At 58.1% G+C, this 115,343-nt stretch carries 97 protein-coding genes and 1 pseudogene (2 of these 98 only partly in view); 70 read left to right on the top strand and 28 right to left on the bottom strand.

Annotation, left to right across the window (positions count from 1 at the left end):
* Window positions 1-341, top strand: the final stretch of a protein-coding gene (locus tag ACFQZG_RS14580; RefSeq protein ID WP_378153690.1) for an ABC transporter substrate-binding protein. Its footprint begins 997 nt before the window's first position; 341 of the gene's 1,338 nt are visible here — the last part of the coding sequence; its start codon lies off the left edge, out of view; it ends in the stop codon at window positions 339-341.
* An 81-nt stretch (window positions 342-422) separates the two neighbouring features.
* Here ACFQZG_RS14580 and ACFQZG_RS14585 read toward each other — a convergent pair whose 3' ends face one another.
* Window positions 423-2,321: a PAS domain S-box protein gene (locus ACFQZG_RS14585; RefSeq protein ID WP_378153692.1), complete on the bottom strand. Its 1,899-nt coding sequence runs from the start codon at window positions 2,319-2,321 to the stop codon at window positions 423-425.
* A gap of 167 nt (window positions 2,322-2,488) precedes the next feature.
* Between ACFQZG_RS14585 and ACFQZG_RS14590 the strand changes: the two genes are divergently transcribed.
* The 3 genes from ACFQZG_RS14590 (at window position 2,489) to ACFQZG_RS14600 (ending at window position 5,611) form a co-directional block, all read left to right on the top strand.
* The gene (locus ACFQZG_RS14590) at window positions 2,489-2,890 is read left to right on the top strand and encodes an RrF2 family transcriptional regulator (protein ID WP_378153694.1); all 402 of its coding nucleotides are present in this window, start codon (window positions 2,489-2,491) and stop codon (window positions 2,888-2,890) included.
* 78 nt (window positions 2,891-2,968) lie between these two features.
* Window positions 2,969-3,877 carry an NAD(P)/FAD-dependent oxidoreductase gene (locus tag ACFQZG_RS14595; protein ID WP_378153696.1) on the top strand — a complete coding sequence of 303 codons (909 nt, stop codon included), beginning with the start codon at window positions 2,969-2,971 and terminating at the stop codon, window positions 3,875-3,877.
* Window positions 3,878-3,979: 102 nt separating this feature from the next.
* On the top strand, window positions 3,980-5,611 hold the full coding sequence (locus ACFQZG_RS14600; protein ID WP_378153698.1) for an LTA synthase family protein: 1,632 nt from the start codon (window positions 3,980-3,982) through the stop codon (window positions 5,609-5,611).
* Window positions 5,612-5,669: 58 nt separating this feature from the next.
* Here ACFQZG_RS14600 and ACFQZG_RS14605 read toward each other — a convergent pair whose 3' ends face one another.
* Both ACFQZG_RS14605 and ACFQZG_RS14610 read right to left on the bottom strand, forming a co-directional pair.
* The gene (locus ACFQZG_RS14605) at window positions 5,670-6,044 is read right to left on the bottom strand and encodes a hypothetical protein (RefSeq protein WP_378153700.1); all 375 of its coding nucleotides are present in this window, start codon (window positions 6,042-6,044) and stop codon (window positions 5,670-5,672) included.
* A gap of 150 nt (window positions 6,045-6,194) precedes the next feature.
* The gene (locus ACFQZG_RS14610; RefSeq protein ID WP_378153701.1) at window positions 6,195-6,776 is read right to left on the bottom strand and encodes a GNAT family N-acetyltransferase; all 582 of its coding nucleotides are present in this window, start codon (window positions 6,774-6,776) and stop codon (window positions 6,195-6,197) included.
* Between the two features lie 165 nt (window positions 6,777-6,941).
* On the opposite strand from ACFQZG_RS14610, the gene ACFQZG_RS14615 reads away from it, so the two are divergent.
* Both ACFQZG_RS14615 and ACFQZG_RS14620 read left to right on the top strand, forming a co-directional pair.
* On the top strand, window positions 6,942-7,415 hold the full coding sequence (locus tag ACFQZG_RS14615) for a MerR family transcriptional regulator (protein ID WP_378153703.1): 474 nt from the start codon (window positions 6,942-6,944) through the stop codon (window positions 7,413-7,415).
* A gap of 33 nt (window positions 7,416-7,448) precedes the next feature.
* Window positions 7,449-8,321, top strand: a complete 873-nt coding sequence (locus tag ACFQZG_RS14620) for an SRPBCC family protein (protein WP_378153705.1) — start codon at window positions 7,449-7,451, stop codon at window positions 8,319-8,321.
* 68 nt (window positions 8,322-8,389) lie between these two features.
* Here ACFQZG_RS14620 and ACFQZG_RS14625 read toward each other — a convergent pair whose 3' ends face one another.
* Window positions 8,390-9,523, bottom strand: coding sequence for a THUMP domain-containing class I SAM-dependent RNA methyltransferase (locus tag ACFQZG_RS14625; RefSeq protein WP_378153707.1), 1,134 nt, complete (start codon window positions 9,521-9,523; stop codon window positions 8,390-8,392).
* 203 nt (window positions 9,524-9,726) lie between these two features.
* On the opposite strand from ACFQZG_RS14625, the gene ACFQZG_RS14630 reads away from it, so the two are divergent.
* From ACFQZG_RS14630 to ACFQZG_RS14690, 13 genes are all read left to right on the top strand, one after another.
* Entirely contained in the window at window positions 9,727-11,292 is a 1,566-nt protein-coding gene (locus ACFQZG_RS14630; RefSeq protein WP_378153709.1) for an ABC-F family ATP-binding cassette domain-containing protein, read from the top strand.
* 199 nt (window positions 11,293-11,491) lie between these two features.
* Window positions 11,492-12,970: a DHA2 family efflux MFS transporter permease subunit gene (locus tag ACFQZG_RS14635; RefSeq protein ID WP_378153711.1), complete on the top strand. Its 1,479-nt coding sequence runs from the start codon at window positions 11,492-11,494 to the stop codon at window positions 12,968-12,970.
* Between the two features lie 211 nt (window positions 12,971-13,181).
* On the top strand, window positions 13,182-15,446 hold the full coding sequence (locus ACFQZG_RS14640) for a hypothetical protein (protein ID WP_378153713.1): 2,265 nt from the start codon (window positions 13,182-13,184) through the stop codon (window positions 15,444-15,446).
* Window positions 15,447-15,607: 161 nt separating this feature from the next.
* On the top strand, window positions 15,608-16,621 hold the full coding sequence (locus tag ACFQZG_RS14645; protein WP_378153715.1) for a DUF3137 domain-containing protein: 1,014 nt from the start codon (window positions 15,608-15,610) through the stop codon (window positions 16,619-16,621).
* 183 nt (window positions 16,622-16,804) lie between these two features.
* Entirely contained in the window at window positions 16,805-16,966 is a 162-nt protein-coding gene (locus tag ACFQZG_RS14650; protein WP_378153717.1) for a hypothetical protein, read from the top strand.
* 100 nt (window positions 16,967-17,066) lie between these two features.
* On the top strand, window positions 17,067-17,372 hold the full coding sequence (locus ACFQZG_RS14655) for a hypothetical protein (protein ID WP_378153719.1): 306 nt from the start codon (window positions 17,067-17,069) through the stop codon (window positions 17,370-17,372).
* A 76-nt stretch (window positions 17,373-17,448) separates the two neighbouring features.
* Window positions 17,449-18,204: an MBL fold metallo-hydrolase gene (locus tag ACFQZG_RS14660; RefSeq protein ID WP_378153721.1), complete on the top strand. Its 756-nt coding sequence runs from the start codon at window positions 17,449-17,451 to the stop codon at window positions 18,202-18,204.
* Between the two features lie 12 nt (window positions 18,205-18,216).
* Complete coding sequence (locus ACFQZG_RS14665) at window positions 18,217-18,690, top strand: acetyltransferase (protein ID WP_378153723.1); 474 nt, start codon at window positions 18,217-18,219, stop codon at window positions 18,688-18,690.
* Window positions 18,687-19,643: a sigma-70 family RNA polymerase sigma factor gene (locus ACFQZG_RS14670; protein WP_378153725.1), complete on the top strand. Its 957-nt coding sequence runs from the start codon at window positions 18,687-18,689 to the stop codon at window positions 19,641-19,643. The genes ACFQZG_RS14665 and ACFQZG_RS14670 overlap by 4 nt, the downstream gene beginning before the upstream one ends.
* Window positions 19,644-19,711: 68 nt before the next feature.
* Complete coding sequence (locus tag ACFQZG_RS14675; RefSeq protein WP_378153727.1) at window positions 19,712-20,140, top strand: SRPBCC family protein; 429 nt, start codon at window positions 19,712-19,714, stop codon at window positions 20,138-20,140.
* A 157-nt stretch (window positions 20,141-20,297) separates the two neighbouring features.
* Window positions 20,298-21,443 carry a serine hydrolase domain-containing protein gene (locus ACFQZG_RS14680; RefSeq protein WP_378153729.1) on the top strand — a complete coding sequence of 382 codons (1,146 nt, stop codon included), beginning with the start codon at window positions 20,298-20,300 and terminating at the stop codon, window positions 21,441-21,443.
* Between the two features lie 123 nt (window positions 21,444-21,566).
* Window positions 21,567-22,271, top strand: a complete 705-nt coding sequence (locus ACFQZG_RS14685; protein WP_378153731.1) for an aminoglycoside phosphotransferase family protein — start codon at window positions 21,567-21,569, stop codon at window positions 22,269-22,271.
* 11 nt (window positions 22,272-22,282) lie between these two features.
* Entirely contained in the window at window positions 22,283-22,966 is a 684-nt protein-coding gene (locus tag ACFQZG_RS14690) for a CD3324 family protein (RefSeq protein ID WP_378153733.1), read from the top strand.
* A 39-nt stretch (window positions 22,967-23,005) separates the two neighbouring features.
* On the opposite strand, the gene ACFQZG_RS14695 is transcribed toward ACFQZG_RS14690, so the two are convergent.
* Window positions 23,006-23,956: an ATP-dependent DNA ligase gene (locus ACFQZG_RS14695; protein ID WP_378153735.1), complete on the bottom strand. Its 951-nt coding sequence runs from the start codon at window positions 23,954-23,956 to the stop codon at window positions 23,006-23,008.
* 378 nt (window positions 23,957-24,334) lie between these two features.
* On the opposite strand from ACFQZG_RS14695, the gene ACFQZG_RS14700 reads away from it, so the two are divergent.
* Window positions 24,335-24,643 (top strand): CD3324 family protein, encoded by a 309-nt coding sequence (locus ACFQZG_RS14700; protein WP_378153737.1) that lies wholly within the window; start codon window positions 24,335-24,337, stop codon window positions 24,641-24,643.
* Between the two features lie 49 nt (window positions 24,644-24,692).
* Here ACFQZG_RS14700 and ACFQZG_RS14705 read toward each other — a convergent pair whose 3' ends face one another.
* Together ACFQZG_RS14705 and ACFQZG_RS14710 are read right to left on the bottom strand one after the other, a co-directional pair.
* Window positions 24,693-26,123: a magnesium transporter CorA family protein gene (locus tag ACFQZG_RS14705; RefSeq protein ID WP_378153739.1), complete on the bottom strand. Its 1,431-nt coding sequence runs from the start codon at window positions 26,121-26,123 to the stop codon at window positions 24,693-24,695.
* Complete coding sequence (locus ACFQZG_RS14710) at window positions 26,120-26,554, bottom strand: hypothetical protein (protein WP_378153741.1); 435 nt, start codon at window positions 26,552-26,554, stop codon at window positions 26,120-26,122. Before ACFQZG_RS14710 ends, ACFQZG_RS14705 begins: the two co-directional genes overlap by 4 nt.
* Window positions 26,555-27,085: 531 nt before the next feature.
* On the opposite strand from ACFQZG_RS14710, the gene ACFQZG_RS14715 reads away from it, so the two are divergent.
* The 4 genes from ACFQZG_RS14715 to ACFQZG_RS14730 all read left to right on the top strand — a co-directional run bounded on the left by ACFQZG_RS14715 (window position 27,086) and on the right by ACFQZG_RS14730 (window position 30,163).
* Complete coding sequence (locus tag ACFQZG_RS14715; protein ID WP_378153742.1) at window positions 27,086-27,310, top strand: helix-turn-helix transcriptional regulator; 225 nt, start codon at window positions 27,086-27,088, stop codon at window positions 27,308-27,310.
* Window positions 27,307-27,747, top strand: a complete 441-nt coding sequence (locus ACFQZG_RS14720; protein WP_378153744.1) for a hypothetical protein — start codon at window positions 27,307-27,309, stop codon at window positions 27,745-27,747. The genes ACFQZG_RS14715 and ACFQZG_RS14720 overlap by 4 nt, the downstream gene beginning before the upstream one ends.
* 21 nt (window positions 27,748-27,768) lie before the next feature.
* The gene (locus ACFQZG_RS14725) at window positions 27,769-28,233 is read left to right on the top strand and encodes a small multi-drug export protein (RefSeq protein ID WP_378153746.1); all 465 of its coding nucleotides are present in this window, start codon (window positions 27,769-27,771) and stop codon (window positions 28,231-28,233) included.
* A gap of 409 nt (window positions 28,234-28,642) precedes the next feature.
* A complete protein-coding gene (locus ACFQZG_RS14730; protein ID WP_378153748.1) occupies window positions 28,643-30,163 on the top strand; it encodes a lytic polysaccharide monooxygenase in 1,521 nt (506 codons plus the stop codon).
* 71 nt (window positions 30,164-30,234) lie between these two features.
* Here the strand turns inward: ACFQZG_RS14730 and ACFQZG_RS14735 are convergent, their stop codons facing one another.
* Window positions 30,235-30,825 (bottom strand): hypothetical protein, encoded by a 591-nt coding sequence (locus tag ACFQZG_RS14735; protein WP_378153750.1) that lies wholly within the window; start codon window positions 30,823-30,825, stop codon window positions 30,235-30,237.
* Between the two features lie 217 nt (window positions 30,826-31,042).
* Here ACFQZG_RS14735 and ACFQZG_RS14740 point away from each other — a divergent pair, with 217 nt between their 5' ends.
* Entirely contained in the window at window positions 31,043-31,678 is a 636-nt protein-coding gene (locus ACFQZG_RS14740; RefSeq protein ID WP_378153752.1) for a DedA family protein, read from the top strand.
* Window positions 31,679-31,683: 5 nt separating this feature from the next.
* Here ACFQZG_RS14740 and ACFQZG_RS14745 read toward each other — a convergent pair whose 3' ends face one another.
* Window positions 31,684-33,198, bottom strand: a complete 1,515-nt coding sequence (locus tag ACFQZG_RS14745; RefSeq protein ID WP_378153754.1) for a vWA domain-containing protein — start codon at window positions 33,196-33,198, stop codon at window positions 31,684-31,686.
* A gap of 560 nt (window positions 33,199-33,758) precedes the next feature.
* Between ACFQZG_RS14745 and yidC the strand changes: the two genes are divergently transcribed.
* Together yidC and ACFQZG_RS14755 are read left to right on the top strand one after the other, a co-directional pair.
* Window positions 33,759-34,589, top strand: a complete 831-nt coding sequence (gene yidC, locus ACFQZG_RS14750; protein WP_378153756.1) for a membrane protein insertase YidC — start codon at window positions 33,759-33,761, stop codon at window positions 34,587-34,589.
* A gap of 207 nt (window positions 34,590-34,796) precedes the next feature.
* Window positions 34,797-35,138, top strand: coding sequence for a hypothetical protein (locus ACFQZG_RS14755; protein ID WP_378153758.1), 342 nt, complete (start codon window positions 34,797-34,799; stop codon window positions 35,136-35,138).
* Between the two features lie 174 nt (window positions 35,139-35,312).
* Here the strand turns inward: ACFQZG_RS14755 and ACFQZG_RS14760 are convergent, their stop codons facing one another.
* Entirely contained in the window at window positions 35,313-35,528 is a 216-nt protein-coding gene (locus ACFQZG_RS14760) for a hypothetical protein (protein ID WP_378153760.1), read from the bottom strand.
* A gap of 505 nt (window positions 35,529-36,033) precedes the next feature.
* Between ACFQZG_RS14760 and ACFQZG_RS14765 the strand changes: the two genes are divergently transcribed.
* The 6 genes from ACFQZG_RS14765 (at window position 36,034) to ACFQZG_RS14790 (ending at window position 40,347) form a co-directional block, all read left to right on the top strand.
* Window positions 36,034-36,534 (top strand): discoidin domain-containing protein, encoded by a 501-nt coding sequence (locus ACFQZG_RS14765; protein ID WP_378153762.1) that lies wholly within the window; start codon window positions 36,034-36,036, stop codon window positions 36,532-36,534.
* A 247-nt stretch (window positions 36,535-36,781) separates the two neighbouring features.
* Window positions 36,782-37,120 carry a DUF4234 domain-containing protein gene (locus ACFQZG_RS14770; RefSeq protein ID WP_378153764.1) on the top strand — a complete coding sequence of 113 codons (339 nt, stop codon included), beginning with the start codon at window positions 36,782-36,784 and terminating at the stop codon, window positions 37,118-37,120.
* A gap of 64 nt (window positions 37,121-37,184) precedes the next feature.
* Window positions 37,185-37,499 (top strand): DUF2752 domain-containing protein, encoded by a 315-nt coding sequence (locus ACFQZG_RS14775; protein WP_378154071.1) that lies wholly within the window; start codon window positions 37,185-37,187, stop codon window positions 37,497-37,499.
* Between the two features lie 126 nt (window positions 37,500-37,625).
* Window positions 37,626-38,510 (top strand): alpha/beta fold hydrolase, encoded by an 885-nt coding sequence (locus ACFQZG_RS14780; RefSeq protein ID WP_378153766.1) that lies wholly within the window; start codon window positions 37,626-37,628, stop codon window positions 38,508-38,510.
* 71 nt (window positions 38,511-38,581) lie between these two features.
* Complete coding sequence (gene ku / locus ACFQZG_RS14785) at window positions 38,582-39,415, top strand: non-homologous end joining protein Ku (RefSeq protein WP_378153768.1); 834 nt, start codon at window positions 38,582-38,584, stop codon at window positions 39,413-39,415.
* A 128-nt stretch (window positions 39,416-39,543) separates the two neighbouring features.
* Window positions 39,544-40,347 (top strand): peptidoglycan-binding domain-containing protein, encoded by an 804-nt coding sequence (locus ACFQZG_RS14790; protein WP_378153770.1) that lies wholly within the window; start codon window positions 39,544-39,546, stop codon window positions 40,345-40,347.
* A gap of 47 nt (window positions 40,348-40,394) precedes the next feature.
* Here ACFQZG_RS14790 and ACFQZG_RS14795 read toward each other — a convergent pair whose 3' ends face one another.
* Window positions 40,395-41,384, bottom strand: a complete 990-nt coding sequence (locus ACFQZG_RS14795; RefSeq protein WP_378153772.1) for a hypothetical protein — start codon at window positions 41,382-41,384, stop codon at window positions 40,395-40,397.
* Complete coding sequence (locus tag ACFQZG_RS14800) at window positions 41,371-41,724, bottom strand: PadR family transcriptional regulator (RefSeq protein ID WP_378153774.1); 354 nt, start codon at window positions 41,722-41,724, stop codon at window positions 41,371-41,373. The genes ACFQZG_RS14795 and ACFQZG_RS14800 overlap by 14 nt, the downstream gene beginning before the upstream one ends.
* A 291-nt stretch (window positions 41,725-42,015) precedes the next feature.
* Here ACFQZG_RS14800 and ACFQZG_RS14805 point away from each other — a divergent pair, with 291 nt between their 5' ends.
* Window positions 42,016-42,714 (top strand): LytTR family transcriptional regulator DNA-binding domain-containing protein, encoded by a 699-nt coding sequence (locus ACFQZG_RS14805; RefSeq protein WP_378153776.1) that lies wholly within the window; start codon window positions 42,016-42,018, stop codon window positions 42,712-42,714.
* Here the strand turns inward: ACFQZG_RS14805 and ACFQZG_RS14810 are convergent.
* A complete protein-coding gene (locus ACFQZG_RS14810) occupies window positions 42,711-43,994 on the bottom strand; it encodes an ABC transporter substrate-binding protein (protein WP_378153778.1) in 1,284 nt (427 codons plus the stop codon). The two genes, ACFQZG_RS14805 and ACFQZG_RS14810, sit on opposite strands and share 4 nt — an antisense overlap.
* 353 nt (window positions 43,995-44,347) lie before the next feature.
* Between ACFQZG_RS14810 and ACFQZG_RS14815 the strand changes: the two genes are divergently transcribed.
* The 3 genes from ACFQZG_RS14815 to ACFQZG_RS14825 all read left to right on the top strand — a co-directional run bounded on the left by ACFQZG_RS14815 (window position 44,348) and on the right by ACFQZG_RS14825 (window position 47,223).
* Complete coding sequence (locus ACFQZG_RS14815) at window positions 44,348-46,156, top strand: family 43 glycosylhydrolase (protein WP_378153780.1); 1,809 nt, start codon at window positions 44,348-44,350, stop codon at window positions 46,154-46,156.
* A 234-nt stretch (window positions 46,157-46,390) separates the two neighbouring features.
* On the top strand, window positions 46,391-46,858 hold the full coding sequence (locus ACFQZG_RS14820) for a MarR family winged helix-turn-helix transcriptional regulator (RefSeq protein WP_378153782.1): 468 nt from the start codon (window positions 46,391-46,393) through the stop codon (window positions 46,856-46,858).
* On the top strand, window positions 46,855-47,223 hold the full coding sequence (locus tag ACFQZG_RS14825; RefSeq protein ID WP_378153784.1) for a VOC family protein: 369 nt from the start codon (window positions 46,855-46,857) through the stop codon (window positions 47,221-47,223). Before ACFQZG_RS14820 ends, ACFQZG_RS14825 begins: the two co-directional genes overlap by 4 nt.
* On the opposite strand, the gene ACFQZG_RS14830 is transcribed toward ACFQZG_RS14825, so the two are convergent.
* From ACFQZG_RS14830 to ACFQZG_RS14840, 3 genes are all read right to left on the bottom strand, one after another.
* Window positions 47,211-47,519: a hypothetical protein gene (locus tag ACFQZG_RS14830; protein ID WP_378153785.1), complete on the bottom strand. Its 309-nt coding sequence runs from the start codon at window positions 47,517-47,519 to the stop codon at window positions 47,211-47,213. The genes ACFQZG_RS14825 and ACFQZG_RS14830 overlap by 13 nt on opposite strands.
* A 262-nt stretch (window positions 47,520-47,781) precedes the next feature.
* On the bottom strand, window positions 47,782-48,276 hold the full coding sequence (locus ACFQZG_RS14835; protein ID WP_378153787.1) for a hypothetical protein: 495 nt from the start codon (window positions 48,274-48,276) through the stop codon (window positions 47,782-47,784).
* A 12-nt stretch (window positions 48,277-48,288) separates the two neighbouring features.
* Window positions 48,289-50,550: a hypothetical protein gene (locus tag ACFQZG_RS14840; RefSeq protein WP_378153788.1), complete on the bottom strand. Its 2,262-nt coding sequence runs from the start codon at window positions 50,548-50,550 to the stop codon at window positions 48,289-48,291.
* Between the two features lie 423 nt (window positions 50,551-50,973).
* Here ACFQZG_RS14840 and ACFQZG_RS14845 point away from each other — a divergent pair, with 423 nt between their 5' ends.
* The 5 genes from ACFQZG_RS14845 to ACFQZG_RS14865 all read left to right on the top strand — a co-directional run bounded on the left by ACFQZG_RS14845 (window position 50,974) and on the right by ACFQZG_RS14865 (window position 58,237).
* Window positions 50,974-53,268: an AraC family transcriptional regulator gene (locus ACFQZG_RS14845; RefSeq protein WP_378153790.1), complete on the top strand. Its 2,295-nt coding sequence runs from the start codon at window positions 50,974-50,976 to the stop codon at window positions 53,266-53,268.
* Between the two features lie 272 nt (window positions 53,269-53,540).
* Complete coding sequence (locus ACFQZG_RS14850) at window positions 53,541-54,509, top strand: ABC transporter permease (RefSeq protein WP_378153791.1); 969 nt, start codon at window positions 53,541-53,543, stop codon at window positions 54,507-54,509.
* Window positions 54,510-54,524: 15 nt separating this feature from the next.
* Complete coding sequence (locus ACFQZG_RS14855; protein ID WP_378153793.1) at window positions 54,525-55,424, top strand: carbohydrate ABC transporter permease; 900 nt, start codon at window positions 54,525-54,527, stop codon at window positions 55,422-55,424.
* A gap of 33 nt (window positions 55,425-55,457) precedes the next feature.
* The gene (locus tag ACFQZG_RS14860; protein WP_378153795.1) at window positions 55,458-57,119 is read left to right on the top strand and encodes a type 2 periplasmic-binding domain-containing protein; all 1,662 of its coding nucleotides are present in this window, start codon (window positions 55,458-55,460) and stop codon (window positions 57,117-57,119) included.
* A gap of 68 nt (window positions 57,120-57,187) precedes the next feature.
* Window positions 57,188-58,237 (top strand): glycoside hydrolase family 88/105 protein, encoded by a 1,050-nt coding sequence (locus tag ACFQZG_RS14865; protein ID WP_378153796.1) that lies wholly within the window; start codon window positions 57,188-57,190, stop codon window positions 58,235-58,237.
* Between the two features lie 239 nt (window positions 58,238-58,476).
* Here the strand turns inward: ACFQZG_RS14865 and ACFQZG_RS14870 are convergent, their stop codons facing one another.
* Window positions 58,477-58,716: a DUF3951 domain-containing protein gene (locus tag ACFQZG_RS14870; RefSeq protein WP_378153797.1), complete on the bottom strand. Its 240-nt coding sequence runs from the start codon at window positions 58,714-58,716 to the stop codon at window positions 58,477-58,479.
* Window positions 58,717-58,868: 152 nt separating this feature from the next.
* On the opposite strand from ACFQZG_RS14870, the gene ACFQZG_RS14875 reads away from it, so the two are divergent.
* On the top strand, window positions 58,869-59,504 hold the full coding sequence (locus ACFQZG_RS14875) for a 2OG-Fe(II) oxygenase (RefSeq protein ID WP_378153799.1): 636 nt from the start codon (window positions 58,869-58,871) through the stop codon (window positions 59,502-59,504).
* Window positions 59,505-59,567: 63 nt separating this feature from the next.
* Here the strand turns inward: ACFQZG_RS14875 and ACFQZG_RS14880 are convergent, their stop codons facing one another.
* On the bottom strand, window positions 59,568-61,019 hold the full coding sequence (locus ACFQZG_RS14880) for a flotillin family protein (protein ID WP_378153801.1): 1,452 nt from the start codon (window positions 61,017-61,019) through the stop codon (window positions 59,568-59,570).
* 33 nt (window positions 61,020-61,052) lie between these two features.
* Window positions 61,053-61,553 carry an NfeD family membrane protein gene (locus ACFQZG_RS14885; RefSeq protein ID WP_378153803.1) on the bottom strand — a complete coding sequence of 167 codons (501 nt, stop codon included), beginning with the start codon at window positions 61,551-61,553 and terminating at the stop codon, window positions 61,053-61,055.
* A gap of 146 nt (window positions 61,554-61,699) precedes the next feature.
* On the opposite strand from ACFQZG_RS14885, the gene ACFQZG_RS14890 reads away from it, so the two are divergent.
* The 4 genes from ACFQZG_RS14890 (at window position 61,700) to ACFQZG_RS14905 (ending at window position 67,848) form a co-directional block, all read left to right on the top strand.
* Window positions 61,700-62,041, top strand: a complete 342-nt coding sequence (locus tag ACFQZG_RS14890; protein ID WP_378153805.1) for an ArsR/SmtB family transcription factor — start codon at window positions 61,700-61,702, stop codon at window positions 62,039-62,041.
* A gap of 4 nt (window positions 62,042-62,045) precedes the next feature.
* Window positions 62,046-62,549, top strand: coding sequence for an SRPBCC family protein (locus ACFQZG_RS14895; protein WP_378153807.1), 504 nt, complete (start codon window positions 62,046-62,048; stop codon window positions 62,547-62,549).
* A 279-nt stretch (window positions 62,550-62,828) separates the two neighbouring features.
* Complete coding sequence (locus tag ACFQZG_RS14900; RefSeq protein WP_378153809.1) at window positions 62,829-67,037, top strand: fibronectin type III domain-containing protein; 4,209 nt, start codon at window positions 62,829-62,831, stop codon at window positions 67,035-67,037.
* 400 nt (window positions 67,038-67,437) lie between these two features.
* Window positions 67,438-67,848: a VOC family protein gene (locus ACFQZG_RS14905; protein ID WP_378153812.1), complete on the top strand. Its 411-nt coding sequence runs from the start codon at window positions 67,438-67,440 to the stop codon at window positions 67,846-67,848.
* A 39-nt stretch (window positions 67,849-67,887) separates the two neighbouring features.
* Here ACFQZG_RS14905 and ACFQZG_RS14910 read toward each other — a convergent pair whose 3' ends face one another.
* From ACFQZG_RS14910 to ACFQZG_RS14920, 3 genes are all read right to left on the bottom strand, one after another.
* The gene (locus ACFQZG_RS14910; RefSeq protein WP_378153815.1) at window positions 67,888-68,481 is read right to left on the bottom strand and encodes an ABC transporter substrate-binding protein; all 594 of its coding nucleotides are present in this window, start codon (window positions 68,479-68,481) and stop codon (window positions 67,888-67,890) included.
* Between the two features lie 148 nt (window positions 68,482-68,629).
* Window positions 68,630-69,754, bottom strand: coding sequence for a DegT/DnrJ/EryC1/StrS family aminotransferase (locus ACFQZG_RS14915; protein WP_378153817.1), 1,125 nt, complete (start codon window positions 69,752-69,754; stop codon window positions 68,630-68,632).
* On the bottom strand, window positions 69,751-70,410 hold the full coding sequence (locus ACFQZG_RS14920) for an acetyltransferase (protein WP_378153819.1): 660 nt from the start codon (window positions 70,408-70,410) through the stop codon (window positions 69,751-69,753). The genes ACFQZG_RS14915 and ACFQZG_RS14920 overlap by 4 nt, the downstream gene beginning before the upstream one ends.
* Window positions 70,411-70,610: 200 nt before the next feature.
* On the opposite strand from ACFQZG_RS14920, the gene ACFQZG_RS14925 reads away from it, so the two are divergent.
* From ACFQZG_RS14925 to ACFQZG_RS14965, 9 genes are all read left to right on the top strand, one after another.
* Window positions 70,611-72,518 carry a glycosyltransferase gene (locus ACFQZG_RS14925; RefSeq protein ID WP_378153821.1) on the top strand — a complete coding sequence of 636 codons (1,908 nt, stop codon included), beginning with the start codon at window positions 70,611-70,613 and terminating at the stop codon, window positions 72,516-72,518.
* A gap of 35 nt (window positions 72,519-72,553) precedes the next feature.
* Window positions 72,554-74,437, top strand: a complete 1,884-nt coding sequence (locus ACFQZG_RS14930; protein WP_378153823.1) for a glycosyltransferase — start codon at window positions 72,554-72,556, stop codon at window positions 74,435-74,437.
* 161 nt (window positions 74,438-74,598) lie between these two features.
* The gene (locus ACFQZG_RS14935; protein WP_378153825.1) at window positions 74,599-75,576 is read left to right on the top strand and encodes an ornithine cyclodeaminase family protein; all 978 of its coding nucleotides are present in this window, start codon (window positions 74,599-74,601) and stop codon (window positions 75,574-75,576) included.
* A gap of 12 nt (window positions 75,577-75,588) precedes the next feature.
* The gene (locus ACFQZG_RS14940) at window positions 75,589-76,758 is read left to right on the top strand and encodes a dipeptidase (protein ID WP_378153827.1); all 1,170 of its coding nucleotides are present in this window, start codon (window positions 75,589-75,591) and stop codon (window positions 76,756-76,758) included.
* Window positions 76,759-76,770: 12 nt separating this feature from the next.
* Entirely contained in the window at window positions 76,771-78,876 is a 2,106-nt protein-coding gene (locus tag ACFQZG_RS14945; RefSeq protein WP_378153828.1) for a CocE/NonD family hydrolase, read from the top strand.
* Between the two features lie 10 nt (window positions 78,877-78,886).
* The gene (gene lspA, locus ACFQZG_RS14950) at window positions 78,887-79,342 is read left to right on the top strand and encodes a signal peptidase II (RefSeq protein ID WP_378153830.1); all 456 of its coding nucleotides are present in this window, start codon (window positions 78,887-78,889) and stop codon (window positions 79,340-79,342) included.
* 37 nt (window positions 79,343-79,379) lie between these two features.
* Entirely contained in the window at window positions 79,380-80,993 is a 1,614-nt protein-coding gene (locus ACFQZG_RS14955; protein ID WP_378153832.1) for an SWIM zinc finger family protein, read from the top strand.
* Complete coding sequence (locus ACFQZG_RS14960) at window positions 80,990-83,974, top strand: DEAD/DEAH box helicase (RefSeq protein ID WP_378153834.1); 2,985 nt, start codon at window positions 80,990-80,992, stop codon at window positions 83,972-83,974. The genes ACFQZG_RS14955 and ACFQZG_RS14960 overlap by 4 nt, the downstream gene beginning before the upstream one ends.
* A gap of 167 nt (window positions 83,975-84,141) precedes the next feature.
* Complete coding sequence (locus ACFQZG_RS14965) at window positions 84,142-85,770, top strand: hypothetical protein (RefSeq protein ID WP_378153836.1); 1,629 nt, start codon at window positions 84,142-84,144, stop codon at window positions 85,768-85,770.
* 85 nt (window positions 85,771-85,855) lie between these two features.
* Here the strand turns inward: ACFQZG_RS14965 and ACFQZG_RS14970 are convergent, their stop codons facing one another.
* The 4 genes from ACFQZG_RS14970 to ACFQZG_RS14985 all read right to left on the bottom strand — a co-directional run bounded on the left by ACFQZG_RS14970 (window position 85,856) and on the right by ACFQZG_RS14985 (window position 94,635).
* Window positions 85,856-87,424 (bottom strand): S-layer homology domain-containing protein, encoded by a 1,569-nt coding sequence (locus tag ACFQZG_RS14970; protein ID WP_378153838.1) that lies wholly within the window; start codon window positions 87,422-87,424, stop codon window positions 85,856-85,858.
* Between the two features lie 188 nt (window positions 87,425-87,612).
* A complete protein-coding gene (locus tag ACFQZG_RS14975) occupies window positions 87,613-90,726 on the bottom strand; it encodes an AfsR/SARP family transcriptional regulator (protein WP_378153840.1) in 3,114 nt (1,037 codons plus the stop codon).
* Between the two features lie 475 nt (window positions 90,727-91,201).
* Window positions 91,202-92,854, bottom strand: coding sequence for a response regulator (locus tag ACFQZG_RS14980; protein WP_378153842.1), 1,653 nt, complete (start codon window positions 92,852-92,854; stop codon window positions 91,202-91,204).
* A gap of 5 nt (window positions 92,855-92,859) precedes the next feature.
* Window positions 92,860-94,635 carry a histidine kinase gene (locus ACFQZG_RS14985; RefSeq protein WP_378153844.1) on the bottom strand — a complete coding sequence of 592 codons (1,776 nt, stop codon included), beginning with the start codon at window positions 94,633-94,635 and terminating at the stop codon, window positions 92,860-92,862.
* Between the two features lie 295 nt (window positions 94,636-94,930).
* On the opposite strand from ACFQZG_RS14985, the gene ACFQZG_RS14990 reads away from it, so the two are divergent.
* The 6 genes from ACFQZG_RS14990 (at window position 94,931) to ACFQZG_RS15015 (ending at window position 100,629) form a co-directional block, all read left to right on the top strand.
* Window positions 94,931-96,346: an ABC transporter substrate-binding protein gene (locus tag ACFQZG_RS14990; RefSeq protein WP_378153846.1), complete on the top strand. Its 1,416-nt coding sequence runs from the start codon at window positions 94,931-94,933 to the stop codon at window positions 96,344-96,346.
* 66 nt (window positions 96,347-96,412) lie between these two features.
* On the top strand, window positions 96,413-97,297 hold the full coding sequence (locus tag ACFQZG_RS14995; RefSeq protein ID WP_378153848.1) for a carbohydrate ABC transporter permease: 885 nt from the start codon (window positions 96,413-96,415) through the stop codon (window positions 97,295-97,297).
* A 1-nt stretch (window position 97,298) separates the two neighbouring features.
* A complete protein-coding gene (locus ACFQZG_RS15000) occupies window positions 97,299-98,135 on the top strand; it encodes a carbohydrate ABC transporter permease (protein WP_378153850.1) in 837 nt (278 codons plus the stop codon).
* A gap of 315 nt (window positions 98,136-98,450) precedes the next feature.
* Window positions 98,451-99,365: a DMT family transporter gene (locus ACFQZG_RS15005; protein WP_378153852.1), complete on the top strand. Its 915-nt coding sequence runs from the start codon at window positions 98,451-98,453 to the stop codon at window positions 99,363-99,365.
* Entirely contained in the window at window positions 99,362-100,312 is a 951-nt protein-coding gene (locus ACFQZG_RS15010) for a hypothetical protein (RefSeq protein WP_378153854.1), read from the top strand. The genes ACFQZG_RS15005 and ACFQZG_RS15010 overlap by 4 nt, the downstream gene beginning before the upstream one ends.
* A 53-nt stretch (window positions 100,313-100,365) precedes the next feature.
* Window positions 100,366-100,629: an NHLP leader peptide family RiPP precursor gene (locus ACFQZG_RS15015; RefSeq protein ID WP_378153856.1), complete on the top strand. Its 264-nt coding sequence runs from the start codon at window positions 100,366-100,368 to the stop codon at window positions 100,627-100,629.
* Here ACFQZG_RS15015 and ACFQZG_RS15020 read toward each other — a convergent pair.
* Window positions 100,614-102,527: an ATP-binding protein gene (locus ACFQZG_RS15020; RefSeq protein ID WP_378153858.1), complete on the bottom strand. Its 1,914-nt coding sequence runs from the start codon at window positions 102,525-102,527 to the stop codon at window positions 100,614-100,616. The two genes, ACFQZG_RS15015 and ACFQZG_RS15020, sit on opposite strands and share 16 nt — an antisense overlap.
* A 507-nt stretch (window positions 102,528-103,034) precedes the next feature.
* On the opposite strand from ACFQZG_RS15020, the pseudogene ACFQZG_RS15025 reads away from it, so the two are divergent.
* The 7 genes and pseudogenes from ACFQZG_RS15025 to ACFQZG_RS15055 all read left to right on the top strand — a co-directional run.
* Window positions 103,035-103,178, top strand: a pseudogene (locus ACFQZG_RS15025) (hypothetical protein); the annotation flags it as partial.
* 345 nt (window positions 103,179-103,523) lie between these two features.
* Window positions 103,524-107,051, top strand: coding sequence for an S-layer homology domain-containing protein (locus ACFQZG_RS15030; protein ID WP_378154072.1), 3,528 nt, complete (start codon window positions 103,524-103,526; stop codon window positions 107,049-107,051).
* A gap of 132 nt (window positions 107,052-107,183) precedes the next feature.
* Window positions 107,184-108,956, top strand: coding sequence for a glycerophosphoryl diester phosphodiesterase membrane domain-containing protein (locus tag ACFQZG_RS15035; RefSeq protein ID WP_378153860.1), 1,773 nt, complete (start codon window positions 107,184-107,186; stop codon window positions 108,954-108,956).
* Between the two features lie 92 nt (window positions 108,957-109,048).
* On the top strand, window positions 109,049-110,638 hold the full coding sequence (locus ACFQZG_RS15040; protein WP_378153862.1) for a spore germination protein: 1,590 nt from the start codon (window positions 109,049-109,051) through the stop codon (window positions 110,636-110,638).
* Window positions 110,635-111,807 carry a Ger(x)C family spore germination protein gene (locus tag ACFQZG_RS15045; protein WP_378153864.1) on the top strand — a complete coding sequence of 391 codons (1,173 nt, stop codon included), beginning with the start codon at window positions 110,635-110,637 and terminating at the stop codon, window positions 111,805-111,807. Before ACFQZG_RS15040 ends, ACFQZG_RS15045 begins: the two co-directional genes overlap by 4 nt.
* A 36-nt stretch (window positions 111,808-111,843) precedes the next feature.
* Entirely contained in the window at window positions 111,844-112,086 is a 243-nt protein-coding gene (locus tag ACFQZG_RS15050) for a hypothetical protein (RefSeq protein WP_378153866.1), read from the top strand.
* Between the two features lie 45 nt (window positions 112,087-112,131).
* A complete protein-coding gene (locus ACFQZG_RS15055; RefSeq protein ID WP_378153868.1) occupies window positions 112,132-113,238 on the top strand; it encodes a GerAB/ArcD/ProY family transporter in 1,107 nt (368 codons plus the stop codon).
* A gap of 12 nt (window positions 113,239-113,250) precedes the next feature.
* Here the strand turns inward: ACFQZG_RS15055 and ACFQZG_RS15060 are convergent, their stop codons facing one another.
* Entirely contained in the window at window positions 113,251-114,846 is a 1,596-nt protein-coding gene (locus ACFQZG_RS15060) for a diguanylate cyclase domain-containing protein (RefSeq protein ID WP_378153870.1), read from the bottom strand.
* Between the two features lie 144 nt (window positions 114,847-114,990).
* Between ACFQZG_RS15060 and ACFQZG_RS15065 the strand changes: the two genes are divergently transcribed.
* Window positions 114,991-115,343: the 5' portion of a GNAT family N-acetyltransferase gene (locus ACFQZG_RS15065; protein ID WP_378153872.1), read on the top strand. The gene runs 244 nt beyond the window's last position; 353 of the gene's 597 nt are visible here — the first part of the coding sequence; its start codon is at window positions 114,991-114,993; the stop codon falls past the right edge of the window.

A 115,343-nucleotide genomic window follows, 5' to 3' on the forward strand; every position in this document is an offset into this window, starting at 1 on the left:
CCGCAATCGCGATTCCGGCAAAGTCCGATTATCCCGAGCAAGCTTGGAAGCTCATCGAGGAAGTCATGTCGGAGAGAATGGGTGAAGTCTATTCGGAGCGGGATGTCGGCCTGCCCGTGCAACTGAATGGAAGAACGGCGAAGGATCCGAAGTATGAGGTGTTCTACAAGCTGCGGCCAGTACCGCTACAGGCGGAGTTCTCGCTAGGCAACAATGAGAGGAAGGATCTGCTGCAGATCATCGATGACGAGACCTTCGCCGCGATCGCCGGCCGCAAGTCGGTCGACGACGCCGTCGCGGCGATTCAGGAAGCGGGCACGCGGCTGCTGCCGGATCGCTAATCGCAGAGAAGACCGCCTTCAATCGGCGGTCTTCTTCCTGTTCAAAGTTCCCTACGACTTGCGGTCTAGACGAAGTTCCGGCTACCTGCTAACGGTCTTCTCCAGCACGGCAGCAACGACCTCCATATCGATCGGCTTGCTGATATATTCGTCCAGGCCGGCCGCCAAGTACTTCTCGCGGTCGCCTTTGACCGCGTGCGCCGTTACCGCCACGATATACGGGACTTCGCCCGGCGCGAGGCTTTCCTTGATCACCCGAGTCGCCTGGATTCCGTCCATGAGCGGCATCTGGATGTCCATGAAGATAATGTCGTACGGATGCCGCTTCACCGCCTCGATCGCGTCCGCCCCGTTGGCGACGACGGTGGAGTTGTACCCGAGTTTCTCGACCATCTTCTTAAGCACCGTCTGGTTGACCTCGTTGTCTTCGGCGATCAGGATTCTTAACGGGCTGCTCGCCGTCGGGAGCTCCGGATCGGCGGATTGGACGGTTGCCGGGTATTCGGTCATGCGGAAATTCCCGGTGAACACGAAAGTCGATCCCGGTTGGTCTCCGTTGGGCTCGTGCCAGATCTCGCCGTCCATCAGATGGACGAGCTTCTTGCAGATCGCCAAGCCGAGCCCCGTTCCCTCATACTTGCGCGTCATGAAGTAGTCGACTTGATAGAACGGCTCGAAGAGATGGACGGATTTATCCGCCGGAATGCCGAGGCCGGTATCTCGGATCGCGAATCGCAGCGCGATCTTCTCTTCGTCCGAAGACAAGCGCGTCACGTTGATCGAGATCGCCCCGTTGGGCGTGAACTTGATCGCGTTGCTCAGCAGGTTCATGAGCACCTGCCGGACCTTGGTCACGTCGCCGAGGAGCAGGCTCGGCACGTCCGGAGCGATCGACGTCGTCAGCTCCAGGTTCTTCTCCAGCGTTCTCGGCAAGATGACGTTCAGCGTATCGGACAACGTAGCCCTAACGCTGAACGGCTCCTCCTCGAGCTCCGACTTGCCGGACTCGATCTTGGAGAAATCGAGAATGTCGTTGATGATCTTAAGCAGCGTCGAGCCGCTCTTCTTGATGATCTGCACGTAGTCGCGCTGCTCGGAATCCAGGTTCGTCTCCGTCAGCAGCTCGGTCATTCCGATGACGCCGTTCATCGGCGTGCGGATTTCGTGGCTCATCATAGCAAGAAAATCGCTCTTGGCCCTATTCGTCTTCTCCGCGGCTTCCTTCTCGATGATCAATCTCTTCTGCTCGGTCATGTCTTTGGCGATCAAATAGAAACCGACAGTCTCATCGTGAATAATGATGGGAGCGATCGTCGCCAGCACCTCGACTCCGTGGCCGTCGGCGTGTCGAATCTCGGCGATGGCATTCTCCGCGGCCGTATAATCCCCTTGCGCCGTCAGGATGGTCCGTAAGTTCGACTTGCCGATCAACCGCGTGATATCCGTGCCGATTAATTCGGGAATCTTGTGGCCGGTAAGGCGCTCCGCCATGAGATTGCCGTTAATGATCTTTCCTTCCAAGGAGAAGGACACGATGGCATCGTGATTATATTTCTTCAGCGACGTATACCTCTCGATGCTCTCCTGCAGCTTCAGCTCCGTCGCTTTGCTGTTCGTGATATTCATCGCCTGTACGATGTAATAGAGCGGGGTCGCGTCTTGTTCGTCCCGAACGAGGGATACGAAGATGGACACCCAGATCGAGCTTCCGTCCTTGCGGGACAGCCGTTTCTCGAGCCCCGTCGTCTGCGCCGCGCCGGAGTGAATGTTCCGAATCAGGTCGGAGACGTCTTCCGAGGAGATGAAGTCCGTGGCCGATCGCTTCATGATTTCTTCTTCCGTATAACCGAACATCGCGCAAACGGCCGGATTCACGCCGAGGATGCGTCCGTCCGTCGCCACCAGCGTAATTCCGATCGGAGCGTGCTTGAATACGTGCTCGAATACCGTTTGCTGACCTGCGACGTCCAAATGCTGCATGCCGCGTACCTCCGTAAGGGTTTCAAAAATAGTCATTCAGAGTATATACCCAAATCCGATCGCGTTGAAACACGCGGCAAGAACGGGTTTTCGAAAGCCCATCCTTGACTATCGAGTCGATTGGAGCTATTATAGACACATTAAGTCTTTAATTGCGGAGGATCTTCATGAAATATTCCAAGGCGACGAACTATGCCCTCCATACGATGCTATACATGATCGCGACGGCACCGGATCGTCCAGTGGGCGTTCAGCAACTTGCCGACAAGCAGAACTTATCGCCGACCTATCTCTCCAAGATATTAACGAAGCTTGTCAAGGCGGGTCTCATCGAGTCCGCTTCGGGAGCGAACGGCGGCTACCAGTTGAGGAGAAAGGCCGACAATATCTCTTTCCTGGACATTATTCATGCGATTGAAGGGACGGCATCGCTATTTGACTGTTGCGGAAGCGAGGACTCCAAATGCCTGATTCATCAAGAGATGCTGAAGGCGGAAGGCTTAATGGAGTCGCAGTTGAAGAACACGAGGATGATTGACATTGCTAGACGAGCGGGATTGTCCGTATGACAAGGGCAATCTTTTTTACCGGACCAATCATGGATATTACAAGTCTATGATATATCTTATTCAAACGGAGGGAAACGCATGAAAGTCGATGTTGCCATTGTCGGGGGAGGCCCGGCTGGATTGAATGCGGCGCTGGTGCTGGGGAGGGCAAGAAAGCGCGTGGCTCTGATCGATAACGGTCAACCGCGGAACGGCGTGACGCATGCATCGCATGGATTCATTACCCGGGACGGAGTGACGCCGGCGGAGTTTCGACGAGTGGCCTACGAGGAGGTTCTGAAATATCCTTCCGTGGAGCATTGGCCCGTTACGGTGGCGGCGATCGAACGGACGGACGACGGCTTTACCCTCCGGACTTCGGCAGGGCATGCGATCGAAGCGAATAAGATTATTCTATCGGCCGGGCTCAAAGAGGTTTTGCCCGAAATCGCGGGACTGCGGGAGCTGTACGGCAAGAGCATCTTCAACTGTCCGTTCTGCGACGGATGGGAGCTTCGGGATCAGCCGCTTGTCGTCCTCTCGGACCATCCGAACGTGCTTCATAAAGTGAAGCTTCTCTATAACTGGAGCAAGGATCTTATCGTATGTACGAATGGCAGCGGCGTAATAACCGATAAGCAGCTTGAGCAGCTCCGCGCCAAGAACATACGAGTCATCGACCAGCCGGTCGCGGCATTATCCGGACAGAACGGCATGCTGGAGCAAGTGCATTTTGCGGATGGGACGTCGATTCGGCGAAGCGGCGGTTTTATCGATCCGTATCAGATTCCCAATGGCAGGTTCGAAGAACCGCTAGGCTACGAGATCTCTCCGAATGGCGGAATCGTGACGGACGAGTTCGGCAGAACGACCGCTAAGGGAGTATACGCAGCCGGTGATTCCGCCTACGTGATGCCGTCCCAGCTCATCTATGCGGCGGCGTCAGGCAGCAAAGCGGCCGTGGCGGTTATGGCCGATTCGATGAACGAGGAATGGCCGGAAGGGTAACGGGCAGTCGCGATATGAAGTCGCGATTGTGCGCGGCCAACCCCATGTTATAATGAGACGTTGTCAGCTTACAAATTCAAACATATTGGGGCGATATTGGCCGTGAAAAGTAGGATCGTCGTCGCGATGGTACTTGCGATGCTGCTAGCGGGAAGCGGATGCGCGAAAGAGACCGAAGAGACCAACGAATCGGCTACGCCGGATGTAAATCAATCGAATCCGAACGTCATATTCATTCAATTGGAAGCGTTCCAATCTTTTATCTTGAATAAAAAAATCGCGGGCCAAGAGATTACTCCGAACTTGAACAAGTTAATCGAAGAATCGGCGTACTTCCCGAACTTCTACTTGCAGAACGGAGGCGGCATTACGTCCGATGCGGAGTTCATGTCGAACGCATCGCTGCATCCGGCGGCGGGCGGCTTATCGATCGCGAAGGATTTCGCCGACAAGGAATATCCTAGCTTGCCTGGACTGTTGGAGAAGAACGGCTATTCCACGGCTACGTTCCACACGAATAACGTAACGTTCTGGAATCGCAAGGAATTGTATTCCGCGCTCGGTTTCGATCGCTTCTACGACAAAGAGTATTTCGGCACGGACAATTCGATCGCTTTCGGCGCGGACGACGATATTTTGTACGGGAAGAGCATGGACGTTTTAAAGAAACAGAACAAACCTTTTTACGCGCAAATCGTGAGCATGTCGAGCCATTCTCCTTTTCGCGTACCTGCTTCCTATCGCTTGTTACGGCTGCCCGAGCTCTACCAGGGGAATGTCGCCGGCGATTATCTGACGGCCGCGCACTACGCGGACGCGGCGCTTGGACGCTTCTTTGAACAATTGGAGAAGGAAGGGTTATGGGAAGAAACCGTGATCGCGATCTACGGCGACCACTCCGGCATTACGGCCGACATGGTGAAGGAGAAGCAGGAGATCGCGTTGCAGGATCTGTTGGGAAGGCCGTACGACCAGATCGACGCGCTGGGAGTGCCCTTCATTCTCCATGGACCTCGCGTGAATTCAGGCGTGTACGAAGCTGTCGGCGGCCATATAGACATTATGCCGACCGTTCTCGGAGTGCTCGGCGTACAGTCGGACTATCGGATGTTCGGTTACGATCTGTTCCGTAACGTAGAGCATCCCGTCGCGGTTCGGTCCACGTTCGGTCCGGCGGGATCGTTCGTCTACGGGGACGAGTATTACGATTCGAAAGCCGGATCGGTAACGAACGTGAAGACGAGAGTGACCGGCGACGCGCCGGATCGCATCCTGCGAATCGCGGAGGAGCAATCGAGCCGATTCCAACAATCGGACGAGTTCATCGCTGCACTGCCCAAGAAGAAGGATTCTTTCGGCGTACGGATCCAAGTTACCGAAGAGACTAAGGCGTATAGCGGCAAAGACGATTCGAACGCGCCGGTGGACGTATTCCCCGCGAGCACCAGTCTGGATACGTTCGAGAATGACGGCGATTGGTACCGGATCGTCGGGACGGACGGCAAGGCCGAGTGGGTGAAGACCGCCAACCCGATTACGGAAACGTATAAGAAAATCGCTAATCCGGTTAAAACGAGAGCTTACGTCGAACCCGACATTACGTCCAAAAGCCCGATCGAGATCGGAGCGCAGAACTTGTTCGCATTGAAAGAATGGAAGGGAACGGGTTGGTATCAAGTGTCGAATTGGACGGGCAAAGATCTGTGGATTCGGATTGAAGAAACGACGCAGTAAGGGGAAAAGACCGGCCCCGAACGAAGATGGGGCCGGTCTGCGAGAATGACTTACGCCATTACAGGAACGTAACCGTAATGACATCGCTGCCGATGAGAGTGCCGGAGCTGTTGTATACCGAAGCGAGAATGTTGTAAGAGCCGCCTGCCAGCACGTTCTTCGTAGCGGTCGATAGCGTATGGCGAATGTCGGATCCGCTGGACGGCACGTTGAGCTTGCCCGAATAGTAAGATCTTGGTCCGCTGTTCGTCTCCTGAATGCGGACCTCGTACTGATAAGCCCCAATCGGCTTCGTAACGCCGATGTAATTCGGTACCGCGCCGGTGCTGTTCGGATATGGATTGAACACGTACACCCCATTGGCCGCGCTCGCTTGGGAAGCGATTCCGAGCAGCAAGCCGATGACCATGACAAGCGACAACATCTTCTTCACGATTCATTCCTCCTCGTAAGGTTCGTCATCCCCGTTCCGGCCGGTACGGGGATGTACCTTGCAGAGAGCTCTCGCGAAGAATGTATCACGATTGAACGGAAGTAACGATATTTAGAACTCGGAATTGTGTGTCTATTTCTATCGGAATCTTCAGGAGAGATAGCCTTCCAGCCGTTTTTTCGCGTCGGGCCATTCGCTTGCGACGATGCTGAAATAGACGGTGTCGCGAATATAGCCGTCGGGCAGAATGCGATGGTTGCGAAGCGTACCTTCGTATACGCCGCCGATTCTCTGGATCGCCGCTTGGGAGCGGGTATTGCGTTTATCGGTTTTCAGCTGAACCCGCACGGTGCCGAGCGTCTCGAAAGCGTGACGCAGAAGCAAGTACTTACACTCCGTGTTCACTCGGGTACGCCATACGTCCGGATGATACCATGTCCAGCCGATTTCGAGGGCGCGATGGGTAGCCATGATGTCCATGAAGCGGGTGCTTCCGACGATCTTGCCGGTCTCTTGGTCGATAATGGTGAAAGGGAGCTCCGTTCCGCGCGCTTGTTCGCTTAACGCGGACAGGACGAACTTGCGCATATCGTCCGGATGCTCGATAAGCTTGCCTTGAAGCTCCCATATGCGGGCGTCGGAGCCTGCATGATATAAGCCTTCGATATGCGCCTCCTCCATCGGAGTCAGAACGACTCGCGATCCTTCCAGAACAATCGGTTTAACATCCATAGCCAGTCAGCTCCTAACGATATTCATTGACTTTACTATACAGTCAACTCGACGAGATACGCGAGTGCACGCGATAAATTAATAATTTCGCTTGCACCTTACGTAACGTCATGTTTTATTGTTGATATACCGGTAGCAAGCTAGCGCAAGGGAAGGGAGCGAATTATGCAGCAGCATTGGAAGGTGGGGGATCTGGCCAAACTCACCGGACTGACCATACGCACCCTTCGGTTCTACGATCAGATCGGCTTATTCACGCCTTCCGGACACTCCGACTCGGGTCATCGGCTGTATAACGAGGCCGACATCAGGCGTCTGCAACAGATCATGGCGCTTAAGGACCTGGGATTATCGCTGGACGAGATTCAGACGACCTTGCAAGGACAGGCGTATACTCCTTACGACATCGTAGCCATACAGATCGAACGCGTCCTTCGAACGCTCGAATCGCAACGGAAGCTCCTGTTCGAGCTCGAACGGGTGGCCGAGAAGATGAATGATCGGCAACCGCCTTCCGTCGACGCGTTCGTCTCGCTTCTGGAGACGATGAAGGCAAGCCAAGAGAAGTACATCATAGAGCGGCGAATGGATTGGGAACACCGATTGGACTTGCTTGACGATTATCTGAAGGAAACGTAGGAGACATCATATCACTTAAGGGAGGGACTTCTTATGAAGCCAAGATTTACGACTCACTCCACGTTCAAGATCGAGCGCACTTACCGTGCCTCTCTGGAACGGGTGTACGCGGCATGGTCGAACCCAAGCGCCAAGGCTCGGTGGTTCTCGCCGGCGGAGCAGTTCGAGTTCCGCGTCGGAGGACGAGAATTCAGCCGCGGCGGTCCTCCGGGCGGCGCCGTATACACGTTCGACGCCTTGTATCAGGAGATCGTACCGAATGAACGCATCGTCTACACGTATAGCATGGATCAAGACGAAGAACGCATTTCCGTGTCCGTCACGACGGTTGAATTCGCTCGGACCGAAGAGGGCGTTAAGCTGACGTTCACGGAGCAAGGCGCGTTCTTCGATGGTCGCGACAAGCCCGAACACCGCGAGCATGGCACGAATTACTTGTTGGATCTGCTCGGGAAGTCGCTTGGAGAGAGCAATGACGAGACTCGCGAGCTGGTGTCCAGGAGGAAGTTCGACTTTCCTCGCGAGACGGTCTACCGGGCCTGGGCGGAACGGGATCTGCTTGCCGGGTGGTGGGGGCCGAACGGGTTTACGAATACGATCCATACGTTCGATTTCCATCCCGGCGGCGTCTGGGAACTTACGATGCATGGTCCCGACGGCGCTAATTATCCGAACCGCAACGTATTCCGCGAAGTCGGGCCCGAGCGAATCGTGCTCAGGCACGAGTCCAATCCGTATTTTACGTTGACGGCCGACTTCGAAGAAGCCGACGGCGGAACGGAGCTCGTGTTCCGTCAAGCTTTCGACTCCGGCGACGATTACGCCAAGCTGAAGGCAATGTGCGAAGAAGCGAACGAACAGAATCTAGACAGACTCGGCGCTGTCTTAAAGAAAATGACCGAATAGGCGACTACGGATAGGATAAAAAAAGACCGGCACTCCCAAGGGAGCGCCGGTCTTGCGTTAGGATCGGATTATCTCGGAGGCAAGGGTCCGAAATATTGATAATACGTACACTCGATCTGGCCGTTGAACAGCTTGCGCCGCTTGTCCGCCTTACGGCCGAATTTCGTTTCGAACTCCTTGTCCGGAGTAATGACGAAGTGGGACCAGTTCGGCAATTGCTTCGCGACCTGCCCTAGCTGCTTCGTCAGCCGCTCGACTTCGGAGGTCGTTCCGATTCGTTCCCCGTACGGCGGATTCGTAATGATGCAGCCGTAATCGCCTTCCGGGCGCGCGTCCGCGACGGACATGACCTTCAGCTTGATCTCCTTGCTCATTCCCGCGCTCTTCAAGTTGGCCAGCGATGCCTGAATCGCATCGCGATCGATATCGGAGCCTACGATGTTGATGGGGATATTATCCGTCATGAGATCGTACGCTTCTTCGCGCGCTTCTTCCCACATGGCCGCCGTTACGTTAGGCCAGCCTTGCGCGTTGTACGCGCGGCGCAAGCCCGGCGCGATGTTCCAACCGATCAATGCGGCTTCGAAGAGAATCGTTCCCGAACCGCAGAACGGATCGTACAGCGGACGTTCCGGACGCCATCTGCTGAGCAGGACCATCGCCGCGGCCAGAGACTCCCGCAGGGGAGCTTCCGTCGTGCCGACGCGATATCCGCGCTTGTGCAATCCCGCCCCCGTCGTGTCGAGCGTTAACGTCGCGACGTCGTTCAGCAGCGTCACCTCCGCCACGTAACGGGATCCCGTCTCCGGGAACCATTCGGTGTCGTAGCGCTGCTTCATTTTCTCCACGATGGCTTTCTTAACGATCCCTTGGCAAGCCGGCACGCTGCTTAGCTGCGACTTGTGCGACCGGCCGTCCACCGGGAATTCTCCGTCTTGGGGAATCCAATCGGGCCAAGCGAGCGCCTTGGTTCCTTCGAATAGCTGTTCGAAGGTGCGCGCTTCGAATTCGCCCATCTTGATGAGGACGCGGCCTGCGGTTCTGAGCCATAAGTTGGTTCTGCATATATCGATCTCCGTGCCGTAGAACGTGACGCGACCGTTCTCGACGAGCTGGTCCTCGTAGCCCAAGCTCTTCAGCTCTCTGGCGAGCACGGCCTCAAGTCCCATCGGGCACGTGGCGATCAATTCGAATTTAGTCATTAGATATCACTCGCTTCTCGTTCCTGATCTGTCAGGACGTCATTAATGGTAGCATTCGCCTAATGGGAAAGCAACGTGTTACTCGTCTACTGTGCAATTGCAAACAGTCAAATTGGATTCTTCTTATCTATGTTACAATGATTCGGATAATCGAGAGAGCCGAAGGTTCAATTCGTGCGCATAATGAATGGAGATATAGAGAAATGAGTTTGTTGACGGTTGAAGGCTTATCGCACTCGTTCGGCGATCGGGTATTGTTCAAGAACGTGTCCTTCCGATTGAACGAGGGGGAGCATGTCGGGCTGGTCGGCGCGAACGGGACGGGAAAGTCCACGCTTATGAATATCCTGACCGGCAAGCTGCTGAAGGACGAAGGCAAGGTGGAGTGGACGCCGAACGTACGTTACGGTTACTTGGACCAGCATACGAAGCTTGAAGCGGGCAAAACGATCCGGGACGTGCTGAAGGATGCGTTCTTGCCTTTACTCGTATTGGAAGAGGAGCTTAACGACGTAGCCGCGCAGATGGGCGATGCCGATCCGGACAAGCTGGACCGGCTATTGGAGCGCATGGGAGAGATTCAAGAGGCGCTGGAGATCGGCGACTTCTACCTAATCGACGTGAAGGTCGACGAGATGGCCTACGGTCTAGGCCTTAATGCGATCGGGCTCGACCGCGACGTTACGGCGCTAAGCGGCGGACAGCGGACGAAGGTTCTGCTCGCCAAGCTGCTGCTGGAGAAGCCGGGCGTCTTATTGTTGGACGAGCCGACGAACTATTTGGACGAAGAGCATATTAACTGGCTGACGAATTATTTAAGGAAATATCCCTATGCATTCGTGCTTATCTCGCATGAAACGAGCTTCATGAACGAGGTCGTTGACGTGATCTATCATCTGGAATTCACGAAGATGACGCGGTACTCGGCCAATTACGAGAAGTTCGTGGAGATGGCCGATCTGAACAAGACGCAGCATATCGACGCCTACGAGAAGCAACAGGAGTACATTAAGAAGCAAGAGGACTTCATCAATAAGAACAAAGCGCGGGCCTCCACTTCCGGACGCGCGAAGAGCCGCGAGAAGCAGCTCGACAAGATCGATCGCATCGACAAGCCGGAGGAAGCGGCGAAGCCGACCTTTAACTTCAAAGAATCCCGTCCGAGCGGCAAGACCGTATTCGAGACGGAGGGAATGCTAATAGGCTACAATAGGCCGCTTCTGCCGAAGATGAACATGGTCGTCGAGCGAGGCGACAAGATCGCCATCGCAGGCTGCAACGGCGTGGGCAAGTCCACGCTCCTGAAGACGATTCTTGGCGTCATACCTCCGCTGGAAGGGACGACGTATCAGGGCGACTATCTGTCTCCCGCTTATTTCGAGCAGGAGGCCAAGGCTCCGACGATGACTCCGCTGGAAGACGTATGGGACGAGTTCTCCTTCATGAACCAGCATGAGGTACGAGCGGCGCTTGCCCGTTGCGGTCTCAAGAACGAGCATATTACGCGCCCGCTTAATCAGCTCAGCGGCGGAGAGCAGGCGAAGGTTCGTCTGTGCAAGCTGATGATGAAGGAGAGCAATTGGATTCTGCTCGATGAGCCGACGAACCACTTGGACATCGTCGCCAAAGCCGAGCTGAAGCGAGCGTTGCAAGCCTACAAGGGTACGGTCGTACTCGTCTCTCACGAGCCCGAATTTTACGAGGATTGGGTAACCAAGACGTGGGATGTAGAAGCGTGGTCAATGAAGGGTTCGGGTGTTCTTAGATGAATCGCCAGCTGTTGAAGCCAACGTTTGCTCTTGCCGATCCATTCCGGAGACCGGCGCGAATGCCGCGGCTCTGTTTTTTGTGATTTAACATTGTAAGGCGCAATTACCTTCGATATAATGGGAAGCCGACCGATGAATAATCAATTCGGGGTTCGTCTATATAGGTAGGAAACGAAATTACGCGAAATGAGGAGAAAAGTTGTCTAACCACTCGAATGCAGTTGCAACAGCCGACGGCGCGCCGTTCTCGATGAAAGCGATTATGGGCCCGCTCATGGCGATCGTCGTCGGTATGATCATGGTCATACTCGACAGTACGATAATGAACATTGCTATGCCGGCTTTGATGGGGGATTTCGGTTCCAACATCAATACGATGCAATGGTCGATCACGGCTTACACGCTGGCGCTTTCCGCGGTTATTCCGTTGGCCGGCTGGCTGACCGATCGATTCGGCGCCAAGCAAATCTTTCTGATTACGATCTTTCTGTTTGCGGCAGGCTCCGTTCTTTGTTCCTTCGCCGCTACGCCCGAACAACTGATTATTTATCGCATCATTCAGGCAATCGGCGGAGGCATGGTGCAGCCGATCGGGATGGCGATTATTTTCAAGCTCGCTCCTCCTAACAAACAAGGCGCGGTCATGGGGATGCTCGGCATACCGATGATGCTCGGACCCGCGCTCGGACCGGTATTGGGCGGGTATTTGCTGGAATACGCGACTTGGCACTGGATCTTCCTCATCAATCTGCCGATCGGCATTATCGCGATCATGGTCGGCCTCAAGTACTTACCGAAAGTGGAACGCAAAACCGTGCCGGCACTCGACTTCTGGGGCATGCTGCTTGCTCCGATCGCATTCGCTACGTTGTCTTACGCGGTGAGCGAGGGCGGCAAGGACTGGGGTTCAACGAATACGCTCGTTAGCCTAAGCGTGGGCATCGTCTCCTTGGTGCTATTCATCTTCGTGGAGCTTCGCCACAAACAACCGTTGTTGGAGCTTCGCGTGTTCAAGTCCTCGGACTTCACGATCGGCATCGTCACGTCTTGGTTATCTTCCATGGCCTTGTTCGGGTCGTTCTTGTTCGTGCCGTTGTATATGCAAGAGGTCTTTCTCTACTCGCCGCTGAAAACCGGGTTCATGATCCTGCCGCAAGTGGCCATGACGGGACTGTTCATGCCGATCGGCGGCAAGCTGTTCGACAAATTCGGCGCGCGCGCCGTTTCCGTCATCGGCATCGGCTTAATCGGGGCGGGCTTGTTCTATATGTCGCAAATTCAAGCGGATTCGGGAGCGGGTTACGTGATCACGGCGACGATGATCATGGGCGTAGGCATGGGGTTGTCCATGATGCCGGTGAATACGCACATCTTGAAAGTCGCGCCGCGCCGGCTCGTCGGCCGGGTAACGCCGCTAATCTCGGCTGCCCAGCAAGTCGTGGTTTCGTTCGCCGTAGCGGGATTGTCGAGTTACCTGTTCTCGCGACTCGGGGATCATATGACCGAGAGCAAGGGCGATGAAGCCGTCTCGCTCGTCGCGGCTTACGGAGATACGTTCTTCATGGCCGGAGGCATCGCCGCGGTCGGCGCGGTATTGGCCCTCCTGCTTCGGAAGCCGAAAGTCGCGGAAGACGATGGCGAGGACGCGGTCAACGCTCCGATAATGATGGGGCATTAAGAGATACTTGTAGGTAAACAACATCACCGTGAGCCGATAGCTCCGGTGATGTTTTTTTATATGTTCGGGCGACCATGTCGCATGGAACATAGTACCAACAGACGTCGCTGTGAGATTATGATACAGTAGTTATGTTTTGGAAAATAAGCGTCGAAGTGGAGCTGTCATCATGAGGGGAACAACAAGAAAAGCAAGTATGGTCTTACTCTCCATGCTGGTATGGGCAATCTCGATGGTTGCGATCGGTTCGGGAGAATCCCGCGCGGCAAGCTTGCCGGAGCGGGTTTATTATGCGGGGATCTGGGGGCCGAAGTATAGCGTGGCTAATCTCGCCTCTAACGTTCGCATTAAGTCGGGCAACGTGAAGCTGCGCAACGTCGTCGTGCAGGGAAATCTTATCATCGATAAGAAAGTCGGCGAAGGCAAAGTCATCCTTAACGGAGTAACCGTCAAAGGGAAAACGATCGTCGAAGGCGGCGGGTTGTACGGCGTATACATACATAACAGCAAATTAGGCGAGATGATCGTGCAGAAGCAGTCCGGCAAGACGAGAATCGTCGCTTCCGGTTCGACCGTGATTGCTAGCACGCAGGTCGCGACGAGCGTCATTCTCGAAGAGAGAGATCTGACCCGCGGCGGTTACGAGAATGTACGCGTAAATTCCACCCTTTCGAGCGGGAATGGGACGACGACGCTTCGCGGGAATATTAAATCCCTAGCGGTTGAATCCCCGGCTACCTTCATTGCCGAGAAGAACAGCGTCGTGGATACCGCGGCCATCTTATCACAAGGCGTGTCTTTACAAGGGAAAATAACCGCGCTGAACATTGCGCCCGGATTGACGGCAACGGTAAACGGCAAGTCTGTCTCGGGCAAGCCTCTCCTCAATGTCACGGGTACAGTGACGCGGGGCGAGGTGCCATATGGAAACGGCGTATTAGAAATCACGAAGATAGACGATATGAATTTCCTGGCTAATGCAGCGGTAGACGAACGAGGACGTTTCGAATTGGCATTGGACGACGGGGAGTATCTGATCTATGGATTCCATCCTAACGATGGAGGCGAAATGACATTTCTTCGGCAACCGGTAACGGTAGCTAACGGTTCGGCCGAATGGTCGATTCGCATTCCCGCGGGGACGATCGAGGGATCGGTTTACGGATTGGATGGCAACTTACTGTCAGGACCGTATGTATTGAAGCTGCGATATGTCGGGATGGGCGAGCCTGCCGAACATTACGCGCGCGTAGACAACGGAAGCTTCTCGCTTCCCGCGCGAGATGGATCGTACGAGGTAGACAGCGTTCGCAGCCTCGTCGTTGATTCGGATATGTTTCTGATTAAAAGCATGGTTCAAGTAACCGGAGGTAATACGCGAATCGATTTACGAGTGCATAACTTTATCGGGACTCTCGTGTACGCAGATGGACAGGTCCGGCAAGAGGGACAAGTAAGTCTGGCATGGGAGGGCGGTCAAGCTCTTGTGTCGACTCAAGGCGGAAACTTCCAGGCTTCTCTTCCTGTAGGTACCGATATTACGGCTGCCCGATTCTACGGTAATAACGGCGAAGTGGCGGATATCGGGCAGAAGTTCGTATTAGGCGAAGGCCAAGAGCAGAAGTCGTTCTTGGTGCAATACAACAGCTTGAATGGCAAGCTGCTGAAGGCGAACGGCGCCGCATATCCGAATGTGCAAGTCGGAGTAGAGAATACGAAGACTCGCGAGCAATGGTTCATTCCGGCGAATAGCCAAGGAGAGTTCTCGCGTATGCTGTGGGCCGGCAAGTACAATGTCTTCGCTATTAAGGGCGCGCATGGGTTCGTTGAACAATTGCTCGATATCCCGTTCGAAATAGCGAATAACAAGCTTGTAGGGATAGACGGACTGCGGATTACCGTTCCTGAACCGAACGTGCATCTGACTATTGTTCGGCACGACGGGACTAGAGAGGATGGCCTTCTGGCTCTGCAACGCAAAGGTTCTGACGGGAATGATTCGTATACGCTAAGAACGGTAGACGGCGAGTTGGCAACGTCTCTGCCAGACGGCGAATATTCTTTCGTTCGATACGATTGCGCGAGCGGGGATTCGGAAGCTTTGAACGTTCCCTTCGAAGTAACTGGCGGAGTCCCAACGATCGGACGCGATTCTTCGCAACCGTATATCGTGCGTTTGACGGGCGCTAATGTCTTCGGCAAGTTGACGGATGAACAGGGCGCGGTTATTAGAAATGGCCATTTACGCATCATTCAGACACATAATGAGGCAGGCGACAAAATCCCCGTATCCTTCATCGTTGAGACCGCGAACGACCTAGGAGAGTTCGAAGCCCGCCTTAAGCCAGGAACGTATCGTCTACTCTCCGTATGGAGAGAGGGAATCGGAGATACGAATGTGGATAGGGTATTCCAAGTGTCGGAGACCGGATGGCACGCTAACGAAATAAACATCGCGCTAGGTAGTCCGGAATGAAGAAGCTTATCGCCGCAGCGCGCCGCTTATTATTCAGACCTCCCTTTTGTCGCTTAACGTAGTTTCATAGGGAATTTTCTCGATTCATGGGATAGTCGTCCTACACGCAAGATGCTAAAATAATCCAATAGAAGCATCTATCGTGAACAGGGGGAAGCGGCGTGTCCGACATAGAGGCTCTCGCTCAACAACTGACGAGCAGTCGGGAGTGGGATGAAGTCGAGAGGAAGCGGTGGAAATACCAGGTACTTCGCGCGGTTCTTTGGTTGCCGGGCTTGTTGGTTGCCGGGATCGGGGCATGGTTCCTTGAGGGGGTGGCCGTTCCTGAAAAGGACTTGTTCGCGAACATTGTCGTAGCGGTGATCGGCTTGCTCTTCGTTGGCCTAGGGGCGTGGCTTCTGACGAGCGCTCACCGATTCGTAAGCAGAAGATACAGCCGCGTCTGCAAGCAGCTGCTCGTGCCGGAGCTCGCGGCGAAGCTGCCTAAACGATCCGAAGCCAAGTTTCGATTCTCTTACGAAGCGACCGGCGAATTGAATGATAGAGAGATCGCAACGATTCCGATGTTCGACCGCTATAAGGGCGGCATCGTCAACGGCGAGGACGCGCTTACGGTAGAACTAGCGGACAGGACGATCAGGTATGAGGAAGTTAGCCTGCGGAGGCACGGAGAAAACTCCTGGTGGTACACTAGCTATAGCTGGATGGATTGGTTCTTGTTCGGCCTTATCGACTTCATGGGCTGGAAGTTCAAAGGGAGTGTTCTTCGGATCGAATGGAACGAGCCGTTATCCGTGGGAACGACGATCTTCCACACCCGCTGGAGCCCGGCCCGACGGTGCATTCGCGCGAAGGGACGACGTCTGACCGTCCGCAGTCCGGAATTCCGGCGCGCCTTCAAGATCAGAAGCACGGAACCGGAGGCGGCGAAGCTTCTCCTGACGGAGCGCTGTACCGATTCGTTCCTTGCGTTGCGCAAGCTGTTCCCCCGCCGGTTCATGTCCGTCTGCATGAATGACAATACGATCTCGATCGCCATCAGAGGCTTCGATCTGTTCGAAGTCAAAGGCTTGCGGAAGCCCGATCCCTTGACCGTCCAGCGCATCTATGCGGAGCTGGACATGATCCTCGACGCGGCGACGGGTCTGGTTCCTCCGGAACGCGCTGCACGCTGACAATTAACGAGTTAGAGGACTGTGATAGCTTGCCTGCCGGCAGGCTGGCACAGTCCTTTTTCGACATTCCGGCAGCTGCGCGATTGAAAAAACTTTCGGCCAATTTACCCCCATTTTACCGCGACGTTCTAGATTAGTATTCATGATAATTCTTATATTCGCGGAGTTGGAGGGTGAACGGGAGTGCAGAGGGTAGTCGTAACGGAGTTCATCGTCGGCAAGACGGTGGCGCAGGATATTTATACGAAGCAGGGCATGTTGCTCTTGAAGGCGGGGCATCGGGTGACCTCGTCGATGGTGGAGAGGCTCGAGAAGAACGCCATTCGGTTCATTTACGTCTCATAATTACAAAATTTGTCGGTCCCCTCCCTTCCGTTCGGGCATGAATCTTCCGATAATAGAGAGGAGTAGTGCGGAAGACATTGCGGAAGGGAGTCATCTAGGCATGCAGGTTCAGTTCTGCCAGCAAGTGAAGATCGTAGATATGGATGAAGAGATTATCGCGGAATCGTTATTCGAGCACGGGGAGTACGAGACGGCCGCCCTGTCCATCGGTTCCACCGTCCTCATTCACGAATTGGGCTTGAGGGAATTCAATGTCGTCTATGACAGAAGAGAAGGCAAGATCGCCCGTTACAAAGTCGTGGACATCGAGATCGATCTCATTACGCAGCCGGCGATTACGCGCGTGTATCTCGAGCCGGTAACGCTCATCGTCGGCCAACACGATATCGGGGAAGTCGCGATATGAAGCTACGCTTGAGCCGCCGAGGGCTTCATTCCCCGGCGGCTCAATAGTTATAAGGTAAGAGGAGGTAATCTTCAAGGTGATTGATCGATTGCTGGACATCACGTTCGCGCACAACGGACAACAACAGACGATTGCGCCCGTCCTTCTCCAAGAGGGGGAAGAACGCATTCTGATCGATTGCGGATATCCCGATTTCATCCCCTATCTGGAAGAAGCGGCAGGCAAATACGATGTCGCGCTGAATTCGATTACGAGACTTCTCGTGACGCATCACGATATGGACCATATCGGTTCGCTTGCCGCGCTGAAGCGGGCGTACCCTCATATACAGATTATCGCATACGAGACGGAAGCGCCGTATATCGAAGGGAAGGCCAAGTCGCTGCGGCTGGAGCAGGCGGAATCGACGCTGCCCGCGTTGCCCGAAGAAGCCAAGCCGCACGCGGAACAATTCATTCGTTACTTGCGATCGATAGAGCCGGCTCCCGTCGATCGAACGGTGGCCGACGGGGAGATCCTCCCTTGGTGCGGCGGCATCGAGGTCGTTCATACGCCCGGGCATATGCCGGGGCATATCTCGTTGTACTTGCCCGCGACCCGCGCGTTGATCGCGGGGGACGCCGTCGTCATTGAAGACGGCAAGCTGAATATCGCCAATCCTCGGTTCACGCTGGACATCGGCGAGGCCGTGCGCTCCGTTAGGCGATTGCTCGGCTATGACATCGAGCGGCTCGTCTGTTATCATGGAGGTCTATTCCAAGGCGATGCGAAGCAAGAGATTCGGCGCCTCGTCGAGAAATACACGTCCGTATCGGAAGAAGCGTTAGGATAGACGGGGGTATTCATGTTGAACGCGATCGTTCCCTATGAGGAGAAGGACCACGACGGTTTGGTCGATATTTGGTACCGCGCGGTACGTCATACGCATGCGTTCCTTTCGGATGACGATATCGCGTATTATCATGGCATCGTGAAGAATGGAGCGCTGAAGGAAGTCGAGATCTGGTTGGAGAGGAATGCCGAGGCCGAGCCGAAGGGATTCATCGGACTCGACGGGAACAAGATCGAGATGCTGTTCGTAGACCCGCGGTATCACGGAACGGGAATCGGCAGCCGGTTAATCGCGCGCGCGCGGGTGCTTAAGGGCAACGAACTGACCGTTGACGTCAACGAGCAGAACGAAGGCGCGTTCGCCTTCTACCGCAGATTAGGTTTCGTGAAGACCGGAAGATCGGAATTGGATGGCTCGGGAAGGCCGTTCCCGCTGCTTCATCTCGCGTTAGACCCTACATCGCTCGCCAACGGGAGGCTAAGATGAACGAGACCGCATTCGACAGTCAGTCCTTCGAGACTTATAAGCCGGGATTAACGTCGTTCTGTTACCGAATGCTCGGATCGATCGACGACGCGGACGATGCCGTCCAGGAAACCTTGATTCGGGCGTGGCAGAGCTGGAGCACGTTCCGGCAGGATTCCTCTATCAAGACTTGGGTCTACCGGATCGCTTCGAACATCTGCTTGGACAAGCTGCGGCAAGCGAAGCGCCGGGTGCTTCCCGTCGATCTGTCAGACCCGGCGGCGTCCATCGTCACTCCGAGCGAGACGTTGCCCGACTCCGCCTGGATCTGGCCTTCTCCGGATTTCGGAGACAGCCCGGAGGATATTCTCGTGCGCAAGGATAACCTGCAGCTGTGCTTCATCGCGCTGTTGCAGACGTTGCCTCCGCGCCAACGCGCCGTTCTCATCCTGAAGGACGTATTCGAATGGTCGGCCAAGCAGATCGGGGAGACGCTGGGCATGTCGCCCGCGGCGGCGAACAGCGCCTTGCAGAGGGCGAGGGAGACGCTTGCCCGGACGCAGCTTCGGTCGGACGAGATCAGCAGGATGGAGGCTCAGCCCGACGCCGAGCTTCTCTCGCGTTATATGGAGGCGTTCGAACGATTCGATATCAACGCGCTCGTCGCGCTATTCCATGAGGAAGGCTGCATGTCCATGCCGCCGTTCCCGATGTGGGTACGCGGCCAAGACGACCTGTCCGCGTTCTTCGCGCTTACACGCTCGCATTGCATCGGCTCTAAGTTCGTGCCGGTAACGGTCAACGGCGGGTATCCAGCCCTGGCACAATACATGCCGAGCGGCGAGGCATCCGTCTTGGTCCCTTGGGGCATTCACGTGATCGAGGCGAAGGGTGATCGCATTCTCCACGTCCAGAATTTCATCTCCGCCAAATTATTCGCGCGATTAGGCCTACCCGAACGATTACAACGATGAATATCGCATTCGAGTTACGTCTATATAGGTGAGGAACCACAAAACCAAACCTAAGAGGTGTTCATTCAATGGAAACGACTAACCCGATCAAAGTAACCGTGCAGGCCGTCATCCAAGCTCCCGTAAATAAAGTATGGCAATATTGGACCGAGCCGGGTCATATCACGCAGTGGAATCGCGCGTCGGAGGACTGGCATTCGCCGAGGGCCGAGAACGACCTGCGGGTCGGCGGTACTTTCACGACGAGAATGGAAGCGAAGGACGGCAGCATGGGCTTCGATTTCGGCGGCGTATACGACGTGGTGAACGAGCACGAGGCGATCTCCTACACGATGGGAGACGGGCGGAGAGTAGAGATTACTTTCGCGGCCCAAGGGGACTCGACGGAAGTCGTCGAGACCTTCGACGCCGAGAGCACCCACCCCGTGGAGTTCCAACAAGCGGGCTGGCAAGCGATCATGAACAACTTCAAGAGTTATGCCGAACAAGCCGAATAACGTGTCGAGGCGCCTAGCGGGGCGCCTTTTTCATTGCCCGCTCGAATCGTTCCGCCAATTTCGCCCTGCTTAGTATCGCTTTGCCTCATTCCAATTCGCGGCTCAGCTTCTATGATAGGAGGTAGACGAAGCGTTGGGCTACAGGAGGAGAAAAACGATGAATTTCGATAAACTGACGGCTTACCTGGACCGGTTCTACGAGGAGAAGAATATACCCGGTCTAGGGTTGGCGATGTACCGCAAGCATGAACCGGTATACGAGCACTATACCGGCTATGCGGACGTAGACAATCGGATCGCGTTCGGAACGGATACGTTATTCCGACTGTACTCCGCAACGAAGGTCGTTACTTGCACGGCGATGCTGCAACTGGTCGAGTCGGGGCGGGCGAGACTTGACGATCCGCTGTATGCGTATATTCCGGAATTCGAGCATATGACCGTGCGGCATCCGTTACCGGACGGCACGGAGGAGCTTAAGCCGGCGACCGCTCCGATTACGATCGAGCATCTGCTCAGCATGACGGCCGGCATCGCGCATTACGACACGCCGGAGGTGCGGCGAGCCATCGCGGCGTCGGGCGGCGAGGGCCGGACGCTCGACGTCGTTCGGGAGCTGGCGAAGGAGCCGCTGCTGTTCGAGCCGGGAACGCGCTTCCGCTACACGGTCTGTCACGACGCGCTGGGCGCGGTGATCGAGGTCATATCGGGCAAGACGCTGGGCGCGTATATGCGGGATCGTATTTTCGATCCTATCGGGATGAAGGATACATCGTTCGATTTGAAGGACGAGGCGCGGTTCGCGAAGCTATACAATCGGTTCGACGGCAAGACGCATAAGGCGGAGAGCATCGGGGAGTCGTTCAACCTGAAGCCCGGGCGGGCGTACGAGAGCGGCGGAGGCGGACTGTATTCGACCGTTCCGGACTACATTCTGTTCGCCGAAGCGCTGTGCCATTACGGGCTGGCGCCGAACGGGGAGCGCATCTTGCGGCCGGAGACGGTGAACGATATGCGCAAGCGGCGACTGTACGGCGAGGCGCAGCAGGACTTCGCCCGATTCGGCGGCGTGAGCAAGAGCGGCTACAGCTACGGACTCGGCGTGCGCACCTTGGTCGATCCTGAGGACAACAATGCGCTTAGTCGGCAAGGCGAGTTCGGTTGGGATGGCGCCCGCGGCTGCTACGTCGTCATCGATCCGGATGCGGAGATCGCGCTGTTCTACGCGCAGCAAGAAGGCGGTTCGCCGTGGTATCGGTGGCATGGCTCGGTGCGGAATTATGCTTATGCGAGCGTGTGGTGACCCTATATGCAAAGTTATTATTAAGCGATTCATTGCCTATTCCACGATCCTCTACGGCAGTATGATGGATTCACATCAGAAGCGCGCCTGATGCTGCCTACAAGCATAAGAGGAGATGACGCAATGAGCAGGGATATCATTCTTCGATCGATATTGTCCGGCAAGGTCGATATGACGCCGAACGGATTCGTGGCCGATCAATTGACGCCGGAGCAGTTCTGGGAATGCCACGAGCTTATATTCGATAAGATACTCGAAATTCATGCATCGGACATATCGGGGATCGAAGGTTACGGGGGCTTCAATGAGGAGTGCCGAACGGGATATGCAACCTATAGCGAGTATCTAACCGAAGACTTCGCGGACGATAAGGAAGGTTACTGGTACAACTGGCGGGAAATGTTCGATACGACGCTCCTGCATCGGGATTTCTTCGACCGGTATTACATGGAGATAGAAGATCGAATTAAGTATTGCGAAGGACGGCGTTATTTGGTCAATAATTTCACGTTCTTCGTCAATATGATCACGGACGGCAAGACGACGGTCGGGTTTCCGGATTGGACGTTCGCCGGTATCGGAGACTTCTTGCATGACATCGCGATTATGGACTTGAACAAGCCGTACTTGCGCATCCCGGAATTGTTCGTCCAGTATTGCGAGAAACGGGGCATCGTCGTTCCGGATTTCAAAGAAAGATACTTATGCATGGCATATTGGAGCGGGCTATTCGGTCTGCGTTGGCATGCATCGATTGACGACGAGGAGTCCTGCGCTTCCATTATGAAGTCCATGAGCGAGTTGAAGGACCGAATCTACGCCCTATAGGCGGTGATCGCATGAAATACGAGAATGCCGGCGACGTGATTCCTGCCGATCTATTGAAGGAACTCCAGAAATACGCTGCAGGGAAGCTCCTCTACGTTCCTTCCCGGGAGGATAAACGGGGCTGGGGCGAAGCCTCCGGGTACCGGGATCAGTTGCAGAAGCGCAATCGCATGATCCGCAACAAGTACGCCCACGGGCTTACGATATCGGAACTTGCCGACGAGTACTTCCTGTCGTTGGACTCCATTAAGAAGATCCTCTACTCGAAGAAAAATAACGGTCATGCCACTTACGCGATCACGATCGATTCTGCTGCCGCTTATGCCAACGACGGAATATTGGAAGAGTGGATGCAATGTTACCTTCGGTTCACCCGGCCAGCCTCGCCCGGTTCGCTAGAAGCCGGAATCGAATATCTTTACTTCGGAGTCGTTAAGTTGCCCTTGCGTCTCATCCAAACGAGCGGTATCGATCAACTTCCCGTCGAAGTAGACGCAATGGACGTAACCGCTAACGCGCCGTTAATCGTTCAGTATGAGCAGGGCAAGTTTTATTGCACGGAACAGAGGGAGCTATTCGCTTCGTTGAAGTGCCGTAAGGTCAACGCCTATCCGTCGATTATCGTACTGAGAGAGCAAACGGATTATAAGCGGTTCATGAATCATTATGGTACGGTGCTGTTTTTCGTGCGGTAAAGAGGTATAACAAGCACGATAAACCGCGAGGCGGCCGGGCTAACGCACCCAAGGAAGCTTGCACTGCTCGATCGGCACGTCCACGAAAGATTGGAGCGAAGGCTGCCGAAGAGAGCGGCCTTCTTGCCATCTCCATTCGCTGTACTGGATTCTCGCGGTGAGCCGGGGCGTTACCCAGAACGCGTCCTTGTGCCGCTCGGGCCGGTTAGCGAATGGAGAGCCATGCGACGTCTGGGGAGCGAGTACGTCCGTCAACTGCCTCCACTCGGCTCGCGTCAGCTTGCCCGTACCGGTATGGCCGATGTACCGCAGCTTTCCTTCCTGGTCGTATTGCCCGAGGAGCACGGCATTCACGAATCCCCCGCTTAACGTATAGCCCCCGATGACCGCGACGATATCCCCGTAGTTCTTCACCTTTCTCCACCGGTCGTCCTTGCCGTTGATCAGGTACGCGCTGCGAAGATCCTTGCATACGATGCCTTCCATGTTTCTCTGGCGCATCAGCTCGAATAGTTGATTGCCGTTATCGTGCGCGGCCGCCGGTTGAACGTGCCGGTTCGGTCTCAAAGTATCGCGCAACAGCATCAGCCTGTCGGACAAGGGGCGCTGCGTGACCCACTCGCCGTTCAGATACAGAATATCGAACACCATGTAGCTGATCGGTACGACTCGCTCCATCTCCTGAACGCGGTCGAGCTTCTTGAGAAGGTCGCGCCGCATCACTTCATGGAAGGAAGGCATGCCGTCCTCGGCCAATGCGATGACTTCGCCGTCGAGGATGACGGAAGACGCGTCGCAGTAGGAGGGGGTGTCCAGCAGCTCCGGGTAATGGTAGGTGCGCTCGTTGTGCTTGCGGTTATAGAGCTTGGTACTGCTCCCGTCATAGTAGGTCAGAATGCGGGTTCCGTCCCACTTAATCTCGTATCTCCAATCGGATCCCGTCGGAATCGACTCGCTGCTGACGGGTTCGAACGGATAGATCGGCTTCATGGCTGCGCTTCGCCTCTTCTTCGTAAAGTTTAATTATAGCCGTTCTATCACTTTCCCTCTCCCTCGCGCCTGAAGTACAATGAACTTGTCGGGCCCGACGAATTCGATGGAAAGGAGCTGATCGAATTGATCTACCATCCTGAGGTGATCTCCGTTTAATCGGAGATCACTTATAGAAGGGGGAGGCCGCAAGGCCTCCTTTGTACCTTCGGTTAGCGTGAATATACAGCAATTGCCGGCGGCAAGCCGGGCAGGCACGGACGCCAAGTTCGTGTTCTATTCGATTACTCGAGAGGAGGCAACGACACATGAATCAAGCGATTGCGATGGCGGCACTAAATCAAACGCGCATCAACCTGCTCGAGGAGGTCGTAACATTTGATATACAAGAACGGGAGGGACCTGCTCCCTCCTAGCTTGCTGCAAGAGCTTCAGAAGTACGTGAACGGCGAACTGATCTACATCCCGAAGCTATCCGAGCAACGCGCCCGTTGGGGCGAGCTTAGCGGCGCGAGGAAGCAGCTGGCGGAGCGGAACGCCGAGATTCGCCGGTTATATTCGGACGGATGGACGGTCGTGGATCTTGAGAGCAAGTATCATCTGACGGGCGAGAGCATTCGGAAAATCCTCGTCGGATCGAACCGAAGCGAACAAGCGTCGGAGGCAAGCGGAATGAGCCGGGTATAGTCAGCCAATATCGAGCGAGGGGCGTTACGTGCCCTCGCTCTTCGTATTATTATTTCCTTCGCGCGTAATCGGCGACGGTTCGCCATAGAATGCCCGCCGCTAGCGCGGCGCTGACGACAAGGCCGGACAACACGACGCCGAGCGCGATCCATTGGAACGCCGAATAGCCGTCCATCGCTTGCCATCGTACCGGGGCTTCGAGATCCTCGATGACTTGATTCATGCCGTAGATGCCGCTGATGACGGAGTAGATCGTCAAGATCGTCAGAAGGTGGCTCGATCGTTTGGACGTACGGTCGTCTTGATACTTGTACAGGTCGGTCAACGTCTGCTTGACGTCTTCGAACAGCTCGTCGTTGCCGTACGCGCTCCGCAGCCGGTAGAATAGCTCGCGCCCGTTCGTCTGGGCTACCGCTTCGAGGAAGTAATATTTCGCCGAGAAAGACGTAATGTCGCCGATGAGCGCTTCCGTCTCGTCCGGCTTGCGCTCGATCTGCACGCGGGAGTAGGCATAGGACAGCTTAAGCAGCACGATGCGATGGAACAGATTGAGCAGCAAGCCGTAATAATGCTCTCCGTACATGAGGCTGGCCAAGCGGCTTGAGCGTTGCGCGTCCAGACGAGTGAGGCAGCAGAAGCAATCTTCGTCCGTGATGTAATACGTGTCGGGAGCCCAGCGATCGTAACCGTAGCGGCGGCAGTATTCCTCGATATACGGACGATGGTTGGCGTCGAGATGAGGAAGTCCGTCTTGTCCGAGTCCGTCCAGACGGGCGACGCGGTAGCGATCCTCCAGCCCGATCTCGGCGTTCTCCGGGACCGCGTAGAAGCCGATGACGAACATTCGCTCGTCCATCAGGAACGGCAGCTTCTCGAAGTAGGTGCCTTCCATCGGCATTCGGTCCAGACAGGGGAGCAGCTCGGGCACGATGACGCGGAACAGCAAATCTTCGGTCTCTTCGTACCGTTGACCCAGATAGCGGATGGAGGCGCAGTGGTCGGCAGTGGAAATGTTCTCCATTGCGCGCATGCGGTCGGCGAATTCGATGGCATCGGTGAGCGTGAGTCCGTGCGGCTTCAGCTCGACGCGAAGCGTGACGAATCCGGTATCGTAGGGGCACAGGACGACGTCGGCGGAGTGAACGGTGAACGGATAGCTTCCGTTCGCGACCACGAGATCCGCATTCATGCCGTCCAAGGATTTGGACAGGCGACGGAACGCGTCGGGATGTCCGGCCGCGGGGAACAGTACTTGCCCCGTGAAGGGCAAGTAATAGCGCTCCATTCGATGGTGCGATACGAAATGGTCCCCGTAGTAGCGGTTCTCCAGTTCCAGATGATCTAGGCGGAAGGGCTCGAAGCCCGCTGCGGTTAACTGCGGGATGAGCTTATTCTGCGCATGACGGGCAAGGGAGAACGGGAAGATGAATTGGAACAGCGCTTCGCGAATCGGCTTGTCGTCGTCGGGAGATAGATTCATGCGCGCTCCTCGCTTTCCTGCGTCAGGGCGATCTCGCGGAAGAAGAGGGCGTTCAGCTCGTCTCTTCTGCCATAGAAGCAGAGCGCATCCCCTGCTTCGAGCGGAGTGACGTATCTGCTCCTGCGCAGACGCCTAGTTCCCCTTCCGACATACAGTAAGTTCAAATCGGCGTTAACGGGAACGATATCGTCCGCTATCGATCCGAGGTAGGGCGAACCGGCGTCGATGACGACTTCGGAGAAGACGTCTCCGGCGTCCCGCAAGAGCACGTCCTTCATCGGCAATTCGTGCAGCCTGAATCGTCCCTCGCTCGAACGGCGGGTTCGAGGCGCGCGGGCGACCTCGCGGGGTAATCCCTTCGCCCGCATCAGAACGACGGCAATCCCGAAGACCGCCAGAACGATGATGAATGAGATCAACAGGAAGTCCATGCGCCGTCCCTCCTTATGGATGAGTGCCGTATTCCCTGTTTACCCTTTTTGCGGCGGATTTAATAAGCGAACGTTCTAGCGCTAGGCCGCGTCAAGAGCTGCTAAGGCTGCTGAAGGTCGTGTTGAACAACCTCAGCGAGCAGGAGGAGATGCCGGGATGAGCGCGCTCGCTCCAAGTATGATCGCAAGATTCTAAGGAGGTCGTAACGATGATCGCGCAACCGTATATCGTGGTGGACCATTGCACGGACGAGATCCAATACTACCGGAGCATTCTCGGCAGGCGGGACGGTGAAGACGGACATTAACGAAGCCGCGTTCAACGGACTGCTGGCCGTCGTCGCCGATCGTAACGGAGTAACCTGGGTACTGACTTATTACCGGAACTAACGCGTGCTTGCTTGCGAGCCGGCGATCCTCCAAGGGGATTGCCGGCTTTTTCGCGATTATGCGCAATCCTTCATTGACATTATGACAATGATCGTTTACATTTTGTTATATATCATTAGCATACAGGTGGGCGGTGAGCCATTGAAGAACCGCGTCAAAGAACTTCGCGCCCGTTACGATTGGACGCAAGAGGACCTGGCCAAGCGAATGGGCATCACCCGTCAGACGGTCGGGCTGATCGAGAAGGGCGATTATTCGCCTTCCATATTGCTCGCATTGAGAATGGCCAGCGTATTCGACGTGGGCGTCGACGAGATTTTCCGGTTGGAGCCGCACGAGGAACCCGAAGGGAGGACGACGGAATGAAGCTGGAACGCATACTCCGTTCGCCATTGCTGAGCGCGGGATTATTCTTCCTTCTAGGCGCGGCGATGCTAATGGCTCATTATAGTCAGACGGTTCCGGAGTGGCTGTTGTACGCGATGACGATCGGTTCTGTCGGATTGTGCGCGGTATGGGTCGCGCTCTGCGTCGTTCATAACCGTCGCCACCCGCAACGCCGCATTCGGTTTCTCACCCTCGTACCGCCGGAATTCAGGGAAGAGGACGAAGGGCAGAAGTGGATGAACTACCGCGTTACCCGGCGAGTCTACATGCTCTATTATGCGGCGATTCCCTTATTAATCTTATTAATCATGCTCGTGCCAGACGGGACGGCCGCCGCGATCGCCGGACTTGCCGTTCTGGGCGGCATACAGCAGCTTCTGTACGGGTACGAACTGCGGAAATGGGATCGAAGCTAAGGATGACGAGGGGGAGAATGGATGATTGAAGAGTATTTGAAGGATTGGTCGTATCTTGCGGTGTTTTTATTGTCGGCGGTGCCTTGGGTGGAGTCCGCGGCGGTCGTCGTCATTGCCATCGCTCTTGAGTTGGACCCGGTATTATCCACGGTTCTTGCATTCCTAGGCAACTGGCTCATCGTATTGCTGGTCGTATTCCTCTTCGACCGGTGGCAGGCATGGAGGAACAAGAAGAAGCCGGCGCAATCGCAAGACGGCAAGAAGAGCAGGCGCGCCCATGGCATCTTCGTGAAATACGGACTTCCCGGCCTTGCGATCATCGGCCCGCTGCTGATCGGAACGGAAATCGCGGCAGCCTTCGCCATGATCTTCAAAGCCCCGAGGAAGAACGTCCTGATCTGGATGACGATCAGCCTGGCCTTCTGGACCGTTCTCTTCGCGGTAGCCGCGCACTACGGGTTGAACTTGATGAATACGGACGTTTAATATTTACGATACGAAGGAAGACCGGACGCCGTCGCGTTCGGTCTTTTCGCTTTTTTGCTAATGCTTCCGGCATGCGCGGATGTGCCGTTCGATTCAGAGCGGACAACCGTGCAAGCAAGCGATGGTCTCCCGGTCGCGTACGCTGCTCGCGCCAACAGATGATAACAGCTTATTTTCGTACGGGGCTAAGAGCGGATTTAATTTGCTTAATTCTATAAATTATGGACCGTATTAGTCGAAACAGTGGATAAACATGGGTCTAACATCACGATCAGGCGGGGGGGATGCATGCATAACGGAAGCCGCTCGGCCGCGCATGGTCCATTGGGTCTCCGGAAACTGTTCGCCCACTCGCCGTATGGTTAACATTGGAAACGAAACAACATGACACGATACGAGGTGAGCCGACATGGTCGTAACGCAAGCACTGAAGCGGGGAAAAATGACGTTAAGCTCGAGCACGTTGAAGCTGGCGATCGCAATTGGATTCATGGCATTGGGACTGGCGTGCATGCTAGCCTTCGCGGGCCAAGCATCGGCGCACGGCTACATCGAATCGCCGGCTAGCCGGACGCTGCTGTGCCAACAAGGACTGAACAAGGATTGCGGTCAAATTCAGTACGAGCCGCAAAGCGTGGAAGGCAAAGGCAACTTCCCGGCAGAGGGTCCGGCGGACGGACAAATCGCGGGAGGGGGCCACTACTCCGAGCTGGATGCCCAAACGTCCAACCGTTGGAAGAAGGTCGACATGAAGGGCGGACTGAGTTCTTTCAAATGGAAGTTCTCGGCTAACCACGTGACGAAAGAGTGGAAGTATTACATCACGAAATCCGGCTGGGATCCGAATAAGCCGTTAACCCGCGACCAGCTGGAGTCGAAGCCGTTCTGTACGATAGACGGCGGCAACAAGCAGCCCGCGATGACGGTGACCCATCAATGCATGGTGCCGACGGACCGGACCGGCTATCATATTATTCTCGGCGTGTGGGAGATCGGCGATACGGCTAACGCCTTCTATCAGGCGATCGACGTCAATCTGACGCAAGGCGACGGCCCGACGAATCCGACGGTGCTGCCGAACGTCCCGGCTAACCTGTTGTGTTCCGCCCATACGGAGAACAGCATCACGATGTCGTGGTCGGCTTCGACCGCATCGGCGGGCATTAAGCAATACGAAGTCAGCCGCAACGGCAAGCTCGTCGGCACGACGGCGCAGACCCAGTATACCGACGGCGGCCTGCCGGCCGATACGGCTTATTCGTATACGGTCGTCGCGGTAGATAACGCGGGCAATCGTTCGGCCTCCAGCGCGCCGGTATCGGCAAGCACGCTGCCGGCGGTTAAGCCCGAGCAAGACGTAGAGGCGCCTTCGCGGCCTTCGGGAATCGCCTCGAGCAACGTGACGAAGTCGGCGGTTACGCTAAGCTGGGCTGCCGCTACCGACAATGTGGGCGTGACGAAATACGAGGTATATCGCAATGGCAAGCTGATCGGCACGACGGCTTCGAGAACGTATTCGGACAGCGGGTTGACGGCGGCTACCGTTTACTCGTATACCGTGTCCGCGCTGGACGCGGCCGGCAACCGTTCCGCGGCGAGCGCCGTGCTGGCGGTAACGACGCAGTCGGAGACGGTTCCGCCGACGCCGGGCACGGGCGCCGCATGGGATGCGTCGAAGATTTACTTGGCCGGAGACAAGGTCGTCTATAACGGCATCGCGTATACGGCGGGTTGGTGGACGAAGGGCGACCAGCCGGATAGCTCCGACGTCTGGAAGGCTTCCGCTTCGTCCGCCGTTCAGACCTGGAGCGTTAGTAAAGCGTATTCCGGCGGCGACAAAGTCGTATATGCCGGTCGCACGTACCAAGCGAAATGGTGGACCAAAGGAGAGACTCCGAGTACATCCGGGGTGTGGATGTTGATCTCCTAACGGATAATGATAAAAATAGAACTGGCTATACAAGGGCTCGACCTTGTATAGCCAGTTTGCGTTGCGGGTTCTTAATACTTGAAGCTATTCTCGTGCCGAATACGGTCCAGCGCGTTCATCCATAACTTATCCTTGCCGTAATATTGCTTGATGACGGCGTTGTAGCTCTTGAACGAGGCGGGATCGGGCTTCGGAATCGGCGATAAGTCCAACGCTCTGGCGGACTTGTTGAACGCTCCGAACAAGCTGGCCTGGCGCACGGCGTCCTGCTTCAGCGCAGGCAGAACTTCGTCCGTCACGTACGACTCGCTGTTGATGGTTCCGTCGAGCATCCGAGCGCAGAACGCTTCGATCTCGTTGTACAGCGCGGCGTATTTCGCCATGCATTTAATAACCAATGCCTCGTGCTTCTCGGCATCGATCTTGGGGCTTTCTTCGTCGGAATCGTTCATCGTTTTCTCGATCCATTGATAGTCGGCCAGACATTCCTCGAATTCGCCGCGCCGCACGCGCACCTTCTCGTACATCGCGTCGGCTTCGAGCCTGTTCGCTTTATTCCTTAGCACCGCTTGTTCCTTCTTGTTCCGATCGTTCATGACTTTGGTGTAGATCAGGCTTCCGATTGCCAGCAATAACGATAGAACGGCGATAAGGGTTCCCATATGAATCTTCCTTCGGCGATAGTGGGTTTTGCTATATTTTACATGATCGGGAGAGAGCGTGTCACTATTCGTCGTAGAGATCCTTATATTGCGGCGAAATGCTCTTCTCGACTGGACTTCGGTCCAGATCGAGTTCAATCCTCCGGCCAGTGCCTTTTTGGCGGCGGAGAGACTATAGTAAGGAGTAGAATACGGCATACATGCAAGGAGGCCGGTTATGGCTTACGATCTACTACAGAACTTCATCGAGCAGTTCGGACATCTCTCGCTATTTCTGGTCCTCTGCATGGGCATCGTAGGACTACCCGTTCCGAACGAAGTCATCGCGCTTACCGGGGGAGCGCTTAGCTCCGCGGGTATTCTGGAGCCCCTCCCGGCTTTCGTCTCTTTGTATTTAGGCGTATGCTCGGGCTCGACGGTAGGCTATTCGCTCGGCAAATTCTCTGCGCGGAAGCTCAAGATCCGGCTGGTTCGCCATGCAAGAATCGACCGATTCATGGCCAAAGCCGAAGCGCTGAACGTCAAATACGGCAGCTTTGCCGTCAGCATAAGCTGTTTCTTCCCTTTGCTGCGCAACGTCACGCCGTTCGTCGTCGGGATGAACGGGATGCGCTACGGGAAATTCGCCGTCTACGCCTATACGACCGCGCTCGTGTGGGCTTCCGTCTACTTCATTGCGGGCACCTATGTCGGCGATCGGTTGAATACGATCGATAGTTACATTAGCCGATACGGGTATTATTCGCTGGGCGTATTGGCCGCGATCGCGATCGGGTACGCGGCGTACAGTCGCATGTCCAAGCGCGGATCGCCGCCGGCGGACAGCGCGTCGTCGTATACGATCGACCGATAGCCGTTCTATTCCTTATTGCCCCGTACGTCGATGAAGTCCTTGACCAGTTGTCCGAACTCCTCCTGGCGCTCGCTGGCAGCGTGCTGCTCCGCCAGCCGGAGAACTTGTTGAAGCCGGCTGTTCCCGACCCCTTCGCTATCCTTCATGATCCGGGCGAATTCGGCGACGGAGGCGATGAACAAGGTCGCGTCGGACAGCTCGCCCGTAGGGCCGATCGCCGCCGCCGACTCCCGCGAGCGGTTGCGATCGTCCACGTCCTTGTAACGGATCGTAACTTTGCCCCACGTATCGGAGGCTCCGTTCTCCAATTCGATCTCGTAGAGCGCGGTAACGGAGTGTCCGGCCCCGACTTCGCCGCCGTCGACTTTGTTGTCGCGGAAATCTTCGTCCGCGATGGCCCGGTTCTCGTAACCGAGGAGACGGTAGCCCTTTACTTGCTCGGGGTCGAATTCGACCTGGATCTTGGCGTCCTTGGCGATCGTCTGCAGCGTCTCGGTCAGCTGTTCTTGGAAAATCTTCTTCGCCTCGTCAATGTCGTCGATATACGCGTAAGCGCCGTTGCCTTGGTCCGCCAGTTGCTCCATGAGCACGTCGTTGTAATTGTCCATGCCGAAGCCGAAAGTGCTGAGGTAAAGGTTCCGTCCCGCGTAATCCTCGATCGTGCGGAGAATGCCGTCGGGATCGGTCTTGCCGATATTCGCCACGCCGTCCGAGCAGAGAATGACGCGGTTAATGGCTTCTTTCTCGTAGATCTTGCTCGCGACCTTGTAGCCTAACAGCAGTCCGGCTTCGGCATTCGTCGAGCCTTCGATCTGAAGCTCGTCGATGGCCGCCAGAATGGTCTCTTCCTCTTCGACCGCGGTAGGCTCCAGCACCGTGCGCGCCGACGACCCGTATACGACGATGCCGATCCGGTCGTCGGGCTTCAGTTGATTGACGAGCAGCGCCAGGCTTCTCTTGACCAAGCCGATCCGGTTGTCTTGGTTCATCGAGCCGGATACGTCGATGACGAACGTAAGATTCGCTCTCTTCCGTTCCGCGGATTCGATCTCCTTGCCCTTGATCCCGATCCGGACGAGCTGGGTGCCTTGTTCCCCGAACGGCGAAGGACCGGCGTCGACATGGATGGCGAACGTATCGTCCTTCGGCGGCGCGTCGTCCAGGTCGAAGTAGTTAATGAACTCCTCCAGCCGGATCGCTTCTTGCGGAGGCAGATTCCCGTCCCGAATATAGCTTCTGGCTAACGTATAGGAGCCCGTGTCGACATCCATTGCGAACGTGGAGAGCCGATCGTCTTCCGTGGCGACGTAAGGGTTCGTACCGTAATCTTCGAAGAACATGTCGTTCGGAGCGGAAGAAGGCTGGACGGCTTCGCTCCGGTACGCCTTCGACTCGGACGCCGCCTGCGGCGCCTGCTCGCGATCGCCGGCCGAGGCAGCGTCATCGTTGCTTGCCCCGCTGCATCCCGCAATGATTACCCCTAGCAAGATTACGAACACCAAGCTCACCGTTCTTCTCATCGCGAACGCCTCCACGTGATCGATTATAGATTCCTTATTTTTACAATACCATAAATTTACTTTGTGTTACAGAATTATTACAAATATATTACGTAAATATTTCAATATGTTGCATAGGCGTAACAAAATAGGGCGTTGTGCTCTTAGACGATGGCGCGCAAAGCAAAGTTGCATGATTTGTAAACATTATCCATGGCTCATCGTATGGAACATGAAAGGCCGATAAGACGTATAACACAGTACATATCCGATGGAAACGAAGGGGGCGATGGAAACGATGGATCAGTGGCTGGAATTGCTCGTGCAGCTACTCCTCTCCGTGGGCTTGGTCTATTCGATCGCATCGCTTCCTTCCTCCCTCTCCGCAGCCAACGAAATGCCTTGGCTTCAAGGAACGGAAGGGAACGTCTCATCCTCATGCGCACCGATAGATCCGCCTCCGATCCCTGCCATTCGGCGTTGGATGACGCGCACGGTCAAGCGCAAGGAGTCGTCCAATGCCGATACGGATTGCTGCTCCTCCCCATTGAAGGCTCGACTATTCAATAGGGAGGATATCTATGATTCGAATATCTATGTCCAAGAAGCGGGCCAAGCTCGCGCTCCTCGCGATCGGAGTTATCGCGGTGCTTCTGCTAAGCGGCTGCTCGGCAGCCTCGCAAGCGCCGATTGAATCCGCTTTGCCGGGTCTCTTCAACCATTACTTCATCTATCCGTTCTCCAGCCTGATCAAGGTTGTCGCGAACGCGTTCCATGGAGATTACGGGCTATCGATTATACTCATGACGTTCCTGATCCGAATCGCCCTTCTGCCGCTCGTGATCAGTCAAACGAAGAAGCAGATCTCCATGAGAGGCAAGATGGCCGAGCTCCAGCCGGAATTGAACGCTATTCGGGAGAAGTATAAGAACGATACCCGCGCGGAAGCCAAGCAACGGCAACAAGCCGAGGAGCTGCAGCTGTACCAGAAGCACCGATTCAACCCGTTGAACGTCGGATGCTTGCCGATGTTGCTTCAGTGGCCGATTACCCTTGCGTTCTACTATGCGATACGGCGCACCCCCGAGATCGCGGCGCATGACTTCCTATGGTTCAGCTTGGGAGAGCCGGACATCATGCTGTCGGTTATCGCGGCGGCTGCCTATTACGTTCAGTTCCGCGTGTCCCAGTCGACGTCGGCTTCGGCGCAAGCGCGGCAGAATCCGAATCGCGCGCTGGCGTTCATGGGCGGGGTATTCCCGATCATGATGGGGATGTTCTCGTTGGCGATGCCTGCCGCGTTGCCGCTGTATTGGGCGACGGGAGCGATCTTCATGACCTTGCAGACGATCGTGTTGAACAAGCGGTACGCAAGGCCAACGCGACGTTCGATAGCGGAAGAGATCGCTTAGGCGGGCTATCGTACGTAATCCGATTCTAACGATAAGACCGTGAATGCTCGCCGTAACGGCGACGAGCAGTCGCGGTCTCTTTGTACAAAATCGAAAGGGCTGCTCGTACAATCTTCTTAGTCGAATGCGAAAATTTTCAGGCACCTGTTGCATTTCCGTTAATTCCGAGTATAATACTAGGTATAAAGCATAAATGGAGATGAGCTTATGCGCTCAATCGGAACGTTCGAGCAGCGGTGGGTAGACGATTACTTGGATTTGCTGAATTACGCGCAGCAGATCGGGGACATAGAGTGGCAGCAGGAAATCCTTCGCACGCTGAGCGATACCGAGCGGCGTAAGGAGCAAGCGGCCCTCGAGCTTCGCGCGGAATCCCTCTGGCGGCAGTTCGACGCGATCAACGCCAAGATGTTGGAGCTGTATCGCCAATTAGGCGAGACGGGGAACGAATATAACGCAGCGAGAATTACAGAGGAAGTATGGGGGCTGAAGCTACGGCGAATCGAGATCGGGAGACAATTGAACGCCGCGCTGCAATCGACCCTCTAATATAGATATACAAATAGATATAAAAAAAGCCCGCATGCGGTTAACCGCTCTGTGGACACCGAATTGGCTATGGACCTTCGAAACTTCCGCGTGCAGTCATCTGCTCCGCAGCATCGTATGCAATAAGGACCGACAACCGCTATCGTTCGATTACTCCTTGGCAGAGGAGCGATCTTACATGGCGGTTTGTTTCATTTGACGCATCATGCCCATCATCATCGTCATCATCTCGTCGCACTTCTGCATGCGGGACATCATGTCGTCCATGTTCATCGCGTCCATCATTTCCATGGCTTGCATTTGATCCATCATCATCTGCATGTTTTTCATCTTGCACATCATTTCTTCCATGCACATGGACATCATCATCTTCATCGTCATCATCTCCATCGTATTCCACCTCCTTCGGATTCTCGATCAAGCTGCTTCCCAAATAGAAGATTAACCGATAACTTCAAAAAACACAAGTGAATTCCTATAAAAATATTGCTTCCGTCTTCTCCATGTGTTAATATAGAATATTTCTATAATTGATAATTCCGCTAAGGCTGATGGGTATTATCGGTATCAGGTTATAAAGTCCGCGGTTCTCATCGTGGACACCCGCCGCCGCGAGGACCTTGCGTCCCCGGCGGTGTTTTTGCGTTACGCCGATACCCAAAGCCGTAAGATTACACACGATATTCATAGGAACGAACGTTGGTCGGAAGACCATCCAAGACTAAAATGGTAATGCAGTGATTATTCACCTATGACCTTCCATCGGCCGGCGTTGCATGATGAATGAGCCGTCCCTGCAAAATCGGCCGTGCGTTCTCGGGAGGTGATGCTGGCAAGCGCAAGTGGATCTCGCGCGTTCGTAATACAGCATCTACAAACGAGGAGGAATGAATTAATGTCGATCGTTATGCAATCTTGGAAGAAGAGGCTGGCCGTCGTTATCGTCATGTCCCTGCTCCTGGCTACCGCTCAGTTGTCCGTCTTGAACAAGGCTTCGGCTTCGACCAATCTGATCCTCGGCTGCTGCGTATGGGCCAGCAGCGGCGCGAATCCGATCAACACGGTGGACGGCGTGCAGAATACGTTCTGGCAGTCCGCCGATGCGACGGGTTGGATCACGGCCGATCTCGGCAGCGAGAAGGCGGTCAATCAGATCGTCATCAAGGCGCCCGCCTACGGGTATTGGGTGCAAGGGGTGAAGATCTCGACCAGCAATTCGACGGACGACGGCAGCTTCGTGACGCAATCCAACGCGACCTACGGCTTCTACTCCGCCAACGGATATACGAACACGATTAACTTGCCGGCGACCGTCAATACGCGCTATGTGAGGGTACAGGTGACCGCGGTGAGCACTTGGACGGCCATCGGCTCGCTTGAAATTTACGGGCCGTGAATAGATACGGGCATTAGCAGATGAATACGTAACGAAGCTTCGTAAGCGCATCGCAGGCCGGAATCCCTTGCTCAGGGATTCCGGCCTGTTTCTTCATTCATGAAGGTCTGCCGGGACATGGCGAAAGATGTAGATTATTGTATGAATTTGAATTGAATATAAGCGATGATTTCAGTATAGTTATCAATGTATTTGCTTACCTATTATCCCCTTGAATGTAATTATCTGAAGATTGGGCGGGTGCGGAATGGTTAACCAACGCGGGATAGCGGCAGCAGTTATTCTATCTATTATTACTTGCGGAATTTATGCGATCTACTGGTTCATCGTCTTGACGAACGACGTAGGCCGTCTCAGCAACGACCGCGACTTCACGGGCGGCAAGAACTTCTTGCTCTGCATCGTGACGTGCGGAATTTGGAGCTTCATCTGGGCTTATCAGGTCGGCAAGCATGTTGCGGAAGCGCAACGCCAGCGGGGTCTGATGTCGGCGGACAATTCGGTGCTCTACATCGTCTTGACGTTCTTCGGACTCGGCATCGTCGTCTATGCACTGGTGCAGTCGGATGTTAATAGGCTCGCTTAGTACGCGGCGGATCGCGAAGGCGCCGAAGCTCGTTTGGGGGGCAGTTGCCGGCCTTGCGGGGCTCGTGTACTTGAAAGCATGGCTGCCCGCTACCGGAATCGGCATTCCTTGCGTCTTCCACGAATTAACCGGGCTCTATTGCCCGGGATGCGGAATGACGCGGGCCGCGCAGGCGTTGCTGCGGCTGGACGTCGTTCAAGCGTGCCAGCATAACGCGCTGCTGCTCGTCCTTCCTCCGCTAGCTCTTATCTACTTCTGGTGCGGGAAGAAGCGCTGGATACGATCCCGCCAGACGCTAATCGTCTCGATGCTGCTGATAACGGTCGCATTCGGCTTGTCGCGTAATTTCCCCGCGATGGAGTGGCTTGCGCCGAATTAAGACAAGGGAGTTCGCCCGATAATAGCGGCGAGCTCCCTTGTCTTGTCGTTGCTCGTCGCTTTACAGGTCTCTTTATGTGCCCTATAATTGATAATCATTCTCAATTATAAGAACTGAGGGATAACGATGTCGAGTGTTGCCACGCATACGTTCGGCGACAGCCGCTATATCCGCACCGCCGACGGGCGCCGGTTGCATTACATGGAGAAGGGCGAGGGGGACGTAACCGTCGTATTCGAATCCGGTATGGGCTTCTCCCGCTCGACCTGGGGCTTGGTGCAACCGCTCGTCGCCTCGCATGCTCGCGCCGTCGTCTACGATCGGGCGGGGACGGGTAGAAGCGAGCCGGATCCGGAGTCAAGGACGCTTGAGAGAATCGCCGACGATCTGAACGGCTTGTTGACCGAGCTCGGCCCGGGTCCGTTCATTCTCGTCGGACATAGCTGGGGAGGGCCGATCGTCCGGACCGCGGCGGCGCTCGATCCGACGCGCATTCGCGGACTCGTGCTGGTCGATCCGTCGGACGAGCATTGCGAGTTGTACTTCGCGGAAGCTTCGCTTAAGCATTTTGCCAGAATGAATAAGTTGATCCCGCTCTTAGCCAGACTCGGTCTCTATCGCCTGATGGGCAGCGTTCCCGGACGCGTTCAACCGCCGGACGTCTATAGCGATCATCGTCGCGAGGACTTCACCGTGCAAGCGGCGAAGGCGATGGTCGCGGAAGGTCTACCTTTCGTCGCGGAGCTGCAGGCTTTGCGAGACCGGGCCATTCCGCTCGGCGAGACGGAAGTCGCCCTGATATCCGGGACTCACGTCTCGCGGATGGAGCGGAAGATCCGGCCGGCGCTTCATGAAGCGCATCGGAAGACGGTCGCCGCGCTGCCTGCGGGACGGTTGATCGAAGCGACCCGGTCGGGACACATGATTAACTACTCCGAGCCGGGGTTGATCGCGGACGAGATTAAGCGCATGATCGATTCATATATGCACTCTTCTATTCTAGCAACATAGCTTCGTTAGTATCATTCCCTCTCTTATCGTCAATAACTAGACGATGAGAACATTGCGAGGGGGAGAGCGGCATGCACGCGATGTGGAAAGGCACGATACAGATCGCCAAGATTCAAATCCCGGTTAAGCTGTACGCGGCGACGGAAGACAAGGAGCTCTCGCTGAAGCAGACTCATGCGGATTGCGGAGGTTCCATCTCGCATTTGAAGCACTGCCAAGCGTGCGATACGAAGGTGGAACCGGAACACATTCGCAAGGTGTACGATCTTGGCGGCGGCAACGTCGTAGAACTGACCGAAGAGGAACTGAAGGGAATTACGCCAGCGGCGTCCAAGACGATGATCGTCGAACAATTCGTGGGCGAAGCGGAGATCGACCGGATCCGGATGAAGAAGCATTACTACCTGGGGACGGACGAGGTGGGAGCGGAGGCGTTCCGGTTGTTCCATGCAAGCTTGTCTCAATCGGGCAAGCTCGGCATCGGCTACGTTACGCTTCGTTCCGTCCAGAGCTTGGCCGCGATCTGGCCGACGGCGGACGGCTTGGTTCTGTCGACGATGCTGTATGAGGACGAGATACGCGCGATGAATAAGGCGGAGGTGCCGTTGCACACGGCGTCGAGGCCGATATCGGAGGCGCACTTGTTCGTCTTCAACCAATTGATACAAGCGATGACCGCCAAGTACGAGGGAGCCAAGTACGAGAATCGATACGATAACGCGCTGCGGGCGCTCATCGACCGCAAGATCACGAAGCTCGCGCCGAGAGCCCGAGCAGCCGAAGATCATCCGGCTTTGCAATGGAATACGGGGCTGGAGGATTTGTTGTCGTCTTTATCGACCAGTCTGGATTACATCCAAGAGGGCGACGCGTTCGCGCAGCCGGACGTCGACCGAATGCATTGACGAGAAAGAGTCGAGGGGGGTCCCCTCGGCTCTTTATTGTATTGGCCGAATAGCCCAAAAGAAATGTTGGGTATAGTAATGGCTGTCGTAAAAACTCGGCGATATCCCAATGGAAGGTGGCTTGTTGAATGGAAGGAAGCAATGGCTCCCGTCGGCAACGGGGGAGGATCTCGAGGACGGCGGCCAAGATTCTCGGATCGGCAATATTAGCCGTATCCCTCATGGTTTGCCTGCCGAATGTAAGCTCCGCGGTCGGCAAGGGAGCGCGCGGTCCGGACGTATACGTCATACAAGGGATGCTCAAGTCGATCGGAAGCTACGCGGGAATGATAGACGGGCACTATAACGCGTTGACGGTAAAAGGCGTTAAGCATTATCAGAAGAAGCATGGCCTTCCGGTAACCGGCGCCGTGGATAATCGGACGCTGCAATCGATGGTCTATTCGTACTACAGCGTGAAGAGCGGTTCGCAAATGCGCGGTAAAAGCAGAGGCAACGGCCGCGGTCACGGCGGCGGCATGGGCGGTGGCGCAGGCGGCGGTGCCGGTGGTGGCGCAGGCGGCGGTGCTGGCGGCGGCGCAGGCGGTGGTGCTGGCGGTGGTGCAGGTGGCGGCGCAGGCGGAGGTGCTGGCGGCGGCACGGGCAGCGACCAAGGCAACGGGATTACCGGCGGCGAAGACGAAGGCCAAGGCGGCGGTCAAGGCGCGGGCCGGGAAGAGAACGAGCGCAAACAGGAACGCGTGAGAATCGAGGACAAGGGTAAGGTCGAAGAGAAGGGTAAGGTCGAAGAGAAAGTCGAAGATAAAGGCAATGTCCAAGACAAGGGTAAGATCGAAGAGAAAGTCGAAGATAAAGGCAATGTCGAGAACAAAGGCAACGGATTCGGCAAGGATCAAGGCCAAGGCAGCAAAGAAAACGATAGCGCGGATTAACCGTCGAAAGACACCGCTCCTCGGGAGCGGTGTCTTTCCGTTGCGGATTATTTCCGGGCTTTGATCAAGCCGTGGATGCCGTCCCAAGCCATGGCGACCGAGGTAAACGCCGCGAGCACGTACGTACCCGTCTCCCAGCCGTTCTTGAAGGCGTCGAGGTCGGCTTCCACCTCCGTCGCGAACGTCGAGATGAAGATATCGGAGAATATGGCCGAATTCAATAAGAAGGCGCAGACGAACGCGATGTTGCAGACGTTGAACAGAAGATTCAGCCATGCGAGATGCGCGGTCCACTTCTGCTGGATCAGCTTGAGCGTCGCGAGAACGACGCTGAACGCCGTCAACGCAAGCAGGAACGGCACGTACGGGCGAAGCTCCGATTCGTTGAACACCGGGACGACGCTCCAATCGCCGTTCACGTTCGAATACCAGCCGAGCAGCTCCGGATAGAAGCTGATCGCGATGCCGAAGACGATGCCCACGACGATGGAGAAGATCGACTCGCTCTTAGCGATGGAACGGGGATGGGAAGCGGGAGCTTCGTTCAAGTCCTTGATCGTCCACGGCTTGCCCGTATACGGCCATTGAGAGTACTTTTTGTCTGCCCGCTCCAAGAGAGCGAAGATGAGCGTCACGCCGCCGAACACCGGGAGGACGGCTTGGAACGCCATGACGATCGATTCGACGAGCACGCGGACGAGCAGCTCGAACGGTCCGTCCCCTTGGGCATCCGTAAGCACGCTTACGAACGCCGCGACCGGGATGGCGAGCCCCGCGATGATCGAGACGATCTTCAGCACGTAAATATAATTGCCGTATAATCCGGGACTGATCACATATCGTTTGTTCTCGCGATATTGTTCCGCCATTTCGGCCGGATTGCCTAGCGACAGCAATACGCGATGAACGTCGGCTTCTTCGCAAGGCTCGGGCAGCATGTCATCGATATTCGACCGAAGCTCGCGCTCCACCTCCGCTCTCGACTTCTCCGGCAACCGCTTAATGACCGCGTACACGTAACGATCAATGACTTCCATCTTCTTCGCCTCCTAATAGTCGATCGATCTGGCGCGTCATGCCCCGCCAGTTGTCGCTCAGCTTCTCGAAGATCTGCGTGCCGGTCGCGCTAAGCGTATAGTACTTCCTCGGTCGGCTCTCCGCCGTATCCCAGTCGCTCGTCAGCATGCCTTGCTTCTCTAGCCGCCTCAAGAGCGGATACAGCGTACCGGCCTCGATGTCGACGTTCTTGTCGACCAAGTCCTGGAGAAGGGAGTAGCCGTACTTGGGCGTTCGCAATTGGCTGAGGACGGCCAGCGTGAGCGTGCCTCGTTTCAATTCCACTTCGAACGCGGATAACAGTTCCTCGAACTGGGACATTATGGTCACCTCTTACTCACAATATAATGTACGTCATACACTAATGTCAATCATACATTAAATTTATATTCACAATAATATGAAAACGATCAGTGTCCATCAATAAGAGAGGCCGACACTCCCTACGGGGAGTACCGGCCTTCCATGCTTGGCTGTCGGCGAACTCGTTATTTCGACAGACGGTCACGGTTAGAAGCGATTCCATAGCAACTCATACATTCAACAGTTTCCAATCGATGTCTTTTTTGTGAGAATGACTGTAGATAATCGGCGAGGGGAGCGGAGATATCGATGAACGCCAGTCCGGGTGCAAGGATGGAGGATATCGTAACGGCGGTACTCGGAATACGGAATTCCGGAGACCGGGAGAAGATCTGCTCATTCCTGGAGAAGCTTAACTTCGTCATTCATGTCTCGACCGGCTCCTTGACTCGTTACCATACGGCTTGCGAGACGTATGGTCCGGATGTCGTGATCGTCGATGCGTACTTCGACCGCTTCAACGAGCGGGTCGCGAAGGTTCGTTACGATCGCGAATGCGCGTACGAGAGCTTCATCTACGATATCTTGGACGCCAAACATCGGATGAACGTCCTGAAGGTCGAGTCGCTCTGCAGAATAGGGATCATGGATACGCCGCTCTTGATCGCCATTAAGCAAGAGAACCGCAAAGCGGTGCTCGTTAACGAATATTGCATCGTCTGCATCGAGAAGACGGGGCCGAGGTTATCCCGGATTCGCATGTACGACGGCAAGGTCATCGAGACGCGAATGCCGCTTCTCGAGCTTAAGCAGAAGAGCGGCGGACTCATGCTCTATGCTACGCAGAGTCATCTTATCAATAGGCGATACGTGGACAGAATCGTCCCCGATCCGTTCGTCGCGGGCAACTTCATGATTCATCTCCGGCAATGCGATCAAGCGATTCCTCTATCGAGAAAATATTATAAATCCTTCGTGGAGCATTCCTACGCGAAGTTGCCGAATTAGTCGGGATCGGCCGTGGACCGCGCAAGGTCGTATTCTTCGGCTAATTCGGTCAGCAATCCGCGCATCTCTTCGTCCGGGCCCTCAAGTAGCGGTTCCATCAAGCTCTCGGACAAGACGTACAACTCGTCGCTCAGCGACAAGTCGCGCATATTCCCGATCTCGGACAAGACGACTCGTTCCTCGCTCGTTCTCTCGGTACGGGAGGAGGATAACGCGAGAGCGCCCAAGTTCGTCCCGATGTCCGCGTCCGCGTCTGCGGAGCGAACGATCTCCATGATGAATTTCAAGGCGGCGTCCGGATTGCCGCCGTTCTTCGGCATGCACAGCAAGCGGATTCCCGAAGCTGCGTTCACGTGGGTTCCGTCGGCGGAAGAAGGCAGTTCGACGAGTCCGAGCCGATCGCCGAGCGCTTGCTTGAACGTCGGATAGAACGTCGCGGATTCCAGGATCATGCCGACTTGGTTTTTCCCGAACGCCTGCTGGTAATCTTGAATGCCCAATACGGTTCCTCGCGAATCTGAATCCCAGTTCCATACCGGGGGAGAGATTCGACGCTCCGCGATCAAGCGCTTGGCCCATTGGAAGGCGTGAATCGTTGCGTCGCCGTTCAGGAAGCCTTCGGCCGAGTTATCGTTCCCGGGATCGACGAACATGCCGCCGAAGCTATAGATGAGCGGAGATAAGTAGTACGGATTATAGGGCAGCACGCTGCCGTAACACGGGGGCTCCGCATCGGCGCAGTTCGCGTCCATGATCCGCGCGGATAGCTCGGAATAGCCTTCCCACTGCCAAGAGCGATCGGGATACGCCAGATTGGCGTTATCGAACCATTGTTTATTGTAGTAAATCACGAAAGGGTCCGCGTAGAAGGGAATTCCGAATAATCCGTCTTCGCCGTTCGTCAGGTCGCGAAGCGAGGGGAAGACGTTGTTGGAGATGACGTCGTCCAGCTGCGGGAAGGCGCTCATCCCCGCGAGATACCCCTCCTCGTTGAAGAAACGGGCTTCTTCGAATGTCAACAACAGGACGTCCGAAGCATCGTTCTGCAGGAGGGACAGCAGCTCCGTTCGTCTGTTCTCGTATGCGGTATCGGGATTGCCGGCTCGTTCGATCGTCAGACCCGTCTTCTCCTCCAGCTCGGACAAGCTCTCGGCGATCGTCGCGAAGTCTCCGTACAGTCGAAGAGGTGCGTCCGACTCGGGCGGGGAATCGAACAGGGAGCAGGCGGAGCAACTGAATCCCATGCATAGAACGATCGTGATCGCGAGCAGATTTCTCAAGAAGCGGTCCACCTCCGGCAGTAACAAGCAGAGCGTCGAAGAGACCGCCTCTGTATTCGTTATATACGGCCGCGCCCGCGCTTTCCATGCCAACGGCATAGGTGGCTTCCGAGACGGCGTATGTGGCGATCCCTCTTCCCGCCATGCACCGGCAACAAGCCAAGAACGACCGGGCAAAGTTTAATATCGCCTCGCTACGGGAGCGGGGACCGGCATTGTAAGCTAGAGGTGAATCGCAGCATTACAGGATTATCCATTGAATCCTTGGGGAGGGATGTTCGGCAGGTCGAAGGGCAGCATGCGCAGGCATAAGGAGCGCAATCCGAATTCATAGGAGACAAGGAGGCAAGTTAATGGGCAAAAAGCGCTTAAGCGCGTTATTGTCGTGTTCGATGCTATTGTCGGTCTTATTCGGCTTCTCGTCTTACTCATCGGCGGCGGATCCCGTCGTCACGTCCGGCAACCCGATCATCACGAGTATGTTCACCGCCGATCCTTCGGCGCGCGTATGGAGCGACGGCCGGATTTACGTTTACGCGTCGCACGATATTTTCCCGTCGCAGGGCAGTAACCTGATGGATAAGTATCACGTCTTCTCGTCGGATAATATGGTCGACTGGGTGGACGAGGGAGAGATACTGCGCGCGGACGACGTGCCGTGGGGACGGCCGGAGGGCGGCTTCATGTGGGCTCCCGACGCCGCGTATAAGAACGGGACGTACTACTTCTACTTCCCGCACCCGAGCGACACGAACTGGAACAACTCTTGGAAAATAGGCGTGGCGACGAGCAGCCAGCCGGATGCCGGCTTCACCGTTCAAGGCTATATCGGGGGACTGCCCGGCGGCAACCTGATCGATCCGAACGTGTTCCGAGACGACGACGGCTCGTACTATCTGTATGCCGGGGGCGGTGCCGTCAGTTACGGAGCCAAGCTTGGCGCGGACATGACGTCGATCGACGGGCCGCTTAAGCAGTTCACCGAGCTGTACGATTATCATGAGGCGCCATGGGTATTCAAGCGTAACGGCGTGTACTACATGACGTATGCGGACGGCAATCCGGGCGCGAACCGGATGCGTTACGCGACCAGCACCAACCCGCTCGGACCGTGGACGAACCGCGGCGTCCTGCTCGATTCGGTGGCGAACAGCGAGACGACGCACGGGTCGGTAGTGGAGTATAAGGGCAATTGGTATCTCTTCTACCATAACGCGAAAATCTCCGGCAACGGCACGCTGCGCAACACGAGCGTGGACCGGCTATACTTCAACCCGGACGGAACGATCCAGCAAGTCGTCCAGACGAACGACGGAGTCCCGGCGGTCGGACCGCGTTCGGCCGCGACCGAGGTCAAGTATTACGACTTGGTTAACGCGACTTACAGCGAATACACCCAGAAGACGGAGTACGCCATGACCGCCGGCAACGTGACGTTCGGCGGAGGGGCGACCCGGCCGGGGGCGAACATCGAGAACTTGCACGTTCAAGGCTCCTATATTCAGTTAACCGGCATTAACGGCGGAGCGGGCGGCAAGGCGCTCTTGACGGTGCACTACGCGACGAACGACGGCGGGCCGGCATTCAAGGTCGATTCGAGCGGCGATCCTTACGGCGACGGGTATTATCTGGGCTTGCCGAACACGGGAGGCTGGGGCAACTATACCGGCCAAGCGAAACGTCTCGTCGATCTGAACCCGGGCACGAACAACGTCATCAAGCTGAACGGCGGTAACGGCGGAGCTAACGTGTCCAAGGTGAGCGTGTCGCTCATCCCGTCCGGCGGCGGACAGGAGACGCAGTATCCCGTGAGCGGAAGCAACGTGACCGTCGGGGGAGGAGCGACCAAGGCGAGCGTGAGCATCGAGAACATGCATATCCCGGGCGCTTACTTCCAGGTGAGCGGCGTGAACGGCGGCACGGGCGGCCAGGCGCAAGTGACCGTCGTCTACGGCTCCGCGGACAGCCAGTCGACGTTCGGCGTAGTCGTCGGCAGCAACAACTACTCGCTGACATTGCCGGGAACGGGCGGCTGGAGCACGTATACCGGCAGCGTCAGCCGGCTCGTAACCCTCGCCGCGGGGACGAACAACGTCATTCGGTTCAACGGCGGCTCGGGCGGGGCGAACGTCACCCGCGTTATCGTGAAGCTTAATCCATAACGAACGCGGGAGCCCCGCGATTATGACAAGGCCGTCTCGTGCAACGATCGGGTTGCGCGCGGGCGGTCTTTTTAACGTCGGTTTGCGAGGCGCTGCGAACAGGTTACTGATTAGGTGGATGGCGTCTCTGCTCCTATCACCGACAATGAGAGATAATAGTTGCAATAGCACCCTTTTTACAGTATGATAAATGCAAATAGTTGCAATAACATCCTATCAAAGGGGGCGAGCGAGTTGAAAGAACGATGGAAGCCGGACAATACGAATGCCGCGGAATCGCACGGTCATTACATCTCGGCGATCTACCGCCATATGCAGATTCTGATCTCCGCCGAACTGGCGCCTTTCCGCATCGGCAGCGGTCAGTATATCTTCCTGATGGCGATCGCGTACGGGCAGCCCGTCACGCAGAAGGCGCTCAGCGAGCAACTGCTCATCGACAAGACGACTACAGCCAAAGCGATCGCGAAGCTGGAGGCGGAAGGGTACGTGCGGAGGGAAGCCGATCCGTCGGATAACCGGTACCAATTGCTGTACTTGACCGAAGCGGGAGGGGAAGTCGTGCCGAAGGTGCAGGAGGCGCTCGGGCGGGTCAAGAGCAAGACGCGCAAGGGCATATCCGACGAGGAATACGACGTATTGCTCGGATTGCTGCGGACCGTGCTCCGCAATGTGAGCGCAAGAGAGGAGTTGCCGGAATGATCGCGATGCCTTTCATCGTAGTGGACGACTGCAAAGAAGAAATTCGGTATTATCAAAGCGTGTTCGGCGGCGAGATCGAGATTTTGCGCAAGCAGGGAGACGAGGTGCTGAACGCGGATTTGCGCGTCGGCGGGGCTACCTTGAAGTTCGCGGATACGCGAGCGGCGAAGCCGGCCGCGAAGGGCGATTACGTCCGGGTGTTCCTGAAGATCGATACGGAGCCGCGGTTCCGGTCCGTCTACGAGTCGCTCGCAGCCGGCGGGACGATCCAGGCGGAAGCTTACGAGGCGCCGTTCGACGGCTTGCTCGCGATCGTGACCGATAGGAACGGCGTCTGCTGGGTGCTGTCTTATTACCGAAGCTGACGGTCCTCGGACGAGCCGAAGAACTCGCCCGCGAACGAGACGAAGGTCTTCACCAGCGCCAGCTCCCTCGATTCCTCCCGGTAGATCATCCACGATCTGCGGGTCAGCGCCTCGCCGTCTTGGCGAACGAGCGGGTACACATGAAGATCCGCGGCGTCCTCCAGAACGATGGACGGCACGATCGCGTATTCGATTCCCTTCTTCGCCATCCGCAACAACAGCTGCTTGCGGTCAGGCCAAGCGTAATCGCCGCGAATGAGCCCGACGTGGACCTCTTGCTTATAGACGTCGTGCACCAATTGCGAGCTCCAAGCGGTCGCGGCTTTCACCTCGACTTCGGGGGCGGTTTCTGGAGACGCCGTATCGGGAGACGGTCTCGTGCACCTTCGGGGCGGACGGCCGCATCGTCGTCGAATGTTCGGTGAACGTCTCTCAGACCCGGCGTGTCGAAGCTTCCTCCGGTCGCGGGGCGAATGCCGCGTTAGTCAAACAAGGGCCGCAAGGTTGCCGAATCGGCAATCTCGCGGCCCTTGCGGGCAGGATGGAGACGAATACATCTTATTGAACCTCGACGAGGAGCCGGTCCATGAATTGATGCAGCTGGTGAAGGATGAGCCCGTTCACCCGGTCGAGGTGCCGAACGCCTTCCTCATCCTGCAGCCAATCGCCCCTTACCATCGCGTTGTGTTTGAAGAAGAGCGCTCCGCCTTCCTCCAGCACGCCGAAGGCGCCGACGGGGAGCGTCAGATTGAGGGAGGCGCAGGCGCGCAGCAGCGCATCCTGTTTCTCCGGCGGCGTCCGGTCCCGCAGCACGGCGAACGACTGCAGCAGATAGACGCCTTCGTGAGCGGCTTCTTCCAAGCCGGGGACGAAGCTCATCTCCAGCAGCAGCGAATCGTCCTGGGAGCCGATCTCCTCGAATCGAATAAGCAACGACGCGTACGGGGCCGCTTCGTCCGGATCCGCCAACTTCGCGGGGATCCCGTGATCATGGTAGTGCTTAAGCAGCTTGCTTAGCACGGAATAGGCGAACGAGGATGTAGAATCGTTCATGTGGACGCTCCTCTAGGTGTGCAATTTTTTGGCGATCAGATCTTTGCCCGGCTTCTCCTTGGTCTTATCGATCTTCAGGCCGATGTTCTCGATAATCTGCATGCTCTCCTTGTCGTCGCCCTTGACGCCGCTGTCGAACAGCATGCCGGCCAAGTCGGTGACGAGCTGCGAATAGCATTGCCCCGTGTTGTTGAAGCCGTTCTTCTCGAGGAGCCCTTGCCGGATCTTGTCCCGTTCGATGCCTTTGTTAGCCGGCAACGCCGCCGCTTCGTCGACCTTGAGCGCCTTGTCGACGAATGCTTCCTTGCGTTTGTACTTCTTATAGAACTTCGCGATCGCGGCGACGCCGCCGAGAATGGCGCCGAGGGCGATAAGGATCGGTCCGGCGGGCGAAGCGGCTGCCGCGATCATGAGCGCGCCGCCGACGACCATCGCGGCGCCTTTGATCGCCGTCATGCCGCTCTTGGACTTGTTCATCTCCTGCGTCGACTTGCCGAGATTCGCCGCCATCAGCTGCTGCTTGGCGAGGTCGCCTTCGCTCGCGGCGAGCCGGTCCTCGACCTGGCCGAGCGCCTTGGCATTGCGCCTGCCTTCGAGATAGCCGGCGGCTCCGCTGACCATGTAGGCCGCGCCGCCCGCGACTCCGCCAATGCCGGCCGCCATCGTCGCGGCGCCGCTCGCGGCCATGCCGCCGGCCAAGCGCACGCTGTTGACCGTGCCGGCGGATACCCGCGCGAGATCGGAGAGACCGCCCGCGCCTTCGCCGACCGCTTGCTGTACTTTGCCCGTCGCGCTAAGCGACTCGTCGTAGTTCTGGGTCGCGTTGTAGACTTGCGAGATCGCGGCGACGCCGCCGAGCACGCCGGCTACCGGAGCTGCTCCGAGCGCCGTGCCCTTGGCACCGGCCGCGCCGAGCGCCTGGCTGATCGTGGCGGAGCCGGAGACGCCGCCGACGGCGCTGGACGTGCCGATCGCCGCGTAGTTGGCGTAATCGCGATCCTGGTCCGCATTGTAGTTGGTCGTATCGATCTTCTTCGCGTCGCGGCTCGCCGCGGAGAACTTGTCCCAGTCCACGGTCTTCGTGAAGATGCCGGTCAGCATCTTCTTCTGCACGAATTCGAGCGTGACGTTCGTCTTCGTACCGCACATCGCTTTGATCGCTTCCATCTTCTGTTCCGGCGTAAGGGCGTCGAAGAAGCCGAACAGGCCGGACTTCTTCTCGGAGGTAGCCCGCTCCTTGAACCAGTTATACACGGCGTTGTAGCTGCCCTTGCCCTGCAGATCGGCCGGAATCTTCGGCGTTTCGATCGCTCCGCCGCCTCCGGGCGCGGCGGCTGCCGGAGCGGCAGGCGCCGCGGATGCGGGTCCCGCAGGTGCCGTCGAGGCAGGATCGGCGGCAGGAGCCGGAGCTGGAGCGGGCGCTGCCGGATCGACCGCGGCAGGCGCCGCCGGATCCGCGGAAGCGGGCGCTGCCGGAGCCGCAGCAGCCGAAGCAGGCGCGGCCGCCGGAGCGGCGGAAGAGCCGCTAGACCCGTACAGATTGCCCGGCCGCATCGGCATCGTCGGCTGAGCGATCCGCGGAAGGGGAGCCGCAGGTGCCGGAGCAGCCGCTGCTGCGGGAGCAGGCGCTGCCGCGGGAGCAGGCGCCGCGGATGCGGCGGAAGCTGGCGAGGCCTCAAGCGGATCGGCTGCGCCGGGATCCGCGACCGGCGATTCCGGCGCGGCAGGGTCTGAAGCCGAAGGCTCGGCTGCCGCGGGCTCCGCCGCTGCCGGGGCCGCGCTCGCAGGCGCGGCGGGAGCCGCCGAGCTCGAAGCCGCTTCCGCCGCCGCGGACTCCGCGACCGGAGCTGCTTCCGGAGCAGCGGGAGCCGCCGGGTGAGCCGCGGCAGATACCGGATCCGCCGCAGCAGCAGATGCCGAATCCGCTGCGGCCGGCTCGGCCACTGCCGGCCCGGCCGTCGGAGCCGCCGCCGGAGTCGCCGGAGCGGCTGCCGAACCGATAGACCCGTACAGATTGCCAGGCCGCATGGCCATCGGCGGTTGGGCGATCCGCGGCAAGGGAGCCGCCGCGCCGCCTCCGCCTCCGAGCATGCCCAACACCGCCTGATTGCCGGTGGCGCGCTGCAGGTGGACCATCTGCGAAGGGGACAATTCCTGCGAGGGAGCGGCGAACGCCGCGCCGGGCGACGATTGAGGCGCGCTCGCCGCGGGCGATACGGTCGGCGTCGACGTAGCGGACTTGTTATTATTCGACTTATGTGCGGGAGCTGGCACCGGAACCTCTCCATTTCATGGCATTTTACTATAACCGTTCCATATATACAGGAATATCGTACCACAATCTCCCGACTTTTGTACCACTATTTCTACAAGTATAGACCAGGCTCGACATGGCGTTCTGGAACCGGCGCGAGCACGAAACGGCATCCCAATAATTTAGGGTTATATTAGGCCGCTTCGCTCCTGTATAATACGTTCTATCCCTCTGTTCGCCTGCCGCGCTTCCGGCGAATATCGCACGATAGGTCAGTAATTCCCACCATCGTATATTGTTGGTCTTCACGCAATATTTTACAATGCTAGAGAATTGACCCGGGAGAGCACGAGAACTTCGAGGATATATACGCGTTACTATTATTGTAAGCGCTCTATCGCGATCGGCCCATGCCGACGCTCGTTCCGGAGAGGAGAGACCGAATGAAACGAATTCCGATGATGCTGCAGCTGGCGCTTATTCTGTTCTGCGTCATGGCCATCCCGATGGCGATCCTGACCTGGTATAGCGGCGCGCAGATTCTGCAAAATTCGGAGAGCGCCATCGCGGAATCCTCCTTGGCGGGCCTGAACGCGAACCGCAAGCTGAACGAGAACGCGCTGAACAACCTGGCCCAGGACGCCGTGCGCATCTCCGCGACCAAGATTTACGACCGTATTCGCCCGTTCGAGACGTTCGAAGAGCTGAACGCCAAATACAGCAACGTCGTCAACGCGCAAGCCGTCCTGCAGGAGCTGCTGAACCTGAACCACCGGGTCAACGGCGTCTACTCGTCTTACTTCTACTTAAGCGAGTCGGATTACGTCGTCTCGACGGACAAAGGCATTACGACGCTCGAGAGATACGGGTCGATCGACTGGATCGACGAAGCGCTCATCGGCAGAAGGGGCATCGGCGGCGTATGGTTTCCGCGGCAATTATCGACCGGAGTGAACGTGCTGTCGTACGTGCTGCCGCTTAACCGATTATTGACGACGACGCGGGGCGTTCTCGTCGTTAACCTGCGAGAGAGCCAGATCGGCGAGTACCTGCGCACCTCGGAACCCGGCAAACACGGATACCTGCTGCTCGAGCCGGACGGTACGCTGATCTCCCACAACGACAAGAATCTGGTGCTTACGGACGGCAAACAGCTACCGTATATCCAAGACATACTTGCCGGCGCTTCCAAGGAAGGCTATGCGTTCCACGAACGAGACGGCGAGCGAATGATCTATACGTGGTCGAGATCGCCGCAGTTCCGTTGGTGGAACGTCAACATCTATTCCATGGACGAGCTGATGATGAAGTCTCACGGCTTGCAGCGCAACATCGTCCTGCTCACGATCATCATCATCGCCGCGGGCACCGTGCTGACCGTCTTCCTCGCGACGTGGCTGTCGAAGCCGGTGCGAGAGCTGGCCCGGTTAGTCCGCGCGCGCAGCAAGAATATGGTCGTCTCGAATAAGAACGAGCTCGTCTTCCTCGACGCGGCGTTCAGGCGCATACAGGATGAGGGCGAAGGGCTGTACAAGCTGTTGCAAGAGAGGGAGCAGGATACCCGCAGTCTCGCGATCCACCATCTGCTGCAGGGCGAAGTAACGAAGCAAATCGCGGAGTTGTTCCCGTTGCCCGATTACCGCGTCGCCGTCGTCTCGATCGACGGATACAGGCGGTACGTGGGCAAGACGAATCCGGAAACTCGCAATTACCACCGGTATCTGTTCGTCTCGAACAGCGAGGGCAAGTTCCCGGATGGCATGCAGGTCCGATGCGTCTACCAGGGCGAAGGCTGCTTCGCGATCGTCATCAACTACGGACCGTCCGAGCAGGACGAAGACGGCTCGGAGCGGATCGGCGGCGCTCTCGCCGCGATTCGCGACGATGCGGCGGAGCTGTTCGGCCACTCGGTGACGATCGGCGTCAGCGGCAAGGCGGACGATAGCGCGGCCGTCTCCGATCGGGCGGTCGAAGCGATGGACGCCATCAAGCATCGCATGATCGAAGGCGGAGGCGGCATCACCTACTGGCGGCCGGAAGCCGAACCGCCTTCGAAGTACGTGTATCCGGCCAACAGCGAGCGCCGCATTCTGAACTTCTTGGATCGCGGCGACCAGGACAGCCTCATGAAAGAGCTGGAGCAGATCCGAAGCGAGATCCGGTCCGCAGAATCGATCTCGTACGATAATATTCTGTTCATCTATCACCAATTGGTCGGCGTCGCGATCAAGCACCTGAGAGAGAACAACATCAGCACTTCGCGCATCTTCGGCGGGCGGGGCAATATCTACTCCGCGATCGCTTCCTTCGACACGCTGGACGAGCTGGAGGAATACTTGCGCGGCTTCTTCGCGGAGATCGCCCAGCATCTCGCGCGCAAGCCGGGCGAGGCGAATCACGGAGAACGGATCATCCGCTACCTGGAGGAGCACTTCCGCGAAGAGATCGTGTTCGAGGACATGGCGAAGGAGATCGGCATCAGCTATTCCTACATGCGCAAGATCGTGTTCGAGCTGACCGGCAAGAGCCTGATCGACTACACGAACCAGCTGCGAATCGACAAGGCGAAGAAATTGCTGCTGGAATCCGATCTGACGATGACCCAGATCGCGTCCGAGGTCGGCTACTACAATATCCAGAGCTTCAACCGGTTTTTCCGCAAGTACGAGGGCATGCCTCCGAGCGGCTACCGCGCGCTCAAGAACGGGACGCCGGATCGCGAAGCGGAAGACGAATAAGCAAGACGCTTAGGAGCCGCTTTCCCGGTCCGATATCCGACCGATGAAAGCGGCTTCATTTTTTGCTCATGCCGATCATTTTTGATTATCGCCAGCACCATAATCGCCCGAGAACCGCGTAACGGCGCGGGTTAATCAAAAATGATCGCGTCTATCAATACTCACGATTTACGCTGGCGATGTAAGCGGTTTATGATGCAGTCACACCCCGCCAAGGTCAGACGCCAACGACGGCCGACCAAGGGAGCCCGATTCCAGAGGAGGTGAAAACCATGAAGATTGAAAGCGCTTCAGCCATTCGTGAAACCGCTTTAAAGAACAACCTAATACCGGGTAACCGAGGGGGAGCCAACTTCCTCCGGCGGGATTGGCAGCTCTATCTGATGCTGATGCTTCCGTTAGCCTTCGTCTTGGTTTTCAAGTACGGACCGATGAGCGGTCTCGTGCTCGCGTTCAAAGACTACAAGATCGCCAAAGGGTTCTGGGGGAGCGATTGGGTCGGCTTCCAAGTGTTCCAAGAGATTTTCGACAGACCCGACTTCCTAAGAGCGGTGCGCAACACGCTCATGCTGAACAGCTTGGATCTCATCTTCAGCTTCACGGCGCCGATCTTGCTCGCGCTGCTGCTGAACGAGATCAAGAGCGTCAGATTCAAGCGCGTTAACCAGACGGTCCTGTATCTCCCGCACTTCCTCTCGTGGGTCATCATCGGCGCGATCGCTTACCAGCTTCTTAGCGAAGGCAACGGCGCGGTCAACAACTTGATCGAGATGATGGGCGGACAACGAATCCCATTCCTGCAGGACGATGCGAATTGGCTGATCACGTACTTGGCTATCGGAGTCTGGCAGAGCATGGGATGGGGCACGATCATCTATCTCGCTTCCATCAGCAGCATTAACCCGGATTTGTACGAGGCGGCTACCGTGGACGGGGCCGGACGCTGGCGCAAAGTATGGAACGTCACGCTGCCCTCCATTCGCCCCACGATCGTCACCTTGCTAATTCTGAACCTGGGAAGAGTCATGGAAGGCTCGTTCGAACGCGTCTATGCGCTGGCGAACAAGGCGACTACCGAGTATACGACCACGATTCCGGTTCTCGTCTATCGCTGGGGGATCGAGAGCGGCAACTTCAGCAGGGCGACGGCGCTCGGACTATTCCAAGCCGTCATCGGACTTGTGCTCGTAATCGCAGCCGACCGCATTGCCAAGAAGCTCGGCGATGACGGGCTGATCTAGAAAGGAGGCGTACGCATGAGAACATCCGCCGGCACCATTGCCGTAAGCGGCAGGAAACGATTCGACATCTGGGATGTGCTGATCCGCCTCTCTCTGATCGCCACCTCGCTGGCTTGCTTGCTGCCGTTCGTGCACGTTCTGTCCAAGTCGTTCAGCGAGGACGCCTACGTCATCGCGAACAAGGTGTTCATCTGGCCGAAAGGCTTCACGATCGAGGCGTACAAGAAAATTTTCGCCGACGATAGCATCATTCAATCCCTGTACGTATCGATCATCTCGACGGCGCTGTTCACGGCGCTGGGCCTTCTCGTCACGATCTTCGCGGCGTATCCGCTATCGCGGAAGCAGTTCAGGGGTCGCACGCTGTTCACGATCATCTTCACCTTCACGTTATACTTCCACGGCGGCATTATTCCCGAGTACATGCTCGTGAACAACCTCGGCATGCTCGACACGTTATGGTCGATCATCCTGCCGCCGGCGTTCAGCGCGTTCAACTTCCTCATTATGAAGACCGCGCTTACGCATAGCATCCCGGTCAGCCTGGAGGAATCGGCACGCATCGACGGCGCCGGACACTTCCGGATTCTGACGAGCATCGTGCTTCCGTTGTCCAAACCGATCATCGCGACGCTGTCTCTCTTCTACGCGGTCGGTCGTTGGAATACGTACCAAGACGCTTTGTTCTACATCAAGCAGAACACCGATTTGCGCCCGCTGCAACTCAAGCTGTATTATCTGGTCATTCAGGCGAGCGAGAGCTTCCAGCTGGAAGCGACGCAAGTATCGCTCAGCAATCCCGAGGTGTTGAAGGCTTCATGCGTCGTCTTCGCGACGGTGCCGATTCTTCTCATCTACCCGTTCATCCAGAAGTACTTCGTGCAAGGAGCGCTCCTCGGAGCGGTCAAGGAGTAACCCAAATTCGATTAATCAGGGGGAACAACGCACATGAGTAAAAAGAAAGTCATCACGTCGGCGCTGCTGACGGCAGTAATGGGAACGAGTCTTCTCGCAGGTTGTTCGAACGATAACAATAACGAAGCGTCGAGCAGCAGCCCTGCCGCATCGACGCCGGCAGCCAGCAGCTCGGCCAGCCCGAGCGAGAGCGCCGGCGGATTCGCGGACTACTCCAAGGGCTTCCCGGAGCGCGTAACGCTCGAGATCCCGGTATACGAGCGCGCGTTCGAAGGCTGGAACGTCACGGACAACTACTATACGCGTTGGGTGCAGAAGGAATTCGGCGACAAGTACAACATCGACGTGAAGTACGTTCCGATCACGCGCCAGAGCGAAGTGACGGACTACGAGCAGCTGCTCGCGTCCCATAAGGCGCCGGATATTATTTATCACTACGACATGCCCCAAGCGCTCGCTTACTATAGCGAGGAAGTCATGCAAGAGCTGAACTACGACGAGATCGCGAACTACGCGCCGACGTACTGGAAGAACATGAGCGCGACGATCGACCAATACGGCAAGGTCGACGGCAAGAACGCCTTCTTCTTCGCGGCTCGCCCGGCGGTCGACAACTTCACGACGCTCATCCGCCAAGACTGGGTTGAGAAGGTCGGCATGAAGGTCGAAGATCTGACGTCGCTCGAGAAGACGAACGAGATGCTCGCGAAGTGGAAGGAAGCCGGCCTCGGCGTCCTGGGCGGCGCGCTGACGCAGAACAACTACATCTTCAGCTACGGCTTCCGCGACTGGCCGATCGATCCGAAGCAGCGCGCCCTCTACTCCGACCTCGGCGTGGCGGACCTGACGAGCCCGGCGGGCGAGAAGTGGTTGCGCAACCTGAACGAACAAGTGAACAAAGGTCTCATCGACAAGGAATTCTACCTGCGCAACGACGACGCTAAGATCAAGGCCGAATTCGTCGCGGGCAAGACCGGCACGTACGGTCTGTACCTATCGAGCAACACCGACGTCATCGCCGCCACGCTGAAGAACCATCCGGAAGCCAAGTTCGCCGTATTGCCGCCGACCTCCGGCATTCCGGAAGGCAATAAGCCGCAACAGCGCGCTTACTGGCCGTTCGGCTTGATCATGGGCATCAACTACGAGTCGTCCGACATGGAACGCGCCGCGGTATGGATGTACCTCGAATGGCTGAGCCAGCCGGATAACCTGTTCTACATGCAGAACGGCGTAGAAGGCCAGAACTACACGCTGGACGCGGACGGTCTCCCTGTCAAGAATGCGGATTACAAAGGCGAGTCCGTCTTGTCGCAGAACAACAACAAAGACTATTCCGCGCTCGTCAGAGAAGGCGTGGAATTCCCGGATCCCGCGCTTACCCGCAAAGCGAACCTGCGCAACTGGTCGCCTGCAGGCTACGAATACTTGGCGGAAGATACGCTGAATTATTATGAACAAACCGCGGAATTCCGCACGCCGGACGCGCTATTCGGCGTCGTGCTCGAGAAGGTGAACGAGTACAAGGCGGATCTGAACTCCCTGTTCCAAGAGCTGTACGTGAAGGTCGCCCTGGCGAAGCCTGAAGATTTCGACAAGGCTTACGAGGAAGCGAAGAAGACGTACCTCGAGTCCGGTTACCAAGAGATTCTCGACGAGAAGCAAGCCGCGATCGACGCGGGTAAATTCAACTAATAGGTTACGAACAGCTTCCGGAGCCTCTGCCTTGCGCAGAGGCTTCGGATATAGATGGAGGAATCGAGATGAAAGCGAACGCGAACAAGGCCGAATTGCTTCGTATCGTCGATAACGTCGTCGAATACACGTTCGGAATGGACTTGACTTGGGATTGGCCGTGCGGCGTCGCCTACTACGGCATTAGCCGCGCGTTCGAGGTAACGGGAGAGAGGAAGTATCTCGACCGGATGGCCGCCTTCGCGGACGAATACGTCGAAGCGGGATTGCCGGCTGAATGGACGGTCAACACGTGCGCCATGGGTCACATGCTGGTTACCTTGTACGAGCAGACGGGGGAGCAGAAGTACCTCGATCTCATCATGAGCAAAGTCGATTACTTGGAGAATCGCGCGTTGCGCTTCGGCGACCGGGTGCTTCAGCATACGGTGTCGGCCAAGAACGATTTTCCCGAGCAGGCGTGGGCGGATACGCTGTTCATGGCGGGCTACTTCCTGCTGCGCGTCGGCGTGCTGCTGAAGGAGAAGCGGCTCGTCGACGACGCGCTGAACCAGTTCTTCTGGCATATCAATTACTTGCAGGACGAGGACGACAGCTTGTGGTACCACGGCTATAACCATATCGGCCAAGACCACATGTCGGGTATGTATTGGGCGCGCGCCAACGCTTGGGCGGCTTACACGATGTCCCGCGCGGCCGCCGGCGTGCCTGAAGGCTACTTATATCCGCCGATGATGCACATCTGGAGCGCCCTGCGCGACCAGCTCGCGGCGCTCAAGAAGCTGCAGCACGACGATGGCCTGTGGGGCACCGTGCTCGACTATCCGCAGGCGTACGGCGAAGTGTCCGCGACGGCGGGCATCGCGGCGGCGATGGTGACGCAGGGCAATCCGCTGCACGGGAAGTACGTGCAGAAGGCGCTGGACGGCGTCCTCGCGAACATCGCGCCGAACGGGCGCGTCATGAACGTCTCCGGCGGCACCGCCGTCATGAACGACATCGAAGGCTATCTGAGCATCGACAAGAAGTGGGCGCAAGGCTGGGGCCAAGGGTTGGCGCTCGCGTTCTTGACGGCGGTCATCGAACGCGTCGAGTTGGCGGAGCGGGATGGGGAATAAACGCATTGCATAAGGCGTAGGAGGGGCTGTTCCGATCTGGGACAGCCCCTTTCGCGCGAGGTGCGATGGTTTAGCGTTATGTGGTGGCACTATTTCGACTCGTGCGCGAGGTGGAATGGTTTAGCGTTATGTGACGGCGTTATTTCGACTCGTGCGCGAGGCGCGACGGTTTAGCGTTATGTGACGGCGTTAATTCGATTTGTGCGCAAGTTGCGATGGTTTAGCGTTATGTGATGGCGTTATTTCGACTCGTGCGCATATCGAAGCCTATCCTTATCGTCGCCTTGGTCATCCTCATCTTCATGTTCTTCTTTCTCCTCGTGAAACTCGACCGACGAGTGACCGGTTATGTGATCGAATGGCGCGTAATTGGCGGTAGGAAGTTCTCGCTTGCCTACGATCTTAATAACGATCATGCCTATCCAAGCAAGAATGGCGAGAAAAGAAAACAAAACGATACCGAAAAGCAAGTAAGCCATGGAAATATCCCCCATTCTATAGTTGTTAGGAATACGAACTGATGGATAACAAGGTTTCAGGGTGGCCCCCGTTTGCTCAATCGAATGCGAAGGAAGGAGAATCGATCGCGTTTGCCGAATTTTTAGAACATTAGGAATTCGGGAGGCGCGACATGGCAGTTCAAGAGCAGACGATCGTACAGGCTAATGGGAACAAGCTCATGGTGGCGAATCAAGAGATTCGAGTGGTCGCCAAGCTCGGGGAACCGCTCATTCTCGTCTTCGATAACGTGCTCGGCGACGAGGAGTGCGACGCGTTGATCGCGCTCGCGCAAGAGCGGACGCAGCGGGCGAAGATCGGCAAGTCCCATACCGTGAGCGACATACGCACGAGCAGCAGCATGTTCTTCGAGGAAAGCGAGAACGAGTTGATCGAGCGGATCGAGACGCGGGTAGCCGAGCTGATGAACGTGCCGGTCACGCACGCTGAGCCGCTGCAAATCCTGCATTACAAGCCCGGCGAACAGTACCAGCCCCATTACGACTATTTCACGTCCGGGAACGTCGTCAACAATCGCATCAGCACGCTCGTCATGTACTTGAACGACGTGGAGGAGGGCGGCGAGACGTATTTCCCGTCGATTGGCTTCTCGGTGACGCCGAAGAAGGGAAGCGCCGTCTACTTCGAATACTTCTACACGGATGACCGGCTGAACGAACTGACGCTGCATGCGGGCAATCCCGTCGCGGTCGGGGAGAAGTGGGTCGCGACCCAGTGGATGAGAAGGCAGCGGCACCGGTACTTGTAATAACAAGACGAAGCGGCAAGCGAAGACCGTGAATCGGGTCTTCGACCTGCCGCTTTCGTTATCTTAGGCGTCCGCCCGGCCGGGCAGCTCGACGGCGCCGTCCTTCTTCATCGCGCCATCGCCGTTCGCCAGCCTGCGCAACAGCTGGTTCACGTCCACGCCGGTCAAGGCGTTAACCGTCTCCGGCATCTTGGCCAGCAGGTCGGTCACGTAGCCGGTTACCTTGCCCGCGCCGCTGCCCGGACCGCTGCCGCCTCCGTCGACGATGACGATCTTCTCGGTCTTCGACAACGGCTCGGCGATCGCGCGCGCGATGTCCGGGAACTTCTGGATGATGAGCTCGACGACGGCCGCTTCGCCGTACTTGCGGAGCGCGTCCGCGATCTTGTCTTTCGCTTCGGCTTCGGCAAGACCCTTAAGCCGGATGACGTCCGCTTGGGCCGTACCTTCGGCCCTTTCCTTGTCCGCGTTCGCGTTACCGGCCAGCCGTACCGATTCGGCTTCGGCCTTCGCCTTCGCTTCGATCTGGTAGCGATCGGCTTCTGCCCGCTGCTCCTGCGCGAACCGCTCCGCTTCCGCCTGCTTCTTCACCGTCGCGACGAGCTCCTTCTCGCGGCGGTCGATTTCCTTCGCTTCGAGCTCGATCTGCTTCTCCCGCTCGATGACTTGAATTTGCATCTCCTCGGCTTTGACGGATTGCAGCGTCTTCGCTTCCTGCAGCTTATAGGCTTGGTCGGCCTCCGCCTTCTTCATATCCTGCTCCTGCTTGAAAGCCGCCTTCTTCACTTCCATCTGCTTATGCGACTCCGCGATGTTCGTCTCCGCGTTGAACTCGGCTTTCTTGCCTTCCTCCAGCGCCTTCGACTTCGCGATCTGTTCGTCGCGGTAGGCGTTCGCCTTGGCGATCTCCGCGTCGCGTTTGACGGAGGCGATCTGCGGTTGCCCGAGCGCTTCCAGATAGCCGTTCTTGTCGCGGACGTCGCGAATCGTGAAGGACACGATCTGCAGTCCCATCTTATTCAGGTCGCTCGCCGCGACCTCTTGAACGTTCTTGGCGAATTCGTCCCGGTTGCGGTACACGTCCTCGACGGTCATCGTGCCGAGAATCGCCCGCAGATGGCCTTCCATCGTCTGGGTCGCGATGCCCTTCAGCTCTTCCTCCGGCTTGCCGAGGAACTGCTCGGCCGCGGTCGAGATCGACTCCAGATCGCCTTTGATTTTAAGCTGCGCGACTCCTTCCACCATGACCGGCACGCCGTGCATCGTATATACTTCCGGCGTGTGGATCTCGATCGTCTGCACTTGCAGGGATAGGAAGGAAGAGCTCTGGATGACCGGCCATAGGAACGTGCCGCCGGCCTTGACGATCTTCATGCCTTCTCCGGTCAGCGCGCCCGTCACGATCATCGCCTCGTCGGCTTTGACGGTGCGGTAACGGGATGCGAATACGATGATTAGTAGAATGATAGCGATAACGATGCCGACCGGGATATAGATCGTAGCGTCCAGGGTCAATGGGATCTTCCTCTCTGTAATTGAATCGGGTAGTTAGATTTTCTCTACGACGAACGTGCCGGACTGCTCGCCGACGATGCGCACGTTCGCCCCTTGCTCGATCAAGGTGTCGCCGCGGGCTTTCGCGGGGGCGCTGTGGCGGGCGCCGGCTTGCTCGTATACGATCTCGCCGAAGCGCGCGGTTTCGATCGGCGTCACGACTTGGGCGGCGCGTCCGATCATCGTCTTCGCGGATTGCGCGGCGCCCTTCTGCGCCGCCTGAAGCGGGATGACGACGAGGAACATCATCGCGGAGGAGACGCCCAGCCCCGCGAGCAGCGCCACGCCCGCAACGGGAACCGCGCTCCATTCCGTGTTGTGCAGCAGCAGGTAGCCGATTCCGCCGAATACCGTTACGAACGTGGCGATTACCGTCGGCGATAAGTAAGGGAGATCGCCCGCGTGCGCTTCCACGCCGAACACGTCGCCGACGATGGTCGTTAGAACGGCGTAACCGACGCCGATTATGAACAACGTCATCATGAGAATTTCCAAGTTGCACCTCCCGTCTGCGTCGAGCTTTTCTCTTCAAGAGTATTACGCTGGAGAATTTGGAAAGTTCCTCCGGACAAGGTGTCGACAGGAAATGAATTTTATATTTAAGTATTTACTTAATTAAGTTATTGGTTTATAGTGGAGCCATGGACACTTTTGCAGCGATTGCCGACCCGAACAGACGCCATATCGTCGAACTTCTTGCCGAGGAGGGCTCGCTCTCCGCGACGGACATCTGCGGTCATTTTACGGTTAGTCCCCAAGCGGTTTCCCAACATCTGAAGGTGCTACGCGAGGCGCAGGTGGTAACGGTGGAGAAGAAGGCGCAGCAGCGCATCTATCGCTTGAACGAGCAGGCGATCGCCGAAGTCGAGGAGTGGGCGAAGCGGTACAGACAGCTATGGAGCAAGCGATTCGACAGACTCGACGACTTATTGAAAGCGCGGATGGAGCGAGGCCGTTCGCAATCCGAAGAAAAGGGTGAGTGAGATCATGGCGGTAGTAAACGAAACGAAAGTAACGGCGGAGCCGGGCAAGCAAGTCATTCTGATCGAGAGGGAGTTCGACGCGCCGCGCGAGCTCGTGTTCGAAGCGTTCACCGACGCGGAGCTGTTCGTCGAGTGGATGGGGCCGAACCGGCTCTCGATGGACCTGCAGATATTCGACGCCAGGGACGGAGGGGCGTGGAGATACGTCTCCAAGGATCCTAACGGCAACGGGGAGTACGCGTTCTGCGGCACGTTCCACGAAGTGACCGCCCCGGAGCGGATCGTGCAGACGTTCGAGTTCCTCGGCATGCCTCAGAGAGGGCACGTGACGCTGGAGACGGCCGTGTTCGAATCGCTACCGGGAGACCGGACGGTCGTGAAGATGGAGTCGGTGTTCCGCTCCGTGGCGGATCGCGACGGCATGCTGCAATCCGGCATGGAGGGCGGCATGAACGAATCGTTCGAACGATTGACGAAGCTGCTGGGGACGTTGAAGGCGAAGCAATAGCATAGCGATGACTGCGGGAACCTCTTCCCGGCTGCGGCCGGGAGAGGTTCTTTTCGTTTTTTCGCCAGTCTCGAAGCGACCTTTTCGCAAATATCATAGCCGCCGCGGTATCGATTGGCGAAAAGGATAGTACACGCCCCGCGCGCGCGCGTGCGATCATAGACGTATCCGCGAATGAAGGGAGGCGATATCGACCGTACGGCAGCGTTTGGCTTCTGACTCCATGGCGAGGCAAAGCAAGCGAACGAAACCACACGATCAAAGGAGATGAATGATGAAATGCGGGGAAACAGAATAACGGCAAGGCCCGGCAAGCGGTTGGCGGGTATTCTTCTGGCGGCCTCCATGCTGCTGCCGGTGATTCCGCTGCCGGCGGCATCCGCGGCGACGGTGAACGTCACGTCCTACGGGGCGAACGGCGGCGACTCCACGGACGACACGACGGCGATCAATAACGCCATCACGGCGGCAGCGGCGGGGGATACGGTATATTTTCCGTCCGGTACGTATCTGATCTCGGGTTCGCTCATCGCGAAGTCGAGCGTGAAGCTGATCGGCCAGAGCAAGACGACTTCGATCATCAAGTACGTCGGTTCGACGGACAACAACATGATCAACCTCAGCAACAAATCGAACGTCGAGATCGCCCAGCTGACGCTGGACGGCAACAGCAACAACCACGTTATCAGCGGCATCTGGGGAGAGCCTGGAGACAGCCACTACATCCACGACAACATCATTAAGGACATCACGAAGTCGGACGGCTTCGCCCCGTTCGGCATTCTCCTCTCGGCGACTTCCAACTCCATCATCTCGAACAACACGATCTCCAATATCGGCGTGAACTCCACATGGGGCGCGGGCATCCGGGCAGGATGGAACTCGAACAACACGCAAATTTTGAACAACACAATCTCCGAGACGGGACGCGGGGGCATCTTCGCGAGCGACGGCTGTAACGGCGTCGTCGTCAAGGGCAACACGATCACGGGCTCCGGCCGTCACGAGCACGGACTGAGCATCGAATTGCACACGAGCTGCAACTACTCGGTCATCGAAGACAACAACGTCGACCACTGGATCAGCGCGGTACGCTCCGAATACATCGCGGTGCGCCGCAATACGGTCCATACGACGGACGGCACGGTCCAAGGCATGGGGCTCGAGGTCATGGTCACGCACGGCGTCACGACCGATAACCTCGTCGACGGCGGCCAGCAGGTCGGCATCCAGCAGTCGCCGGGCACGGGCTACCAATACTGGGGCTACAACACGGTCCAGAACATCGTCATGTGGGGCATGCAGCTCCAGGGCGAAGGGACGGGCGAGACGGAGCAATATCAATACTTCTATAAGAACACGTTCAAGGACGGTCCGAATAACCATCCGGCCGCAGCCTATAACGGCTACCAAGGCAACGGCATCCGGATTCACGGCAATTCCCGGAACCTGACGTTCGACAGCAACAATATTATCAACAACGGACGCAAAGGCATCGAGATCACGACCGCTTCCGGCACCGATCGCCTGAGCTTCATTAACAACACGATCACGGGCAACGCCGGACCGTCCATCGACCAGTATCCTTCCTCCGCGGCGGATCTGGAATGGTCGGGCAATACCGTCAGCGGCAACGGCACGAACACGCAGCTGACGAGCCGCGGCTTCAGCGATCCGAAGCCCGTCGCGAACTTCACGTCGCCGCTGTCCGTGCAGCTCGGGCAGCCGATCACGTTCACGAACACGTCCACGGACAACGGCACGATCGTGGAAAATCTGTGGGATCTGGGCGCGGGTCCGCCGGTAACGGCGACGAGCCCGACGTACACGTACCAGACGCCGGGCAACTACCGCGTCACGCTCGTCGTGTGGGATAACGGCGGCCGCGCGAGCTTGAAGGAGCAGACGATCAACGTGTACGCCGGTCCGCCGGATACGCAAGCGCCGACGGCGCCGACGCTGACTTCTCCGTCCAAGTCAAACGTTACGGTCGACCTGAGCTGGTCCGGCGCGACCGATAACGTCGGCATCATCGGCTACGAAGTATACAGAGGCGGCACGCTTGCCGGCACGACGGCAGGCACGACGTTCACGGTATCCGGCCTAACGCCGAGCACGGCTTACAGCTTCACCGTCAAGGCGAAGGACGCGGCGGGCAATTTGTCCGCCAACAGCAATACGTTAAGCGTCACGACCGCGGCGGGCGATACGCAGGCTCCGACGGCTCCGACCGGCTTGGCCGTGACGGACGTATCGGACTTGACCGTCAGCCTCGCCTGGTCGCCGTCGACCGACAATATGGCGGTCACGGGCTACGACGTGTACAGCGGCTCCACGGTCGTCGGTTCGACGACGGGCGCCACGAACACGTTCGCGACGATCAACGGGCTGCAACCAAGCACGTCGTATACGTTCACGGTCAAGGCGAAGGACGCCTCCAACAACGTATCCGCGGCGAGCAACTCGGTCAGCGCGACGACCGATCCGCTCGCGAACTGGGTCAACTGCGCGGGCGAGAACCAGACGTGCACGTTCTCCGGAACGAAGGAAGTGCGCTTCGGCGCGAACGGCAGCTTCAATTACGGCTACTACACGAACTCCGTCGTCTGCTCGACGAACCAGTTCGGCGATCCGGCGCCGGGTTACTACAAGACTTGCGAAGTGAACCTCGCGGGCACCGGCGGCTCGGACACGACGGCACCTTCAGCGCCGGCTAACTTAAGCTCTCCTTCGAAGACGAGCACCAGCGTCAATCTGTCGTGGTCTTCCTCGACCGATAACGTCGGCGTCACGGGCTATGACGTGTACAACGGCTCGACGCTTGCCGGCACGACGGCGGGCACGACGTTCACGGTGTCCGGCCTGTCGCCGAACACGGCGTACAGCTTCACGGTCAAGGCGAAGGACGCCGCGGGCAACGCGTCCGCCGCGAGCGGCGCGCTCAGCGTGACGACGAACGCGGCCGCGGACACGACGGTGCCTTCCGCGCCGACGGGACTGTCCTCGCCGTCGAAGACGAGCACGAGCGTCAACCTGTCCTGGACCGCTTCCACGGACAACGTGGGCGTGACGGGCTACGAGATCTATAGAGGCGGTACGCTGGCGACGACGTCGACGGGTACTTCGGCGACGGTAAGCGGTCTGTCGCCGAGCACGACGTACAGCTTCACGGTCAAGGCGAAGGACGCCGCGGGCAACCTGTCCGCCGCGAGCTCCGCGCTTAGCGTCACCACGAACGCGGCGACCGACATGCAATCGCCGACGGCTCCGACCGGCTTGACGTCGCCGTCGAAGACGACGACCACGGTCAACTTGTCCTGGACGGCGTCGACGGACAACGTGGGCGTGACCGGTTACGACGTGTATAACGGTTCCGTGCTCGCGGGTACGACGACCGGCACGAGCTACACGGTGACGGGCTTGACGGAGAACACGTCTTACTCGTTCACCGTGAAGGCGAAGGACGCCGTCGGCAACGTCTCCGCGGCAAGCTCCGCGCTGAGCGTAACGACGAGCAGCTCTTCCGCGGCCAATTGGGTCAACTGCGCGGGCGAGAACAATACGTGTACGTTCAGCGGCACGAAGGAAGTCCGCTACGGAGCGAACGGATCTTACGCGTACGGAACGTTCACGAACTCCGTCTATTGCGGCAACAGCACCTTCGGCGATCCGATCCCGGGCACGTACAAGACTTGCGACGTGAATAACGGCGGCAGCGGCGGCTCGGATACCCAATCGCCGAGCGCTCCGACCAACCTCGCTTCGCCTTCGAAGTCCAGCACGAGCGTCAATCTGACGTGGACGGGGTCGACCGACAACGTCGGCGTGACCGGCTACAACGTCTATAACGGCACGACGCTTGTCGGCTCGCCGACCGGCACCTCGTATACGGTAAGCGGCCTGTCGCCGAGCACGGCGTATACGTTCACGGTCAAGGCGAAGGACGCGGCCGGCAACCTGTCCGCGGCGAGCGGTTCGTTGTCCGTCACGACGGATTCCGGCAGCACGGGCGGCGGCGCGGGCAGCGTCATCCGCGAGTACTGGACCGGCATATCGGGCACGTCGGTAGGCGACATTCCGACGGGTACATCCCCATCGGGAACGGCGACGCTGACCAGCCTGGAAGGACCGACGAACTGGGCGGACAACTACGGCGACCGCATTCGCGGTTACATTACGCCGACGACGAGCGGCACGTACACGTTCTACATCGCGGCGGACGACGCCTCCCAGCTGTGGCTGAGCACGAACAACAGCCCTTCGAACAAGGCGCAAATCGCGAGCACGTACGAGTACACGGGCGTGCGCGAATGGAACAAACACACGACCCAGCAATCGGGAGCCATTACGCTGACGGCGGGTCAACCGTACTACTTCGAGATTCTGCATAAGGAAGGCGGAGGCGGGGATAACCTCGCGGTCGGCTGGACCGGCCCGGGCATCTCGACGATAACCGTCATCGGCGGTTCTTACTTGAGCCAGTATTGATCGGAGTACGGACGCTATAGAGGAATCGAGGAACGGGGAGGGCCTGGAGGCCTTTCCCGTTTTTCGCGTGCTTGGCATGTTTACCGACTCCGACTCCGATATCGCTGCCGACACGCGCTCCCGCATGTCGATGCGGACACACAGGACGCTATTTCGGTAAAAACCCTGTTTTTCGATTTGGATGCGGACATGGCGGTCGCTATTCGGACTGAGGAGCCACTGATTGCTTGTTGGTATCGTGAATAGCGTTCGCTGTGTCCGCGCACGTTCAAGAATTGCGGATATTCGGCTTAATAAGGGCTGTAGTGTCCGCGGCTAAGCGCGAGAGGTTATGCGAGAGGCTGACGCCTAGGCAATGTCGTGCTATAATCTGGTAATTAATAAATTCGGAGGATGAACGATGAACATTCGATTGGAAGGCATAACCGTATTGGCAGACGACGTCGGCGCCTTGGCGGCGTTCTACCGGGACGTGCTTGGATTCAAGGCGGTCATCGAAGAAGATCACTACGCGGAATTCAAGAACGAAGGAATTCGTCTGGCGATCTGCGTGAGGTCGCTGATGGCGGACAATACGAACCGGCATCCGTCCTTCATGGAATCGCGGAAGGGACAAGCGTTCGAGCTGAACTTCGAGTGCGAATCCCCGGACGCCGTCCGGGAGCGGTTCGCGGCGTTCGTGGCCAAGGGAGCGGTGCCCATCGCGGAACCGCAGGAGATGTCCTGGGGGCATACGGCCGGATTTTTCGCCGATCCGGAGGGCAACATTCATTCGCTATTCGCGGTGAATCCGGCGGGGGAGCAAGCCTAACGAAACAGCCTGGAGCATATCGCTCCAGGCTGTCGTCTTCTATTGCAGTTGCTTCATTTTCTCGATAAACTCGTCTACCGCTTCATCGACCAGATACGGTCCGTAGTTCCATTTATCCCTGGAGACGTTGATGACGCGATTGTTCTTGACGGCCGGAATGGATTGGTACAGCGGCTCCTTGAACTTCTCCGTCAAGGAGGCCATCTCTTCGTCGGTCATCTGCGTGAAGAAGTAGTCGGCCGGTTGGGCGACGAACGCTTCCACGGACAGAGCGGTGCCTCCGTCCTTGAATTGCTTCAGACCCTCCGGCATCTGGAATCCGTAGTCCTTGAAGATCAGCTTGCCGAGCGTGCCGCCTTCGCCCCCCGATGCCATCGGCTTGTACAGCACGAGGTAGTAGCCGAACGGCGACGTCGCGATGCCGCTAATCTCGAGAGAGGCTCCTTTGCCGGCATGCAGCAGCTGACCTTGCGCATGCGCCGACCGAACGCCGTCCAGCGCAAGGCCGGCCGAGCCTTGAACGGCGAGCAGGAACGCGTTAGCTGGCAGCGTGTAGGGAGGGGGCACCGCCCCTTGCGACAGCTTGACGAGCCTGATATCGAGAAGCTTAATCGGTACCTTGTGCCAATCCACGCCAACACCTCGAGCCGCGATTTTATTACGATCATATCACTTACCGGCATTCATGTCGTCGCGATTCGACGTCTCGGTCCGCGGAGGCAGCGACAAGGGCCCGCGCCAGTGTAGGCGCGGGCCCGATTCATGACGAACATCGTCGTCGTTACACGGGAAGCATCTCGTCCAGCGTCTCCAACAGCTTGGCGACGATATCGTCGATATCTTCTTCCGATAGTCCGCCGTACGTCGGCAGGTTGAAGCCTTGCGAGGAGATTCGGTCGGCGACGGGATACCGATCGTTCGGTTGCCCGGCCTCGTAAGGAGGCAGCGCGTGCATCGGGTAGAAGAACGGCCGCGTCTCGACTCCCTTCTCGAACATCCGCCGCATGACGTCGTCCCTGAGCGCCGCGTCGGTGCCGCGAAGCACGACGCCGTACATCCAGTAAGCGTTGCGAGCCCACTCCATCTCGACGGGAAGCTGCAACCGCGGGTCGTTCTCCAGCTTGGAGGCATAGCGGTTCGCGATGCGGATCCTCTCTTCTACATGCCAGTCGATCCGTTCCATCTGCGCGAGCCCGATCGCGGCTTGGACGTTCGTCATGCGGTAGTTGTAGCCGACGACGGGAAACCAATACCTGCGGCGAGGATCTTGGCCTTGGCCCTTCAATTGCCGGATCGTGCCGGCCAATTCGTCGTTATCGGTCGTGACGAGCCCGCCTTCGCCGGTCGTGATCGTCTTGTTGCCGAACAGGCTGAAGGTGGCGCAATCGCCGATCGAGCCTACCGTCTTGCCTTTATAACGCGCGCCGATCGCCTCCGCGGCATCCTCGACGACGAAGAGTCCGTACTTGTCGGCGAGCTGCCTGATCGGATCCATATCCGCGGGGTGACCGTAGAGATGGACCGGAATAATGCCTTTGGTTCGCGGCGTAATGTATCGTTCGAGCAGGGAGGGATCCAAGTTCCAGGTGGCCGGCTCCGCGTCGACGAACACGGGCGTAGCCCCGCAATAAGCGACCGCGTTGGCGGTCGCGACGAACGTCAGCGTCGGGACGAGCACCTCGTCGCCTCTCCCCACGCCATGCGCCAGCAGCGCCAGATGAAGCGCCGTCGTGCCGTTGCTGCATGAGATCGCGTGCTTCGCGCCGCAAAAGTCGGCGAAAGCGCGTTCGAACTTCTCGATATAGCTCCCGTTGGACGAGATCCAGGTAGACTGCAAGCAGTCCATGACGTATTTCGCTTCGTTGCCGTCCAAACGGGGAATAGACATCGGATAAAATCGGTTCATCTCCAACCATCCTTCTGCTCCAGCGATTTGACCGCTCTCGCGGGCACGCCCATCGCGAGCGTATAAGCGGGAATATCGCGAACGACGACCGCGCCGGCTCCGATGACGGCTCCTTCCCCGATCGAGATCCCGTCGATGACTTTGGTCCCCGTCCCCAGGAAGGCGCCGTCTCCGATCGTCACGCCGCCGGAGATGTTGCATCCCGGCGCGATATGGCAGCACGCTCCGACTCTCCCGTCGTGATCGACGGACGCTCCGGTATTAATAATGGATAGTTCCCCTACGACGGTGTCGGGCTGCAAGATCGCGCCCGCCATGACCGCGGTTCCCTTGCCGACCGTGACGCGATCGGCGATATAAGCGAACGGACTGATCGCCGTAGCCAGCTCGAAGCCGTCCAAGACGGCTTGTCGGCCAAGCTTGCGGCGCAGCGCGTTATCCCCGATCGCCACGAAGGCGAACGGGATGCCTTGCCGTCGCAATTCGGGAAGCAGGCCGTCGTCTCCGAGCACGAGCAGAGGGCCGGACGGATGCGAGCCCCGAGCCGTGCAACCGACGATGTCGTAGCGGTGCTTCAGGCAATCCGCGGCTACTCTGGCGTGACCGCCCGCGCCGATAATGACGAGGCGCGCGTCGGAGTCTCCTTCGAGTCTCAAAGTCGATCCGCTCCTTCCGGCCAAGCGCAAGGCGATTTGATTACACTATCCATATTCATGCGCGCGGGGAAGCGGATGGATGTTCGTCCACCTCGCAAAAAATAGTCGTCCATACCGCGCCCATGGACGAACGCCGTGCCTAATCCGCGCCGTCGTAATACCCTAGGGAAGAGACTAACGAGGGGGAGGTGGGGGCTTGCATGAAGCGAGCGAGCAAGCGCGGACGGAATCCTAGACGCAAGCCGACCCGCGGAAGGAGAGGACCTCGCAGACGAAGGCCGAAGGCAGGCAACGTCCGGACGCGAAGGTTGCGGGGCAGGCGCGTCCGCAGGCTTCGAGGCAAGGGGTTGCGCAAGCTTCGGGGGAGACGCAGACGCAGATTGCGGAGAAATCGCGGTTGGCGGAATCGCCGAGCATCGCTTCCCCCGGCGGTCGTCGCGGGCACCGGCGAAAGAATCATTCATAAGCTTCACGCGCTCGTGCGGTTGCCGAACGATGCGTTCGTCGCGGCGTTGTATCAGCAAGTGCTTCATCGGCAGCCTAGCCAAGTCGAATTGAACGCCAGAATGCAGCAGTTATCGGCAAGAACGGCGAAGACGACGATCATATCGGAATTGATCGGCTGCGAGGAAGCCGTACGGAACTATAACCGGATGTCTCCCGAACCGATGCAGCCGCATGCCCGTACGATCGCGAACGTCATGCAGCAGATTCTGTTCGGAGCGGATCTCCTCTATATTTATGCTTTGTACTCGGAATTGTACGGCCGGGTTCCGGATACGAGCGGGCTGAACAGCACGCACGCGTTGCTGCGAGGCGGCATGCCTCGCCTGAGGCTGTTCGCGGAGCTGCTGTCGTCGAGCGAAGGGCAATCGTTGCTCGCGGCGGACTCGCCGCCGGTCGATCGTTCCGTATGGCGCGGCTCCGCCGTACGCGAGACGAGAAGCGCCGCCTCCGCCACCCGGGTTGGCATCTTCCTGATGTTCCCGGAAGGGGTCAGCTTGGACGGCGAAGGCATCGGCCGGTTCACGACGCATCTGGCCGACGGCTTGTTGTCGCGGTTCCCTAACCTGTTCATCCATGTCGCGATGACCGCGGACAGCGCGCACAACGCCGGAATCTTCGGGGCGGCGTACGAGCGGTTCCCCGGACGCGTCCATTTCCATACGACGGACAGCGTCGAGACGGCTAACCAGGACATCGGGGTCGACGTATGGATCGTTCCTTATATCGGGCTGCCGTTGGCGCTCGGCTTGAAGAAGCCGATCGTCGTCTGCCTGCACGATCTCGTTCATTGGCACTTCCCGCGCATGTATTACGATGCGGAGACGATTCGCTGCCATATGATGGACCGCTATATTCGCGACTTGGCCCATCGCGCGAGCGCCGTTATTTTCTCGTCGGAATTCATTCGTCGACATGAAGGACTGCGGATGCTCGGCCTTCCTCCGGAACGTACCCACGTGATTCGTCCGGCCGCGCCCGATGCCGGAGCGGGAATCGCCGACGAGCAGGCTTTCCGCGATAAGTATCGGTTGTACGAAGCTTACGTTACGTTCCCGACCGTACTGCGGCTGCATAAGAACGGCGACCGGCTGATCGAAGCTTACCTGCACTACCGGAGCACGCCGGAAGGGCAGGCGGACGGCCTGAATCTCGTGTTCACGGATACGCTCGAGCATGCCCGGCAGACCGAATCGATTCGCGCGGCGCTGGATCGTTGTCCGGAATCGATTCGGACCCAAATACGGTTCCTGGGAAGGATTCCGGGCGCGGATCTGCCGTCGCTCTACCGCTACGCGACGGGGACGGTCGTCCCGACGCTGTTCGAAGGAAGCTGTCCGTTCCCGATCCTCGAATCCCTTAACGTAGGGACGCCGGTCGCCGCCGGCCGGATCGGCGTCGTCGAAGAAGTAGCGACGAGCATGGAGCTGCTGCATCCGTTCGATCCGTATCAGGTATCCGATATCTCGCAGGCGATCGGCAAGCTGCGAAGAACCGACAAGGGGTGGGCTCAGGCTCAGCGTTCCTCCGTCGGAGGCGTGCTTAACCGAACTTGGGGAGACGTGGCCTCGGAATACGGGAACCTCATTCTACAGTTGGCCTAGCGCCGGCAATCGCCAGCAAGACGGGAGGGATAGGCGTGAAGCGACGCAGGAGAAGGAAGGCGGGAGTATCCCGCAAGCGATCGGCCCGCGGTCGGAAGCGGAGGGTATCCCTCAGGCGATCGACCCGCTCTCGGAGGCCGGGGCGCAAGCGGAGGCTGAAGCTTCGCCGCAACCATCGCAACGTTCGCGCGAGACGCAGAGCGCGGAGAGGTCGGGGGCGCGGGAGGAGAATAACGCGCAGGTCGGCCGGCGTCCGTCAGGGCGGCGCGCAGGGTACGAGATTGATCCAGAAGCTTCATGGCCTCATGCAAGCCGGAGGCGCTCCGTTCGTCGCGGCCCTGTACCGGCAAGTGCTGCACCGCGAACCGAATCCGGCCGAGCTTCAGAGAGGCGCGGGCCAGCTGGCGGCGGGCGTTCCGAAAGTCAGGGTGGCGGCCGAATTGATGGCCAGTCCGGCAGCGGAGCAAATGTATCGCGATCTGCCGACGAGGCCGATGGACAGACTTTCGCGAACGATCGCGAACGTCATGCAGCAGATCCTTCCCTCGCCCGAGCTCGCGTATATATACGCCATGTATGCGGAGCTGTTGAACCGTAATCCGAGCGCGCCCGAGATCGATGCGAGAATGGCAAGCCTGCGGCAAGGGCATCCGAGGCTGAAGATGCTGGAAGAGATGCTGCTGTCGCCCGAAGCCCAAGCGATGCTGAAGGCTGCAGCGCCGCCCGTCGATTCGTTCGCTCGTCCGTCGGTATACCGCGGGGATCTGCGAAGCGGGAGAGAGCCTCGGAGAATCGGGATATTCCTCATCTATACGGAAGCCGTGAGGCTCGACGGCGAAGGAATATCCAGATTCACGGTGAGCTTGGTGGAAGGGCTGCTGACGCTGAATCCCGGCTCGGTCATTCAAGTGGCGACCAATGTCGATAACGCGGAGAGCGTGCGCGGCTTGTTCGCGAGCGCGAACGAGCGATTCGGCGGACGCGTCGCCATTCATGTCACGAACAGCGTGGAGCAGATCAATCGGGACGTTCGCGTGGACGCGTGGATCGTTCCGTATGTCGGATTAATGCCGGCTCTCGGATTGGAGCAACCGTTCGTGCTGTGCCTGCACGATCTCGTTCACTGGCATTATCCGGACGTGTATTACAAGGAAGATCCGGCGCGCTGCCATATTCTCGACCGCTTCGCGTACGATTTGGCGCATCGGGCCGATGCGGTCACCTTCCTGTCCGACCATATTCGCCAGCATGAAGGGCTGCGGTTCCTCGGATTGGAAGCCCCGCGGACGCACGTCGTACGGCACGCGGCTCCCGACGCCCATATGGGAATCGTTCCGGAGCACGATTTTCGGCACAAATACGGGCTGCACGGCGAGTACGTCACGTTCCCGACCGTCCTGCGATTGCATAAGAACGGCGAGCGGCTGATCGAAGGCTTCGCTTTATACAAAAGCACGGAGGACGGTCAAGCAAGCGGCTTGCAGCTCGTGCTCACGGATACGCCGGACCGGATGCTCCAGAACGCGCCTATTCGCGGGTTGATCGAGAGCTGCCCGGATATTCGCTTCATCGGCCGCATACCGGGGCAGGATCTGCCCTCCCTCTATCGTTACGCAAGCGGGACGATCGTCCCGACGTTGTTCGAAGGGGGCTTCCCGCTGCCGATTCTGGAATCGCTCACGGTCGGCACGCCGGCGGCGGCCGCGCGAATCGGCGTCGTTCGCGAGGTGGTGCCCCATGCGGACATCCTATTCGGCTTCGATCCTCACGACGCGAACGACATCGCCCGCGCGATCGTTCAATTGCGCCAGCTCGGCAGACATCGGATTTCGTGGCAGAGGGATGCGGCGAGAGGCGTTCTTGCCCGTACGTGGATCGACGTGGCGCAGGACTTCGACAACATTATTCGGCAACTGTAAGGCATGGCCTCGGAACTTCCTCCACCTGCTGGGGGACGTTCCGGGGTTATTGACGTTAATGGCGTGTTAGAAAATGGAACCGGACCGCTATCGCGACGCATGAGAACGATTTAAGGTACAATGAGAGGACAGAAGATTCGAAGCAAGCGGGTGAACCTATCGTGCTAGTGATCGACAAGAACGAAGTGTCCGAATTGCTGTCCATGGAGGCATGCATCGGGCTGATGGAGACGGCGCTGCGGGACTTGTCCGCGGGACAAGCCGAGCAGCAATTGAGGTCCGTCGTTCCCGTAAGTCAAGCGGGCTTAATGGGGCTGATGCCGGCCTACTTGATCCGGCAAGAGCTTGTCGGCGCGAAGCTGATCAGCGTGTTTCCCGGCAATCACGCCAAGGGATTGCCCTCCCACCAAGGCGTCGTCGCGTTGTTCGACGCGACCGACGGCACGCTGAACGCGATCGTCGACGGACGCCGGCTGACGGCGATCCGCACGGCGGCGGTCAGCGCCGCGGCGACGAAGCTGTTGGCGCGGGCGGATGCGCGATCGCTCGCCTTGATCGGCACGGGAGAGCAGGCGCGAAGCCATCTCGAGGCGCTGCTTCTCGTGCGGCCGATCGAGCTTGTCCGGGCGTGGAGCCCGAATCGGGCGCACGCGGTGAGGTTCGCGAGCGAGATGGCGGCCAAGTACGCGGATATTCGGATCGAGGTCGCGGACACCGCCCGGGAAGCGGTCGCGGAAGCCGATATCGTCTGCACGCTGACGTCTTCGACGGCGCCGGTGCTGGAGGGTGGGTGGATCGCCGAAGGCGCCCATCTGAACGCGGTCGGCGCTTGCCGTCCCGCCGATCGGGAGCTCGCCACCGGCATCGTGCAGCGCGCGCGGCTATACGTCGATCGCCGGGAATCGGCCGAGGGCGAAGCGGGAGATTACTTGATCCCGCTTGCGGAAGGCGCGATCGGAGGCGACCATATCGTCGGGGAGCTCGGAGAGGCGCTGGCCGGTACGGTCCCCGGCAGAACGTCGGACGAGCAGATCACCTTGTTCAAGTCGCTCGGCCTTGCGGTCGAAGACTTGGCAGCGGCGGCTTACGTGTATGAAAGAGCGAAGGCGCTCGGCATAGGGACATCGATTGCAATATAGGAGCGTGGCATCATGAGCGAACATAACGAACGTTACGGATTATATGATTTTCGCCTGACGGCGGAGCAGGAGGAGAGAGCGCGCGGCATTCACGATCGCAGCATCGTCATCGACTTGTTGTTCCAAGGTCCGCTATCCCCAAGCGTCATTCCGGAAGAGATCTCGGAACGGATCAAGCGAGAATGCGAGCCGCTCAAGGATGATCCGATGGCGTATAGCGCGCTGCCGATGAAGCGGATTCGCGAGATGTCCGTCCGCGGAGAAATTCCGGCCTTCAAGGAAGAATGGTATCGTTCGGGCATTACGGCGGGCAACCGCGAGCTCGAGCTGTCGAGCACGGAAGGCATCATGACGAGCATGGGCGAGGCGCAGCAGCAGTTCGACGCCTTCGATTGGCTCGTCAAGGCGCTCGTGGCGGAGGATATCCGGAAGGCCAAGCGGCAAGGGCTGAAAGCAGGCATCGTCACCGCGCAAGACCCGACGGGACTCGGCAAGAACCTCGAGCTGCTCGAATCGCTTCACGCCTTCGGCCTTCGCGTGCTCCAGTTGACGTACAACAACCAGAACGCCATCGCCTCCGGCTGCATGGAGCTGTCGAACGGCGGCGTCTCCAACTACGGCATGACGTTCATCGCCAAGCTGAACGAGCTAGGCATCGTCGTCGACACGAGCCATTGCGGCAAGCAGACGACGCTCGACGCGTGCCGGCTGTCGAAGCAGCCCGTCATCGCTTCCCATACGGGCGTCGAAGCGATCTACCCGCATCGCCGCTGCAAGAGCGACGAAGAGCTGCAAGCGATCGCCGCTACCGGCGGCGTCATCGGCGTATTCGCGATGCCGTGGTTCGTGCACGAGGACCCGAACGCGACGACGATCGAGCACGTGCTCGACCATATCGACTATATCGTCAAGCTGGTCGGCGTCGACCATGTCGGCATCGGCACGGATTGGCCGATGAGCGACGTCGCCTGGTCGCTCGTCTACTTCAAGGAGCATATCGCGCCGAAGCTCGGCTTCGCGAAGGGAGACGGACCGTCGACGGAGACGGTTCGCGGACTGGAGCAATATGGACTGTTCATCAACTTTACCCGGGGCTTGGTATCGCGCGGCTACTCGGATGAAGACATCGGCAAGATCATCGGCGGCAACTGGCTGCGCGTATTCGAACAGGTATGGGGATAGGAGGCGCCTAGGATGACGATTTACAACTTGTACTGCGCAGGCGTCTTCGAGGGCCAGATTCGCTTCGCCGACGATAAGGTCATGCACGCCAAGGTGGACGCGCGCCGCCGGACGCTCATGCAGGAGAACGCGCTGGACGACAGGGCGAAGTACGCGCTCCAGCTCGCCAAGCTTCGCGAGGCGATGACGGCGTACCGGCGCGCGGCGTGGAGCGGAGACCGCGTCGCCGTGGACAACGGGGAGACGTATCATCGCCACGTGACGTATTCGGACGGCGGCCGGACCTCCCAAGTCTGGGCGAAGCGCGGAGACACGGCCGTGGACATCGTGACGTTGGACGGAGACGTTATCGCCTTCGTTTGCCCGAACCGCTACGGGATGGAGATCCTCGTTCGCGAAGGCTGCGAGAAGCTGACGCCGCTCATCGTCTACGACGATCCTTCGTTGTCGCAAGCCTCGTATGGGGTCAATGACCTTGGCACGTTCCTTGTGCCGATGCGCGACGGCGTAAGGTTGGCGACGGATGTCTACTTGCCGGAAGGCATTGCTCCGGGTACGCGCTTGCCGACGATCGTCGTCCGGACGTGCTACGACCGGAACTTGCGCAAGGAGGCGTTCCTGCGTTGGGCGTACAAAGGGTACGCGGTCGTTAATCAAGACGTGCGGGGGCGCGCGGATTCCGAGGGAGAGCTCGTCCCGTTCTACCACGAGCGGGAAGACGGCAGCGATACGATCGATTGGATTATCGCGCAACCTTGGTCGAACGGAGACGTCGGCATGTGGGGCGCCTCGTATCTGGGCTACGTCGTCATGGCGGCCGCGACGAGCGGTCATCCGAGCTTGAAAGCCGTCGTCAACGAGGTGAACGTTGGGTCTCCGTTCGTCGATACGGTACGCCGGGGCGGGACGGTATGCTCGTGGCCGCTGCTCTGCTGGACGTTGGCGCAATCGGTCGGCACACGGACAGACTTCCAGATCTTCGCGGGCGTTACCGTCGACCCGGAGAAAGCCGTAGACGCGCGGCCGATCCGCGACATCCCGCGCCAGATGATCGGCCGGGACTCGGGACCGTGGGATCTGTGGAGCGAGCATCCGGAGTACGACGACTTCTGGCGGCAATGCACGCACTCGGAGCGCGCGGATCGGGTGAACGTGCCGATGTTCGTCATCTCCGGCTGGTACGACGGCGACAGCGCCGGCGTATCGGAGACGTGGCGGCTATTGACCGAGCACGACGTGCCGAATCGCAGAATCTGGCTCGGACCCTGGGAGCACGGGCCGAACCGCTCGCGGGACTTCAAGGGCGTCGCGCACGGCGAAGACTCGGTGGTATACGATTACGACGCGAACGTGCTTCGCTGGTTCGACCGCTATCTAAAAGGCGTTCGTAACGGCATCGATACGGAGCCTCGCGCCCGCTATTACGTCGTCGGTGAGAACGAGTGGCGCGATTCCGACGATTGGACGCCGTCGGAATCGACCGCGACGCCGTTCTACCTCGGCGGCCAAGGCCGCGCCAATTCGGCGTACGGCGACGGCACGTTGAGCGGCGCGCCTCCGGGAGGCGTGGCGGACGCTTCGGCGGATACATACGTCTACAACCCGGCCGATCCCGTCGCCGACTGCGGCGAGCGGGAGCCGGAGAACCGCCGGACGATCGAGCTGCGCCAAGACGTGCTCTGTTATACGAGCGAGAAGCTGGCCGAACCGCTTACCGTCGCTGGCGAGTTGTCCGCCGTACTGTACGCGTCCAGCTCCGCCGTCGACACCGACTGGGTCGTTGCGCTGAGCGACGTGGACGAAGCGGGTAACTCGATTCTGCTATCCTCGTACATCGTCCGGGCGAAGTATCGCAACGGCTACGACAAGCCGGAGCCGCTGACGCCGGGCCGCGCGGAGCGCTTCGATATTTTCATGCCTAACCTTGCCCATCGCTTCGCCGCCGGACACCGGATACGCTTCTCGGTGACTTCGTCCAGCAAGTTCGTCGCGTTCCCGAACTCGAACACGGGGCTCAACCCGTATGACGATCCAGAGCCGATCGCGGCCACGCAAACGATCTACCACTCTGCGGAATATCCGAGCCACGTGCTGCTGCCGGTGCTTCGGACGGATTAGGAGGCGCGCCATGTATTTCTACCTCATCATCGTATTGGCATTCTGCATCGATCAAGCGACGAAGATCGCGATACGCGCGAACTTGGCTCTGGGGGAGCGGACGGAGCTGTGGGGCTTCTTCCGGCTCATTCATATCGAGAATACCGGTTCGTCCGGCAATATGCTGCACGGGCAGGGGAGAATACTGGCCGTGCTCGTGCTGACGTTGGCCGCGGTCGCGCTCTACCTCAGGAGTCGGGGCAAGCTGCGGGGAACGCTGACGCAAGTCGGCGTCGCGCTGTTCATCGGCGGCGGGGCGGGCAATGCGGTCGATCGGCTTCTGTACAATAAAGTGACGGACTTTTTGCATTTTCACGATGCGGCTACGATGAACTTCGCGGACATCTGGGTGTTCCTCGCGTTCCTGTGCATCGTGGCGAGTCAAATCAGGCAGTACTTCAAGCCGACGACCGGCGTGGGGGCGTAGCAAGAACTAAGATTGCGGAAGGCAGGATTATACGAGCATGGAAGACCAAGCGTGGGAGAAGCTGCTGAGCGACGTCGAAGGGCGGTTCGACGACATGACGCTCAAGCGAGGCTATCAATATTATCGGCAGAATCGGGTGGAGGCGCTCCGCGAATCCGGGTACGGGACGCTTCATGCGATCGTCGAGGGGAGCGAGCTGTATCAGGTCAACATCGACTTGAACGCCTTCGGGAAAAGCAACTGCGATTGCCCGGTATCCGGCACTTGCAAGCATATGGCGGCCGTGCTCATGACCTTCGCGGATCGGGAGGGGCGGTCCGTTCCGGCGCTGGCGAACGCGGCTACGATAACGGGAATGCGGGACGCTCCGGCGAAGCCTAGGACGAGCGGCGGTCAGACGTCGATCAAGGATCGGGAGAGGCAGTTGATCCTGGAGTCCGGAAGGCTTCCGCAAGCGAGCGTCGAGGAGTGGCGCCGCTGGTTCCGAAGCTGTACCGATACGTTAACCGACATGACCCGGAACCCGATGTTCGTGAAGCAAGCGTTGAACGTCATTCATAAGCATCAACCGACGCTGTCCGCGGGACTGCTGCCGATCTTCCGATTGAACGCGCTGCTGTATCTCGTGGAGAGACTATTCGCGCCGATCGGCAATGCCACGACGTCGTTCCTCGGGTATTATTCGCAGCTCGCCGTCGCCGACATCATTCAAGAGATCGATCGTATGCTCGCGGAGCCGCTGACGACTTCGCGCGACGAGGTCATGGACGAACGCTTACTCGAGACTTTATCGCTCGTCAGAGGCGTCATGCTGCGCAAATCCCAAGCGTCCAGAACGTTCGCGGCCGTATACGGACAGTTGTGGCAGGGATGGCTTCGCGCGTCTGCCGGGCGGGTCGAAGCGGATGCGGATAAGACGTACGATGCCGAGCTTGAACGGCTGGAAGCCGATCGGGAGTCGCTGGGCGGAGATTACGATTCGCTGTACGGGTCGCTGGCACGGGCCAGAATGCTGGCATATGCGGAACGCGATGCGGAAGCGCTGAGCGAGTTGAAGGCGGCGGGCCGACATCGGGAAGGCCGCGAAGAAACCGCGCTGGCGTTCATGGAAGAGATGAGAAGCCGCGGCGAATGGGGACGTCTTCGGCAGTGGCTGACGGGCGCGGACGAGCTGTTCGAAGCTTCTCGCAGCGGCATCGCGCCGTATTTCGGGTTATGGGACGCGTTGATCGGTCAGCAGCCCGAAGCCGAGGAGGCCATGTGGAAGGCGCTCGTCGGCATGCTGCCGGCGACGCGCTTCCTGTACGAGGAGAAGCTGCAGCAGCTCGGCCGATGGGAAGAGTGGCTCGATTACCACTTGAGCATCGGCACCGATCCGCTCGATCTGCGCGCGACGGAGCTGCAGCCGGCGGAGACGGGCGCGCCGGAATTGCTGCTGCCGTTCTATCATCAAGCGGTGGAGCGCTACGTGCTGCTTCGGAACCGGGACGGCTATAAGGCGGCGACCAAGCTGCTCAAGCGGTTGGCCAAGCTGTACAAGAAGCTGAAGCGGCTTGACCGGTGGGAACGCTTCTTCGAAGCGTTCTCCGAGCGTCATAGCCGATTGCGGGCGTTGCAAGAAGAGCTGAGGAAAGGAAAGTTGCTGTCGTGAACGCTTATACGGATACGATCCATGTCAGGGTCGAGCTGGGAGCCGGCGGCGACGCCTTGCTGTTCGGCTCGATGGACCATTACGAGATTAGCGGCGTATATGTCAAGCACCGGCTGTTCGCGCGCCACGAGGCTTCCTTCTACGGGACGGAGCTGGAGATTCGGAAGATCGGCGACGAGGAATGCATCGTGCTGCCGGCCGAGCAGGTCATCCCCTATTTCGCGGCGCCGGAGCGGCTTCGGCATATCGAATGGGAATGGAGCGCGGACGGCGAGTGGCTGCTGCAGCTGTCGCCGTTATTGGATGATGCGATCGAGAATCGACAGTTCGAGCCGAGCTTCGAAGCGTTCCGCGGCGGTAAGCTGACGTGGCGCTTGGATGCGAGCGGGTGGCCGGAGGACGAGGCGTCGCTCATGAAGGCGGCGCTAGAGAACGAAGCTATTCCGGCGGATAGCCGGGCCGGCATCGCAGCTGCGTTCTCGGCCGCGGTATATGAACGATGGTATGGATCTCAGGAAGCGGCGGGGGACCTGCGTCGGGAACATCCGGCCTTGTTCGCCCGCGGCGGCGACGGCGAAGGCGGCGGCTTGGCGGGGATATCCGCCGACGAATGGCTCGTGGCCATCGGCTGGAAGGCCGACGCGGCGCCATTCCGGCCATCGCTACGGCTGTCGGAGCCCAGCGGAATGGACGAGTCGGGCGATGTGGGGTGGCGCCTCGACCTGGTGCTGCAAGACAAGCGGGATGCCTCGCGCATCGTGGAAGTCGCGCTATCCGCCGATGGAGTCGCGCGGGGAAGCTGGCCGGCCGCCTGGACGGAAGCGGTTCGGGAGCGCGCGCCGGGTTGGATGGCCAGACTGCGGGCGCTGCTTCCGCGATATGCGTTCACCGAGGGGCCGGACGCGCTGGCCGAAGGGCTCGGCGATGCCGCGGCGTGGCGCTTCCTGACGGAAGACAGCCGGCGTTTGCTGGACGCGGGTTGGAACGTCCTATTGCCGGCTTGGTGGGAGACCGCCCGGAAGAAGAAGCCGCGCGTTCGCGCCAAGGTCGGAGGGGCTGCGGGAGCTGCCGGCGGCGAATCGCTGTTCGGATTGGATTCGTTGATCTCCTTCGATTGGCGCATCGCGATCGGGGACACTGACCTCAGCGAAGAGGAATTCGCGGCGCTCGTCGCTAGAGGGGAGCGGCTTGTTCGCTTCCGCGGCGAGTGGCTGGCGCTCGACCCGGCCCTGCTCGAGCAGATCAGGCGGACGATGTCGCTGGTCGATCGCGGGAGCGGCTTGTCGTTCCAGGATGCGCTGCAGTTGCACCTGCTAGGCGATACGGATCGCGCGGACGGCGCGGAAGACGCGGAGCGCGACTCGGCCGCCGAGGCGGAAGCGGTTCGGCTGGAGGTCGAGCTGGGCGGACACTTGCTCTCGCTCGTCAATCAGCTCGGTCAGCAGAAGGATTGGCCGCAGCTGCCCGTTCCCGGGTCGCTTCGCGCAGAGCTTCGGCACTACCAGCGCGAGGGCTATTCGTGGCTCGCGTTCCTTCGCCGCTTCGGATTAGGCGCTTGCTTGGCGGACGATATGGGGCTAGGCAAGACGGTTCAGTTCATCGCTTACCTGCTGCACGTCAAGGAGTCATCTGATGGCGAGGGGGCGGCTGCGCCTGCCCTTCTCGTCTGTCCGACGTCCGTGCTCGGCAACTGGCAGAAGGAGCTGCGCCGGTTCGCGCCTTCGCTGAACGTGCTGCTTCACTACGGCAGCCGCAGGGCGCAGGGCGAGGAGTTCGCGGCGGAGGCGGGCAGGGTCGACATCGTTCTTACGTCGTACGCGATCGCATCGCTCGATCAGGAGACGCTCGGCGAGATGAATTGGTCCTCTCTGTGCCTAGACGAAGCGCAGAACATTAAGAACGCGCACACGAAGCAATCCGTCGCGGTGCGAAGCTTGAAGGCGAGGCATCGGATCGCCCTGACCGGCACGCCGATCGAGAACCGGCTGTCTGAATTATGGTCGATCTACGACTTCATCTCGCCCGGTTACCTGGGCACGCAACGCGGGTTCCAAGCGCGATTCGGCCAAGCCATAGAGAAGGCTCGCGACGAGGCTCGCACCGCCGATCTGCGCAAGCTCGTGCAGCCGTTCCTGCTCCGGCGCAAGAAGAAGGATCCGTCCATTCAGCTGGATCTTCCGGAGAAGAACGAGATGAAGACGTACGTGAATCTAACCGCCGAGCAAGGCGCGCTCTATGATCAAGCCGTCAATAAGCTGATGGAGCGCATGAACGCCTTGGAAGGCATCGAGAGAAAAGGCGCCATTCTCGCCGCCCTTACGCAGCTGAAGCAAATCTGCGATCATCCGATGCTGTCGACGAAGGAAGAGCTGCCGGACACGGACGCTCCTTCCGCGGATTGGGAGATCGCCGTGGCCCGTTCTTCTAAGCTGGAGCGATTGGTCGCGATGGTGAAGGAGCTGCGCGAGGAGAGCGACCGTTGCTTGATTTTCACGCAGTATATCGGCATGGGTCAGATTCTGCAGTCCGTCTTGCGTCGCGAGCTGGAGGAGGAAGTACTGTACTTGAGCGGCAGCACGTCCAAGACGGCGCGGGACAAGATGATCGAGCGCTTCCAGACCGCGGACGGCGCCTTGCCCGAGCCGGTGCCCGGCGTATTCATCTTATCGCTGAAGGCGGGAGGCGTCGGCCTGAACCTGACCGCGGCGAGCCACGTCTTCCACTTCGACCGCTGGTGGAACCCGGCCGTCGAGAACCAAGCGACCGACCGGGCTTACCGCATGGGCCAGACTCGCGACGTGCAGGTCCACAAGTTCATCTCGCTCGGCACGCTCGAGGAGAAGATCGACGAGATGCTCGAGAGCAAGCAGCAGCTGAGCGACAGCGTCGTGGCCAGCTCTTCCGAGGGGTGGATTACCGAGCTGTCTACGGAGGCGCTGAAGGATCTGTTCACGCTACGGCGAGATTTGTTGAACGGATAAGCATGACGACATAAGCGATAGGTAACGAACACAACCGCAGGCGCGCGCGATCCAGACGGACGGGCGCGCCTGCGGTTTATTTGCGATAGGTTCGCGTACAAGCAATCGGCAGAGTGCGCAATATACTGGAATACGAATATGGCCATCCGGGGGAATGAAAAGTCGAGATGACAACGCCCAGAATGTATTGGTACTGTTCTCACGAGACGCTGCGGTACGAAGAAGTCCCGCTGTGGATCGAAGCCGGAGTCGAGATCATACCCAGCATGGGAGATCCTAAATATATTAGATATGACCAAGATTACAATAACGAAAGAAGCCCGCTGTATCCCGATTGGAGAACGTCATGCACGATTCCTCCCTCCATCGTCGATCGGATCAGAGGAATCGATATCGATCGTTCGCGCGGCAAGGTCTCGAAAGAAGAAGCCGAGCTGTTCAACCGGTGGATCGACATCATGTATATTGCGAGCTTCTCGGATATCGCAAGCAACGTCATGGACTGGTTCCAAGGCTATATCGTCTTCAGGGTATTCGGGAATGGAGACCGGACTTCCTATACGGAAATCACGAGGGAGAGTCCCGTCGTCCTTCGGAAGTTCAACGCGTGTCCTAGGTACGTCTGGTCGCCGATTCTATTCGGCCTGGACGAACTGGAAGACGCTCGAATGATCAAGAATAAGTTGTTCGTGAACGCGTTCGTGTCGCCGAAGCGCATGGGGCATACCTGGGCATTCGAGGAGTCTCTTCCGACGATCGTCACGACGATATCCTATCTGGACGACCCGGGTCATCCGGCAAGAGATCTGAACGCGGCGTTCTTCGACTACTTCTCCGACATCCCGTACCGCGTACTGGGCAAGAACGACAGGTCGGCGAATGTAGGTCCGGAAGCGTTAATTACGGGCTATTCGGATCACGAGACGTTCTTTTCCACGATCGCGAAAGCTAGAATTTTCGTATATATCGGTGCCGGCTCCTACTATCATCTGCACTTTACTCCGCTCGAAGCCGTATCCATGGGCGTGCCCGTGCTATTCTTGGAGAGTTCGGGCATCGCTAAGGAAGCGAGGATCCAGGGGGTTACGGATCTGGCGCTGATAGAGGCTGGCATGTGCGCATCGATCGCGGAAATTCGCCAGCGAGTGTTGAGTCTGTTCCACCAGCGCGAAGCGCTTCAGCTTCTGGCGAGTACGCAGCAAGCGCTATTCGGCAAGCTGTTCGGAAGGAAGCAGGCGTTGAAACAGGCGAGCGCATGGGTCAAGAAGATACGCGGGCAAGTGAAAGAGACAAGGACGGAGTCGTATTCGAAATCCATCACCTATAATCGGCTTGCATCGAAGCCGGTCCTGGAGTTGAAGACGAATCTTCCGTCGGTGGCGGGCCGATCGGTTGCCTTCCGACTGGATGGAATCAGAGGATTGACGGGGACGGCGATGTACGACGCTTACGGCAATTATGCCGCTCGCCGGGCTACGGTCAACGTAGACAGGCCGGGGATGGTCATCGGCGAGTATTTGCCCGCGATGAATAGCGGCTTGTATCAGTTCTCCGTCGTATTGGCGGCTCCCGCTGCGGCGACGGGGGTGGGAACGCTCGCAATGGGCGCATGGATGCCGGACTTCGTGCACTATGGCTATACGGAGATCAACGAGATCGCGGCCGGCCAGTCGGTAATAACGCTTCTTGTTCATGTGGGGCAAGACTCCGCGCATTGCCTCAAGGAATTGAGGTTGATGTGGGACGGCGTGGCGAATATCGATGTATGTTGCGTGTATGTCGATAAGTTATCCTAGCGTTGGCTGGTCGTTAAGCATAAGAAAAACCGGGAGTCTCCATTATGAGACGTCCCGGTTTTTGAGCATTCAGATTACGAAAAGATTAAGCGAATAATTCTTCAGGAAGAGTGAATGGAGGTGCGCCATAGAAAATAGCGGGCTCGGAATCTTCGGACTCATCATTACTGTTGAACGTGTTAAACCCTAGTGGATCAACATAGTTAGGGCAACCTGGTATTGGAGTAACGATACAGGGATCTATTGGAGGAATTCCACACATAGGGTAGCCTGGGTCACCAGGGAGACAACCGCCACCACCGCCACCACTACTGGCAGCTGGCGTCGTAATGTTAATGTCCTCTACATCCGAAGGAACATTATCTGCTCCAACGACAACAAGGTACACCGTGTAATTTGCCGCACTATTAAGCGTTGCTGTCGATAATTCGAGTTCTTCCTCTGGCTCTGCGGTTACAACAAAGGATTGGTTAGCTAATGCCGCAATGTCGTCTGCATTATGACCAAGAATGATTTGGGCGGCTGTCGGAGCCTCTCCGTAAATCGCAGTGACAACGGAATACACCGTTCCAGTTACGCTAGCAGTAACTAAGAGTTGAACCGATGTGTCGCCTGCGGTTGGAGATTCGCCGGAAATGACAGTTAGAGTAGGCACAGTAACTTGCGGTAGAATCGTGTAGCTAACTGTCAGTACTGCGCTGTTCGCCCAGCCAGATAGGGCTGCAATTGCTTTAATCGTTACGTCAGACGTAATTTCGATGCCCGTGTCCGCGTTGTAATTTTGCCTCGAACTGCTCGTTGCAGGGTCGCTTAGGTCCGTCGTATAGTAAATCGCTGCGCCGGAAGTCGACGAGGTCAGCTCAACGAACGATCCCGATTCAACCGCAGTCTCATCCGCGATATCAGCAATCGGCGTTGCCACAGTAGGAGGCGGGCTAACAATAACCGGCTGCTGATTCTTCTTCTCTTCTTCTTCCTTCTTCTTCTTTTCCTCTTCTTCTTTCTTCTTCTCTTGCTCGACATACTGCCCCTTAGCTTCGTATGCACCAGTCACGAGCAGGTCACGCGTAGCGTTGGTGCTGCCGCCGAACTTGCCGTCGGCGCCGTTTTTCAACAGCTTCAGCTCCAATGCCAATGCCACGTAGCCTTTGGCCCAATCGGATACCGTCGAATCGTTGACTCCCGGGGTAGCTTCGGCCTCATTCTTCTGACCGAGACCTTTGACGAGGAACGCCGCCAGTTGCTCCTTCGTCACGTCTCCCGCCGGGCTGAACTTGCCGTCGCCCGTGCCGTCCGTAATGCCGGCCTTCTTGATCGCTTCGATGTACGGCAGCGCGTAACCGTTGGCCGGGTCGTCGGACTTGACGTCGGAGAAGCTGGATGTCTTCAAGCTGTCATCCACTTTCAACCCGTAGATTAACGCCGCAACCTTCGCGAACTGCGCGCGGTTCATCTCGTCTTTCAATCCGAAAGTAGTGTCAGAGACGCCGTCGAAAATACCGGCACTGATCATAGCATCAAACTTGGCCTTCGTCGCCGCATCCAGGTCTTTCAGGTCGCTGAAGTCCGCGGAAGTCTTCGTCGCCGCATTCGCCGCGAGGCCCGGCAAGCACAAGAGCAGCGCGAGCATCAGGCTGAAAACCTTTTTCTTCATCTCAATTAGTTCCTCCCTATCGAATAATGGAAAAAGCAGGTCCATTGTATCGAACAAAACCTTAACAATTCCTGATCAGTTGTGTCGAAAAAACGGAAACGACGCGCATAATCGGATTGATTCAGTTTTCAGGTCGAACCTAGGACCTACTTACTACCTAGTTATTTCGGCATAATTTGTATCAAAAATTAGCCGATTTGCAAAATTCGTCGAAGATCTTCTCCAGGTTCCATCTGGTACTCTGTCCGAAGCATGGCCGCCATCGCGTCGTACTGCTTCAGGGCCGCGGCACGGTCATCGTTTGCGAGATAGGCCTTGATGAGGCGGACGTGCAAGTCCTCGCTCCACGATACCAGCTTTACCGCTCTCTTCAGCGTAGCGATCGCCGCCTCGTACTCGCCCGCACTCTTGTAATAGTCGGCAATGTTCTGCGCGAGGAAGACGTAATCGTTCTCGATCGAGATTCTGGCTTGCTCCGCCCAGGCGTAGTCGTTGCCTTCCAGGTAGCTTCCGGCGTATAGCTTGGCGGTCGTCTCCCATTGTGCGATGGTGTTGTCGTTGACCGCGTCGCCCGCCGCCGATAGTTGCCGGTAGAACGCGATGTAATCGCAATCGAACGCCGACAAGTCGAGCCGGTAGCAGCCGCGGTTATAGTGGAGCTTAACGTCAATGCCGATGCCGCGCAGATTCTTCTTCAAATAGTGCACCGTCGTGTTGAAGTAGGAGGCGGTCTTCTCCGCGTCGTTGCCCCATAGCGCGTCCAAGATCCGGTACCGGTCCACGGCTTCGCCTCGATGATGGAGCAGATAAGCCATCAGTTCCTCCGCCTTGGCGGTGCGCCACTTCGACTCTTGCGTGCCATCCGTCCCGCCGAGCACCTTGAAACGCCCGAAACAGCTGACTTTCGCCCGCGCAACCGGAGATTTCTTCACCTGGTCCCCATCGGACATCTCCGCGCGCAGCGCCTGAAGCAGCCGTCCAGCATAGTCGACCATGCCGACTGCCTCGCCCCGTTCCGATCCCCGCGCCGCGGCGTACGCTTCCAACAGCTCCGCCATAATCGGACCTTCGTCGACGAAGCTGCGTACGTAGCCTTGCGGCTCGGCCAAGCGCAGCGCCTTGTCCAGTCGCGTAATCGCGTCCACCGTCCGGCCGAGGCGATGCAATGCCCCGCTCTGCACGATTAAGGCTCGAATCCGATCGCGATGCCTATCTTCCTTCAATAGCATGGCTTGCAGCTTGTCCGCCACGGCTAGCGCTTCCTCGGGCCGACCGCAGGCGGATAATACCCGGGCGTAGGCAAGATAATCGCCCGCATTGTGCGGCGTCATCGTATCCTCGGCGGACAGGTCGCAGCGAGCGAGCCACTCTCCGGCGTACGCGAGAGAACCTTGCCTAACGGATAAGTCGGCCAGCTCGGCATCGATCCCGCCGATATATAAGTCGTAATTGGACGAAGCGATGCGCAGCTTCAACTGCTCCAGCAGTTCCGCAGCTTCGATTCGGCGGCCGATCGCTTGCTGAATTCGCGACGCGCCCACGTAGATTTGCTCTAGAATGGCCGCCACCGGCGGTTCTTTGCCCGGACCGAGCACTTCCATGATATAGGAGTCGGCTTCTTCCAGCCGATTGCGTTCATAGAGCAGCTTGGCGTAAGAAGCGTACAAGCTCCCGACGGTCGGGTGCATCTTATTGGCGCTCCAATTGCCGATCCACTTCTTCAGAAACTCCGCCGCGCCGTTATGGTCGTTGATGAAGCCGAGATGGTCTTTGAATACAGCGGAGCCGGCGGTGTCGTTATAGCCGACCGTCCGAAGCGCCTTGCCTTCGGGAAACATCCGGTCGGCGATCTCGAAGTAGGCCGACATGGCGATCAAGTCTTTGCGCAAATAAGCAGCGCTGGCGCTGAGGAAGTATACGTTGCCCATAAGGGACTTCCACTGCGTCCCGTCCATCGAGTCTTGCAACGCTTCGTACCGGACTCGGGCATCGTCGATCTTGGCCGAGGCGAGAGACCATTGTCCGCTGCCGATCAAGACGAGCAGATAGAACATCTCGACAGAAGGGCTGCTGCGGACGAGCTCTTCGGGCAGCTGCAGCAACCATCGGCCAAGCGCCTGCATGTTGAGCCTGATGAGCGTCTGCAAATTCCGTTCGATGAGCCGGACGACCGCCTCGTATTGCCGTCCTTCCCAATAATGCTCGGCCGCTTCCAAGATATAGCCTTCGTCTTCCAGCCAATGACCGGCTTTGGCGTGCGCCGCAACCCATCCGTCCGGGTCCTCCTCCGAGAAGGCATGTCTTAGATAATCGGACAGCAGATGATGGTATCTGTACCACTGCCGCTCCTCGTCGAGCGGAATCAGGAACAGATTGAGCTGCTCCAGCCGGGTGAGCTGCTCCTGTCCGTCGCTTCGTCCCGTGACGGCATCGCAGAGCGCGCGGTTCATGCGCGTCAACACGGAAGTCTCCAGCAGGAAAGCGCGCAGCGGCTCCTCCAGGTCATGCAGCACTTCCTCGAGCAAGTAATCGGCGATCCGGTGTTGTCTGCCGCGGAACTGCCGGATGAACGCGGCGCGGTCCGTGCTCCGTCTAAGAGAAATCGACGCAAGCTGCAAGCCGCTGATCCAGCCCTCTGTCTGTCTGAGCAGCTCAACTCCTTGCTCTCGCGTGACCGCCAGTTCGGGCTTGCTCGCGAAGTAATCGAGCCCTTCGTCCAGCCCGAAACGCAAGTCGTCCGCGGTTACGAGGTGCAGTTCTCCCTTGGCGAGAAGGCGCGCGGTCGGAATAGGAAGCTCTGACCGGCTTGCGATACAGAGGTGGATGTTCACGGGCAGATGTTCGACGAAGTAAGCGAAGGAACGGTGTATGGCGGAGAGCTGGATGAATTGATAATCGTCGAGCACGAGCGTCAGCTTGCCGGACAGCCCGTGCAGCTCGCTCAGCAGCATCTTGATCGCGGGTTCCGAGGATAAGCGGTGATCCGAAGAGGAGGAGGGACCATCCTTAATCAAAGACGTCGCCGCCGATTCGAAACCGGGGTAAGCCGTTCCGACGGCGGCCGCGACATAGCTCCAGAACTGCACCCAGTCGTTGTCCCGGGGGTCCAGCGACACCCAAGCGACTGGCATGCCGGCGGCTCGCGCCCATTGGCTGAGCGCGGTCGACTTGCCGTAACCGGCATGCGCGGACACGAACGTCAGCTTCGCTGCCAAGCCGTCGTCAAGCTTATTCATTAATCGCGGGCGGTCGATCAACGCGCCGCGCGCCTGCGGAATCGTTAGCTTCGTAGGTACAATCACCGGATGTGCCCCCGTTGTCACGCCAAAGCGGAGAATCTTTACTTTCAAGATTCTCCTCTCGATGTCGGAATCCTCTGGGAGAATGTGACATAAGCTGACTTGAGGCGAATAATTTCGAGCAAAACACGAATGACCTGGCGCGAGCTCGGCCATGCGTCTCGGCTAGCCGAAATAAGAAATGTAATTGAAAAACCAAATACATCTTGTACCAAACGGACAAAACCTGAAAATGTAACTGAAAAACCAAATACATCTCGTACCAAACGGACAAAACCTGAAAATGTAACTGAAAAACCAAATACATCTCGTACCAAACGGACAAAACCTGAAAATGTAACTGAAAAACCAAATACAATGCTTACCAGCCAGGCGAACCCGGAGTTGCATCCGAAAACCGATTATAACTTCGCCGCACCGGTTACTGCACCGCTTGAACGAGGCCAGGCCCAACCAAGGGCTTGGCCTTATTCGACTATCACTCCGGCTTCATCATCCGCGCCTGCTGTTCCTTCTTGTACTGCGATGGCAAACTCCCGGTCCACTTCTTGAACGTCTTCGTGAAATGAGCCTCGTCGAAATAACCGACCTCGCGCGCGACCGTCTGAATCTTCGAATCGCCGGCTTGCAGCAGCGCTTTCGCCTTCTCGATCCGGTATTGGTGAATGAAGTCGAGGAAGTTGATGCCCAGCTCCTGCTTGAACAGCGTGGAGAGGTAGTTGCCCGATACGAATAGCGACCTAGCGACTTCGGCGAGCGATAGGCCGGGCTTGTTGTATTGCTCCGCAATTAGATCGAGCGCTTGCTGCACCTTGCGGACCGGCTGCTTCTGCGGATTACGCAGCTCGACGATGCGGCGAAGCGTGCCGAATAGAACGCCGGACAGCTCTTCGATCGTCTCGACGGCGCGCACCTTGTCCTCGAGCCGCTCGAATTCGGCGTTCAGTCCGCTCGCGACCGCATCGTCCCCGGCGTTCGCGAGCGGCAGCAGCCGATCGAGGAACGACAAGGTTTGCACGTGCACGCGTGCGGGATTCGGCGAGCCGTCCTCTTGATAGCAAGCGAGCCATCGTTCCGCGTCGTTCAACGCTTCCGCGTAAAGGCCGGATTGAATATGCTCGTAGATCAACTGCTCCAGCTTCCGCTGCTCCATCCGATGCTGCGAATCGTCAGCGGCCGCTTGCTGGGCATCCAGAGCGTCTCGGTAGTAGTACATCTGTCCAACGCCGCGGAAGAACCGAAGGTTCAGCGCTTCGCGGGCTTCGCGGTATGCCTCGTGAACGAGATTGATGTCGGCCTTCGAGTCGCTGATGCCGATCGTTACGGAGATGCCGAGATATTGCCGGACGTTGTTCAATACCTCCAGCACGCCCGCCTCCAGCTTCGGTCCCGTCCACTCCGCGATGCCGTTGCAGATCGCGACGATCTCTTCGCGTTCCTGCACGAACGCCATCGGCTGGCGCAGCGCGCTCTCCAGCGTCTCCTGCATGACGTTCGCGACGGCGAACCGGATGAGCCGCAGATCGGTCGGGCTACCCGTTTTCTTCTCGGCCGCGCGAATATCGATTCTGGCGGCGATGACCATGACGTGATCCGGGGAGAGGCCGATGCCCAGCTTCTTCATCTGCTCGACGCGGCTGTCCGTCGGCAGCGGGGGAGCGGACAGCCACTCCGACAGCAGCCGGACTTTCACGAGCGGTAGATGCTCGTGAAGCTGATGCTGCAAGCCTTGCACGGCGACCTGCTGCCGGCGCTCCTCCCCGATCTTGGTCGCTAACCGCCCGAAGACGCCGGCGATATCCGAGGGAGAGCAGGGCTTGATCATGAACTCGAACACGCCCATCCGAATGGCGGACTGGGCGTATTTGAAGTCGCTATAACCGGACACGAGCACGCTGGCGATCTCAAGGCCGCGCCGGCGAATTTCCTCGAGCAGCTGCAGGCCGTCCATGAGCGGCATCCGGATGTCCGTCAGCACGATATCGACGGGCTCGGATTGGAGCATGGCCAAAGCTTGAAGTCCGTTCTCGGCGGTGCCGCACACCCGGATGCCGAGCGATTCCCAATCGATCAAGCTCTCCAGCCCTTCGCGAATCGGTTGTTCGTCTTCGACGATCAGCAATCGAAGCATGTCGGTCACCTCCGTATCGGTAGAATGAGCACTACGCTCGTGCCGGAGTTGATCTCGCTCCGGATCTCCATGCGCGCTTGCGGTCCGTAGATCATCTGAATCCGATTCCATACGTTCGATAACGCGAAGCCGGCCGGCGGGGCGACGTTAGCGTCCTCCTTGCGCGCCAAGGCGCGATGCAGCTCCTCGAGCTGCGCCTGCGGAATGCCGACGCCGTTGTCCGTCACTTCGATCTCCACGAACGAATCCCCGAGCGTCGCCCGCACCTGCACGTAACCGGCGTCTCCCGCGAGCGGCTCGATGCCGTGCACGACGGCATTTTCCACCAGCGGCTGGATCAAGAGCTTCGGCACGGTGAAGTCCGCAAGCTTGTCGTCCATCTCCAGCTCGTAGCCCAGCTTGTTCGGGTTCCGCGACTGCTGCAAGTACAGGTAGTGCTCGACCAGCTTGAACTCCTGCGACAACGCGAAGTACTCCTTGCCCTCGCTCAGGCTGATCCGGAACATATTGGAGAGCGCGTAGATCATATCGGCGACCTTCGGGTCGTTGTTGCGCTGGGCCGCCCAGGCGATCGTATTCAGCGTGTTATATAGAAAATGGGGATTAATCTGCGATTGCAGCACCTTGAGCTCGGCTTCCTTCTGCCGCAAGTCGATGACGTAGACGTCGTCGATCAGCTCCTTGACGCGCTGCACCATGACGTTATAGCCCGACCCGAGCTGCCCGATCTCGTCCGAGCCCGGTATCGGCACCTGCTCGGAGAAGTTGCCCATCTGGAACTTCTTCATCGACTTCAGGATCGACAGGATCGGCCGCGTGATGACGCCGGATACGGCCCAGGAGACGAAGAGCCCGAGCACGATCGTTACGCCCGCGATCGCGGCGGTAATCCATTGAATGCGGGTCAACTGCTCGAGCAGCTTGGACTTCGGCTGCAGAACAAGAACGTGCCAACCCGTCAGAGGGGAAGTCAGCTGCGTGGATACCCATTGCTTCTTGTCGATGGCCGGCGTTCCGTCGTCCCGCGGAACGAAGTAGGGGAGATCCGCCTTCGAGCTGCCGATCCATTGGCCGGAGCTGTCGGAGAGCACCATGCCGTCGTCGTTCAGGATGACGATCTCCACGTCGTCGACGCCCGAGTCGTAAGCGTTGCGGATGTCCAGTTCGTCTACGCCCAGAATAAGCACGCCTTGCCCTTTGTACGTGGTACTGCTTTTCAATACTTTAGTTAAGAGGAACTTGTTCATCCGGTCGCCCTTGAACACGGTAGGGGTCAGGCCGGGCACTTCGATGCTCCACGTCTCGACCGGACCCTTGAGAATGTCGTCGTACCGGAATTGCTCGCGGTAGTCCTCGAACGGAATGGCCGTCGACAAGCCCTTGTTGTTGAACTGGATCGGCGAGAAGCGGGAGGAATAGATCGTCAGGAATTGAAAATACGGCCGAGTGACCATCAGATGGCTGATCGATTCGATGACGGGTCCGCTGACCAGAGAGCTTTCGCTCGGATTGGCGGACAGCAGCTGCTGAATGTCGGGCGTCAGGAACAAGTAGTTCGAGATATCGATCGCGTCTTGGGCGATGTACTCGAGATGGTCGACCGCCTGCTTGGCGGTGCCGGCTTGCACCATGCTCATCTTGCTCAGAATTTCGTCCGCGGCCACCCGATAGGAGAAGTAGCCCGTCAAGGAGATCGTCACGACGAGAAGCGGAACGAACCATAGCAAGATTTTGTGCCGGATCGGCAAGTTGCGGTAGCTGGTAGAGCGGCTCGTGTTCACCAGTTGCCTCCCGTCGGTCGTGTCCCGTATACCTTCAATATAGAAGAGAGGCGGCGCGCAGGCAATCGTGTCGAAGGAGGAAAACTGCAAATAACGGTAGAATATACAACCTGATCGTTAAAACGAACAAAAAAAGAGCGTCGCGCGGCTGCTCCCTCGAACGGGCAGAACGCAATTCGGCCGTCATGAGGTAGGTTATACAAACGGATCGAAGATATAGGCTCTAATCCCGTTCGGCTCCGCGTCTTATAATCGAAGCGAAGGCACTATTAACGAAAAGACGGGGGTAATTCTCATGACAAGAACGACGAGAAAATCCGCACTGCTGTCCATGGTCGTCCTGCTGATCGTGGCCCTGCTCGCCGCTTGCGGCGGCAACAACGACAACAAAGAGAACGCATCCGCTTCGCCGTCCGCGTCGACGGCAGCATCCGACACGCCCGCGGCGTCTCCATCCGAAAGCGCTTCCGAAGAAGCGCCTGCCGCGGAGCCTTATACGTTGTCGTTCTTCACGAACAACTCCGACCGCACGGTCGGCCAAGGCAAGATGGAGCAAGACCTGATCGACCAGTACGTGAAGGAGAATCCGCACGTTACGATCAAGGTCGAGACGCTCTCGCCGGACCCGCAATTCCAAGACAAGATCAAAGTATACAACGCTTCGAGCAGCTTGCCCGACATCTTCACCGCGTGGGGTAACACGAACTACTTGAAGCCGCTCATCGACAGCGGCGCGCTGGCGGAGATCAGCAAGGACGATCTCGGCGATTACGGCTTCATCGACGCTGCGCTCGAAGGCTTCAGCGCCGGCGGCAAGCTGTACGGCCTCCCGAGAAACTCCGACTTCTGGGGCATCTATTACAATAAGAAGATTTTCGCGGACAACGGTCTGGCCGTTCCGAAGACCGAAGACGAGCTCATGAACGTCATCAAAGTGCTCAAAGACAAGAAGATCGTTCCGATCGCGCTCGACGGACGCGACGCTTGGGTATCCGGCCTCTGGTTCGACACGATGCTGCAGCGCGTCTCCGGCTCGTTCGATACGTCGAAGAAGGCCATGGACCGCAGCGGCAGCTTCGTCGATCCGGCGACGACCGGCGCGGCCGCGGCGATGCAGCGCTGGGTAGACGCAGGCGCGTTCGGCAGCGGATTCCTGAACCAGGATTACGGCACCGCTCGCAACATGTTCGGCCAAGGCAAAGCGGCCATGTACATGATGGGCCAATGGGAGATGGGCATGGCGGCAGACGCGAACTTCCCGGAAGAAGTGCGCAACAACATCGGCGCATTCTCGTTGCCGACGGTGAACGGCGGCGCGGGCAAGGAAACCGACCTGATGGCATGGTTCGGCGGCGGCTATGCGATCGCCAACAACTCCCCGCATAAGGAAGAAGCGATCGCCTTCCTGAAGTGGATGTTCAAGCCGGAGAATTGGGCGAAGGGCGTATGGCAGAACGGCATCACGTTCCCTGGCCAGAAGTACGACCAGTTCATGACGGGCACCGAGACGGAAGTCCAGAAAGACCTGAGCGCCATCTTCAACAACGCGACCGCATACAGCGGCACGGCGGCGCAAGATAAGTTCTCGGCGGACACGCAGAAGGTGTTCTACGATTCGCTGCAGAAGCTGGAAGCGAAGAAGCTGACGCCTGAAGATTTCGCGAGCGCGATCGACGGCGCGGCGGATCAGAACGCGAAAGCCGCGCAGTAAGCATAGAGCTGGAGGGGGCGGGGGAGCGACTTCCCTTGCCCCTCTTGTCCAGGGAGGGGGAAGCCCATGCATAAGCTCATGAGCGACAGAAGAACGGTTTTCACTCTTATGGCGCCGGGCATGCTGCTGTTCATTCTGATCGTGCTCGTCCCGATCGGGTACAGCTTCTATTACAGCCTGACCGATTGGAACGGCGTCGGGGACTACGGATTCGTCGGACTGCGCAACTACGGCGACATTCTAGGCTCGGACAACGTGTTCGGCCAAGCGCTGCTCAATTCGATCTATATGGGACTCGCCTTGTGCATCGTTCAGCATCCGATCGCCATACTCATCGCCATGCTCGTCACGTACAGCGGACGCTATGAGAAATTCCTTCGCATCGTGATTTTCATCCCGTCGATCATCTCGACGTTCGTCACTTCGAAGCTGTGGGTGAGCATCTTCGATACGCAATTCGGCTTGCTGAACCGGCTGCTCGGCAATATCGGACTCGCGAGCTGGCAGCAGGATTGGCTCGGCAGTTCGAATTGGGCAATCGCCTGCATTATCGTCGTCTGCATGTGGCAAGGGCTCGGTTACGCGTTCCTGCTCTATTACGCCGGGATTAAGGGAATCTCCCAAGAGCTGTACGAGGCGGCTATGCTCGACGGCGCTTCCAAGGCGCAGGTCAACCTGAAGGTCGTGCTGCCGCTGCTGGCGCCGGTACTCCGCATCAACATGGTGCTCGCGGTCGTGTCCGCGTTCAAGCAGATCGAGACCGTCTACCTGATGACTGGCGGAGGACCGTTCAACAGCACGCAATTCATGTCCACGTATTTGTATACGAAGGCGTTCCGGGAAAATATGTACGGCTACGGCAACGCGGTATCGATCCTTCTCATCGTCATCTGTCTGCTCGTGACGGTCGCCATGAACCGCGCGATGAGACGCGAAACGGAGGAACGATAACATGCGCATCGGAGCCAAGCACGCCACTCGCACGCTGCTCGTCGGGTTCATGACGATCCTTGTCGCGCTGGAGATTTTCCCTCTGTTATGGTTGTTCAACTTCTCGCTGCTCAAGAGCGGCGACTTCTTCGGGTCGGATATTCTGAAGTGGCCGAATCCGCCGATGTTCAAGAACTACTCCGACGCCTTCGTGAACGCGCACATTCCGAAGCTGTTCTGGAACAGCGTGCTCATCGCCGGCGTCTCCATCGGAGTCATCGTGCTCGCCTCCGTCATGATGGGGTACGCGTTAACCCGCATGCAGTGGAAGTGGCGGAAGCCGACGCTTACGCTATTGATGGCGGGCATGATCATCCCGATCTATTCGACGCTGCTGCCGACGTTCAGCTTGTTCCACGAGACGGGCATTCTGAATACGTATTGGGCGATGATCCTGCCGTACGCGGCGTTCCAGATTCCGATCAGCATGTACATCATGACGGGCTTCATCGAGTCGGTACCGCGCGCGCTCGAGGAGGCGGCGGTCATGGACGGCATCGGGGTGCCGGGGCTGCTGTTCCGCATCATTCTGCCGATTCTGAAGCCGGCGATCGCGACGATCGCGGTGCTTGCGTTCCTCAGCTGCTGGAACGAATTCATCATGGCCGTCACGTTCATCGACAAGGACTCGCTTCGCACGCTGCCGTTCGCGGTCGTCTACTTCATGGGGCAGTACTCGTCCAACTACGGCGCGCAGTTCGCGGTGCTGGCGATCATTACGATTCCGTCGATTCTCATCTACCTGTTGTTTACCGATCAGATTAATCGCGGGTTGACCGCGGGGGCGGTTAAGGGGTAAGGGCTAGTGCGTGTAGGACCGAAGCTCTCCTTCGAGGGCTTCGGTTTTTTTGTCGGCTCATTGCCGCTCCTCCAGACACAGTGGCCTCTATTTCGCCGATATTGCCATCGTAATGACTCGTTGCGGACCTCATTGACCTTATACGCGCCTCCACCATGGTTTTTCCAATTTCACTCCCACAATAAGTGCACCTGAGTCCGCCAACTCGCGAATATCGGCCAATATTACTCTGATAACGTCATCTGTGTCCGCCCGCGGAAAAATGGTATGGTAGAGGCAGGAAAGCAGCAACGAGGATAGGGAGAGTTAGACAACATGAATTCGCGCACGCAATGGAAATCGAGCTTATTGCTTCTCATAACCGCTTGTATATGGGGCTTCGCCTTCGTGGCGCAGCGGGAAGGAATGGAGCATATCGGGCCGTTCACGTTCAACGCGGTCCGGTTCGCGCTGGGGGCGCTCTCGCTGGTGCCGCTAATACTATGGCTCGACCGCAAGTCCGGGCATGCGCGCCAAGTGATCCGGGCCTCGTACGGCAGTGCGTCTGTCGCCGGCTTCTGGGCGGGGCTCGTCCTGTTCGCAGGCTCCTCGTTGCAACAGGTCGGGTTGCTCTATACGACCGCGGGCAAGGCGGCCTTCATCACGGGTCTGTACATCGTCATCGTGCCGTTCATCGGCGTGCTGCTGCGACAGCGGTTGTCGTCCAACAGTCTCGCGGGGGCGGTACTCGCCGTAATCGGCCTCTACCTGCTCTGCATGACGAACGATCTGACGCTAGGTGAAGGGGATGCGTACGAGCTGGTCGGCGCGTTCTTCTGGGCAGGCCATATTCTGTTGATCGACAGGCTGTCGAAGAAGACGGACGTGCTGAAGCTGTCGCTGTTCCAGATCATTACGTGTTCCGTGCTTAGCCTCGCCGTTGCGCTTGCGAAGGAGACGATCGAGTGGACGGGGATAACGGCTGCGCTCGTACCTTTGCTATATGGAGGCATCTGCTCCGTCGGCATCGCGTATACGCTGCAGATCGTCGGGCAGAAGGGGGCGTCTCCTACGCAAGCGGCAATCATCATGAGCTTGGAGACGGTGTTCGCGGCGATCGGCGGCTATCTGATTCTGGATGAGGTGTTAGGACCGCGCGGCGTCATCGGGTGCTTGTTCATGCTTGTCGGCATGGTCGTGCCGCAGGCGTGGGCCGGTAGAAGGCTAAAGGTCGGGAGGTCGGACGGGTGAGCGTAATCGAGGAGTACCGGGACGAAATCGCTTGGGTATTCGGGGAAGCTTCGCGGGAGATGGAGAGCTTGCCGGACGGGCTGCGGGAGATCGGACAAGCGTTGCTGACTCGGAGCAATCCGTTGACGAACGGGGGCGGCACGAATGCGATCAGCTATCTGTTGCCTTACTGGCTGCAAGAGCGGACGGGGACGCCTCTTACGCTGAGCCGTGAGCTGTCGGTAGGCAATCTCTATATGATGCTTCACTATTTCGTGCTGGACGACGCAATGGATGGAGGCACGGGAAGACTAGCGGCGGGCCTGCGCCGATCGCTCGCGCTCGGGCAGTTGCTGCAAGTCATGTACCGGGAGCGGTATGCGAGGTACTTCTCGAACGAATCGCCGTTATGGGCGTACGAGCGGCGATATGCCGAGGAGTGGGCTGCAGTCGTCAGCCGCGAAGGCGCGGCGCCGGTCGATCCCCGAGATCGCGGGAAGCTGGCGGGCAAGGCGGCGCCTATTAAACTATGCGTGGCTGGATTACTATTGTCGGCAGGTCAACCGGAGCATATTGCCGATATGGAGGAGGCCGTCGAGCTTGCGTTGGCCGTGCTTCAGCTGTCGGACGACTGGGAGGATTGGCGCGAGGATCTGGCCGAGTCGAACGGCAACGCCTTCCTAACAATCGTAAGAGATAAGCTGGATTGGCCGGCAGGCGTGCCGCTCGATGAACAGAATATTCGTCGGGGGATCTACCGCCATGGCTGCGCGAACGCGCTAGCCGATATCGCGGCGGAGTATAGCGAGAGGTTGAACGGTATGCCGGATGTGCCTTCTCGGCTTGCGGGATTCGGCAGCGCGATTGCTCGGGATCTGCGTGCCGAGGCACGGAATGTCGATGAATCGGTACACGGACTGGCGACCGGGGGCGGTTGGTCACATTTTTTGTCGAATCTATCAAATTAATGACGATATTAGGCCCATAGTCATGGTAAAATAGGGAAGAACCCTATTAAACGATGAAGGTCGTGAAGCGCATGTCGGTAGATTCATTGAAGGTTCAGATCATCAAGAAAGCTTGGGAAGATCCGGCATTTAAACAACAATTGCTAGCCGACCCCAAAACCGCGCTTCAGCAAGCATTCGGCATCGAGGTGCCGGCGGACATCGGACTGAAGGTAGTGGCGGAAACACCGTCCGAATACGTCCTCGTTATTCCGCCGAATCCGGAAGACGTTATCGGTGGAAACAAAGACGATCTACCGGGTTACACTTGGGGTTGATTTGACTGAACAAGCGGGAACCGAATGATGGCTTCGGTTCCTTTTCCTTTTTCGCTGCGGAATTCGATCGTCCCCTGCATGACCTCGATGATCCGAAACGTGACCATGAGACCGAGTCCCGTGCCCTTTGTCTTCGTGGAGAAGTAAGGCTCGCCGAGCTTGGCGATCTGGTCCGGCTCCATCCCCTCCCCGGTATCCACGATTCGAATGACCGCCACGTCTTGTTCCGCGTAAGCTTCGACTTCCACGACTCCGCTTCTCTTCAACGCCTCGATGCTGTTCTTGATCATGTTCATGAACGCTTGTTTAAACTTCGAAGAATTGCCGAGCACATATAGCTTGTCGGGTATGCGAATCTGGAGAGCCGCGCCGTGATAAGCGGCCAATGGCGTAATGATCGTCTCGATCTGGGTCATCTCTTGCTGAATATCGAGTTTAATGATCGTATCCAGCTCGGGCTTCGCGAAGGTAAGGAAGTCGGTAATGATCGTCGACGCCCGGTCCAACTCGCTGATGGCCATGTTGAAATGAGGCTTCGTCGCTTCGTCCGACTTGCCCGAGATCAATTGCAGGAAACCTCGCGTCACTTGCAGCGGATTCCGTACCTCGTGGGCGATCGAAGCGGCGAGATCGCTGATGAACTTGAGCTTCTCCGTGCGCTGCAGCCGATGGTTGAATAGCTCTAGTTCCTTGGAGTAGGCAAGCAACTGTCTATAGTCTGCCGAAATTCGTCGGGCCAACACGATAACGAGCGAGAAGATGAGCATGACGATACCGATTTTCCAATAGAAGAGCATGGATGCCGTATCGTTAGCGTACAGTCGCATTAAATCCGCAATTCCCATAATCGTCAGGGCAAGGAAGCCGGAAGCAAGGATGATGCTATTCTTGTTTCCGCGAATCGATTGGATCACCGACAGGCTGAGTACCAGTACCAAATGGACCAATATGAACGGGGCCAGAATCCAGAACGTGAACAGCTTGTAATAGAAGAAGAACGGCTCCCCGACGATTTGATTCGTGATCAGGACGAGAACGCAGAACGCGGAATAAAACGCGAACCATTGTCCGAATTTCTTGAAGAACGCGAGTTTGCCCTCGAAGATCGATGCTACATAGAAGTGGAGGGCGGGGAAGAGCACGAGCATCGACATGTCGAACAGAAACTGAAGCTCGTTCCCGAACTCCTTAAAGTAGACGAACGGTAAAGTCGAGTAAGTCAGGATCATGATGCTAGACGTCAGAGCGATCAGGCTGAGCGATACCCAAGCGCCGCGTTGTCCGCGATTCAAGTAACCGGAGATCAGCAGCATTATGATCGCCAGGAAGGCGACGGCAGCCCCAAGCAACAAACTCGGCATCTCCTGATGGATGTACCATTCGGAGAGTTCGTTGTAATTGCCGATTCTAATCGGGCTGCCCAGCCCGGCTCTGTCTACAGACTCGATTCGAACATATAAATTGGTCGGTTCGGGATTAGGCGTAAGCGCGACGAGAAGCATGTTCCGATCGTAAGTAAAGTCCCGAGTCGAACGATAGAGCAGTCGCTCTTTCTCGTAGACTTCTATGTTGATTCCGTACATATGGCTGACGAGAAGCCCTGGATTCAGCCAGTGGTCGGTTGGCGGAATGACGATATGCACCCACGCGCCGTCGTACTCCTGAGGCATCGTCGTCAGAGGCTTTTCCGTATTCGCGGGAAGCCATTGCGCGGTATCGGAAGGCGCATGGTCCGTATCGCTTAGTTGATCCATCCATTGAATTTCCCACTGCTTAACGATGGCGTCCGGCGGGTTGGCGTCGATATCGGTATCGGCATATCCGGTCCGAGGGTTGGCGAGTAGAATCGTAGCTGCGAGGACGAGTAGGATAACCGCTTGGAAGCGGGATAGATTCATCGGTTCACCTCAGATAGAAAGAGCGCATGTCAGGTATATAATTCGACAGCGTTCGATATTGTCCTGTTATTTCGTAATCCATTTTTCCTGTTTTTTCATTTCCGTGTGGATGAAATATAGCAAAAACAGAGGAGATTAGCGTTTTATGGCGAATTATTATTGTTGGTTATCCACTTTATCCGTAAGGGGAATTGAATGATGTTCAAGAAAATACTCTCGTCGGCGCTCATGATTACGATCGTTGCAACGATGCTGACTAATGTGCTTATACCCGTAAAACACGCTGCCGCGGCGGATGATTGGATTGATATCGGTTCAGCGTTAGAACTGAAGAATATTACCGACATGACCGGAAAATATCGGCTGACGGCGGATATCGACTTGTCCGGATACGCCAGTGGAACCGGATGGGTGCCGATCGGAAGCTGGGGAACTCCTTTCACCGGGAAGTTCGACGGTAACGGGCACACGATTCGGAATTTGAAGATTAATTCGACGGGTAACTACATGGGCTTATTCGGTGCAACTTCAGGAGCTGTTACCTTATCCAACCTTCGTCTGACGAACGTGTCGGTAAAGGGAACCTCGTCCGTTGGAGGTTTAGTAGGTTTCTTAGGAACGAATGGGACAATATCCCAATCTTCCGTAGAGGGGACTGTAACGGGGAGCGATAGTATCGGGATGCTCGTCGGCTACTTTCAATGGTCGACAATTGAGAATAGTTACGCAACCGGGCAACTAGAGGTCGAGTCGCCTACCGTTGATGGCGGGTTCGGAGGGTTGGTCGGTTACGCAACTAGTAATAGTTTTGGCACATTAGGCAGGATAAGTAACTCTTATTCGTCGACGGTTATTGATTCAGGACCGAATGCAGGCGGATTGGTCGGCCGAACGGAATCTCCGCCAGTTACCGTTAGCAACTCTTACTGGGACACCGAAACGAGCGGAAGAAACACCTCCGCCGGGAACGGCGGAGTCGGCAAGACGACCGCCCAGATGAAAAGCGTAGAGACGTACGCGGGATGGGATTTCACGTCGACATGGGGGATCATCGAGGGGAGTACTTACCCGTTGCACCGGACGCAATACGAACTCGTGACGCTGGCCGGGCTTTCCGTAACCGATGCGACCTACTCCTCCTTGCCGCTTAATCGGGCTTTTGCTCCGAACTATGGCGTTTATTCGGCGCATGTCCCGTATAAGACCAACGAGATAAACGTCGGCGCGGCGGTGACGGGTCCTTCCTCGGTGGAGGTCGACAACACAGGCAGCCCCGTGGCGGCGGTCTCACTCGATCCGGGGCCTAATATCATTCCGATCAAAGTGATTGCGCCGGACGGCTTGAACGCGACATACACGCTCAACGTCTATCGCGAGGGCGGCACGACGGCGTATCCTCACGAAATCTCGAGCGCCGCGCAGCTGGCGAAGATCGGGGACACGACGGAAGGCTACGATTTAACGGATTCGTATAAGCTTACGGCCGACATCGATTTGTCCGGTGTGGGCTGGACGCCGATCGGTACGGCAGGACTGCCATTTAAAGGCGAATTCGACGGTGACGGCCATACGATCGGCAATTTAAAGATCGATAGAACAGATCCCGACACAGGATTGTTCGGCGTAGTCGAGAATGCGAAAATAAGTGATCTTGCCTTGTCAGATGTCAATGTCAAGGGTGATCTTCGTGTAGGCGGCTTGACCGGCACTGCTATCGATTCCGACATTTCGAGAGTTGCGGTGAATGGTACGGTACAAGGTGGCATGAGAGTCGGAGGAATGGTCGGGCTTCTAAGCGATAGTACGTCCACGTTAGACGAATCCTATTCGGCTGCTCATGTAACAGGTACCGCCGGACATTCCGGCGGTTTAATAGGAACTGCGAATAATAGCCCTATAATTACCGATTCCTTCTGGGATATAGATGAAAGCGGACAATCAACATCTGCCGGCGGAGAAGGCATGTCTACCTCGGATATGTTGATACCGACGATGTATACGAACTGGACGTTCGGACCCGGCAATGATTGGGGCATGATCGAAGGTACAACTTATCCGATGCCTTACGCGAGCTTTGTTCGCGCATCACTCAGCGGATTGTCCGTAACTGCGTCGGGCAATCCTGTCCCACTGGACAAACTCTTCGATGCGGGAGCGGGTGAATACGAAGCTGCGCTTAGCGCCCCTATCGCGCAAGCGAGCATCGCCGCAAGCGTCGCGAGCGCCGGAGCGACGATCGCATACACTGGCGCGACGGCAGGCGGTGTCGTCGATCTCGGTCTCGGCGCGAATCCGGTCGAGATCCGGGTGACGGGACCGGGCAACGCGGCGAAAGGTCTCTATAAGCTGAACATTGAGGTTCCTACTCCGGAGGCGATCGACGTAGACGTGCCGGCGAACGGAACATACGGAATCGAAGACAAGCTGATGTTCACGGTCGAATACTCGCATTCCGTCGACGTAACGGGAACTCCCGTACTGCCGATCACCGTAGGCAGCGCGACCGTTAACGCGACATATATAGGGAAAGCGCCGGGGCATCCGGAGCGTCTACAATTCGTCTACACGGTACGAGCAGGAGACTTGGATACGAACGGCTTAGCGGTAGACTTAGCCATCGTCGCCGACTCGCCGGCGTCGATCACGGCCCTGGGAGACAACGTCCCGTTGACGCTACCTGTTTCTCCGAGCTTGACCGGAATCATCGTGGAAGGCAACGCGCCGACGATCGGACTGACGCCTTCGACGACGGCGCCGACGAATGATCCGGTGACCGTTACGGTAACGGCGAACGGTACGGACAGCAATATCGTCGCGTTGAAGTGGGCGGCAGGCACGCATCCCGCATCTTACTTCGCGAGCGCGGGCACGGCCGTCTCCGGCGGCACGTTCCAAGCGGACGATAACGGAGCCTATACGGTGTATGCCACCGACGAAGCGGGGAACGCGACGGTCGAGGCGATTACGATCGCCAACATCGTCTCCGACTTGCCGACGATCTCCCTCGGTCGATCGCCGACCGGCGTGACGAACGCCGGCGTAGACGTCAGCATCACGGCTTCGGCGAACAACGAAGCGGGCGGTAACTCGCTGACCGCCCTGAAATGGGCAACGGGCTTGCTTGCCGCGGCGGACTTCGCCGCGGATCCGGCACTCGGTACTGACGTGCTCGTCTCGCGGAGCTTCCACGTCGCGACGAACGGCACCTACACGGTATACGCGGTAGATGAAGCAGCCAACGCGAAGGTCGAGACGGTCACGATCGCCAATATCGTGACGCAGCCGCCGACGCTCGCGCTCGACTACAATCCGAAGGGTGCCGGACAAGCTCGCGTGGATATTAGCGTCACGGCGTCCGTCTACGACGCGGGCATCGGGAACGTGCTTGCCGAGCTTAGGTGGGCGGAAGGCGCCCGCGCGGCAAGCGACTTCGCCGATCCGGCGCTCGGCGCCGACGTGCCGGCAATCGGCACGTTCAGCGTCGATAAGAACGCGACGTACACCGTATTCGCTGCCGATGCCGCGGGCAACACCCGAGTAGAGACGATTGTGATCTCGAATATCCAAATTCCTTCGACGTGGGTGCCGACGCCGGACCCCGATCGCGAGTCGTTCTTCCTCGTTCCAGGTCGGGAGTACAAGCTCGAGCTGGACGGCATGGTTCTGATCGTTCCGGCCGGCGCGATTACCGAATCGATGACGATTACGATCAAGCGCGCGACGAAGGAAGCGGAGAGCCGGCTCGCCGGCGGGCAGATGCTGCTGGCGGATGCGTTCGAGCTGACGAAGAGCGTGCCCGGCAAGTTCGGGGTGCCGTTGCGATTGGAAATTCAAGTAAAGGACACTTTGATCTCGGATTCGTCCCTCTATTATTACGACGAAGCGGCCGACCGCTGGATTGCGATCAAGAGCAAGTCCTCCGGTAATACGATCGCAGGGGAGACGGATCACTTCACGTTGTTCGCCGTCTTGCCGGCGCAAGCCGAACTGTCCGATATCGTGGGTCATTGGGCGGAGCAAGACATCCGTGACGGCGTGGCGAGAGGATGGGTCGACGGCTATCCCGACGGCACGTTCGCTCCTAACCGAACGGTCACGAGGGCGGAGTTCGCCGTTATGCTCGGTCGCCTTCTCGGATGGACGAACGGTCAAGCGCTGACCTTCTCGGATGCCGGCACGATTCCGGAATGGGCTGCCGAAGCGATCGCGGGAGCCGTGCAAGCGGGCGTCGTCGGCGGCTATCCGGATGGCAGCTTCCGTCCGAACGGCAGCATCGGACGTACCGAGGCAGCCGTCATGATCGCGAGAGCCGCGAAGTTGACCCCGTCCGCAGCCGAGCGTACGGCATTCGCCGACGACGAGGGAATTGCCGCATGGGCGAAGCCGCTAATCGAAGCCGGACGCGGAAACGGGCTGCTGCAAGGCGGCAACGGCAATAAGTTTGCTCCTGCGGCGCTGACGACGCGGGCGGAAGCGATCGTGCTGCTGAAGCGACTAGACTCGTACATCCGACGCAATGTATAGATAAGCCATTCGGCCGGTATCGTCCGCGCAACGCGCGACGGTACCGGTTTTTTCATACTGGCATTGCCCGCGTCTATCGTGTATTTTTAATAAAACATAACCGAGAGCGGCCGGTAGAAAGGACGGAAAACCATGCTGAGATGGATCAATAGAAGCTTGCGGGACTTCCGTGCCGCCTACCCGAAGCTGTTGCTCTTCGAATATCTGTTCATGCTGCTGACGAGCGTCGTCATTATTCCGATTATTACGCTGATATTCAACCGGGTGCTGACGGTCGTCGGCTCCGGCGCGCTCATGAACGACGAGATCATGTCGCTCGGCTTGGACTGGCGGGGCATGCTCGGCCTGGCGGCGATCGGCATGGTCGCTTCGCTGGCGGTGTTCATCGAGCTGAGCGTGCTGATCATCGTCGTGCAGCAACGGTACTTCGGCAAGGGAATCGCGATCGCGGACGCCTTGCTGACCGCGCTCCGCCGGACGCCTCGGCTGCTGGGGTTCGGCGTCGTCCAGCTGTTCGTGCTGCTGCTCGTGCTCATTCCGTTCGTCGATTCTCCTCTGTCGGAATCGTTCTACGCGCTGTTCAACGTGCCGATCTTCCTTCGCCGCAACGTCGAGGGGCTATCGCTCGTCATGACCGCCGTCTACTTGGTGCTGTTGCTGGGGGCGCTGTACCTCGTGCTGCGGTGGATATTCGTTCTTCATTACATCGTGTTGGACGGGAAAACGATCGGCGAAGCCGTCCGCAGCAGCTACGCGTTGACGCGCGGCAAGCGGACGAGGGTGCTCGCGACGTTGTTCCTGACGAACGCGCTCGTCATCGGCACGGGCTTCGCGGCGCTCTCGTCGCTGTCGTTCCTGCCGTATTGGATCGATTCCAACGTGCTCAAGGCGTTCACGGAGCATTATTCGCTTACGCTGTCCACGATGCTGACGTATATGCTGACGCTGACGATCATGCCGGTCAACATCATCCTGCTGACCCGGTTGTTCTACGCGTTCGAACGGGAAAGAGGGACGTTGCCGAGAGATCGGTTGAAGACGTCCGGCAGCTTCGTCGGGAGATGGGAGAATCGTCTGGCGGACGCCGTGAAGCGATACGGGCGCAAGCGGTCGCTCTTCGCGGCGGTCGCGGCTATCTATGCGGGACTGGCGTTATTCGTCGGTTTCAAGGCGAGCGACAATCTGGTCTACGCGAAGTGGAGCGTGCTCATCTCGGCCCATAGAGGCGACGCGGAGAGCGGGCCGGAGAATTCTCTGCCCGCCATCCTCGGCGCGATCGACAAAGGCATACATTCCGTGGAGATCGACGTGCAACTGACGAAGGACGGCGTGGCGGTGCTCAACCACGATGCGACCTTAAGGCGAATGTCGGGCTTTAACGCCCGAGCGGCCGATCTGACTTACGCGCAGACGAGAGAGCTGACGATCGGTCGGCTGGAGGACGGCACGCCGGTACCCGTCGCGACGCTGGAGGAAGCGTTGGCCGAGGCCAAAGGGCGCATTAAGCTACTGATCGACCTGAAGCCGTACGGTCCTGGCGAGCAACTCGTCCGGGAGACGCTCCGGTTAATCCATGCCTACGGGATGGAAGAGGAAGTCTACATCCAGTCGTTCGACGGCAGCCTGCTCCGGCTCATCCGGCAGCTCTCCCCCGACGTGCGCATCGGGCAAATCATGTATTTCGCGCTTGGCAATTTAACCGCGCTTGACGTGGACTTCTATACGATCGAACAGATTATGGTCACCGAGCAACTGCTGGACCGGGCCCACGCGGCCGGCCGCGAGGTGTGGGTGTGGACCGTCAACGGTCCGCACGATCTGAAGGAAGTGCTGAAGTTTCCGATCGACGGCATCATCACCGATACGCCGGCGCTCGCCCAGTCGACGGTCGGAGTCGACTTGTAGCGAGCGGGCTCGGACGATCCGCTTGCATGGCAGAGGATACCGTTGGAAACAATACGGGTTGCGACCAGTATTAACCAACGGAGGCGGAGTGCATGTCACGACAACGGAACGGCGGAAGGGTCGGAAGATCGGGCCGTGCAGCTCCCGGCACCGGCCTGGGCAACCGAGAACGGGGCGCCGACGGAGAGCCGATCTCGCCGGATCTGGCGACGAGCCGGGGGAAGATCGCGGATGCGTTCGACCGTTGCGAGGATCTTGTCATTCTCGACTGGCGCTACGGACCCGACCTTGCCTACGGTGCGTTCTCCGTCTACTTCAGCACGCTGATTCAAGAGAAGAAGTGCAATTATATGAAAGAATCGCTCCAGGACTTGGTCGATCGCGAGGTCGGACGCGGGGAGACGCTGTCGCCGGAAGACGTCATTGACTTCTTCGGGCGCAACGGCGTCTCGGCGCAGTCGGCGACCGTGCTGGACCATTACGAGGATGCGGTTCACGATATTCTCGACGGCGCGATCGTGATCTTCTTCAGCGGGTGGGACCGCGTGCTGAGCTATAACGCGATGAACGTAACGATGCGCGAAGTGAGCGAGTCGATCACGGAGCCGGTCGTGCAAGGACCGCGCATGAGCTCGGTCGAAGAGTTGGACAAGAATATCGGCTTGTTGCGCAGCTTATTGAAGTCTCCGAACTTCAAGCTCGAGACGTTCGTTACCGGCCGGGAGAGCCGCCGCGACGTCGCGTACGGGTACCTCGAAGGGGCGGTCAACCCCGAGACGCTCGAGGAATTCAAGCGCAGAATCGCGGACGTCGGCGAGGAAGAGATTCTGGAGACGTCCTACCTGGAGGAGTGGATCGGCGAGGCGAAGTATTCGCCGTTCCCGCAGGTGCGGTACACGGAGCGGCCCGACGTATGCGTGGCGGCGCTGCTGGACGGCAAGATCGTCGTCATGGTGCACGGAACGCCGACGCTGATGATCTGTCCCGGCTTGTTCTTCGAATATTTCTCTGCCAGCGAGGACTATTATCATCGGCCCTTGTTCTCCTCGTTGATCCGCTTGCTGCGTGTCGGAGCCTTCTTCATCGCGCTTCTGCTGCCGAGCTCGTATATCGCCATGACCACGTTCCATTCGGAATTGATTCCGACCGTATTGCTGCTGGCGATTCTCGATACGAGGGAAGGCATTCCCTTCCCCGCGTTCGCCGAAGCGCTGCTGATGGAATTCTTCTTCGAGGTACTTCGCGAAGCCGGCATCCGCATGCCAAGGCCGATCGGTTCCGCCGTCAGCATCGTCGGCGCGCTCGTCATCGGTCAAGCGGCGATACAAGCGAAGATCGCATCCCCGGTCATGGTCATCGTCGTCGCGCTTACCGGCATCGCTTCGTTCGCGCTTCCTCAATACAACATGGGCATCGCGCTTCGCATACTCCGGTTCCCTCTCATGCTGCTAGCGGCATCGCTCGGAGGTCTCGGCATCATGATCGGATTGCTGCTCATGATGCTGCACCTGACCTGCCAGCGGTCGCTCGGGCAACCGTACTTATCCTCGGTCGAGCCGCTGGACGTCCGCCGTCTCCGCGATATTCTCGTCGTCGTTCCCCGGAAGCTGCTGACGCATGCCCCGCGCAACCGTCACCGGCACGGACGGGCCTCCGCCTCGGGAAAGGGCAGGATCAGATGACTCGGCACGCGTTGATCGTCGTCGTATTGGTCGCGGTTATCTCTTGCGCGGGGTGCGACAAGGCGGAATTGACGGCTTACGGCTTCACGCAGGCGATCGCGATCGATCTCTTGGACGACGGCCAGGTCGCGATAACGACGTTGTTCTACAACCCTTCGGGCAACGGAGAGCAGGGGACGAAGCCGGACAAGAAGAACGGGATCCGGATCCGGACGGAAGCGCCGACGCTGTTCGAAGCGGTCCGGGACATCCCGCTGTTGTTCGGCCGCAAGGCGAAGTGGGACCATATGAGGGTCATTCTGATCGGGGAAGAAGTCGCCCGCAGGAAGGACGTCGGGGAGATGCTCGAATTTTTCTACCGCGACCACGAGCCGCGTACGACCGTTCCGTTGTTGCTCACCCAAGGGAGGGCCGGCGATTACTTGGCCGTGAAGCCTTATATCGAGAACACGATCGGCCAACAATTGAAGCGAATCGAAGAGATGAGCGTCAGCTACTCCGCGAAGACGATTCGAACGAGGTTGTTGGAGCTCGCGATCGAGCTGAAAAGCCAGACGGGGATCGCGACGTTGCCGTACTTGTACCGTCTCCCGGGCACGAACGAAGTAGCCGTGTCGGGCGTCGCGCTGTTGAAGGGAGGCAAGCTCGCCGGGGGCGTTCTCTCCTCAGCGCGCACGCGCGCGTTGATCATGCTGCTGGACGAGTTCGAGAACGGAGTCGTCGATGCGCCTTGCGGGGACCCGCGGGGAGAAGGGTCGTCGGACGAGCGTCCCGGCAGGGAATCGTTCGAAGTGCTGCGTCTCCATTCGAAGCTAACGCCGGTTCTCCAAGGCGACGAGCTCACGATTCGGACGCGCATCGAGATGACGCTGTCTACGAACGAGCTTCGGTGCTCGTCGATCGCGACGCCGGAGGAGGAGAAGGCGTTCCGGTCGCGCATCGAGGAGTCGGTCGACGCGAACGTAAGAGACATTATCGCGGAGCTGCAGCGCCGGCGAGCCGACGCGATCGGCATCGGGGACCGCATCTACCGCCGCAGTCCCCGTCGGTGGAAGGAACTGAAGCCGCAATGGGACGCGATCTTCGCGAGCGCCCGCGTCGAGACGAGCGTGAAGGTCGACATCATTAGTACGGGAATGTCCATCGGGAAGCCGTTCTCGAGCCGTTAGGCCGCTCATGGCAAGGGCAAAGGGAGGTTGGGCCGCATGTTCCTTAGAATCGGATGCATGCTCGCGCTCGGGGCGATCATGCTGTGGGTCAACGCGGGCGATTGGCGGGCCGGAGCGGCGCGAGACCGCGTCGTCTGCGCCGTCCTGCTCGGCATCTCGGTCTATCTCGGCATTCTGTACGCGACGGACGCGGATTGGCCGAATCTGAACGACTTCATTCAGCTCCTGTTCAAGGACGCGGCGAAGCAGATCGTCGAATCGGTTCGGAAGCCGGCCTAAGAAGGAGCGGAGCGGGGCAAGTATGCCGAGGAAAGGAGACGGGATATGAAACAAAAGGAAACAGTCAGCGCGATGCAGATGTCGATGCTCTTCCTCGCCTATGGTTCCGGGTCGGCCATGATTAACATACCGTCTCCGTTGGCCGGGGCGGCAGGGAGCGGCGCGTGGATTTCCATCGCGATTTCCTGCGCCCTCGGATTGCCGCTGGTCGCTTGCATGCTGTACATGCATCGCTTGTATCCCGATCTCGACTTCATGCAGTACGGAGAGAAGACGCTAGGCAAGGCGCTCATGTTCGTTATCGCCATCCCTTATCTCTGCGCCGTCCTGTATATGCTCGCCCTGATCGTCATCGATATCGGCACGTTCTTCAGCAGCACGATGCTGAAGGAGACGAACACGGACGCCATCCGCGCGCTCTTCTTCTTCCTGGCGGCGGTTACGGCGCGCGGCGGCATCGAGGTCATGGTCCGCATGTTCCTGCTGCTCACCGTCTTCGCGCTGCTATTCGTGATCGTTATCCTCTTCATGGCTGCTCCGAACTATCACCCCGAGTTTCTGCTGCCGATCATGCCCGACGGCATCAAGCCGATTCTGCACGGAACGTACATCTCTTACGGATTCCCGTTCGCGGAAGCGACGCTATTCGCCATGCTGCTCCAATACGTTCGCGATCGGGACCGCAAGGCGTTACCGAAGCCGATGTACGCGGCAATGCTGGTGAACGGGTTCATGCTCATGGTCTGCATCGCTTGCACGATCATGGCGGAAGGGCCGCTGGCCGGGCAGCTCAAGTATTCCATCTACCAGCTGGCCAGGCTGATCTATATCCAGGAGGTGATCGAACGCGTCGAGTCGGTCATCGGATTAAGCCTGATCATCGTCTCCTACACCAAGGCGACGATCGTGCTGTACGTCGCCTCGAGGGCGCTGTCGAGCTGGGCGAAGCTGAAGAACGACAAGCTGCTCGTCATGCCGATCGCGTTCGTATGCATGTTGCTGTCATGGACGATGTACGACAACGAGACGAACTTCATCGAAGCCGTCGGCGTCATCTGGCCGTTGCTCGACAACGTCGCTTTCACCGCTCCGATGCTCCTGATCGTCGCCGTGACCGTCATCAAGCGGGCGACGGGCAAGCTGCGGCCTTAGCGCGGCAGGCCGTTATACCGCCCGCGCGTCGTCGCCGGCGACGACCGTCCGGTTGCGGCCGGCGCGCTTCGCTTCGTACAGCGCCCGATCCGCCTGCGCGAACGTTACGTCATAGCCGTTCCCATTCGCGGGACAGCAAGCCGCACCGATCGAGACGGTAATCGGTTGTCCGATCGGGCCGACGGTCGTCTCCATCCGCTTGCGAACGCGCTCTCCCCAATCTCTGGCCGCGCGTTCGTCAGTCGCCGGCAGCAGGGCGATGAATTCCTCGCCGCCTACCCGGCATAGGAGCGCTTCGCTATCCGCTTGCAGTCGCAGCGCGTCGGCAAGCAGCTTCAGCGTTTCGTCGCCGAGCTGGTGGCCGTGGATGTCGTTCACCCGCTTGAAATGATCGATGTCGATGACGAGCAGCGCATACCCTTCCTTCGCGCGATCTTCCTCGCCTAACCAACGATCGAGACCGGCTCGATTCGCGAGTCCCGTGAGCGAGTCCGTCAGCGCTTGCTCCGTCATTCGCTCGGTTTCGTTCTGCAAGCCTCGCATGGCGTTCGACACCGCGATCGCGAGATGATGGGCTTCGTAGTTCCAATGCTTCTCGAACGGCGCCTCGCCGATCCGTTCTCCTCTCTCTGCCCGTCGGGCCATAGCCGTCAACGCGGCGAACGGAGCGGCGAGCTTCCGGGCCGTCCATAAGCTGAAGAGCAGCAACGCGGCGATGAACGGAACGATCCAGACGAGCTGCGTCCGGAGCATCTCCCTCATCGCCTCGTCCACGCGGGCAGCCGGAGACTGGAACGCGACGCCCCATCCCAGATCTGGATGCCGGATATAGCCGACAAGCTCGGTTCTGCCCGAAGCGTCTTCGAGCGCAAGGTGCCGCAGTTCTCCGCCCGCGAACGTCTCGCGTATGACTTCCGCGGGTACGAGCTCGTCGCGGCGCGACTCGTCGGGGATCAGGAGCGGGGCGCCGGTCGGATCGACGATATAGGCGAACGTTCCTTTGCGGCTCTTGATCGCGTGCTCGAACAGCTCGCTGAAGACGTTCCTCGTCTCCAGGTCGATCAGTCCTCCGAAGAAGCCTCGCGGAGGTTGACCACGGGGACCAAACGGGAAGGAGACTAGAATCGTCCGATGCCCGTTCGGGCTCTGGAACGGCTCCGAGAATAGCGGCTCGGGAGAACGAAGGGCGCGCCGCATCGCCTCTTCGGCTATCGACGGTCCGGGAGCGTTGCCTCCGGGTCCCGAGAAGGCGCGCACATTGCCGCTGCCGTCGACGAGAACCGCTTGGTTGAACAAGCCGGCGCCGCCCAGCAGCATGACCGCCCATTCGGGAGACGGTCCGTCCGCGCCGGCTTGCTCCCCGAGGAAGCGCGCCGTAGAGCCGAGCTCGCGGAACATGACGTCCTTCAGCGCGTTGATCGAGATGTTCAGGTTGCGCGCGCCTTCGAAGTTGGACTGCAGCGTCGTATCGGTCAGGGTCCGGTTCTGTTTGTTCATGGCCGCGCCGATGAGGATGGCGGACGAGCCGAGCAGGGAGACGGCCAAGAGGCCGCTAAGAACGAGGTGGAATTTCACGCGGGCCGTTCGCGCGCGAGGAAGACGGATCATGCGTACACTCCTTATTACGATGCAATGCTACATTTTTCGACATGACGTTTTCATTTTCCTCCCCGGAAGGTTTGGAGCTAGGCGGCAGAGATGTGCTACACTGGGAGCAAATCATGACAGACAACTTAGAATGGGGAAGGGCGAATGAACGAACGATTAGACGACGCGCTCGTCGAGGACGGAGCGATCGCGCTTCGCTATGCGAAGGAGAGCGATCTGGAAGCCTATCTCGCCTATCTGTCGGACGAGGAGATGAACCGGCTGACGGGCTCGCAACAGCCGTTCACGCGGGAGAGGATCGAAGCCTGGCTTCGAACAATCGGAACCGAGAGCGAAGAGCGCGCGGATTGGGTGATCGAGCACAGGGAGACGGGAGAGCTGCTCGGCGAGGTCGTGCTGAACGAGATCGATCCGATCAACCGGAGCGCCAACATCCGCATCGGCATCCAGGGAAACCGGCACCGGGGGCAAGGCTACGGCACGAAGGCGATGATTCA

This window comes from Cohnella sp. GCM10027633 (genome assembly GCF_042675445.1).
GTDB lineage: Bacteria > Bacillota > Bacilli > Paenibacillales > Paenibacillaceae > Cohnella.

Coding starts and splice junctions, on each gene's coding strand:
- ACFQZG_RS14585 (WP_378153692.1), bottom strand. CDS start 2,321: ATGCAGCATTTGGACGTCGCAGGTCAGCAAACGGTATTCGAGCACGTA.
- ACFQZG_RS14590 (WP_378153694.1), top strand. CDS start 2,489: ATGAAATATTCCAAGGCGACGAACTATGCCCTCCATACGATGCTATAC.
- ACFQZG_RS14595 (WP_378153696.1), top strand. CDS start 2,969: ATGAAAGTCGATGTTGCCATTGTCGGGGGAGGCCCGGCTGGATTGAAT.
- ACFQZG_RS14610 (WP_378153701.1), bottom strand. CDS start 6,776: ATGGATGTTAAACCGATTGTTCTGGAAGGATCGCGAGTCGTTCTGACT.
- ACFQZG_RS14615 (WP_378153703.1), top strand. CDS start 6,942: ATGCAGCAGCATTGGAAGGTGGGGGATCTGGCCAAACTCACCGGACTG.
- ACFQZG_RS14620 (WP_378153705.1), top strand. CDS start 7,449: ATGAAGCCAAGATTTACGACTCACTCCACGTTCAAGATCGAGCGCACT.
- ACFQZG_RS14625 (WP_378153707.1), bottom strand. CDS start 9,523: ATGACTAAATTCGAATTGATCGCCACGTGCCCGATGGGACTTGAGGCC.
- ACFQZG_RS14630 (WP_378153709.1), top strand. CDS start 9,727: ATGAGTTTGTTGACGGTTGAAGGCTTATCGCACTCGTTCGGCGATCGG.
- ACFQZG_RS14640 (WP_378153713.1), top strand. CDS start 13,182: ATGCTGGTATGGGCAATCTCGATGGTTGCGATCGGTTCGGGAGAATCC.
- ACFQZG_RS14655 (WP_378153719.1), top strand. CDS start 17,067: ATGCAGGTTCAGTTCTGCCAGCAAGTGAAGATCGTAGATATGGATGAA.
- ACFQZG_RS14665 (WP_378153723.1), top strand. CDS start 18,217: ATGTTGAACGCGATCGTTCCCTATGAGGAGAAGGACCACGACGGTTTG.
- ACFQZG_RS14670 (WP_378153725.1), top strand. CDS start 18,687: ATGAACGAGACCGCATTCGACAGTCAGTCCTTCGAGACTTATAAGCCG.
- ACFQZG_RS14675 (WP_378153727.1), top strand. CDS start 19,712: ATGGAAACGACTAACCCGATCAAAGTAACCGTGCAGGCCGTCATCCAA.
- ACFQZG_RS14680 (WP_378153729.1), top strand. CDS start 20,298: ATGAATTTCGATAAACTGACGGCTTACCTGGACCGGTTCTACGAGGAG.
- ACFQZG_RS14685 (WP_378153731.1), top strand. CDS start 21,567: ATGAGCAGGGATATCATTCTTCGATCGATATTGTCCGGCAAGGTCGAT.
- ACFQZG_RS14690 (WP_378153733.1), top strand. CDS start 22,283: ATGAAATACGAGAATGCCGGCGACGTGATTCCTGCCGATCTATTGAAG.
- ACFQZG_RS14695 (WP_378153735.1), bottom strand. CDS start 23,956: ATGAAGCCGATCTATCCGTTCGAACCCGTCAGCAGCGAGTCGATTCCG.
- ACFQZG_RS14705 (WP_378153739.1), bottom strand. CDS start 26,123: ATGAATCTATCTCCCGACGACGACAAGCCGATTCGCGAAGCGCTGTTC.
- ACFQZG_RS14710 (WP_378153741.1), bottom strand. CDS start 26,554: ATGGACTTCCTGTTGATCTCATTCATCATCGTTCTGGCGGTCTTCGGG.
- ACFQZG_RS14720 (WP_378153744.1), top strand. CDS start 27,307: ATGAAGCTGGAACGCATACTCCGTTCGCCATTGCTGAGCGCGGGATTA.
- ACFQZG_RS14725 (WP_378153746.1), top strand. CDS start 27,769: ATGATTGAAGAGTATTTGAAGGATTGGTCGTATCTTGCGGTGTTTTTA.
- ACFQZG_RS14730 (WP_378153748.1), top strand. CDS start 28,643: ATGGTCGTAACGCAAGCACTGAAGCGGGGAAAAATGACGTTAAGCTCG.
- ACFQZG_RS14735 (WP_378153750.1), bottom strand. CDS start 30,825: ATGGGAACCCTTATCGCCGTTCTATCGTTATTGCTGGCAATCGGAAGC.
- ACFQZG_RS14740 (WP_378153752.1), top strand. CDS start 31,043: ATGGCTTACGATCTACTACAGAACTTCATCGAGCAGTTCGGACATCTC.
- ACFQZG_RS14745 (WP_378153754.1), bottom strand. CDS start 33,198: ATGAGAAGAACGGTGAGCTTGGTGTTCGTAATCTTGCTAGGGGTAATC.
- yidC (WP_378153756.1), top strand. CDS start 33,759: ATGATTCGAATATCTATGTCCAAGAAGCGGGCCAAGCTCGCGCTCCTC.
- ACFQZG_RS14755 (WP_378153758.1), top strand. CDS start 34,797: ATGCGCTCAATCGGAACGTTCGAGCAGCGGTGGGTAGACGATTACTTG.
- ACFQZG_RS14760 (WP_378153760.1), bottom strand. CDS start 35,528: ATGGAGATGATGACGATGAAGATGATGATGTCCATGTGCATGGAAGAA.
- ACFQZG_RS14765 (WP_378153762.1), top strand. CDS start 36,034: ATGTCGATCGTTATGCAATCTTGGAAGAAGAGGCTGGCCGTCGTTATC.
- ACFQZG_RS14770 (WP_378153764.1), top strand. CDS start 36,782: ATGGTTAACCAACGCGGGATAGCGGCAGCAGTTATTCTATCTATTATT.
- ACFQZG_RS14780 (WP_378153766.1), top strand. CDS start 37,626: ATGTCGAGTGTTGCCACGCATACGTTCGGCGACAGCCGCTATATCCGC.
- ku (WP_378153768.1), top strand. CDS start 38,582: ATGCACGCGATGTGGAAAGGCACGATACAGATCGCCAAGATTCAAATC.
- ACFQZG_RS14790 (WP_378153770.1), top strand. CDS start 39,544: ATGGAAGGAAGCAATGGCTCCCGTCGGCAACGGGGGAGGATCTCGAGG.
- ACFQZG_RS14795 (WP_378153772.1), bottom strand. CDS start 41,384: ATGGAAGTCATTGATCGTTACGTGTACGCGGTCATTAAGCGGTTGCCG.
- ACFQZG_RS14800 (WP_378153774.1), bottom strand. CDS start 41,724: ATGTCCCAGTTCGAGGAACTGTTATCCGCGTTCGAAGTGGAATTGAAA.
- ACFQZG_RS14805 (WP_378153776.1), top strand. CDS start 42,016: ATGAACGCCAGTCCGGGTGCAAGGATGGAGGATATCGTAACGGCGGTA.
- ACFQZG_RS14815 (WP_378153780.1), top strand. CDS start 44,348: ATGGGCAAAAAGCGCTTAAGCGCGTTATTGTCGTGTTCGATGCTATTG.
- ACFQZG_RS14825 (WP_378153784.1), top strand. CDS start 46,855: ATGATCGCGATGCCTTTCATCGTAGTGGACGACTGCAAAGAAGAAATT.
- ACFQZG_RS14835 (WP_378153787.1), bottom strand. CDS start 48,276: ATGAACGATTCTACATCCTCGTTCGCCTATTCCGTGCTAAGCAAGCTG.
- ACFQZG_RS14845 (WP_378153790.1), top strand. CDS start 50,974: ATGAAACGAATTCCGATGATGCTGCAGCTGGCGCTTATTCTGTTCTGC.
- ACFQZG_RS14850 (WP_378153791.1), top strand. CDS start 53,541: ATGAAGATTGAAAGCGCTTCAGCCATTCGTGAAACCGCTTTAAAGAAC.
- ACFQZG_RS14855 (WP_378153793.1), top strand. CDS start 54,525: ATGAGAACATCCGCCGGCACCATTGCCGTAAGCGGCAGGAAACGATTC.
- ACFQZG_RS14860 (WP_378153795.1), top strand. CDS start 55,458: ATGAGTAAAAAGAAAGTCATCACGTCGGCGCTGCTGACGGCAGTAATG.
- ACFQZG_RS14865 (WP_378153796.1), top strand. CDS start 57,188: ATGAAAGCGAACGCGAACAAGGCCGAATTGCTTCGTATCGTCGATAAC.
- ACFQZG_RS14870 (WP_378153797.1), bottom strand. CDS start 58,716: ATGGCTTACTTGCTTTTCGGTATCGTTTTGTTTTCTTTTCTCGCCATT.
- ACFQZG_RS14875 (WP_378153799.1), top strand. CDS start 58,869: ATGGCAGTTCAAGAGCAGACGATCGTACAGGCTAATGGGAACAAGCTC.
- ACFQZG_RS14890 (WP_378153805.1), top strand. CDS start 61,700: ATGGACACTTTTGCAGCGATTGCCGACCCGAACAGACGCCATATCGTC.
- ACFQZG_RS14895 (WP_378153807.1), top strand. CDS start 62,046: ATGGCGGTAGTAAACGAAACGAAAGTAACGGCGGAGCCGGGCAAGCAA.
- ACFQZG_RS14900 (WP_378153809.1), top strand. CDS start 62,829: ATGCGGGGAAACAGAATAACGGCAAGGCCCGGCAAGCGGTTGGCGGGT.
- ACFQZG_RS14905 (WP_378153812.1), top strand. CDS start 67,438: ATGAACATTCGATTGGAAGGCATAACCGTATTGGCAGACGACGTCGGC.
- ACFQZG_RS14915 (WP_378153817.1), bottom strand. CDS start 69,754: ATGAACCGATTTTATCCGATGTCTATTCCCCGTTTGGACGGCAACGAA.
- ACFQZG_RS14925 (WP_378153821.1), top strand. CDS start 70,611: ATGAAGCGAGCGAGCAAGCGCGGACGGAATCCTAGACGCAAGCCGACC.
- ACFQZG_RS14940 (WP_378153827.1), top strand. CDS start 75,589: ATGAGCGAACATAACGAACGTTACGGATTATATGATTTTCGCCTGACG.
- ACFQZG_RS14945 (WP_378153828.1), top strand. CDS start 76,771: ATGACGATTTACAACTTGTACTGCGCAGGCGTCTTCGAGGGCCAGATT.
- lspA (WP_378153830.1), top strand. CDS start 78,887: ATGTATTTCTACCTCATCATCGTATTGGCATTCTGCATCGATCAAGCG.
- ACFQZG_RS14955 (WP_378153832.1), top strand. CDS start 79,380: ATGGAAGACCAAGCGTGGGAGAAGCTGCTGAGCGACGTCGAAGGGCGG.
- ACFQZG_RS14965 (WP_378153836.1), top strand. CDS start 84,142: ATGACAACGCCCAGAATGTATTGGTACTGTTCTCACGAGACGCTGCGG.
- ACFQZG_RS14970 (WP_378153838.1), bottom strand. CDS start 87,424: ATGAAGAAAAAGGTTTTCAGCCTGATGCTCGCGCTGCTCTTGTGCTTG.
- ACFQZG_RS14980 (WP_378153842.1), bottom strand. CDS start 92,854: ATGCTTCGATTGCTGATCGTCGAAGACGAACAACCGATTCGCGAAGGG.
- ACFQZG_RS14990 (WP_378153846.1), top strand. CDS start 94,931: ATGACAAGAACGACGAGAAAATCCGCACTGCTGTCCATGGTCGTCCTG.
- ACFQZG_RS14995 (WP_378153848.1), top strand. CDS start 96,413: ATGCATAAGCTCATGAGCGACAGAAGAACGGTTTTCACTCTTATGGCG.
- ACFQZG_RS15000 (WP_378153850.1), top strand. CDS start 97,299: ATGCGCATCGGAGCCAAGCACGCCACTCGCACGCTGCTCGTCGGGTTC.
- ACFQZG_RS15005 (WP_378153852.1), top strand. CDS start 98,451: ATGAATTCGCGCACGCAATGGAAATCGAGCTTATTGCTTCTCATAACC.
- ACFQZG_RS15015 (WP_378153856.1), top strand. CDS start 100,366: ATGAAGGTCGTGAAGCGCATGTCGGTAGATTCATTGAAGGTTCAGATC.
- ACFQZG_RS15020 (WP_378153858.1), bottom strand. CDS start 102,527: ATGAATCTATCCCGCTTCCAAGCGGTTATCCTACTCGTCCTCGCAGCT.
- ACFQZG_RS15030 (WP_378154072.1), top strand. CDS start 103,524: ATGAAAAGCGTAGAGACGTACGCGGGATGGGATTTCACGTCGACATGG.
- ACFQZG_RS15035 (WP_378153860.1), top strand. CDS start 107,184: ATGCTGAGATGGATCAATAGAAGCTTGCGGGACTTCCGTGCCGCCTAC.
- ACFQZG_RS15040 (WP_378153862.1), top strand. CDS start 109,049: ATGTCACGACAACGGAACGGCGGAAGGGTCGGAAGATCGGGCCGTGCA.
- ACFQZG_RS15045 (WP_378153864.1), top strand. CDS start 110,635: ATGACTCGGCACGCGTTGATCGTCGTCGTATTGGTCGCGGTTATCTCT.
- ACFQZG_RS15050 (WP_378153866.1), top strand. CDS start 111,844: ATGTTCCTTAGAATCGGATGCATGCTCGCGCTCGGGGCGATCATGCTG.
- ACFQZG_RS15055 (WP_378153868.1), top strand. CDS start 112,132: ATGAAACAAAAGGAAACAGTCAGCGCGATGCAGATGTCGATGCTCTTC.
- ACFQZG_RS15060 (WP_378153870.1), bottom strand. CDS start 114,846: ATGATCCGTCTTCCTCGCGCGCGAACGGCCCGCGTGAAATTCCACCTC.